This is a genomic window from Streptomyces sp. NPDC020192, assembly GCF_044388685.1.
Lineage (GTDB): Bacteria > Actinomycetota > Actinomycetes > Streptomycetales > Streptomycetaceae > Streptomyces.
This window is the reverse complement of record NZ_JBIRXG010000030.1, coordinates 1-83,974: the sequence shown is the minus strand read 5'-3', so window position 1 is coordinate 83,974 and position 83,974 is coordinate 1. Positions and strand designations below refer to the sequence as shown.

General features: G+C 69.3%; 59 protein-coding genes and 12 pseudogenes. 41 read left to right on the top strand and 30 right to left on the bottom strand.

Annotation, left to right across the window (positions count from 1 at the left end; translation table 11 throughout):
• A pseudogene (locus ACH47Z_RS38510) lies at positions 1–323 on the top strand (GNAT family N-acetyltransferase); the annotation flags it as partial.
• Positions 324–1,437: 1,114 nt separating this feature from the next.
• On the opposite strand, the gene ACH47Z_RS38505 reads toward ACH47Z_RS38510, so the two are convergent.
• Together ACH47Z_RS38505 and ACH47Z_RS38500 are read right to left on the bottom strand one after the other, a co-directional pair.
• The gene (locus tag ACH47Z_RS38505) at positions 1,438–1,959 is read right to left on the bottom strand and encodes a hypothetical protein (RefSeq protein WP_399082432.1); all 522 of its coding nucleotides are present in this window, start codon (positions 1,957–1,959) and stop codon (positions 1,438–1,440) included.
• 87 nt (positions 1,960–2,046) lie between these two features.
• Positions 2,047–3,657, bottom strand: a complete 1,611-nt coding sequence (locus ACH47Z_RS38500) for a hypothetical protein (protein WP_399082429.1) — start codon at positions 3,655–3,657, stop codon at positions 2,047–2,049.
• Positions 3,658–4,699: 1,042 nt separating this feature from the next.
• Between ACH47Z_RS38500 and ACH47Z_RS38495 the strand changes: the two are divergent.
• The 5 genes and pseudogenes from ACH47Z_RS38495 to ACH47Z_RS38475 all read left to right on the top strand — a co-directional run.
• A pseudogene (locus tag ACH47Z_RS38495) lies at positions 4,700–4,921 on the top strand (pirin-like C-terminal cupin domain-containing protein); the annotation flags it as partial.
• Between the two features lie 10 nt (positions 4,922–4,931).
• A pseudogene (locus tag ACH47Z_RS38490) lies at positions 4,932–5,272 on the top strand (GNAT family N-acetyltransferase).
• A 629-nt stretch (positions 5,273–5,901) separates the two neighbouring features.
• On the top strand, positions 5,902–6,558 hold the full coding sequence (locus tag ACH47Z_RS38485) for a hypothetical protein (protein WP_399082426.1): 657 nt from the start codon (positions 5,902–5,904) through the stop codon (positions 6,556–6,558).
• A 23-nt stretch (positions 6,559–6,581) separates the two neighbouring features.
• Complete coding sequence (locus tag ACH47Z_RS38480; protein ID WP_399082423.1) at positions 6,582–7,544, top strand: TRM11 family SAM-dependent methyltransferase; 963 nt, start codon at positions 6,582–6,584, stop codon at positions 7,542–7,544.
• 175 nt (positions 7,545–7,719) lie between these two features.
• A complete protein-coding gene (locus ACH47Z_RS38475) occupies positions 7,720–9,666 on the top strand; it encodes a WD40 repeat domain-containing protein (protein WP_399082420.1) in 1,947 nt (648 codons plus the stop codon).
• Positions 9,667–9,907: 241 nt separating this feature from the next.
• Here ACH47Z_RS38475 and ACH47Z_RS38470 read toward each other — a convergent pair whose 3' ends face one another.
• Together ACH47Z_RS38470 and ACH47Z_RS38465 are read right to left on the bottom strand one after the other, a co-directional pair.
• Positions 9,908–10,750, bottom strand: coding sequence for a patatin-like phospholipase family protein (locus ACH47Z_RS38470; RefSeq protein ID WP_399082444.1), 843 nt, complete (start codon positions 10,748–10,750; stop codon positions 9,908–9,910).
• 481 nt (positions 10,751–11,231) lie between these two features.
• Positions 11,232–12,394, bottom strand: a protein-coding gene (locus tag ACH47Z_RS38465; protein WP_399082417.1) for an IS3 family transposase whose coding sequence is annotated in 2 segments (ribosomal slippage) — positions 11,232–12,107 and positions 12,110–12,394 — 1,161 coding nt in all. Because the reading frame shifts where the segments join, the coding sequence is not laid out codon by codon here.
• Positions 12,395–12,751: 357 nt separating this feature from the next.
• Here ACH47Z_RS38465 and ACH47Z_RS38460 point away from each other — a divergent pair.
• Positions 12,752–13,126: pseudogene (locus ACH47Z_RS38460) on the top strand (hypothetical protein); the annotation flags it as partial.
• A gap of 112 nt (positions 13,127–13,238) precedes the next feature.
• On the opposite strand, the gene ACH47Z_RS38455 reads toward ACH47Z_RS38460, so the two are convergent.
• On the bottom strand, positions 13,239–13,628 hold the full coding sequence (locus tag ACH47Z_RS38455) for an STAS domain-containing protein (protein ID WP_399082414.1): 390 nt from the start codon (positions 13,626–13,628) through the stop codon (positions 13,239–13,241).
• Between the two features lie 177 nt (positions 13,629–13,805).
• Here ACH47Z_RS38455 and ACH47Z_RS38450 point away from each other — a divergent pair, with 177 nt between their 5' ends.
• The 4 genes and pseudogenes from ACH47Z_RS38450 (at position 13,806) to ACH47Z_RS38435 (ending at position 18,396) form a co-directional block, all read left to right on the top strand.
• The gene (locus ACH47Z_RS38450; RefSeq protein ID WP_399082411.1) at positions 13,806–14,246 is read left to right on the top strand and encodes a pyridoxamine 5'-phosphate oxidase family protein; all 441 of its coding nucleotides are present in this window, start codon (positions 13,806–13,808) and stop codon (positions 14,244–14,246) included.
• Positions 14,247–14,425: 179 nt separating this feature from the next.
• A complete protein-coding gene (gene pflB / locus ACH47Z_RS38445) occupies positions 14,426–16,687 on the top strand; it encodes a formate C-acetyltransferase (protein ID WP_399082408.1) in 2,262 nt (753 codons plus the stop codon).
• Positions 16,684–17,409, top strand: a complete 726-nt coding sequence (gene pflA, locus ACH47Z_RS38440) for a pyruvate formate-lyase-activating protein (protein WP_399082405.1) — start codon at positions 16,684–16,686, stop codon at positions 17,407–17,409. The genes pflB and pflA overlap by 4 nt, the downstream gene beginning before the upstream one ends.
• Before the next feature lie 128 nt (positions 17,410–17,537).
• Positions 17,538–18,396: pseudogene (locus ACH47Z_RS38435) on the top strand (universal stress protein).
• A 93-nt stretch (positions 18,397–18,489) separates the two neighbouring features.
• On the opposite strand, the gene ACH47Z_RS38430 reads toward ACH47Z_RS38435, so the two are convergent.
• From ACH47Z_RS38430 to ACH47Z_RS38420, 3 genes are all read right to left on the bottom strand, one after another.
• Entirely contained in the window at positions 18,490–18,954 is a 465-nt protein-coding gene (locus ACH47Z_RS38430; protein ID WP_399082402.1) for a pyridoxamine 5'-phosphate oxidase family protein, read from the bottom strand.
• Positions 18,955–19,163: 209 nt separating this feature from the next.
• Positions 19,164–21,851 (bottom strand): bifunctional acetaldehyde-CoA/alcohol dehydrogenase, encoded by a 2,688-nt coding sequence (adhE, locus tag ACH47Z_RS38425; protein WP_399082399.1) that lies wholly within the window; start codon positions 21,849–21,851, stop codon positions 19,164–19,166.
• A gap of 269 nt (positions 21,852–22,120) precedes the next feature.
• Positions 22,121–22,519, bottom strand: coding sequence for a hypothetical protein (locus tag ACH47Z_RS38420; RefSeq protein WP_399082396.1), 399 nt, complete (start codon positions 22,517–22,519; stop codon positions 22,121–22,123).
• Between the two features lie 388 nt (positions 22,520–22,907).
• Between ACH47Z_RS38420 and ACH47Z_RS38415 the strand changes: the two genes are divergently transcribed.
• Entirely contained in the window at positions 22,908–23,687 is a 780-nt protein-coding gene (locus ACH47Z_RS38415) for a response regulator (protein WP_399082393.1), read from the top strand.
• Positions 23,688–23,815: 128 nt separating this feature from the next.
• On the opposite strand, the gene ACH47Z_RS38410 is transcribed toward ACH47Z_RS38415, so the two are convergent.
• Both ACH47Z_RS38410 and ACH47Z_RS38405 read right to left on the bottom strand, forming a co-directional pair.
• Positions 23,816–24,520 (bottom strand): CBS domain-containing protein, encoded by a 705-nt coding sequence (locus ACH47Z_RS38410; RefSeq protein ID WP_399082390.1) that lies wholly within the window; start codon positions 24,518–24,520, stop codon positions 23,816–23,818.
• Between the two features lie 27 nt (positions 24,521–24,547).
• Positions 24,548–25,003, bottom strand: a complete 456-nt coding sequence (locus ACH47Z_RS38405) for a Crp/Fnr family transcriptional regulator (protein WP_399082387.1) — start codon at positions 25,001–25,003, stop codon at positions 24,548–24,550.
• Between the two features lie 636 nt (positions 25,004–25,639).
• Between ACH47Z_RS38405 and ACH47Z_RS38400 the strand changes: the two genes are divergently transcribed.
• From ACH47Z_RS38400 to ACH47Z_RS38385, 4 genes are read left to right on the top strand one after another with little or no spacing between them, the layout of a single operon-like run.
• Positions 25,640–27,055, top strand: coding sequence for an APC family permease (locus ACH47Z_RS38400; RefSeq protein ID WP_399082441.1), 1,416 nt, complete (start codon positions 25,640–25,642; stop codon positions 27,053–27,055).
• Between the two features lie 28 nt (positions 27,056–27,083).
• Complete coding sequence (locus tag ACH47Z_RS38395; protein ID WP_399082384.1) at positions 27,084–28,298, top strand: arginine deiminase; 1,215 nt, start codon at positions 27,084–27,086, stop codon at positions 28,296–28,298.
• 19 nt (positions 28,299–28,317) lie between these two features.
• Entirely contained in the window at positions 28,318–29,319 is a 1,002-nt protein-coding gene (gene argF, locus ACH47Z_RS38390) for an ornithine carbamoyltransferase (protein ID WP_399082381.1), read from the top strand.
• Positions 29,320–29,323: 4 nt separating this feature from the next.
• Positions 29,324–30,247 (top strand): carbamate kinase, encoded by a 924-nt coding sequence (locus tag ACH47Z_RS38385; RefSeq protein WP_399082379.1) that lies wholly within the window; start codon positions 29,324–29,326, stop codon positions 30,245–30,247.
• 46 nt (positions 30,248–30,293) lie between these two features.
• Here the strand turns inward: ACH47Z_RS38385 and ACH47Z_RS38380 are convergent, their stop codons facing one another.
• Entirely contained in the window at positions 30,294–32,006 is a 1,713-nt protein-coding gene (locus ACH47Z_RS38380; protein WP_399082376.1) for a SulP family inorganic anion transporter, read from the bottom strand.
• 232 nt (positions 32,007–32,238) lie between these two features.
• Here ACH47Z_RS38380 and ACH47Z_RS38375 point away from each other — a divergent pair, with 232 nt between their 5' ends.
• From ACH47Z_RS38375 to ACH47Z_RS38360, 4 genes are all read left to right on the top strand, one after another.
• A complete protein-coding gene (locus tag ACH47Z_RS38375) occupies positions 32,239–32,871 on the top strand; it encodes a hypothetical protein (protein ID WP_399082373.1) in 633 nt (210 codons plus the stop codon).
• Positions 32,872–33,032: 161 nt separating this feature from the next.
• Positions 33,033–33,938 (top strand): universal stress protein, encoded by a 906-nt coding sequence (locus tag ACH47Z_RS38370; RefSeq protein ID WP_399082370.1) that lies wholly within the window; start codon positions 33,033–33,035, stop codon positions 33,936–33,938.
• 28 nt (positions 33,939–33,966) lie between these two features.
• A complete protein-coding gene (locus ACH47Z_RS38365) occupies positions 33,967–34,989 on the top strand; it encodes a zinc-dependent alcohol dehydrogenase (protein ID WP_399082367.1) in 1,023 nt (340 codons plus the stop codon).
• Between the two features lie 5 nt (positions 34,990–34,994).
• Positions 34,995–35,867: a universal stress protein gene (locus ACH47Z_RS38360; RefSeq protein ID WP_399082364.1), complete on the top strand. Its 873-nt coding sequence runs from the start codon at positions 34,995–34,997 to the stop codon at positions 35,865–35,867.
• Positions 35,868–35,881: 14 nt separating this feature from the next.
• On the opposite strand, the pseudogene ppk2 reads toward ACH47Z_RS38360, so the two are convergent.
• A pseudogene (gene ppk2, locus ACH47Z_RS38355) lies at positions 35,882–36,685 on the bottom strand (polyphosphate kinase 2).
• A 68-nt stretch (positions 36,686–36,753) separates the two neighbouring features.
• Here ppk2 and gap point away from each other — a divergent pair.
• Positions 36,754–37,767, top strand: coding sequence for a type I glyceraldehyde-3-phosphate dehydrogenase (gap, locus tag ACH47Z_RS38350; RefSeq protein WP_399082361.1), 1,014 nt, complete (start codon positions 36,754–36,756; stop codon positions 37,765–37,767).
• A 42-nt stretch (positions 37,768–37,809) separates the two neighbouring features.
• Here the strand turns inward: gap and ACH47Z_RS38345 are convergent, their stop codons facing one another.
• Positions 37,810–40,080 (bottom strand): PAS domain S-box protein, encoded by a 2,271-nt coding sequence (locus ACH47Z_RS38345; RefSeq protein ID WP_399082358.1) that lies wholly within the window; start codon positions 40,078–40,080, stop codon positions 37,810–37,812.
• Positions 40,081–40,421: 341 nt separating this feature from the next.
• Between ACH47Z_RS38345 and ACH47Z_RS38340 the strand changes: the two genes are divergently transcribed.
• From ACH47Z_RS38340 to ACH47Z_RS38330, 3 genes and pseudogenes are all read left to right on the top strand, one after another.
• A complete protein-coding gene (locus ACH47Z_RS38340) occupies positions 40,422–43,115 on the top strand; it encodes a GNAT family N-acetyltransferase (protein ID WP_399082355.1) in 2,694 nt (897 codons plus the stop codon).
• A gap of 13 nt (positions 43,116–43,128) precedes the next feature.
• Positions 43,129–43,860, top strand: a complete 732-nt coding sequence (locus ACH47Z_RS38335; protein WP_399082352.1) for a CBS domain-containing protein — start codon at positions 43,129–43,131, stop codon at positions 43,858–43,860.
• A 30-nt stretch (positions 43,861–43,890) separates the two neighbouring features.
• Positions 43,891–44,375, top strand: a pseudogene (locus tag ACH47Z_RS38330) (flavodoxin domain-containing protein).
• Positions 44,376–44,482: 107 nt separating this feature from the next.
• On the opposite strand, the gene ACH47Z_RS38325 reads toward ACH47Z_RS38330, so the two are convergent.
• Positions 44,483–45,190: a TetR family transcriptional regulator gene (locus ACH47Z_RS38325; RefSeq protein ID WP_399082349.1), complete on the bottom strand. Its 708-nt coding sequence runs from the start codon at positions 45,188–45,190 to the stop codon at positions 44,483–44,485.
• A 95-nt stretch (positions 45,191–45,285) separates the two neighbouring features.
• Here ACH47Z_RS38325 and ACH47Z_RS38320 point away from each other — a divergent pair, with 95 nt between their 5' ends.
• Positions 45,286–45,765, top strand: coding sequence for an SRPBCC domain-containing protein (locus tag ACH47Z_RS38320; RefSeq protein ID WP_399082346.1), 480 nt, complete (start codon positions 45,286–45,288; stop codon positions 45,763–45,765).
• A 76-nt stretch (positions 45,766–45,841) separates the two neighbouring features.
• Here ACH47Z_RS38320 and ACH47Z_RS38315 read toward each other — a convergent pair whose 3' ends face one another.
• Positions 45,842–46,537: a universal stress protein gene (locus ACH47Z_RS38315; RefSeq protein WP_399082343.1), complete on the bottom strand. Its 696-nt coding sequence runs from the start codon at positions 46,535–46,537 to the stop codon at positions 45,842–45,844.
• A gap of 181 nt (positions 46,538–46,718) precedes the next feature.
• Here ACH47Z_RS38315 and ACH47Z_RS38310 point away from each other — a divergent pair, with 181 nt between their 5' ends.
• A complete protein-coding gene (locus ACH47Z_RS38310; protein WP_399082340.1) occupies positions 46,719–47,621 on the top strand; it encodes a universal stress protein in 903 nt (300 codons plus the stop codon).
• Between the two features lie 67 nt (positions 47,622–47,688).
• Positions 47,689–50,299 (top strand): annotated as a pseudogene (gene ppdK / locus ACH47Z_RS38305) (pyruvate, phosphate dikinase).
• Positions 50,300–50,394: 95 nt separating this feature from the next.
• Here ppdK and ACH47Z_RS38300 read toward each other — a convergent pair.
• On the bottom strand, positions 50,395–52,983 hold the full coding sequence (locus ACH47Z_RS38300; protein WP_399082337.1) for a tetratricopeptide repeat protein: 2,589 nt from the start codon (positions 52,981–52,983) through the stop codon (positions 50,395–50,397).
• A gap of 1,257 nt (positions 52,984–54,240) precedes the next feature.
• On the opposite strand from ACH47Z_RS38300, the gene ctaD reads away from it, so the two are divergent.
• From ctaD to narI, 8 genes and pseudogenes are all read left to right on the top strand, one after another.
• Positions 54,241–55,794, top strand: a complete 1,554-nt coding sequence (ctaD, locus tag ACH47Z_RS38295) for a cytochrome c oxidase subunit I (RefSeq protein ID WP_399082438.1) — start codon at positions 54,241–54,243, stop codon at positions 55,792–55,794.
• Positions 55,795–55,797: 3 nt separating this feature from the next.
• Positions 55,798–56,373: a hypothetical protein gene (locus ACH47Z_RS38290; protein ID WP_399082334.1), complete on the top strand. Its 576-nt coding sequence runs from the start codon at positions 55,798–55,800 to the stop codon at positions 56,371–56,373.
• A 586-nt stretch (positions 56,374–56,959) separates the two neighbouring features.
• Entirely contained in the window at positions 56,960–57,490 is a 531-nt protein-coding gene (locus tag ACH47Z_RS38285; protein ID WP_399082331.1) for a hypothetical protein, read from the top strand.
• Positions 57,491–57,509: 19 nt separating this feature from the next.
• Positions 57,510–57,731 (top strand): hypothetical protein, encoded by a 222-nt coding sequence (locus ACH47Z_RS38280; protein WP_399082328.1) that lies wholly within the window; start codon positions 57,510–57,512, stop codon positions 57,729–57,731.
• Between the two features lie 248 nt (positions 57,732–57,979).
• The gene (locus ACH47Z_RS38275) at positions 57,980–59,569 is read left to right on the top strand and encodes an oleate hydratase (RefSeq protein ID WP_399082325.1); all 1,590 of its coding nucleotides are present in this window, start codon (positions 57,980–57,982) and stop codon (positions 59,567–59,569) included.
• Between the two features lie 372 nt (positions 59,570–59,941).
• Positions 59,942–60,649 (top strand): annotated as a pseudogene (locus ACH47Z_RS38270) (globin domain-containing protein); the annotation flags it as partial.
• Between the two features lie 872 nt (positions 60,650–61,521).
• A complete protein-coding gene (locus ACH47Z_RS38265; protein WP_399082322.1) occupies positions 61,522–61,962 on the top strand; it encodes an FG-GAP repeat domain-containing protein in 441 nt (146 codons plus the stop codon).
• Between the two features lie 650 nt (positions 61,963–62,612).
• A complete protein-coding gene (gene narI, locus ACH47Z_RS38260) occupies positions 62,613–63,188 on the top strand; it encodes a respiratory nitrate reductase subunit gamma (RefSeq protein ID WP_399082319.1) in 576 nt (191 codons plus the stop codon).
• Between the two features lie 230 nt (positions 63,189–63,418).
• Here narI and ACH47Z_RS38255 read toward each other — a convergent pair whose 3' ends face one another.
• Positions 63,419–63,586, bottom strand: coding sequence for a hypothetical protein (locus ACH47Z_RS38255; RefSeq protein WP_399082316.1), 168 nt, complete (start codon positions 63,584–63,586; stop codon positions 63,419–63,421).
• Between the two features lie 272 nt (positions 63,587–63,858).
• Between ACH47Z_RS38255 and ACH47Z_RS38250 the strand changes: the two genes are divergently transcribed.
• The 3 genes from ACH47Z_RS38250 to ACH47Z_RS38240 all read left to right on the top strand — a co-directional run bounded on the left by ACH47Z_RS38250 (position 63,859) and on the right by ACH47Z_RS38240 (position 67,064).
• The gene (locus ACH47Z_RS38250) at positions 63,859–66,243 is read left to right on the top strand and encodes a phosphoketolase (RefSeq protein WP_399082313.1); all 2,385 of its coding nucleotides are present in this window, start codon (positions 63,859–63,861) and stop codon (positions 66,241–66,243) included.
• 104 nt (positions 66,244–66,347) lie between these two features.
• Complete coding sequence (locus ACH47Z_RS38245; protein ID WP_399082310.1) at positions 66,348–66,512, top strand: hypothetical protein; 165 nt, start codon at positions 66,348–66,350, stop codon at positions 66,510–66,512.
• Between the two features lie 261 nt (positions 66,513–66,773).
• On the top strand, positions 66,774–67,064 hold the full coding sequence (locus ACH47Z_RS38240) for an anti-sigma factor antagonist (RefSeq protein ID WP_399082435.1): 291 nt from the start codon (positions 66,774–66,776) through the stop codon (positions 67,062–67,064).
• Here the strand turns inward: ACH47Z_RS38240 and ACH47Z_RS38235 are convergent.
• The 8 genes and pseudogenes from ACH47Z_RS38235 to ACH47Z_RS38200 all read right to left on the bottom strand — a co-directional run bounded on the left by ACH47Z_RS38235 (position 67,053) and on the right by ACH47Z_RS38200 (position 77,056).
• Entirely contained in the window at positions 67,053–68,747 is a 1,695-nt protein-coding gene (locus ACH47Z_RS38235) for a GAF domain-containing protein (RefSeq protein ID WP_399082307.1), read from the bottom strand. The two genes, ACH47Z_RS38240 and ACH47Z_RS38235, sit on opposite strands and share 12 nt — an antisense overlap.
• A 481-nt stretch (positions 68,748–69,228) precedes the next feature.
• Positions 69,229–69,543: an MFS transporter gene (locus ACH47Z_RS38230; RefSeq protein ID WP_399082304.1), complete on the bottom strand. Its 315-nt coding sequence runs from the start codon at positions 69,541–69,543 to the stop codon at positions 69,229–69,231.
• Between the two features lie 317 nt (positions 69,544–69,860).
• Positions 69,861–70,373: pseudogene (locus ACH47Z_RS38225) on the bottom strand (FAD-dependent oxidoreductase); the annotation flags it as partial.
• A 16-nt stretch (positions 70,374–70,389) separates the two neighbouring features.
• Positions 70,390–70,617, bottom strand: a complete 228-nt coding sequence (locus ACH47Z_RS38220) for a ferredoxin (RefSeq protein WP_399082301.1) — start codon at positions 70,615–70,617, stop codon at positions 70,390–70,392.
• Positions 70,618–70,982: 365 nt separating this feature from the next.
• Positions 70,983–72,464, bottom strand: a complete 1,482-nt coding sequence (gene fumC / locus ACH47Z_RS38215; protein WP_399082299.1) for a class II fumarate hydratase — start codon at positions 72,462–72,464, stop codon at positions 70,983–70,985.
• Positions 72,461–74,134: an NAD-dependent malic enzyme gene (locus ACH47Z_RS38210; protein WP_399082296.1), complete on the bottom strand. Its 1,674-nt coding sequence runs from the start codon at positions 74,132–74,134 to the stop codon at positions 72,461–72,463. Before ACH47Z_RS38210 ends, fumC begins: the two co-directional genes overlap by 4 nt.
• 775 nt (positions 74,135–74,909) lie before the next feature.
• Positions 74,910–75,989, bottom strand: coding sequence for an alpha/beta hydrolase (locus ACH47Z_RS38205; RefSeq protein ID WP_399082293.1), 1,080 nt, complete (start codon positions 75,987–75,989; stop codon positions 74,910–74,912).
• A 101-nt stretch (positions 75,990–76,090) separates the two neighbouring features.
• Positions 76,091–77,056: an alpha/beta hydrolase gene (locus tag ACH47Z_RS38200; RefSeq protein WP_399082290.1), complete on the bottom strand. Its 966-nt coding sequence runs from the start codon at positions 77,054–77,056 to the stop codon at positions 76,091–76,093.
• A 188-nt stretch (positions 77,057–77,244) separates the two neighbouring features.
• On the opposite strand from ACH47Z_RS38200, the gene ACH47Z_RS38195 reads away from it, so the two are divergent.
• Positions 77,245–77,703 (top strand): MarR family winged helix-turn-helix transcriptional regulator, encoded by a 459-nt coding sequence (locus ACH47Z_RS38195; RefSeq protein WP_399082287.1) that lies wholly within the window; start codon positions 77,245–77,247, stop codon positions 77,701–77,703.
• A gap of 116 nt (positions 77,704–77,819) precedes the next feature.
• Positions 77,820–78,949: pseudogene (locus ACH47Z_RS38190) on the top strand (transposase); the annotation flags it as partial.
• A gap of 74 nt (positions 78,950–79,023) precedes the next feature.
• Here ACH47Z_RS38190 and ACH47Z_RS38185 read toward each other — a convergent pair.
• Entirely contained in the window at positions 79,024–79,893 is an 870-nt protein-coding gene (locus ACH47Z_RS38185) for a 3-hydroxyacyl-CoA dehydrogenase family protein (RefSeq protein WP_399082284.1), read from the bottom strand.
• Between the two features lie 262 nt (positions 79,894–80,155).
• Here ACH47Z_RS38185 and ACH47Z_RS38180 point away from each other — a divergent pair, with 262 nt between their 5' ends.
• Positions 80,156–81,064: a hypothetical protein gene (locus ACH47Z_RS38180; protein WP_399082281.1), complete on the top strand. Its 909-nt coding sequence runs from the start codon at positions 80,156–80,158 to the stop codon at positions 81,062–81,064.
• Positions 81,065–81,276: 212 nt separating this feature from the next.
• On the opposite strand, the pseudogene ACH47Z_RS38175 reads toward ACH47Z_RS38180, so the two are convergent.
• The 4 genes and pseudogenes from ACH47Z_RS38175 to ACH47Z_RS38160 all read right to left on the bottom strand — a co-directional run.
• A pseudogene (locus ACH47Z_RS38175) lies at positions 81,277–81,639 on the bottom strand (three-helix bundle dimerization domain-containing protein); the annotation flags it as partial.
• Between the two features lie 252 nt (positions 81,640–81,891).
• Positions 81,892–82,527 (bottom strand): isochorismatase family cysteine hydrolase, encoded by a 636-nt coding sequence (locus ACH47Z_RS38170; RefSeq protein WP_399082278.1) that lies wholly within the window; start codon positions 82,525–82,527, stop codon positions 81,892–81,894.
• Positions 82,528–83,363: 836 nt separating this feature from the next.
• Positions 83,364–83,696 carry a hypothetical protein gene (locus ACH47Z_RS38165; protein WP_399082275.1) on the bottom strand — a complete coding sequence of 111 codons (333 nt, stop codon included), beginning with the start codon at positions 83,694–83,696 and terminating at the stop codon, positions 83,364–83,366.
• Positions 83,693–83,974: transposase (locus ACH47Z_RS38160; RefSeq protein WP_399082272.1), on the bottom strand; the 282-nt coding region annotated here is incomplete at its 5' end. The genes ACH47Z_RS38160 and ACH47Z_RS38165, both read right to left, overlap by 4 nt.

Sequence of the window (83,974 nt, the reverse complement as noted above, 5' to 3'; positions counted from 1 at the left end):
GGACTCACGGACACGGCCGGCTTCGCAGACGACCTGCACGCCGGGCTGATCTTGTGACGGGCCATGACTGCGCCAAGGCGGCGCGACACCGGCATCACGCCGGATGGACACTGGTGCATCGATCCCCGCGCCACGCGCGTCGCGGTAGCTCACTGCGAAGTACAGGAGCGCTGGCCCCCCGGTTCGGGTTCACCCGTGCCTCGAACCACGGCATCGGCCTGACCATCGATATCCCCGACGACGCCCTGATGGCACTCAGCCTCGACGCCAGCCATCCGCTCCCCAGCGGGACCGTCCACTACGCCGCCGCGTTCGGTGTCTGACCCAGCCCGTGCCGCGCGGGGCAAACTCCCGCGCGGCACGCGCACCGGGCGCCGGTCTCAGGGCTCCTCACCGTGGTGCTGCCCATTCTCATGAACATCGAACACGGCTCGGTGATGGTGCCTCCCGAAGCCGTGAGTAGCTGCTGCCGCGACTGATGAACAAAACCAGCACCGTAAGACGCTTGGCGGTGTCTCATGGCCGAGCGACGCCAGGAACCGCGTCCGACTCCACGATGTGTGGGTCGACGGAGTACGGGACGGGAGCTAGGCAGAGTGTTGGGAAAGGCGGAAGCGACCGCGAAGCTCGCGCGGTAGCCCGCAGACCAGGAAGATGCGTCCACGGGCGGGACGTCCAGGCCCGCAGCGCCGCCCGGCATGCCTTCTACCGCTGGCGCTGACGTTTCACCGCGCGGATGACGGCGATGGCGGCTGCGACGATGATGAGGGCGCCGACGACGAGCAGTACGGGCGGGATCCGCTGCTCTTGCATGGCGAGAAGGAACGGGGCGGGCGGAAGGGTGTTTACGGCGGACTCCTTGCTGCGAGGGGGCTGGCCTTGCCGGTCTGCGTCGTTGATGTCTCAGGGATGGTTGTTCGGGAGATCCGGCAGCCCGGCAACCGCCAAGCGCCGGTCCGTCGCCCGGCTCGTCCAGCACGGCAACCGCCGCCTGCGCTACTGCGGGACCATCGCCAACAACACCTGGCGCTGAAGCCGGCCTCCCATAGCCAGAGAGGCAGCCCGGCCTGCTGCGGAAGCTGTTCTCCGCCACCCTCGACCGCGATGTCGGCCAGGTGGCGCAGCACTTACCTGCGCGCCCCGCCGCCCACTCAGTGGACCCCTCCTGGTCGGGTTCGGGTTCGGGTTCGGCGTGCAGCGTGCGGCAAGATGTGACATCCCGTCATCGAAGGCCGCGCGGCCCGGACTCCGCCGCGAGCTTGTGCAGGCGATACGGGAGACCAGGAACGCAGCAGGACGGACCACCGGGGCGGCGGGGCGGGAACGACACACTGGACCGCCTGAGTCGTCCGCGTCCGCGGCTGGTGCAGGACCACCGGCTGCCGGAAAGTCGTCGTCGTGGCTGTACCGCCGGGAGGCGGTCGCGGCGGCGCGGTGTCAGGAGCGGGTGCCCGACGGCTTCCTGTGCTGTCGGGTGACCGTCACGGTGACGTCGTAGCGTCCTTGGCCCGGCGAGCAGTGCATCGCCTCGCCGCACGAGTCGCGTCGGGCGGTGATGTGAACCGTGCCGGGCCGCAGGGCGGTGAACTGCGCGGAAGACGTTCCGCAGCCGCGGCCGGGCGGGCAGGTGGCGTTGACTGTGGTCCCGCCGCCGACGGGGGTGAGCACTCGCGGGTTCGAGCTGGCGGGGGTTGACCAGTAGGCGCTGTGCAGGCGTACCACGATGTGCGTGCCGGCGGTCACCTGGACCGTGGTTCCGCGTGCCCGTTCGTCGAGGACGGCCGGCCCGGTGGCGGATGCGGATGACGCGGGAGTGCGCGACGGCGGGGGAGACAGCGATCCGGCGGGGCCGGACGAACAGCCGCCCAGGACGCCGGTCGCGGCTGCTGCGGCCACGGCGGCGAGCCCGGTGTGCAGTGCGCGCAGGGCGGGGCCCGTGCGGGCTGACGAAGGAAACACGGGCCCTCCGGTGGATGCCGCCCGAAGTGGGCGCTTGGGCGGGGGTGGGGGCGAGCCGTCGGCTCGCCCCCACCGTGCGGTGCGGTCTCAGGAGACGGTTACGTCGTCGTAGTAGGTGTAGGTCGCGTCACCCGCGTAGTTGTCGTCCTTGTTGGTGAGGGTGAGCGTGTAGGTGTGGCCCGCGGTCACCGTGCCGGACACCTGCTTCCAGCCCGCACCCTGGGTGCAGGTCTTGCCGAGCAGCGTCGTGGTGGTGCCCGCCGTGGTGTCCTGGAGGGTAGCCGTCGCCCAGTCGTAGCTCACGGTGTCCGGGCAGGTGACGTTGTACCAGAAGGAGACCCTGCTGCTGCCGGACGGGGCGGTGAATGACTGGGAGACCGAGGAGGTGTTGGTCGGGTTGGTGGAGCCGACCATCGCACCGTAGCTGCCGCTGTGTGCCGCCGAGGTGTTGGCGGAGGTGGTGCCGCTGGTCGTCCAGCCCGACAGGCTGCCGGTCTCGAAGGTGCCGTTGGTGAGGGTGCCGCCGGTGCCGCCGCCACCACCACCGACGATCGCGTGGGAGATGGCGCAGTTGTTGGTGTCGTTGGACCAGCTCGCCTGCTCGGCGAAGGTACCGGTGCCCATCGCGACATTGGCCGCCCCGCCCGTGCTGCCGGGCGAGATCCAGGCACACTCGTCGGAGTTCTCCTGGCCGTTGTACGAGCTGCCGGTCTGGTTGGTCCAGCCGCCGGCCGGGTTCTGGTCGGACATCATCTCGTGCCATTCATGGCCGAGTGTCATGGTCCAGCCGTCGAGCGTGCCGGGCGAGTTGACGAACCCGACGCCACAGCCGGAGCCGGAGTCCATGTTGTACGGCTGGTTGCTGAACGCGATGTCCCCGTAGGAGGAGGAAACCGGGCCGCCGGTGAGCGTGCTGTCGCCGTTGTAGTCGTGCCAGGCGCAGTACTGGCCCTGGTAGTTGTCCGGGTTGGTGTTGTGCGGCGAGAGGATGACGTAGTAGGCATCCCGGTTGGACGCGGCGGTGGTGTTGCCGAAGTGTCCGGCCGCCTTGACGGCTTCGGCGCCGAGTTGGTGCCCGGTCGCGGCGCTGGGCGAGGCCGCCGAGTTGTCGTACCACACGCCGGAGAGCACGCCGCCGCTCTGGTACGGGATGAAGTTCGCGTTGGACGGGCAACTCGTGGCGCCCGCCGACACGTTCGGTCCGTCACACCACTGGGTGAGGTCCGCGGACCACAGCTCGTTCCCGGTGCCGATGCCCTTGAACATCTCCTGGGTGACCGGGGCCGCGCCGTCCGGGTCGCCGGAGAACGTGGCGTCGCCGTTGCTGTTGGTGCTCTGCGTGCCCCACTGTGAGCCGTAGAAGACCAGGTAGACCTTGGAGTGGCCGCTCTGGACTCCGATGCCGTCGACGCCGCCGCCGTAGGAGAGCGTCTCCGGTCCGGTCGCCGTGGTGGCGGCCGGCTGGTTGGCCGCCCAGGACTTCATCTTGGCGTTCTGCTGGAGGGTCGGTACGACACCGTGCCGGTAGGGGTGCTGGTAGGCCGGGCTGTACGGGTTGGGGCTCGCGGTGTGAGCCGTGGCCTGGGTTGCGGCTGCCGCCTGGGGTACAAAGGCGAGTGCCACGCCGGTGACGAGGGACAGCGACGCGAGACCGGTCAGGGTCGCGCGGGCTGCGCCGCGTATGTGGGGTCTGCCCATGGGTGTTGGGGGCCCTTTCTTCGCACGGACCTCCGCCGTCGGTCCGGCGGAGGTGAGCTGAACGGGACGTCGACGAGGTGCAACACCGGGTACGCCGAATCCGGCTACCGACGTTGACGCCGGTTCCGCCGCAGATCAGGAGGAGAGGCCCGAGCCGCACCGGGTGACTGCACGGGCGATGTGCTCGGCAGCTGGGGAAACCCGCGCACGGCGTTGTGATGTGCGGGCAACTCTCGTCCTGGACCGGACGAATGAAAAAGGCAGTGCGAAGGGTTCGTACTGCGACTTCTTGCTGGCCGGAATGGTGATGCCCTGTCAGACGTGGAGAAGCAAAGCAGATTTGACGGGTTCAGGTCAATGGGGGGTGCGGCCTTCTCGCGGGGAGGGTCGTCGCCCTCTCGAACGGGCGGCCTCGACGTCGACGGTCCGTTGATTCCGCTGGTCGAACATGAAGTCGGGGATCACGGCGGCCAGTTGTTACGGCAAGGCGGACTGCGGGCCGTGGCGAGGCATTCATCGGCCTGGAGCCATCCTATGAAAACGCTCTGAATTCAGGAAAGTTGGAGAAAATGCTCGGCCAAGAAGAAGCAATGACGTAGGGATTGCCTGTCATGACCGCTGTTCGGATTCCGCTCTCCTGATGAGTCCCAGGCGTTGTCCCAGCACCGGCGGCGTCTTCCGTGCGGTGGCCGTGGATGGGTGCGACGGGTCGACTCGACTCGACTTCGCAGCGGCTCCCTGGCCGGGGGCGACCTCGGCAGCACCGCAAGCTGGGCAACGCCCCCGCCATCTCGCGCGTGACGAGCACGGCCGGCCGCTGCGGGTGCCGGTGATCGCCTTCACCCTGCTGGCGACCCGTCTGATGTGGATCTTCCCGCTGTCCGCCCTGGTCCACCACCGGCACAGGGAGGGCGACAACCGCCTGTCCCGGCGCGTTCCGGCCGTCCGCCGGCGGTCACCCCGCGGTGTCCGCCGTGGCGCGCGGCGGGCTGGGTTTGGGTTGGGCGGCGACGCGTTCGGCGGTGGCGGTGGCCCAGCGGCCGCCCGGGCGGTATTGCTCGGCGGGACGCCGTTCGAGGAGCAGATCGTCATGTGGTGGAACTTCATCGGCCGCAGCCACGAGGACATCGTCGAAGCCAGGGAAGCCTGGGAGAACGCATCCGATCGCTTCGGCAGCCTCGACGGTTACGACGGCGACCGCCTTTCCGCTCCCGCCCTTCCGAACGCGACCGTCGCGCCACGCAAGAACCCGACGCGCCGTTGAAAGGCTCACGATGACACAGCCCGCCGCCGCTCCGACCGTCCGGCGAGTGGACGCCAGACACCGGTACGAGATCCTCGTCGACGGCAGAACCGTTGGCCTGACCGCGTATCGCGACCATGCTGACCAGCGCGTTTGCTATCACACCGAAATCGCGACGCCTTCGCCGGGCAGGGCCTGGCCTCCCTCCTCGTCCAGCAGGCCCTGACCGACGTACGTGCCTCGGGGAAACGCATCGTGCCGGTCTGCCCCTACGTGGCGAAGTTCCTCCAGCGGCACTCCGAATTCGCCGACATGACCGACCGCGTGACCCCCGAAACTCTGCGATGGCTGGAGACCGAGCTGGCGCGGTGACCTTCCGTGTCATCTTCGACTCCCCAGGTTCATCTCTCATGGAGATGACTGACATCCCGAATCATCACCTCGGAGGAGGAAGCGCTGGGGGCAGATCGACGCTTCTGCCTGTGTGACGGCATCGAAGAAGCTGCCGGCCATCTCACAGCACTTCCGCCCGCGCCAGCTTTCCGGCTCGTGCCGTCAAGAAGGTGCACATGTCTGGATCATCCCGGCTCCGGACCTACTGAGTCCACAAATTGCGGATCCGGTCGACCGGCCAGGCCGCACGGTCGCGTTCGTCGCAGACCAGGTGGGCGGGGAGGGTGAGGGGCTCGGCGCCGTGGGCGAGAGTGAGGAACATCTGCTCCAGCTCTCCGAGCGGCGAACGAAGAGTTTCGCCGTCATAGGGGCCTCCCCCGGTGGTTCGGTGGTGGCTCGTATATGGCACGCGACTGGCTCGCATGGAAGGTGACCTGCGTCAACGCGATACCCGGCGAGGAAAGCCCATGGTGCCCGCCGTGCACGCGGAGCGACTGACAAGGCGATCGAACACCCATAAGGCGATGGCGAAGATCAGCCAGCCAGTCCCTATTACCCACGTCAGCACGAGCACGGCCGGACCCTCACCCCCGGACGCCGCTCAGCCCATGCCGAACCTCGCTGCTCGCCGCCGTCGAACCGCCCACCTGCTGCCGACGACCGTGTGGCTCCCCGACCCGGACGAGCCCAACGCTGCTCCCATCCCGGGCGCGGTACTGCCCGCCTGGGCCCTCGACAAGATCCGCACCGACTTCGTCGGACGCCCTGCCGACCGGCCCGCCCCACTCCTCAAGATCGCGATCCGGGACATGTCACCGGGCATGGACGCCCGCATCCCGACCACCCCTTTCACGACCCCGGCCGACGACGAGGACGGAGCGAAGAAACCGTCCCTCCTGTTGGCCGAACTCCACCCCGACACCCTCCCCCCTTCGACCGACGACCTGCCTTCCGGCCACAGCGGGATGCCCGGCGCACTGGAGGACGGCTGGCCCGGCTTCTTCCACCGCGCCCACCGACTCCTCCCCGACTACGGACTTCTGCTGCTGGCCACCCGCCAGCGCCGGGATGCCGGACACCTCACCGACCCGCTGGGGACACTGATCGCTTCCGCCCGCACCGCCGGCTTCCGCTACCTCCAGCACATCGTCGTCGCCTACGCCCACCCGGTCGGCGACCACCTTGTACCCGTCCTTCCCCCGGACATCTCCCGTGGCGTCGTGCACTGCGATCTGATCGCCCTGTCCGCGATCCGCCACGCCTAGACCGAGGAAAGAGGAGACACACCGTGTCCGTCCCCCTCTCGGTGTGGAACACCGCCCCCACCTCCGCCCCGGCGCAGCGCAAGGGCCGCTATGTGCCCGGCTCGGCCGCCCACCCCGCCAAGATGCTCCCGCGGATCGCCGCCCACGCCATCTCCACCTACACCCGCCCCGGCGACCTGGTCCTCGACCCGATGTGCGGCATCGGCACCACCCTCGTCGAGGCCATCCACCTCCACCGCAGCGCCCTCGGCGTCGAATACGAACCCAAGTGGGCCGACCTCGCGCGCCTCAATGCCGCCTCCGCAACCCGAAAGGACGGCACCAGCGTCGGCGCCGTGCACTGCGGCGATGCCCGAAAACTCACCCAGCTCATCCCCGCCGCCCTCCACGGCGAAGTGGACCTCGTGGTGACCTCACCGCCGTACGGAAGCTCCGTCCACGGACAGATCCGCTCCACCCGCGAGACCGGCGAACGCGGCGTGGTCAAGAAGGACTACCGCTACAGCCACGACCCCTCCAACCTCGCCCACGTCTCCACCGACCGGCTCCTGGAAGCCTTCACCGAGATCCTCGCCCAGTGCCGACACGTCCTGCGCCCCGCGGGAACCGTCGTCGTCACCACACGCCCCTGGCGCGAGCATGGCGAACTCATCGACCTGCCCTCCGCCGTACTGGCTGCTGGAGAAGCCGCCGGCCTCGTTCCCACCGAACGCTGCGTGGCCTTACTCGCCGGCATCCGCGACAGCCGACTCATCACACGCCCCTCGTTCTTCCAGATGAAGAACGTCCGCGATGCCCGGCGCCAGGGCATTCCCCTGTCGGTGGTCCAGCACGAAGACGTCCTCATTTTCACCCGGCTCGTGCCAGGCAGGCTGTGCGACGGCGCATCGGCGTCGAGCAGGCCGCGCTGCGGCAACCGAGCGAGCCGGACGCGCAGGATCGTAGACACATGTCAGCGTGATGGTGCTGTCCCAGCGTCTCCGTGACGGTCTGGGCACTCACCCCCTCCGCGAGCGGCAACGGGTCCCAGTCCGGCCCTGCGTCGGTCGGCTCGTGCCGCCATGCCTCCCTCTCTGTATGGGCAGTCATGCGCATGCTCTAGATTGCTCGCACCAACGTTGCGGTTCAGGGGGGCAAGTGAAGAGAGTGCGGCTTGGTGTCGTGACGGCGTTGGTGCTGCTCGCGGCAAATCTGGTGGGGGCCGGGTCCGCGGCAGCCGTGGAGAATGACACCGGCACGGTGCTCCCCATGGCCGGTTTCGACAGCCTGATAGTCGATCCAGTGCATGATCGGCTCTTCCTCAGCGGTGGCAGCACCGACGACAAGATCCTCGTTACGGACCTGTCCGGGGCTGCGATCGGCAAGATCGCAAATGAGCCGGGTGCAACCAAACTGGCGCTGTCGCCAGACGGCAGCACTTTGTACGCGCTGCTGCCGGGCCAGGGCGCGATTTCAGCCATCGACACGACAACGCTCTCGGAGGTCGCCCGCTACGACACTGGCGGGCAGGCCGGAACTGCAGACCGTCCCGTCCCTACCTCGCTCGCATTCAGCGCGGGGAGAATCTGGTTCACCTATACGCAGGGCGACAGCGGTGGGCTCGGCTCTCTCGATCCTGTAGATCCGGCCGCGCCGGCCGCCCGCACAGAACTGGGTCAGGGATACGCCGTGCAGTCGAGCCCGAAAGCGCCTGGCACCCTGGCGGCGTCCTTCAAGGTGGCCGGCCAGCCGGAGCTCGACGTCGTCGATGTCACCACTGGCACGCCCCGGATCACGGCGCATGCCCCCGGAGTCTGGTCGCCCCGCCTCGTGATCACGCCCGACGGCCAGGGTGTGGCCACTGACGTCAACGGCGTCCTGCGGCTCACTGACCTCTCGTGGGACACCGATTACAGCTCCTTCCCCGCCCGGAGTTGGTGGCTGGATAGCTTCGCATTCGCTCCCGATGGGACCATGGCCATGGAGGGCTGGGACGGCACGGGTAGTTTGGTTCACGAGAGTGTCGTGACCCGACAGCCCCAAGGCACGCAGAGGTTGCGGACCTACGATTTCCCGGACTTCCAGTCCACCGGAATCACGGTGCAGGACATTGCATGGACTCCCGACGGTTCCCGGCTGTTGTCGGTAATCGACACCATGGGCACACTGCGGCTGCACGAGCTACTGCGGCCGCGAGCAGCCCAAACCTCGATGGGCATGACATACCCCAACTTGATCCTCAACACGGGAACTGCCCTCCCCGAGAGCGGTGATGTGAGCAGCGCACTCCCCTTCTCGGCCGGCGCCGTGGTCCACATCAACCGCGCGGACGCGGCACATCCCAGCGGTGTCGTGCTCCCCGACGCACCCCTCACATCCGACGGCAGCTTCGCTTTCCGGGACACGCCGCCTGGTACGGGGACGTACACCTATCACGTGCGATATTCCGGCGACGCTGACCACCTGCCGTCGGACACCACCGCGACGATACGCGTGGCCAAGGTGCTCAGCGTCGGAACCGACGCCAGCAGCTACGCCTACGGCGCCACCGCGAAGGTCACTGCGCACCTGAGCGTGGGCTTCACGGGTGGCAAGGTCTCCCTTTACGCTCAGCCTGCTGGCGCGACTAAGCAGCTGCTGAAATCGGGCACCGTGGATTCTTCCGGCAACCTCGCCGTGAGCTACAAGGTCACCAGAGGCACGACGTTCACCGCGGTGTTTGCCAGCAGCTACGACTACTTCGCCACCACCGTCGCCACATCTGTGGGCGTCCACACATCGGTTCATGGTTCGCTGAGCGGCTACTACACGACCGCGCTTTTCGGGAGCACGTCTTATCGGGTCTACCACCACACCGCGAAGCAGAAGTACACGGTGACCGTCGCTCCGGCCAAGCCGGGAGCATGCGTGCGGCTGCTCGTGCAGCACTACTACTCCGGATCCTGGCATACCTCGAAGGACCTGAGCTGCGTTCGCCTGAGTGCGACCAGCAGCTTGACCTACTCGTTCTCCTACACCGGGCCGGTCGGTGACCGGTTCCGTGTCAGGGCGGAGTCCAATCCGCAGGGCACCGATACGGCCAATTTGCCCACATGGAGCAGCTGGGCATACTTCATGATTCGCACCTAGTGCCCGCCCCTACCCTTGCGCCGCTCTTGCAGCTCCGGCACCGCAGCGATGCGGTGCCGGAGCTGCCGTCTGTCGCACTCGGCAACCTCGTACCCGACACCACCGGCGCGAGGCCGGTACGCGATCGGCCGTCAGAATATTGAGAGGGCATTTGATCTAGGACAGAAAGGGCAATTTGCCTAGACCAAATGCCCTCTGCGAGCTGATGCTGTCGGCGGCGGCCACCCTGTCGCGTCGTGTGCTACGCCATGTTCCACAGCGTGGCGATCTCCTGCGCGGCCGCCCGGCCCTGGGTGAAACCAGCGTGGCCCGCAGGGGTCCTGCTGGCAGGGGACAGCGGGTCGGTGCCGAAGGCGGCAAGAGAGGCCTCGTCGGGCGTGATGACCTCGACGAGGCCGCCTCGCTGGGTGATCGAGGCTGCGTCGGCATCGAGTACAGGGTCGGGCATGGGAGCGATGACGAGAGTGCGGGCGTAGTCTGCCGCGAGATCGAGGTTGGTGAGCGAACGGACGCCGCCGTCGATGTAGTGGTCGTCGCCGACTGTCGCGGCAGGCCAGACACCAGGAATGGCGCAGCTCGCCGTCACAGCGTCCACCAGGCCGACGCCGGAGGTACGGTCGAAGACCCGGGTCTCACCGCTGACAGCGTGCACGGCGATCACCGACAGATTGCGCTCCGGCCACTTGTGGGACGGCAGCCGGGCCTCGATGACGGCCCTCCGGGCGGCCTCGGTCACGGTCTCGGCGGCCAGAGCCATCTCACCCATCCGACGCAGGCGTTCCACCGGGTCGGTGACCTCGGCGTCGACTTTCGCGGCGAACTCGAAGGCCTCGACGAGCGCGCCGTCCCGCGGCGTCAGCTCATCCTGCTGCAGCGCGGGGTCCACCTGGGCCCGGAACAGCGCCGGCAGCTCTACACCGCTGGTGAGCTGTGCGGCCACCGCCGACCCGGCCGAGGTCCCGAAAAAGGCGTCCGCATCGGTGACATCTACCCCGGCGTCGGCAAGACCGGCCAGCACGCCCGTAGCCCAGGCTATTCCGGCCACTCCGCCACCGCCGACGACTAGCGCACGTTCGTCCTTCATCCCTACCCCCAGCTGCTCATCCGGTTGATCGTCACTGCAAAGCCCCTGGTGGGTACGGATATTCCTCAGCGCAGCGTTCACCGATAGACAGACACCAGCCCGCCCAGCCCCTCCCGCATCCGGTAGCTGGCTGAGCCCCGATTTTTGTAACGGTCTGAGGAGGAGTCGGCAGACCGTTTCCAGACCCAGCAACTGCGCTGATCGACTGGGCCGGGACCCCGTGTGGCCACCTTGTCACCGCCGCTCGAATCGCTCGGCGTGTGCGATGGCTCGGCCGTAGACCGCCCTCGACGGCCTGCTGCGACGGCCCGGCCGGAGTAACGCGAATCGAGCCCAGAGGTCTTCGGCGTCGTTCCGAGCCTTCGTGGGACGGCCGGTCTCACTGGCTCCGTGGTGGCTCGCGAGTGGCTCTCGACCGGCTCGCATACGGAATGACCTGTGCAAACGCGGGGTCTGATGCAGGTTCGGGTGACAGGTTCGGTCACGCGGCCTGGAGGACCGGTGTGGTCATGACGATCTCGAATTCGACGGGGGTCAGCCGACCGAGGGCGGCTTGTCTGCGGCGTCGGTGGTAGGTCTTCTCGATCCAAGTCACGATCGCGATCCGCAGTTCCTCGCGGGTGGTCCACGTTCGGCGGTCGAGGACGTTCTTCTGCAGCAGGCTGAAGAAGGACTCCATGGCCGCGTTGTCGCCGGCCGCCCCGACTCTTCCTATCGAACCGACCATCCGGTGGCGGCCGAGTGCCTGGACGAACTTCCGGGACCGAAACTGCGATCCGCGATCACGGTGTAGAACGCACCCGTCCACCTGGTCGCGTCGGGCGACAGCGTTGTCCAGAGCGGCCACGGCCAGGCGGGACTTCATCCGGGCGTCGATGGAGTAGCCCACGATCCTGTTGCTGAAGACGTCCTTGACCGCGCAGAGATACAGCTTCCCTTCACCGGTGGCGTGTTCGGTGATGTCTGCGAGCCACAGCCGGTTCGGGCCGGACGCGGTGAAGTTGCGGCTCACGAGATCGTCGTGCACCGGCGGGCCGGCCTTCCTGCTCCGGCCGCGCTTCTTGCCGAACACGCTCCACCAGCGGTTGTCCCGGCAGATCCGCCAGGCAGTCCGGTCCGCCATCCCGGCTCCGGCACCACGGGCCTCATCGGCCAGGAACCGGTAGCCGAACTCCGGGTCGTCGCGGTGGGCGTCGAACAGTGCGTTCGCGCGATATGCCTCCGCAAGGACAGCGGTGGCGACCGGCTTGCCCAGCCAGCGGTAGTAGGGCTGTCTGGCGAGCTTGAGCACCCGGCACGTCACCGTGACGGGCACCCCGTCAGCGGCGAGCTCTTTCACGAGCGGGTAGATCCTTTTCCCGGTAGATGCGCCTGCGACAGATAGGCCGCGGCCCGGCGCAGGACCTCGTTCTCCTGCTCCAGCAGCTTGATCCGCCGACGTGCTTCCCGCAGTTCCGCGCTCTCCTGGCTGGTCGTCCCGGGCCTGGATCCGTCATCGATGTCCGCGCGGCGCATCCATTTCCACAGCGTCATCGGATGGACTCCGAAGTCCTTGGCCACCTGCTCGACCGTCACCCCGGGGCCACGGTTCCTCGCGACCCGCACGACGTCCTCGCGGAACTCTTCCGGATAAGGCTTGGGCACAGCGGCATCCTTCCCACCCACCCCACAGGGCAAGCCAGTTCAGATGTCACCCGATCGTGCGGCAGACCCGCGATGCTCGGTGAGGACATACCCAAGGCGCCCCGCACGCGCGGAGCGACCACCGCGGAGATCGGACACGCAAGGGGCGATGGCAAAGACCGGCCGACACGGCCACGCCGGCTTACGCGCACCGGTCGCAGACCGGCACGACGACGGCCCAGCCCAGCCCCGGCCGCCGGTGTCAAGGGCGACCAGGAGGCAGCCGTCGGCAGCCATCGCGACGTCTACCGCCGAGTTCCGTAGGCCCCGCTTGCGCGAGCGGTATCGAGGGCTTGACGGCGGTAATCGCTGGGAGTTCTGCCGTACGCGGCGCTGGGGCCACAGGACGCGCATGAGCGGCTGCCCATGCGTGACTTCACCGCTCAGTGGCATCCTGAGCGGCTCCCTGCCCAGGCCTTCGAGTCCCTTCCTGCGATAGCTCTGCTGACCACCGAGCACGACCGGCGCAGCGACTGGCTGCGCGCCGGGCAGGCGCTGGAGCACGTCCTGTTGGTGGCTTCGGCGCATGGTTTGCGTGCCTCCCTGCTGCACCAGCCGATGGAGTGGCCCGACTTGCGCCGCGATCTGAGCCACGGTCCGGACCTCACTGGGCATGCGCAGATGCTGGTTCGCCTCGGGTATGGCCCGGAGGGCCCGGCCACTCCTCGACGTGCACCGGAGCAGGTGGGGTGACGCTCAACGACCGGGCCGTCCGAGTAGCCGTGGTACGGGAGCCACGGTCCCCCGAGGACCTGGTGCGGGACCTCCTGCCCATGTGGTTGCGGGTTGCTCGCCAACGGTCCTGTCAGCCCACTGTGGCGGCGAGGATCCCGCCGGGCACAGCAGTCAGGGCTTCGGGCAGGCGGTCGTAGATCTCGAACACGCCATCCAGTCCCGCGCCGCTCAGTACTCGAAGGATTTGGTTGCTGTCAGTGACGAGGCCCAGCCGGCCCTGCCGTTGCACGGCCCTGTTCCGTGCCCGGCACAGCATCCCGAGTCCGGCGCAGTCGATGAAGGACACGGCGCGAAGGTCCACCACCAGGTCAGGGAGGGCGACGGCCGTCAGATCGTCCAGGCGTGTCCCGATCGGCGGTGCCGTGAGGATGTCGGTCTCACCGCGCAGCTCCACGACGGTCGTCCCGCCGACGGCACGCTCGGTATGACGGGGTGTGGACGTGATGAGGGTTTCGATCATGGTCAGAGGAAATCCGGGCCGATGGGCGTGTCGGAAGGGCCGTCCGGCCCCCCTTCGCCGCCACGTTTCCTCGGGCCGCTCTCCGGCTAGGGCGGGACCCGTGGCCCCTCACCCGCGGCAGCCGGCGGGCTCAGCATGGAGTGTGATCCCTCCACCGGCCGAAAGACGGGCTGACTCATGTACCCGAACGATGGTTTCCGCGAACTCGGTCGTCACGAGTGCCTGCGCCTGCTGGCGACGGCTCCCATCGGACGGATCGTCTACACGCGCCAGGCGCTGCCCGCGGTCGTGCCGGTCAACTTCGGCCTGGACGCCGACGGAGCGGTGCTGCTGCGCACCTCGACGGCCTCCGAGCTGGCCCGCGCGGTCGACGGCGCTGTCGTCGCCTTTGAGGCGGACGCTGCCGACGTGGACACGCACTCCGGCTGGAGCGTCGTCGTCACCGGTCGGGCCGAGCTCGTGACGGATCCGGCCGAGGCGGCACGCCTGGAGCGGGTCGCCCCGCGCTCCTGGGCTCCCTCGCCCGAGGAGGTCTTCGTGCGCATCGAGCCTGAACTGGTCACCGGGCGTGAACTCGTCGGGGGCCGCACGATGTACGGCCTTCACCTCTCCGCCTGACCGTCGGGCATCATGTGCGCCCGCGACCTGGCCCGAAGGGCCCAACGGTGCTGGGCCGGACGGCGTGGCGTCGGGTTCCCGCAGGCCCTGCCCGACCCAGGGGCGTGCGAGGAGCATCGTCAGTGGAGCCGCCCACGGAACCGTCCGTGTGCGGTGTCGCGAACGATGCGGAGGCAGTGATGACCGTGGCAACCCGTCCCGACGTGGACGCTCCCGCCGATGCCTGGCGTGGCTTCGCCGGCCGGGGCTGGCGCGAGCGGATCGACGTGCGCGACTTCATCCAGGCCAACTACACGCCGTACGAAGGCGGTCCGGAGTTCCTGACCGGCCCGACCGAGCGCACGCTCGCCGTCTGGCACAAGGTCAGCGCCCTGTTCCCCGAGGAGCGGCGCAAGGGCATCCTCGACGTGGACACCGCCACCCCGTCGACGATCACCTCGCACGCCCCCGGCTACATCGACCGGGAGCGTGAGCTGATCGTCGGCCTGCAGACCGACGCCCCGCTGAAGCGCGCGATCATGCCGAACGGCGGGCTCCGGATGGTCGAGAACGGCCTGAGGGCATACGGCTACGAGTCCGACCCCTTCGTGACCAAGGTCTTCGGCACCTACCGCAAGACCCACAACGACGGCGTCTTCGACGCCTACACCCCCGAGATGCGGGCCGCACGCAAGGCCGGGATCATCACCGGACTGCCCGATGCCTACGGCCGCGGCCGGATCATCGGCGACTACCGGCGCGTGGCCCTCTACGGAACCGACCGTCTGATCGAGGCCAAGCGGGCCGAGCGCGCCCTGCTCGATGCCTGTGCGTCCTCCACCGAGGTCATCCGTGACCGGGAGGAACTCGCCGAGCAGATAAAGGCGTTGGACGAGCTTACGCGGATGGCGGCGTCGTACGGCTGTGATGTGTCCCGTCCCGCCGCCACTGCCCAGGAGGCCGTGCAGTGGCTCTACCTCGGCTATCTGGCTGCGGTGAAGGAGCAGAACGGCGCGGCCATGTCGCTCGGCCGCACCTCCACCTTCCTCGACGTCTACCTCCAGCGAGACCTGGCGGACGGGACCATCGACGAGTCCCGGGCCCAGGAGCTGATCGACGACTTCGTGATCAAGCTGCGGATCGTGCGCTTCCTGCGCACTCCCGAGTACGACGCCCTGTTCTCCGGCGATCCGACCTGGGTGACGGAGTCCATCGGCGGCATGGGCGCCGACGGCCGGCCGCTGGTCACCCGCACCTCCTTCCGCTTCCTGCAGACCCTCTACAACCTCGGCCCCGCCCCCGAACCCAACCTGACCGTGCTCTGGTCGCCCCGGCTGCCCGACGGCTTCAAGGAGTTCTGCGCCCAGGTCTCCATCGACACCAGCGCCGTCCAGTACGAGTCCGACGACCTGATGTGCCCCCGGAGCGGGGACGACACCGCGATCGCCTGCTGCGTCTCCGCCATGGCGGTCGGCAAGCAGATGCAGTTCTTCGGCGCACGGGTCAACCTCGCAAAGGCGCTGCTCTACGCGATCAACGGCGGCCGCGACGAGATGACCGGCGAACAGGTCGCGCCTCCCGCGCCCCCGCTGACCGGTGAGTACCTCGACTACGAGGAACTGATCGAGGCCTACGACCACGTCCTGGACTGGCTGGCCCGGACGTACGTCAACGCCCTCAACGTCATCCATTACATGCATGACAAGTACGCTTACGAACGTCTGGAGATGGCCCTGCACGACTACCCCGTGCACCGGTTCATGGCCTGCGGGATCGCCGGGCTCTCGGTGGCCGCGGACAGCCTGTCCGCCGTGAAGCACGCACGGGTGAAGGTGTTCCGGGACGCCACTGGACTCGCCGTCGACTTCCGCACCGAGGGCGACTTCCCGGCGTACGGCAACAACGACGACCGCGCCGACAACATCGCCGTCGACCTGGTGGAGTCCTTCATGGCGAAGGTGCGCCAATACCCCACCTACCGTGGCGCCGAGCACACCCAGTCGGTTCTCACCATCACCTCGAACGTGGTCTACGGCAAGCACACCGGCAACACTCCCGACGGACGGCGTGCAGGACAGCCCTTCGCACCCGGTGCCAACCCGATGAACGGCCGGGACCGGCACGGAGTCGTCGCGTCGGCCCTGTCGGTGGCGAAGCTGCCGTACGAGGAGGCCCGCGACGGCATCTCCCTGACCGCGACCATCACGCCCGAGGGGCTCGGACACAACCCCATAGAGCGTGCCGGCAACCTGGTCGGCATTCTCGACGGGTACATGACCTTCGGCGGTTTCCACATGAACGTCAACGTGCTGAACCGGGCGACGCTCGAGGACGCCATGGAACACCCGGAAAAGTACCCGGAGCTGACGATCCGGGTCTCCGGCTACGCGGTCAACTTCGTCCGGCTCACGCGTGAGCAGCAACTCGACGTGATCAGCCGCACCTTCCACGGGTCGCTGTGAACGGCCGGGTGCACTCCTGGGACCTGTCCACCGGCGTGGACGGTCCCGGGACCCGGTTCGTCCTGTTCGTCAGCGGCTGCCCGCTGCGCTGCCTGTACTGCGCCAACCCCGACACCTGGCACATGCGCGACGGTCGGGAGACCTCGGTCGACGAGGTCATGGGAGAGATCGAGAAGTACCGGAGATTCCTGAACACGGCCGGGGGAGGGGTGACCATCACGGGCGGGGAGCCGCTGCTCCAGCCGGCCTTCACCGGCTCCCTCCTGCACCGCTGCAAGGAGGCCGGGCTGCACACGGCGCTGGACACCTCCGGCTTCCTGGGCGCGCGTGCCTCAGACGAACTCCTCGCCGCCACAGACCTGGTGCTGCTGGACATCAAGTCGTTCGACGCCACCACCTACCGCAAGCTCACCGGCGGACGGCTGGCCCCCACGCTCAGCTTCGCCACCCGCCTGGACCGGCTGGGCGTGCCCGTGTATATCCGCTACGTCCTCGTCCCCGGCTGGACCGACGACCCGTCCGCCGTGGACGGACTCGGCGCCTTCCTGGCCGGGCTGAGCAACGTCGACCGGGTGGACGTCCTGCCCTTCCACAAACTCGGCGCCCACAAGTACGGCGCCCTGGGTATCGACTTCCCGCTACGCGACACGCCCGTTCCCAATCCGGAGCTGACGGAACGGGTGCGCGGGCAGTTCCGGGAGCACGGGCTGCGGGCGTTGTGAGTGAGCCGATCTCCGTCGCGCGTTCACCCGTGTGTGGGTCACTCGGCCTCCACCCAGGGACCTGAGGCCTCTCCTGTCCCAAGTGACACGGCCTCGACACTGAATTCATGACTTTGAAGGAGGCCGAGATGCCCCGCACCATCACCGCAGGCCTGGACGGGTCCCCGGAGAGCCTGACCGCCGCCGAATGGGCAGCCAGGGAAGCCCTGCTCCGGGATCTCCCGCTGCACCTGGTCCACGCCCTTGGGCGTCAGCCGTACGCGCCTGTGGGCGTGGTGCCCCAGCCGTCGCTGAGCCCGGACGAGCAGATTCGCTGGGCGGACCACATGCTTCGCGAGGCCCAAGCGACGATCGCGCGGCGCCACCCGGGTGTGCGGATCACCACCGGCCGTCTTACCGAAGAACCCGTCCCCGCCTTGCTTGGCGCGGCTGGGGAAGCCGATCTGTTGGTGCTGGGCTCTCGTGGCCGGCAGCCGGCGACCTGTTGTTCTCGTGCGGGTCGGCCTGCGCTCCGAAGACGAACACCAGCCTGGCGCCCTTGGGTCCGGCGCCATAGCGTTCCGGGACGTCGTCCTGGGCCTCAACTCTGCGGCTCCCGACGACACCGTGATCGAGTTCGCCTTCAACGCCGCGTCGCAGCGTGCCGCGAGGTTGCGCGTCGTCCATGGCCGGAGCCCGGAACTGCCCTACTACGACAATGGCGGCGACCTCAACGCCGAACTGCACGACGAACTCACCGGCGAGATGCACCGCGGCCTGTCCGAGGCGCTGGAGCCCTGGCGGCACAAGTTCCCCGGCGTCGACGTGACAGAGCAGGCCGTGATCGGCAAGGCCGGCTCGCACCTCGTGGAGGCCTCGCGCGACGCGTCCCTGGTCGTGGTCGGCCGGCGCCGACGCCGGACGGCGATCGGTGCGGCGATCGGCCCGGTCGCCCACGCGGTGCTGCACCACGCCACCGCACCGGTCGCGGTGGTCCCGCACGACTGACAGGCGACCCGGCGAGCAGGGCCGGCTACGGCTGAACGCGGCGTGAGAACCAGGAGGGTTCTCACGCCGCATGGCTTTGCAGTCGGACCGCGATCAGGCACGGTCGGACTCGTCGTCGGCGGTGAGACGCACGCCGGATATCAGGTCCGGGCGGATGCGCACCGCGTAGTCCATGGTCCGGTGCACCCACGGGTTGAGCAGTGCCTGGTAGCGGGCCAGTTCCTGCGAGTCGGTCACCAGGTGCGCGTAGCCGGTGACCACCACGCTCCAGCCGAGGTGTGTGTCGGGGTCGATGGCGTCGGCCTCGTAGGCCACCACGACGCCTTGACCGTCGGCCTGCCCGGCGCGCGCGGTCAGGGCCGCGCCCTCGTGGGTACGGATGACGATGTCGCCGTTGTCCAGGACGTGGTTGACCGGGCGGACGGTCGGCAGCGCGTGGCGGGTGAAGACGATCCGTCCGAAGGACACGCTGCCCAACAGCCGCAGGGCTTCGCCGCTGTCCAGCTCGATGCTCCGGCGCGGCCCGGCAGGGAGGTCCTGATCGGTGTCGATGGTCATGGAGGGCTTCCGTACGGTTTCGTTGCTCACTGCTGCGTTTCTTCGACTGGGGCGGCGAGGCGGCTGCACGGCCTTTCGCCGTGGTCGGGGCCTGTGCGCCGGTACGGCATGCGCGTCGTCCCTTCAAGACGTGGTGGTCGCCTGTCCGCGGCACCCGGCTCGGAGCCGCGGACAGGCTGATCAGGTCATTGGAACGGCACCGAAGCTCTTCACACCAGGGCCGTTCGGCCCTTGTCCGCGTTCGGCCGGCCCTGCGCATGCCAGTAGTAGGCCGTGCGCATGATCTCTTTCATGTCGTCGAGCATCGGCATGCGCGGGTTCGCCGGCGCGCATTGGTCCTCGTAGGCGCTCAGGGCTTGCTGGGGGAGGGCGTCGAGGAAGGCCCGCTCGTCGACGCCGAGAGCCTGGAACGACGGCTCAATGCCCACCGCGTCGCGCAGTCGCTCCACCGCGCAGGCCAGCGACTCCACACCCTCGGGCGGGGTGGCGGCCGGCAGGCCGAGGGTGCGTGCGATGTCCTGGAAGCGTTCCGCTGCGCGGTAGTTCTCGTACTTGGGCCAGCCCGTCAGCTTCGTGGGCACGGTGCCGTTGTAGCGGATGACGTGCGGCAGCAGGACCGCGTTGGTGCGGCCGTGCGCGATGTGGAAGGTGGCGCCGAGGGTGTGCGACATGGCGTGGACGATGCCGAGGAAGGCGTTGCCGAAGGCCATGCCGGCGATCGTGCCGGCGTTGTGCATCTTCTCCCGCGCGTCGGGTCGGCCCCTGCGGTCGTTCACCGCCGCCTCGATGTTGTCGAAGATCAGCCGGATCGCGTGCAGGGCCAGGCCGTCGGTGAAGTCGTTGGCGTAGACGGAGAGGTACGCCTCTACGGCGTGGGTGAGGGCGTCGAAGCCGCTGTCGGCCGCCAGCGCCGGAGGCAGGTCCGCGGTGAGCAGTGGGTCGACGATGGCCACGCTCGGAGTGAGTGCGTAGTCGGCGAGCGGGTACTTCTTGCCGTTGGCAGGGTCGGAGATCACCGCGAAGGGGGTGACTTCGGCGCCGGTTCCGGAGGTGGTGGGCACGCACACCAGGCGGGCCCGGGTGCCGAGGACCGGGAAGCGGAAGGCTCGTTTGCGGATGTCGGAGAACTTCTGCCGCATGTCGGCGAAGTCGACGTCCGGGTGCTCGTACAGCAGCCACATCACCTTGGCCGCGTCCATCGGCGAGCCGCCGCCGAGCGCGATGATGGTGTCCGGCCGGAAGTCCCGCATGAGCTGGGCGCCGCGCTGGACGGAGTCGATGCTCGGCTCGGGTTCGACGTTGTCGATGATCTGGAGGGTGACCGGCTCGTGGCGCCGCTGCAGGACGCGGTTGACGCGGTCGACGAAGCCGAGGCGGGTCATGGTGGCGTCGGTGACGATCGTGACGCGGTGGACGTCCGGCATGGAGGCCAGGTAGCGCAGGGACTGCGGCTCGAAGTAGATCTTCGGCGGGACCTTGAACCACTGCAGGTTGTTGCGGCGCGCGGTGACCCGCTTGATGTTCAGCAGCTGGACGGCCGAGACGTTGTTGGACACGGACGTGTGGCCCCAGGAACCGCAGCCCAGGGTGAGCGACGGCAGCAGGCTGTTGTAGATGCCGCCTATCGCTCCCTGCGAGGACGGAGCGTTGACGATGATCCGTACGGTCTTCATGCGCCGGCCATACGTCTCCGCGAGCGCCGGGTCCTCGGTGTGGATGACCGCGGTGTGGCCCTGGCCGTGGAAGGCGACCATGTCGGCGGCGAGGCCGAAGCCCTGCTGCTCGGAGCTGGCGCGCAGGACGGCAAGCACCGGGCAGAGCTTCTCGCGGGTCAGTGGCTCGTCGGGGCCGACCCGTTCGGCCTCGACCATGATCAGTGAGGTGTCGGTCGGGACGGTGAAGCCGGCCTGTTCGGCGATCCATGCCGGGCTCCGACCGACGGCCGCGGCGTTGACCTTGGGCTCGCAGCCTGCGTTCGCCGAGCCGGTCGGGAACAGGAAGGCTTCCAGCTTCGCCTTCTCATCGGCGGTCGCCAGGTGGGCGTTCAGGGTGCGGAATTCGGTGAGGGCCGCGTCGTAGATCTCGTCGTCCAGGATGACGGCCTGTTCGGAGGCGCAGATCATGCCGTTGTCGAAGGACTTGGAGAGCACCAGGTCGTTGACGGCCCGGCGCAGCTTGGCGCTCTTGTGCACGTAGGCGGGAACGTTGCCCGCACCAACTCCCAGGGCGGGCTTGCCTGCCGAGTAGGCGGCCCTGACCATGGCGTTGCCGCCGGTGGCCAGGATCAGTGAGACGCCGGGGTGGCGCATCAGGATGCCGGTCGCCTCGACGGACGGGGTCTCGATCCACTGAACGCAGTGCTCCGGCGCGCCGGCGGCGACGGCCGCGTCCCGTACGATCCGGGCCGCCTCCATGCTGCACCGCTGGGCCGAGGGGTGGAAGGCGAACACGATCGGGTTGCGCGTCTTAAGTGCCATCAGGGCCTTGAAGACGGTGGTGGAGGTCGGGTTGGTGACCGGTGTGATCGCGCAGATCACGCCGACCGGTTCGGCCACCTCGATCATGTCCTCGATGTCGTCGCGGGCGATGACGCCGACGGTCCTCATCGGGCCCATGCTGTGCGTGACGTGCTCGCAGGCGAACATGTTCTTGGCTGCCTTGTCCTCGAATACCCCGCGTCCGGTCTCCTCTACGGCGAGGCGGGCCAGCGCGGTGTGCTGGTCCAGGGCGGCGACCGAGGCCTTCTTGACGATGTGGTCGACCTGCTCCTGGGTGAGGGAGTCGTAGTCGGCAAGCGCCTTGAGTCCGTTCGTGACCAGTCGTTCCACGGCGATGGTGATCTCGGACGGCGCGTCGGCAGTCGCCGTCGCTTGGATTCCGGGCTCATGACGGGTCATGGGGGAGCGCCTCCGTTGACGAGAGCCGTCGGCGGTGGCCGACGGTGGGCGGTCGTGAGCGGCACCGCGGGGGATCGGTGCCGCTCACGCCTTCACTCTCGTCCTGCCTGATCCCTACTCCCAGGTGCCGATGGTCCCTTCCGGGGGCTGACCGGCACTGGTCCGGCGAGGCCGGGCGGCCTGGCCGGGAAGTTCCCTCGCCGAGGTGCCCAAGCACGCGTAGGCGGGGGAAGGGTGACCGCCTCGCAGCGGAGGATCGTGAAGGGGTTCTACTCCTGGCCGCTGTCGGTACGGCCGCTGCGCCACGGAGGCGGAGTGGCCGACCTGCGGGCCTCCTCCTTGCGGTGCATGACACGGTTCACCTGGCTGCGCAGCCGGTCCTGCAGCCGGTCCGCCACTTCGTGTCCCGTGGCCTCCTTGGCGTGCACGACCACGAGGGTGTTCCCCACGACGAGCTCGGCCCCTGCGGACCAGGGCCGCTCGGCGTGGTGCGCCACCGCCCTGGTGATCCTCACCGCACCGCTCACTGCTGGAACCCCGGGCCGACCGAGGACCGCGTCGACCTTCTCCCGGAGGTACGCGACAGCTTCCTCGTCCACGACGCCTTCCACGCGCACTTCCACGGCGACGGTGCTGGTGACCTCAGTGTCGGTGCTCTTGGCAGTCATGTGCTCCACTCCTTCTGATCGTTTCGCAGCGGCTCCAGACTTCTGCGAGCGCCGGTCCTGGCCCAGGGCTGTCAGACCCCAGCAGCGGGGCCAATGGACCTTCACCCTGTGGGGCGGTGATTCGGGTTCGGGTAGTGCGGAGCCCCTGTTCGGCTTCGGCTTCCCGGAGCATCCAGGGCCGTGACACCTGACCGCTGCGGGGTGGGAGCCGGGCCGTTTCGTACCCTGTCGGCAGAGGCACCTCATGGCCGCGGGACACTATGCGTGGACAACAGGGCCGACCGGCCCTGGCCCTTCGGCCCGGACACGAGGAAGGATCTCGCTACGGAGGGCCGATTCCGTCCATCAGCGGACATCGGTGCGGAACGCGGAACCAGGGAGCAGTTTGATGGCGGACAGCGAACAGCCCGGCGCCGGCAACCCGATCAGGGTCTTTCTGCTGGACGACCACGAGGTCGTACGGCGCGGGGTGCGCGACCTGCTGAACGACGAGCCGGACATAGAGGTGATCGGCGAGGCAGGCACCGTGGAGCAGGCACTGGTGCGTGTCCCCGCGTTGCGCCCGCAGGTGGCCGTGCTCGACGTCCGCCTGCCCGACGGCGACGGCGTGACCGTGTGCCGGGAGCTGCGCTCCCGCATGCCCGAGATGGCCTGCCTCATGCTGACCTCCTTCGACGACGAGGAAGCCCTGCTCGACTCGATCATGGCGGGCGCCTCCGGGTACGTCCTGAAGCAGATCCAGGGCTCGGACCTCGTGTCCGCCGTGCGCACCGTGGCCGGAGGTCAGTCCCTGCTCGACGCCAGTGCCACCACCAAGCTGATGGCCCGGCTGCGCGGCGGCCAGCAGGAGGAGCAGCAGCCCGACGGACTGCAAGGCCTGACCGAGCGGGAACGGGAGATCCTGGCTCTGATCGGTGAGGGCCTGACCAACCGCCAGATCGGCCAGCGGCTCTATCTGGCCGAGAAGACGGTGAAGAACCACATCTCCCGTCTGCTGGCCAAGCTCGGCGTCGAGCGCCGTATCCAGGCTGCCGTCATCGCCACCCAGGTCCAGGACCGACAGGGCAGGAAGGGCACTGAACCGGGGCCGCCGGGGTGTGAAAACGAACGAAACGCCAGGCGACTCCAACACGGTGTGGTGGCGTGCTCAGGCGATCCGGCTTCGTAATGTGCCCTGGATATGCACTGGAGCGGACCGGCCCAGCGGGCGGCGGCACCGCGGTGACCCGGTGGACGCCCGCGATGGAAGGCCAGTACCGCCCGGTGGGGATCCCGCTGTTCTGAGGAGTCGGGCGGTCATGCCGGGGACAGGCTTTCGTTGCCTTCCGCGGGAGCGGCGGTTGACTCTGCTGCGCCTTCGGAGCGCGTCAGCTCGAACTCCACGTCGACCACGCCCTCGACGGCCCGGACCAGGCGCGCGGCCACCGGGACCAGTGATGTGTCCCGGGCGTGGCCGATGAGCTTAGCGACGCCGTTTCGCACCTCCACCTGCATGGCTGACGCCGGCGCGGGGAAGAGATGCGCCACGACCTCCCGCCGGAGCTCCTCGGCGATCTCCTCATCGGTCCGCAGGAACACCTTGAGCAGGTCCGCGCGGCTGACGATGCCCTGGAGCATGCCCACGTCGTCGACGACGGGCAGGCGCTTGACCTTGGCGTGTGCCATAGTCCGTGCAGCCTGGGCGAGTGTCGCGTTCGCGTGGACGGTGAGGGCGGGGGAGGTCATGAGGTCCTCGGCGGTGAGGCCGCCGGCCTTGGCCAGGTCGTCGAGACGGCGCAGCTGTGTGGCCCGGTCGGGGTCGCTGTCGCGGAACTCCTCCTTCGGCAGCAGGTCGGCCTCGGAGACGACACCGACGACACGGCCCTCGCCCTCCAGGACGGGCAGGGCGCTGACCTTCCAGTCCTGCATGAGCTGCACGATCTCTTTGAAGGCGGCCCGTCGGCCGACGGCGGCGACCGTGTGGGACATGACGTCGCTGACGATGTGCGGGGTGCTGTACACGGTGACTCCTTCGTCGGGTCGGCTCTCTCACACGGCGCTTGCGGAGCCGTAGGGGGCGTAGAGGTCCAGCAGCCGGGTCCTGGTGGAGCGCAGGCGGTGGGCCAGTACGTCGCCGGCCCACTGGGTGACGGCCTGGCCGAGTGCCGGGTCGTCCTGGCAGAGCGAGCGGACGGCCGTGGCGTCGAACTCGTAGGCGCGTACCGGCGTCGCCGCGGTGGCACCCAGGTGCCAGACTTGCGGCGCGAAGCGCCAGGACAGTCCGACGAGTTCGTTGTGACCGAGGGTCTCGATGATGGCGCGGCGCCGGCCGGGTGCGTGGGTGTCCAGCTCGATCGAGCCGGTGCGGATGATCCAGAACCGGTCCGCGCGGGCACCCTCGTTGAACAGGCGAGTGCCCTGCGGGAAGGACACCTCCCGGGCCAGACGCATGAGCCGTTGCCGGTGCTCGGCGGGCAGTGCGCGCAGCATGCTCGGAGTGTTCATGGCCTGCTCCCGGTCAGGGTGTACGGGGACTGATACCTCCAGCCTGTGGCGCCGACTCTCATCGGGCGAGGGGCCATTGGGGCCGGAGCAGGGCCATCCGGCCCCGAGGCAGATGGCAGCGAAGACGGCCGCCGCCCCCGTGTCGGCGAGGGCGGCGGCCGTGGCGCGAGGATCGTGCCTCCCCAACACGAGACTCGCGCAGAAGCCCTCGCGGCTCCTGGGGTCTACGGGAGAACAGCCCCATCTCGAACGAGCCGTAAGGACATGGCACCGTCGGCCGGTCGGCACCGTGTCGCGAGCCCGGCCGTAGCTCCTGCCCTCGATTGTCGAGCTCGGCACGGTGCCGACGATGGGGCTGGGCGGGCCATGCCGTGGACCGAACGGCCCATGTCCTGCGGCCACGAGCACCGGGAAGCACACGAGTTGGGTTGGCCAGGCCTATGACAGCGGGACCATCGGGGTCGCGCATGGGCCGTGTGGCCGCTGACTGTGCGTGGCTGAGGGGCAGAAGGATCAGTCGCGGATCGACTCACCCACACCGGTCTGTAAGGAGCATCAGCCATGCCCAGAACCACAGGAGACGGAAAGGGGACAGCGCCCGCGACGGCGCTTGGACTTCCCGCCGCCTCCGCGCTCGTGATCGGCAGCATCATCGGCACCGGAGTCTTCGCGCTGCCCTCCGCCCTCGCCCCCTACGGGCCCATTTCCCTCGTCGCGTTCGTCGCCGTCACCCTTGGCGCGCTCGCGCTGGCGCTGACCTTCGGGGCGCTGTCGAAGCGTGTTCCGGCCAGCGGCGGTCCGTATGTCTACGCTCGCGAGGCCTTTGGGGAGTTCGCCGGGTTCCTCAACGCGTGGTCGTACTGGATCACGGCATGGGCCGGCAACGCGGCCATCGTCGTGGCCTGGGTCGGTTACGTCGAGGTGTTCGTGAACACCGGGCACGAGAAGTGGATGTCGGTGCTTCTCGCGCTGGTCGGACTGTGGATTCCCGCCGCGATCAACCTCACCGGCGTCCGCAACATGGGCGCCTTCCAGGTGATCACGACCCTGCTGAAGTTCGTCCCGCTGATCTTCATGGCCACCGTCGGGCTGCTGTTCATCGACTTCCACAACTTCGGCGCGTTCAACGCCAGCGGTCAGTCGGCGCTGGGCGCGATCTCGGCCGCAGGCGCCATCGCCCTGTTCAGTTACCTCGGTCTGGAGGCGGCCTCCGTCGTCGCCGGCCGGGTCCGTGAACCCGAGCGCAACGTCCCCCGCGCCACCGTCTACGGCACGCTCATCTGTGCCGTCATCTACATCATGGGCACCCTCGCGGTCTTCGGCACCGTCTCCCACGGCAAGCTGGGCGGCTCGACGGCGCCGTTCACCGACGCGGCGAACAACATCTTCGGCGGCAGCTGGGCCGGCGACATCGTCGCCGTCGCCGCGATCATCTCCGGCATCGGCGCCCTCAACGGCTGGACCATGCTGTGCGCCGAGATGCCGTACGCGGCCGCCCGCGACGGCCTCTTCCCGCAGGCCTTCGCCCGACTGCGCGGCGAGAGCGGCGTCCCGGCCTTCGGCATTGTCGCCTCGACGGTGCTGGCCTCGCTGATCACCGTGTTCAGCTACACGCGCTTCGACAACGTCTTCACCAAGATCGTGCTGCTCAGCGTGCTGACCGCCGTGATCCCCTACCTCTTCTCCGCCGCCGCCCAGCTGTACTGGCTGCTGGTCCGCCGCCGGGACAGCCTCAGCCCCCGCAGACTCGCCCGAGACGTCACCGTCGCCGGACTCGCCCTCGCCTTCTCGTACTGGTCGATCCAGGGAAGCGGCTACCAGACCGTCTACTACGGCCTGTTCGTCCTTCTCCTCGGCGTACCCGTCTACGTGTGGCTGAAGCGGGGACAGGACACCTTCGGCGAGGTCACAGCGCCGAGGGCAGCAGCGGCCGTGGACCGGTCGGAACGGGCACCCGAGACGCCCGCGCCGGCCCAGCGACTCTCCCGAGGGCTCCGTACGAGCCGCATCGGCGGACCCCGGAAGCGGAACGACCTCCGCCACCACGACTGACCGCCCCCAGCACAGAGGAACCTCCGCGATGAACACCTTCCACGTCGACTCCGAAGTCGGCCCGCTGCGCCAGGTGATCCTGCACCGCCCCGGCCTCGAACTGTCCCGCCTGACCCCGCGCAACGTCGACGCCCTGCTCTTCGACGACATCCTGTGGGCCAAGCGCGCCCGCGAGGAACACGACGCCTTCGCCCAGGTCCTGCGCGACCACGGCGCCCGCGTCCACTACTTCGCCGACCTGCTGGCACAGACACTGGATGTCCCCGAGGCCCGCGACTGGCTCCTGGACCAGGTCGTTACTCCCGGCACCGTTGGCGCGGCCCTCATGGACCCGGTGCGCGAACTGTGCGCCGAACTCGACGGCGAGACCCTCGCCGGATACCTGATCGGCGGCCTCCTCAAGAGCGACCTGCCGCTGGCCACCCCGCACAGCCTGGTGTGGAACGCACTCGGAGACGACGACTTCGCCCTCGCCCCTCTCCCTAACCACCTCTTCCCCCGCGACAACTCCTGCTGGGTGTACGACCAGGTGTCGGTCAACCCGATGGCCAAGCCCGCCCGGCGGCGCGAGAGCCTGCACGCGCAGGCCATCTACCGGTTCCACCCGATGTTTGCCGGCGTCGCGCCCGCACCCCTGCTCGCCGGACCCGTCGGCACCCTCGAAGGCGGGGACGTCCACGTCCTCGGCAACGGCGCCGTCATGGTCGGCATGGGCGAGCGCACCACCGCTCAGGCCGTGGAGAACCTTGCCGCCCGGCTCTTCACAGCCGATACGGCGAGCAGGCTGGTCGCCGTCCAACTGCCTGCGGCCCGCGCGTACATGCACTTGGACACCGTGCTGACCATGGTCGACCGCGACACGTTCGTCATCTACCCCGGCCTTGCGGATTCACTGCGCTCGTGGACGCTGCGGCCCAGTCACAGCCGCGAGACCGGCTTCGACGTCACCGCGAACTCCGATCTCGCGACCGCGCTCGCCGAGGCCCTCGACCTGGACAAGGTCCGCATGCTGTCCGCGCCGCAGGACATCCGCAACGCCGAACGCGAACAGTGGGACGACGGCAGCAACTTCCTCGCCCTCGCACCCGGCGTGGTCGTCGGCTACGAGCGCAACGTCACCACCAACACCTACCTGCGCAAGCAGGGCATCGAGATCGTCACCATCGCCGGCGCCGAACTCGGCCGCGGCCGGGGCGGCCCCCGCTGCATGAGCTGCCCCATCGAACGTGACCCGGCCGCCTGACCCCGTGAGGAATCTCATCATGACCGTCGACCTGCGAGGCCGCTCCTACCTGAGCGAACTCGAGTTCACCGCCCGCGAGATCCACCGCCTCCTCGATCTCGCCCACGACCTCAAGGCAGCCAAGCGCGCCGGCACCGAACAGCCACAGCTGGCCGGCAAGCACATCGCCCTGATCTTCGAGAAGACCTCCACCCGCACGCGTTGCGCCTTCGAGGTGGCGGCCGCCGACCAGGGCGCCCGCACCACCTACCTCGGCCCCGGCGACACGCACGTCGGCCACAAGGAGTCCATTGCCGACACCGCCCGCGTCCTCGGCCGCATGTTCGACGGTATCGAGTACCGGGGCTCCACCCAGTCGATCGTCACGGAACTCGCCACCCACGCCGGCGTCCCCGTCTACAACGGACTGACCGACACCGCCCACCCCACCCAGAGCCTGTGCGACATGCTCACTATGCGGGAGCACAGCATCAAGCCGCTCACGGACGTCAGCTACTGCTACCTGGGCGACGCCCGGAACAACATGGGCAACTCCCTGCTCTCGATGGGCGCGCTGCTCGGCATGGACGTGCGCATCGCCGCGCCCAAGGCGCTGTGGCCGGAATCGGCGCTGGTCGCCGAATGCCGTGAAGTGGCCGGACGGAGTGGGGCGCGGATCACCCTCTCCGAGGACGTCGAGACCGCCGTACGCGGCGCGGACTTCCTGCACACGGACGTCTGGGTCTCCATGGGCGAACCGGCGGACACCTGGCGGGAACGGATCGAGTTGCTGCTCCCGTACCAGGTCAACGACAAGACGCTCGCCCTCACGGACAACCCGGACGTGAAGTTCATGCACTGCCTGCCCTCCCTCCACGACCACCGGACCCGGCTCGGCCAGGAGCTGTTCGAGGCCTACGGCCTGAAGGGCCTCGAAGTCACCGACGAGGTCTTCTCCTCGCCCGCCTCGATCGTCTTCGACCAGGCGGAGAACCGGCTGCACACCATCAAGGCCGTACTCGTCGCCACCCTGGAGGACTGAAGCCATGCGCATCGTCGTCGCCCTCGGAGGCAACGCCCTGCTGCACCGCGGTGAACGCCCCGACGCGGCCGTCCAGCAAGCCAACATCGACCGGGTCGCCACCGCCCTGGCCGCCCTCGCCCACGAACACGAGCTGGTCATCACCCACGGCAACGGCCCCCAGATCGGCCTGCTCGCCATGGAGAGCGAGGCCGACCCGGCCCTGAGCGCCCCGTACCCGCTGGACCTGCTCGGTGCCCAGACCGAGGGCATGATCGGCTCCCTGCTCACCCGTGCCATGCACGACGCTCTGCCCGGGCACCGGATCGCCGCCCTCGTCACACACACCCTCGTGCGGGCCGACGATCCCGCCCTCGCCCGGCCCACGAAGTTCGTCGGCCAGGTGTACTCCGCGCCGGTGGCCAAAGCACTGGCACGCAAGCGGGGCTGGCACATCGCCCGGGACACCACCGGCTGGCGACGCGTCGTCGCCTCACCCGCACCCGAACGCATCCTGGAGACCGACACCATCCACGAACTGCTGAACAGCGGCACGCTGGTGATCTGCGCCGGCGGGGGAGGGATCCCCGTCACCGCCGACCGCGACAGCGGCGCCCTGACTGGGGCGGAGGCCGTCATCGACAAGGACCTCACCGCGGCCCTGCTCGCCGAGGACCTCAAGGCCGACTTCCTGCTCATCCTCACTGACGTCCCCTACGTCTACGAGGGCTACGGCACCCCCGACCAGCACCCCCTGCTCGACGCCACCCCCCGGGAACTGCGGCACGGAGGTTTCCCGGCCGGCTCGATGGGCCCCAAGACCGAGGCGGCTGCCAGCTTCGTCGAGCACACCGGCGGCCTGGCTGCGATCGGCGCCCTGGACGCGGCGTACGAGATCGTGCATGGCAGGTCGGGCACGCTGATCCGGCCGGACCTCACGGTCGGGTGACACAGCTGGGCGGCACCGCTCCGCGTCGCGCCTCCCGGACCTGTCCCTACCGCTCGCCACTCCACTCGCGGTAGGCGGCCACCGCGGTAGGCAGCGTGGGGAAGATGAGGTGCGCGCCCACGGAGTCCGCCAAGCCGTACGCCTTCAGGTCGTCCAGCAGCTCCTGCTTGACCCGGGCCAGGGCGAACACGATGCCGCGGTCGGTGAGTTCCCGGCGCAGCTCGTCGACCGCGTCGAGGGCCGTGATGTCTACCTCGACATTCGCCTCGGTGTTCAGGACGAACCAACGGACAGGAACGGTCTGTTCGTCGACGGCGGCCAGGGCCCGATGTCGGAAGTTCTCCGCGTTGGCGAAGAACAGGGGAGAGTCGTAGCGGTAGACCAGCAGGCCGGGGATGGTGCGGGCCTGCGGATAGTCGTCGATGTCGTGCATGCCCGCCAACCCGGGCACCAGCCCTTCGACCGCGTCGTGCGGGCGCGCCACCCGCGTGAGCAGTTCGGCCACCGACAGGCCGACCGCCACGATCACTCCGTACAGGATGTCCAGAATGAGCACGCCGGCCAGGCAGCCGAGCGCCAGCAGGAGTTCGCGGCGGCGGAAGGAGGCCAGGCGACGGAACCCGGCCAGGTCGATCATGCGGACGGCGGCGTACACGACGAGCGCCCCCAGCACCGCCGAGGGCGTCCGGCTCAGCAAGGGGCTCAGGAACAGCAGGACGGCGAGGACCGCCGCTCCCGCCACCAGCGAGTGGCCCTGGCTGCGGGCGCCCGTCGACGCGGCGAGCGCGGTGCGGCTGGCGCTGCCGCTGACCGGGAAGCCATGGAGGGCGCCGGCGCCGAGGTTGGCCGCCCCAAGCGCCAGGAACTCCTGGTTGGCATCCAGCCCCGGCTCGTCGTCCGTGCGGCCGGTGAAGGCGCGTGCGGTGAGGATGAAGTCGGTGTAGGCGACGATCAGGACGCCCAGCGCGGGCAGTACGAGGTGCGGCAGCTCGCCCAAGGCCGGCAGCGCGAGCGAGGGCAGCCCCGAGGGTACCTCCCCGATCACCTTCACACCGTGCCGGTGGTCGAGGCCGAAGGCGGTGACGGCTGCCGTGCCGAGGACCACCGTGAACAGTGGTCCCGGCAGCGTCGGCACGTACCGCTTCGCCGTGAACAGGAAAACCAGCGCGACGGCGGAGAAGATGATCGCGGACGCATCGACGTCCGGCAGGTGCCGGACGAAGGACCACAAGTGGGGGAAGAACTGCGCCCCGGCTGTCCGCACGCCGGTGAGCCGGGGGAGTTGGTCCACCATCATGATCAGGCCCACCCCGGCCAGATAGCCGACCAGAACAGGGCGGGAGAGCAGGTCCGCGAGGAAGCCGAGCCGCACCGCCCGCGCGACCAGGCACAGCAGGCCGACCGTGACGGCGAGGGCTGCGGCCAGCGATGCGTAGCGCCCGGCGTTCCCGCCGGCGAGCGGGCCGACCACGGCGGCCGTCATCAGGGCGGTCGTCGACTCGGGACCCACCGACAACAGCCGGGAGGAACCGAACAACGCGTACAGGGCGAGAGCGGGCAGGATCGCCCACAGTCCGGCGACCGGTGGCAGTCCGGCCACGCCCGCGTACGCCATCACCTGCGGCACGAGGTACGCCGCCACCGTTACGCCGGCCAGCAGGTCGCCCCTCAGCCACGAGCGCCGGTAACCGAGGAGGGTGTCGAGGCCGGGTACCAGCCGACGCCACCAAGACAACCGTCTGCCCGCGTCCTGAGCCATCTGCTGCCCCTCTCTGCCTGGCCCCAGCATCCATGGCCGCGCGACCAACCGCGACACTCGGCCGGTCTTCCACCTGCCCGGTTCGCCAGCTCAAGCCCAACGGGCCTCGCATGCAGGGACGTTCAGCCCCACGGATGGAGACCTTCGGCATCCGGCGTGGCGTCAGGCATCGGACGAGAGTGAGACATGTCAAGGAGACGACGCCTCATACATCCCCGAAGGGATCACCATCATGGCCGTGCACGAGCACCCTCACCGGAGCCCGGGCTTCCACCTGTCGGCCGCCTTCCGCCTGCACCGGACCGGCTCCGGCTCAAAGTCGGCAGTGTCGGCACGTCTCGGCACGCACACCGCGCAGTCTTACGCCCTCGCCTCCCTGCGCATCCTGACCGGATTCGTCTTCCTCTGGGCTTTCCTGGACAAGACCTTCGGCCTGGGTTACGCGACCGCCTCCGGCAAGGGCTGGATCGACGGCGGGTCGCCGACGACGGGCTTCCTCAGCTCCGTCGCCGCCGGGCCAATGAAGTCGATGTTCCACTCCTGGGCCGGTGACGGGTGGGCGGACTGGCTGTTCATGCTGGGCCTGCTCGGCATCGGCGTGGTCGTCATGGCTGGTGTGGCGCTGCGGCCGGCCGCGGTGGCGGGCACGGCGATGATGGCGCTGATGTGGCTCGCCGAGTGGCCGCCGGCCAAGCACCTGTCGAACGGAGCGCCGAGCATGTCGACGAACCCGTTCGCCGACTACCACGTGATCTACGCTCTCGCGCTGATCGCCGTGGCGGCAGCAGGCGCGGGCGCCACCTGGGGCCTGGGTCGGCAATGGGCGCGGCTGCCGATCGTCCGCGACCACACCTGGCTGCGCTGACCCCGCACGCGGCGGGACGGACCTCGCCCCGGCCCGTCCCGCCGATCCCTGCACGGGGCCCAACGTCCCCGCCGAAGGACCAGCGGCCCCTGCCCTGAAGATCCCCCGAACACGACGCTGGAACCGGGTCCCCTCGGGCCCCGATTCAGGAGGTGGAGAACATGCCCCGCACCATCACCGTCGGCCTTGACGGCTCACCCGAGAGCCGCGCCGCCGCGGAATGGGCGGCCCGCGAGGCGCAGTTGCGCGGACTGCCGGTGAAGCTCGTCCAGGTCTGGGAGCCCATCTCCGAGCCCATGGCCCAGGCCCCGCTCCTCGGTGCCGAGACGCACCAGCACTGGACCGAGAGGATTCCCCGCGAGGCCGCCGAGGGACTGCGGCTGCGCCACCCGGGCGTCGAGGTGAGCACCGAACAGCTCACCGGACGACCTGCCGAAGCCCTGGTCGACGCGGCCGAGGACGCCGAGATGCTCGTCCTCGGCTCACGCGGCCTGGGCGGGATCGGCGGCTTCCTGGTCGGCTCGGTCGGGCTCGCGGTCGTGGCGCACACGGAGCGGCCCGTCGTCCTGGTCCGTGCCGGCGAGCAGGCCGCGGACGAGCATCAGATGGACCTGGCAGGCATTCCCTCCGCGGCCACGGCGTTCCGTCCCGTTGTCCTCGGGCTCGACGTCGCCAGCCCTGACGAGGCGCTGATCGGGTTCGCCTTCGAGGCCGCGGCGCGCCGGTCGGTGCCGCTGCGGGTCGTGCACGTCTGGAACCCGCCGCCCTACTACGCCTATGGCATGGCTCTGGAGCCGGCGGTCGAGCGGGAGATGGCGAAGGGCGACGCCGTCATGCTGAGCGAGGTGCTGCGCCCCTGGCGGCAGAAGTACCCCGACGTCGAGGTCGTCGAGCAGTCGCAGTACGGCAGCCCCTCGCTCCTCCTGATCGACGCCTCCCACGAGGCCTCCCTGGTCGTCGTCGGCCGTCGCGTCCGCCGCTCCTCCGTCGGCGCCCACATCGGCACCGTCACCCACGCCGTCCTGCACCACTCCACCGCCCCCGTCGCCGTCGTCGCCCACGACTGACGCGTCCCTCCAGAGGAGAGAACAGATCATGAAGGCAGCGGTCGTACGAGCCTTCGGCGAGCCCCTGGTCATCGAGGAGCGCCCCGACCCCGAACCCGGCCCCGGTCAGGTCGGCGTCCGCGTCGAGGCCTCCGGGCTGTGCCACACCGACATCCACGCCGCCCACGGCGACTGGCCCGTCAAGCCCACCCCGCCCTTCGTCCCCGGTCACGAGGGCGTCGGCGTCGTCGAGAAGCTCGGCGAGGGCGTCACCCACCTGTCCGTCGGGCAGCGGGTCGCGGTGCCCTGGCTCGGCAGGGCGTGCGGGCGGTGCGAGCACTGCCTGTCCGGCTGGGAGACGCTGTGCGAGCAGCAGATCAACACCGGGTACGGCTGCGACGGCGGATACGCCGAGAAGATGCTGGCCTGGGCCGACTTCGCCCAGCCGGTGCCCGAGGGCGTCACCCCGTTCGACGCGGCCCCCCTGACCTGCGCCGGCGTCACCACGTACAAGGCCCTCAAGGTCGCCGACGTCCGCCCCACCCAGCTCGTCGCGATCTCCGGCGTCGGCGGTCTCGGACACCTGGCCCTGCAGTACTCCAAGATCGCCGGAGCCACCGTCGCGGCCATCGACGTCACCGACGACAAGCTCGAACTCGCCCGCGAGCTCGGCGCCGACCTCGTCATCGACGCCCGCAAACAGGACGTCGGCAAGGAGCTGAAGAAGCACGGCGGCGCCCACGCCGCGATCGCCCTCGCGGTGAACCCGGCCGCGTTCGAGGCCGTCAACTCCGGCCTGCGGCGCGGCGGCAAGCTCGTCATGGTGGCCCTGCCCGCGCACGGCACGATCCAGGTCCCGATCTTCGACACCGTTCTGAACGGCACCTCGGTGATCGGCTCGATCGTGGGCACGCGGCAGGATCTCGCCGAGGTCTTCCAGCTCCACGCCGCCGGCCGGACCAAGGTCATCTACGAGACCCGTCCCCTCGCCGCCGTGAACGAGTCCATCGACGCCGTGCTGCGCGGCGACATCAAGGCCCGGATCGTCTTTGACCTGGACGCGGGAAGGTGAGCACGATGGAAATGCCGCTGGTCGTCGGCGTCGATGGTTCCGAGCCGAGCCTGCGGGCCGTCGACTGGGCGGCCGACGAAGCCGCCCTGCGCGATCTGCCGCTGCGGCTGGTGTACGCCTCGCTGTGGGAACGGTACGAAGGCACCTCACTCGCGGACGATCTCGGCAAGCCCCCAGACCAAGTGATGGCCGAGGACATCGTCGAGACCGCCGCACGCCGGGTCCGCACCCGCCGACCCGACGTCAAGGTCACCATCGACGTGCTGCCCGAGGAACCCGAGTACGCGCTGGTACGGGAAAGCCGCACCGCAGCTGCCATGGTCCTCGGCTCACGCGGCCGGAGCAGCCTGGCCGAGGCGCTCCTCGGCTCCGTCAGCGTGACGGTGGCCGGCCACGCCCACTGCCCCGTGATCGTGCTGCGCGGCAGCCACGACAACCGGGGCGTACCCGGCAGGCACGGCCGCATCGTCGTGGGCGTCGGCGAGGAGCCTGCGGACGCGGCTGCGATGCGCTTCGCCATCGAGGAAGCACGGCGCCGAGGCGTGCCGCTGGAAGCCGTCCGGGCCTGGCGCTGCCCGGCACACGAGACGACCGACCACCCCCTGCTGGCCGGCGAACCGGCCCGGCTGCACGAGGAGAAGGCGGCGGAGGTGCTGGAAGCGGCTGTACGGGACGTCCCGGCCGACGTCGAGGTGCACCGGCGTACCGTCGAGGGCCACGCCCGCCAGGTCCTGCTCGGCGCCTCGGCCGACGCCGACCTGCTCGTGGTCGGGGCCCGGCGCCGCGAGGGCCACTACGGCCTGCAGCTGGGCCGCGTCGCCCACGCGGTGCTGCACCACGCCGTCTGCCCCGTCGCGGTCGTACCGCACCGGGCGTGAGCGATGTGCCCGGCTTACAGGCTCGCCGCGTGGTCGGGGACGTAGGTCCGCAGATCGCGCGGCGGGCGCTCGTAGCCGGTGGACGGCGGCTGATGCGGCAGTTCCAGGACCGGTGGGGGCACGTCGTGCTAGGGAACCGAGCTCAGCAGGTGGGCGATCATGTTCAGCCGCGCGCGCCGTTTGTCGTCGCTCTCCACGACGTACCAGGGCGCCTCGGAGATGTCCGTGTGGATCAGCATCTCGTCCTTGGCCCGCGAGTAGGCCTCCCAGCGGATGATCGACTCCAGGTCCATCGGCGACGGCTTCCAGCGCCGCAGCGGATCCTCCAGGCGACGCCGGAACCGCTCCTGTTGCTCGGTGTCGCTCACCGAGAACCAGTACTTGCGCAGCAGGATCCCGTCCTCCACCAGCATCCGTTCGAAGATCGGGCACTGTCGCAGGAAGAGCTGTTACTCCTCCTTCGTACAGACGCCCAGCACGTGCTCGACGCCGGCCCGGTTGTACCAGGACCGGTCGAACAGCACGATCTCTCCGGCGGCCGGCAGGTGCTCCACGTACCGCTGGAAGTACCACTGGGTGCGTTCCCGCTCGGTCGGCTTGGGCAGTGCCGCGATCCGCGCCACCCGCGGGTTCAGGTGCTCGGCGACCCGCTTGATGGTGCCGCCCTTGCCCGCCGCGTCCCGCCCTTCGAAGATCACGACGAGTCGGGCGCCCTCCGCCCGTACCCACTCCTGCAGTTTCACCAACTCGGTCTGCAGGCGCAGAAGTTCCTTCTCATACACCTCGCGCGGCAGCTTCGCCGCCTTCTTACCGGCCATGCCGCCTCCACCACCGACGACTCACTCAAGGACCACGGTAGGCCCCGACTGTAAAGGAGTCCCTCACCATGACCGTACGCGTCGGTATCAACGGCTTCGGCCGCATCGGCCGCACGTATCTCCGCGCGGCCCTCGACCGCGCGGAGGCGGGCACGCAGGACGTGCACGTCGTCGCCATCAACGACGTCGCCCCGCCCGCCACCCTCGCCCACCTCCTGGAGTACGACTCGACGTTCGGGCACATCGGACGCGAGGTCACGCATGACGACAGCTCCCTCACCGTCGACGGCCGCCGCATCAACGTCACCGCAGAGCGCGACCCGGCCGCCCTGCACTGGTCCGACTATGGAGCCGACATCGTCATCGAGTCCGCCGGCCGCTTCCGCGACCGTGACTCCGCGGCGCTGCACCTGAAGGCCGGCGCCCACACTGTGCTGCTGTCGGCACCGGGCAAGGGCGTCGACGCCACCATCGTGATGGGCGTCAACGACCACACCTACGACCGGCAGCGCGACCGGATCATCTCGGCCGCCTCATGCACCACCAACTGCCTCGCACCGATGGTCAAGGTCCTCGACGACGCCTTCGGTATCGACCGCGGCCTGCTGACCACCGTCCACGGCTACACCAACGACCAGTCCCTGCTCGACGGCCCGCACAAGGACCTGCGCCGCGCCCGCTCGGCGGCGCCGAGCATCATCCCGACCAGCACGGGCGCGGCCCGCGCCGTCGGCCTCGTACTGCCGGAGCTGGCCGGTGCGCTGGACGGGATCGCCGTCCGGGTGCCTGTCGAGGACGGCTCCCTCACCGACCTCACGGTGGTGCTGAACCGCGAGGCCACGGCCGACGAGATCAACGCCGCCTTCGCAGCAGCGGCCGAGGGTCCGCTGAACGGCATCCTGCGCGTGTCGACGGCGCCCATCGTCTCCCGAGACGTCATCGGCGACCCGGCCTCCTGCGTCTTCGACGCCGCCCTTACCCAGGCCAACGGCACCTTGGCCAAGGTCTTTGGCTGGTACGACAACGAATGGGGCTACACCAACCGGCTGCTGGACCTCACCGCGCTTGTCGCAGGCGACTGACGGCGGGAGGGAGCGCGGCAGGCGTGGACCGCCGGCGCGTGCTCACACCTTGAGGCTGAACCACGTCGTTTTTCCCTCGTCCGTGGGACGTACACCCCAGTCGTCGGCGAGGGCACGGACGAGCAGCAGGCCTCGCCCGGACTCCTCGTCCTCCGTCGCGAGGCGCGGCTGGGGCAAGTGGGAGCTGCAGTCGCTGATCTCCACGGTGAGATCGGTGTCCGTGCGGCACGCGTGGACCCCGATGGGGCCCTGGGCGTGCTGCACGGCATTGGTGAGGATCTCGGAGAGCAGCAGGAGCGCGTCGTCGGTTGTGCCGCCGCAGTTCCACGTGCTCAGTGCCTTGGAGAGGAAGTCGCGGCCCGCCGGCACCGACTCGGGCGTGGCGGGCAGGTCCGTGGTGGCCGTGGCCAGCGGAGCCGCGGGCAGTTGCGTCAGCAGCAGCGTGACGTCGTCGTGGCCGTCCGCGTCCGGCAGCAATGTCGACAGGACATGGTCGGCGGCGGTCTCCAGGTCGGGCACCGCGGTCGGGAGCTCGTCCAGGGTGGCGACGAGCTGGGCCAGCTTGTCCTCGATGTCGGTTCCGGGGGTCTCTATCAGACCGTCGGTGTAGAGCACGAGGGTGGCGCCGGGCTCGATGGAGCTGCAGCACTGTTCGTAGATCACCCCGCCGACGCCGAGGGGGGCGTTCACCGGTGCGGGCAGCGTCCGGGTGGGTGCACCGGGGACGGCGACGAGAACCGGCAGGTGGCCGGCGGAACACGCGGTCACCTCCCCTGTGTCGGCGGCGATGACCAGATAGCAGCAGGTGACCAGCTGGTCGGGGACGTCAAGATCGGCGACGACGGTGTCCATCGCCTGCATCAGTTGCCGCGGCTGCAGCCCCGTCTTGGCCAACGCATGGGCTGCCGAGCGAAGTTGGCCCATGACGGCGGCGGCCTCGAGACCGCGGCCCATCACATCACCGATCAGCACACCCACTCGGCCGGCGCCCAGCGGGATCAGGTCGAACCAGTCGCCGCCGACACCGGCCCCCTGGGTCGCAGGCCGGTAGCGGCTCGCGGTGGCGAGGCCGGGGATGGCGGGCGGCGTGCCCATCAGACTGCGCTGCAGGGTCAGGGCGATGTGCCGCTGCTGCTCGTACAGCTCCGTCAATTCCGCCTCGGCGCGCTTGCGGTCGCTGATGTCCCGGACGATCGCGCACGCCCCGACGACCGAGCCGTCCGCTGCCCGGGTCGGCCACAGGGTGACGTCGACGTCCAGCAGCTCTCCGGAGCGGGTCAGCCGCAGCGTCTCGAAGTGCTCGACCTTCTCCCCTTGGCGCAGCCGCTCCAGGAGCGCGGTGATCTCGTGCTCCCTCGCGGATGGCGCCAGTACAGAGACGTGCCGTCCCAGTACCTCGTCCGCCGTGAACCCGTACAACCGCTGCGCCGCGGCGTTCCAGTACGTGATGCGGCCGTCCAGGGTCTTCGCGAGGATCGCGTCCTGGGAGGATTCGACCAGCGCGGCAAGCTCATTGATGCGCTCTTCGGCGGCTTTGCGTTCGCTGACGTCGCGTACGGCGGCGGAGACGAGGAGGCCGTCGGTGGTTTCCAGGGGGCTGAGGCTGATTTCGACGGGGAATTCGGTGCCGTCTTTGCGGAGTCCGTAGAGGTCGAGTCCGGCGCCCATGGGGCGGACCTGCTGGTTGTGGGCGTAGCCGTTGCGGTGTGCGGTGTGGTGGGTGCGGAAGCGGTGGGGGACGAGGAGTTCGACGGGGTGGCCCAGGAGTTCTTCGCGCTGGTAGCCGAAGAGGGCTTCGGTCTGTGCGTTGACGAGGCGGATGGTGCCGGTGTCGTCGACGATGACCATGGCGTCCGGAGCCGCCTCCAGCAGCCCCCGGAACCTCTCCTCGGCGGCTTTGCGTTCGCTGACGTCGCGTACGGCGGCGGAGACGAGGAGGCCGTCGGTGGTTTCCAGGGGGCTGAGGCTGATTTCGACGGGGAATTCGGTGCCGTCTTTGCGGAGTCCGTAGAGGTCGAGTCCGGCGCCCATGGGGCGGACCTGCTGGTTGTGGGCGTAGCCGTTGCGGTGTGCGGTGTGGTGGGTGCGGAAGCGGTGGGGGACGAGGAGTTCGACGGGGTGGCCCAGGAGTTCTTCGCGCTGGTAGCCGAAGAGGGCTTCGGTCTGTGCGTTGACGAGGCGGATGGTGCCGGTGTCGTCGACGATGACCATGGCGTCCGGAGCCGCTTCCAGCAGCCCCCGGAACCTCTCCTCGGCGGCACCCGGAACGCCACCGGGAGCCGGGGCGCCGCACCGGCACCTGCCAGGTTCCACCGTACAGACGGGATCAGGTGGTGCTGTATCGATCAAGTCGTTCATTCTCGTCCTCGCCCCCAGGCTCACGTTGAGATAGGTCATCCCAACGCAAACCACGCGGTTCTGTCATGACAAGTCATGTAGTGGCCCCCAGTGCCCGAACTTGTGCGCGGACGACGACCTGGGTGACCGTTCCTTGGCGGCGTCCGTCCGGTCACGGCAAGAGAGGCGATCCACGGACACGCGCCTCCCGGGGAATAAGGGCCGACCGGCCCTCAAAGGACCTCCGCACAGCCCATGGGATCCCGTCGTGATCCGCCCGATGCTCGAACCATCGAGAGGCTTGGAGGAGATCCCTGATGTCGGACGCCGTGCTCAACCGACCCCCGGTTCACGCCCTGCTCGCGGACGGCACCACCGTGTGCATCCGTCCTGTGACCCCGGCCGACCACGACCAGGTGCAGGGACTCTACGAGGAGATGTGCCCGGAGAACCTGCGTCTCCGGTTCTTCTCGCTGAGCCCGCGGTCCGCCGCCCTGGCCGCCGACCGGGCCTGCGCTCCAGCGCACCCCGGCTACGGGGCCCTGCTGGCCGAGACGCACGGTCAGGTGATCGGGCTCGCCGAGTACGACACGGCGGGGGGGACGGACGAGGCCGAGATCTCCATCGCGGTCTGCGACGGCCTGCACCACCGCGGAGTAGGGACCTTGCTTGTCGAGCACATGGTCTCCGCCGCCCGTGCCGACGGCATCACGACCTTCACCGCCGACGCGCTCAGCGAGAACCGCCAGATCCTGCGGCTCTTCGCCGACCTCGGCCTGCGCACGGCCCGCCGGTTCGAGGGGCCCGAGGTGCGCTGCACCATACAGCTGGACTCGGACGACGCCTATCTGTCGGCCGTGGAGGCCCGGGGCCGTGCCGCCGACGTGGCCAGCCTCGAGCCGCTGCTGCGCCCGAACGCGGTCGCCGTAGTCGGCGCCGGCCGCAAACCCGGTTCCGTGGGCCGGGCGATCCTGCACCACCTGAAGGCGGGCGGCTACACCCACCGTCTGTTCGCAGTGAACCCGAGCGTGAACCACATCCTCGGCGTGCCGTCCTACTCGTCCGTGAGCGCGCTGCCCAAGAGCCCTGACCTGGTGGTCGTGGCCGTCCCCGCCGCGGTGGTCCCGGCCACCGCCGAGGAGTGCGGCAAGGCCGGTGTCCGGGCGCTGCTCGTCATCACCGCCGGCCTCGACGCCGACCAGGCGCACACGCTGCTGGCCACGTGCCGCACCCACGGCATGCGCCTGGTCGGACCCAACTGCCTCGGCATCTCCAACACCGATCCCGACCTGCGTCTGGACGCCACGTTCGCCGCCGACCACCCGCTCCCGGGGACTGCCGGTGTCGCCGTGCAGTCCGGCGGGGTCGGCATCGCGTTGCTCGACGGGCTGTCCCGGCTCGGCATCGGCGTCTCCACCTTCGCCTCCCTCGGCGACAAGTACGACGTCAGCGGCAACGACATGCTGCAGTGGTGGGAGAGTGACGGCCGCACCGAACTGGCTCTGCTGCACCTGGAGTCCTTCGGCAGCCCGCGGGCGTTCTCCCGCACGGCCCGCCGTGTGACGCGCCGTATGCCGGTGCTGACCGTTGACGCGGGCCGCACCGAGGCGGGCCGCCGTGCCGCGGCCTCGCACACCGCGGCGGCCGCCACCCGCACCATGACCCGGCAGGCGCTGTTCACGCAGGCCGGCATCACCGCGACCCGCTCGGTCGGCGAACTGCTGGAAACCGCTGCCCTGTTGCACTCCCAGCCGCTGCCCGCCGGTACCCGCGTCGCGATCGTCACCAACGCCGGCGGTGCCGGGGTCCTCGCCGCGGACGCCTGCACAGAGGCGGGACTCTCGTTGCCGCCGCTCCCCACCGAGGTGACCGACGACCTGCTCGCCGTGCTCCCGCAGGGTGCTGCGGTCGGCAACCCCGTCGACGCCACCGCCGCAGTCGCCGAGGACCAGCTCGCCGACTGCCTGGACCGGCTGATGCGCCATCCCGGCGTCGACGCCGTCCTGGTGGCGATCGTACCCACGGCGGTCGCCGCGGCGACCGGTGACGATCTGATCCGGGCGCTCACCGACGCTCCCGGTCGCCGGGCCAAGCCGATTGCCGCGGTACGCCTCGAACAGGACCTGCCGGTCAGGCTGCTGCCTGCCGCCGACGGCGGCACGATCCCCTCCTATGCCGAACCGCAGGCGGCCGCACGGGCGCTGGCCCACGCCGCGCGCCGCGCGGCCTGGCTCGCCCGGCCCGTGGGCACGGTCCCGGAGCTCGATGGCATCGACACCACCCGTGCGCAGGAGATCACCGACACCTTCCTGGCCGCGCATCCGGACGGTGGCTGGCTCGACCCGCGCGCCTGCTCCGACCTGCTGGCCTGCTACGGCATCCCGCAGATCCCGTGGGCGTGGGCGGAAACCGAGGACGATGCCGTCCTCGCGGCCCGGCGGCTGCGCGGCCCGGACGGCCGGGTGGTGATGAAGGCACACTGGCCGGGACTGGTGCACAAGAGCGAGCAGCATGCGGTGCACCTCGACCTCCAGGGCGATGCCCAAGTCCGGGGTGCCTTCCGGGACTTCGACACCCGGTTCGCGGGACTGCTCACCGGTGTGGTCGTGCAGCCGCTCGCGCCGCGCGGCACCGAACTGTTCGCCGGCGTCGTCCAGGACGAGGTCTTCGGCCCGCTCGTCCTGTTCGGCCTCGGCGGCACCGCCACCGAGGTCCTCGGCGACCACGCCGCACGACTCGCCCCGCTCACCGACCACGACGTCCACGACCTGATCACCGCGCCGCGCTGCGCACCGCTGCTGTTCGGAGCCCGCGGCAACGGGCCGGCCGACCTCGAAGGCCTGGAGCAGCTGCTCCTGCGCCTGTCGCGCATGGCGGCCGACTTGCCGCAGCTCGCCGAGGTCGACTTCAACCCCGTGCTGGCGACCACGGCCGACGCCTCCGTGCTCGACGCGCGGGTGCGGCTGGTGCCGCGTGGGCCCCAGGACCCCTACCTGCGCCGACTCCGCTGAGGAGGAACCCGAGATGAAGCACAACGAGGTCGGCTCCGTGATGACCACGGACGTCATCCGCGCCTCCTACGGCACCCCCTTCAAGGAAGTGGCACGGCTGCTCGCTCACCGCAGGATCAGCGGACTGCCGGTCGTGGACGAGGACGAGAAGGTGATCGGCGTCATCTCCGAGACCGACCTGATGGCCCGCCAGGCCGAAACGCCCGACCCGTACGAGCCGAAGCGTCGCTCCCGGATCGTGGCGTTGACACGCAGGGGACGGAAGAGGGCCGCCAAGGCGGCGGCCCGTAGTGCCGGCCAGTTGATGACCGTGCCGCCCGTCACCGTGCGCGCCGAGGACACCATCGTCGAGGCCGCGCGGACCATGGCCCACCGGCGCGTGGAACGGCTGCCGGTCGTGGACGAGGAGGACCGGCTCGTCGGCATCGTCACTCGGCGGGACCTGCTCCGGGTCTTCCTTCGGTCCGACACCGAGATCCGGGACGAGGTGGTCGAGGAGGTTCTCGGACGTGCGCTGTGGCTGCCGCCCCGGAGCGTCGACGTCTTCGTGGTGGAGGGTGTTGTCACGCTCGCCGGCCGGATGGAGCGCAAGAGTGACACGGAGATCGCCGTCTCCTTGACCAGGCAGGTCGACGGCGTGGTCGCGGTGGTGGACAACCTCACCTACCACCTGGACGACAGCCACGCCCAGCCCGCCGAGCCGGCCCTGCACGGCGTGGCGGATGACTGGCTGCGCAGGCTGTGAGGGGAGGCGGACCGCCATGACCGGCCGGGTGTGGTCGCGTACGGGACGACGAACGGATGGACCGCACGGATCGCCGAGGCCGTCGCCCAGGTCCTGTGCAAGGAGGGGCTGACGGCCGAGGCACGGCCCGCACCATCGGTGGTGAGCATCGAGACGTACGACGCTGTGGTCGTCGGGGGCCCCTGTATGCCGGGCGCTGGCACAAGGACGCGCGCAGCTTCGTCCGCCGCCACCGCCACGCCCTGGCCGAGCGCCCACTGTGGTTCTTCAGCAGCGGACCGCTGGACGCCTCGGCCTCGGAGCGGGACATCCCGCCCGGGCCCGGCGTGCGGCGCGCCATGGACCGGCTCGACGCCAGGGAGCACGTCACCTTCGGCGGCTGCCTGCTGGAGGGCGCGAAGGGGAGGGTCGCACAGATGATCCTTGGCAATGACAAGGGCGGCGACTTCCGCGACTTTCCCGCGGTCGAGGCGTGGGCGGCACGGATCGCGCGCTACTCCAGCCGTAGATCGTGATCTTGATGGGGTTGATGGGGTTGTGGAAAACCTCGCCCGTGCCCAGGGGCTCCCAGACGTGCGCGCTTGCCCGTCCTCCCTGCTCACGCGATCTGTGGCTGAGCGCGTCAGCGGGTCGGAGCGGCGCCTTCGAGCGAGGTCAGGCCGGTGTCGATGAGCTTGGCTGCGCGGCGGACGTCGGCGGTCACTGCCTCATGGATCTGTGTCGGCGTGCGGGCTCCGTCCAGGTGTTTCCCGAGGCTTTGGAACTGGATTGACCACAGTCCGAGCAGGGCGGTTGCCGCGATCTGCGGTTCCGGGTCGTCAGGGCTTCTGTGGGTGCGCTGGGCCAGCACCTCGGCTGCGACGGTGACGAGCCGGTCGGTCATGTCCCGGTGGTAGGCCCTCAGCGAGGGCGTGGACCTGGTCAGCGCGCCGAAGCGCCTGATCACGGCGGCGGCGTGGACGGGGTCGTCCTGTGCGGCGATCCAGGAGGTCAGGGCGCGCAGCTCGCCGGCGAGGATCCGCAGCGCCGCCTCGACCGGAGAGTGGTCCGTGTCGGCCAGGCCGACGCGCAGGGCGGCCATCGTGGTCTCACCCTGGTCCAGGATGAGCGATTCCTTGGTGGGGAAGTAGTTGAAGACCGTTTTCTCCGAGACTCCACATACCTGGGCGATCTCTGATACGCGTACAGCGTCGAAGCCGCGCTCCAGGAACATCTCGGTCGCGGTATCGGACAGGCGTTGCCGCAGCCGGCGCTTCTTCTGCTCCCGCAGCCCTTCTGCCTCGGGCTCCGCGGCATGCGGGCGCCATGCCGTCCAGTCGACCGTGCTCATGACGACAGGGTAGTGCAGCAGCAGAATATTTACTGCTACTGTAAATTTACAGTGACTGTACCTCCTCTGATTCGTCCGATCGCTTCTGGAGCCTCATGAGCGCCATCCACATCGTCCGCGACTACCCGCACTCCCCCAGCAAGGTCTGGCATGCCGTCACCGATCCCGGGCTGATACCGCTATGGACCGCGACCGGAGCCGGGGCACGCCCGGAAGGATTCACCACCACCGTCGGCGCCCGGTTCCAATTCATCGCCAAGCCCAAGCCCGGCTGGAGCGGCATCGTCGACTGCGTCGTACTGGAAGTGGACAAACCCCGGCTGCTGCGCTACTCGTGGACCGACCACGGCGGCAGCGAGACCACCGAGGTCACCTACCGCATCGAACCTCACGACACAGGAACGCGCTTCACCTACGACCACACGGGCTTCACGGGTGCGGGTGGGCTCCTGATGACCCAGATCCTGGGTCACGTCCGGCAGAAGATGCTGCGCGTCGGCCTGCCTGCCGTGCTGAACGACCTGGACGAGGACGGCAATCTCCGCCCCGGAAGCACCCTCAAGCCCAAGACCTGACACTCTTATTGAGCCCGCCACCGGGTGAGGACGAGGGCCGCACTTTTGCCGAACCCCGACGACGCTCTACGGAGCTCTACGGCACGATGGCGACCGGGCAGCGAGCTTCGCGTAGCAGGGCCTGCGCGAGGCCCACGCCTCCGCCGGAGCCGTGTCCCACGACCACCAGTGCGGCACCCTGGGCATGGTGGACCAAGGCCTCGACGGGGCTGAGTAGCGCGACGTCCTCAAGCACTGGCACCCGTGGGTACTTCGCCCGCCACGGTCGCAGTGCATCGGCCAGCAGCTGCACCTCGTGGTCCTCCCAGCTGCCGCGGTCCTCCTCGGGAATGCCGAACGGCAACTCGGCGGCGCAGGAGGGAAGTTCCCAGGCATGCACGGCGTGCAGGCGCACGTTCCGTGCGTGAGCAGCGGCGAAGGCGAAGTCGACGGTCTGCTCCGCCGGGTGACGGGCGTCCACCCCGAGGGTGACCTGTGAGGTGCGGCGCACCGGAACCGCGCTCGGGACGGGATCGTCCGGTACAAGCACCACGGGGCAGGCGGCGGCTGCTGCAAGCGCGTACGCGGTCGGGCCCAGTGCCTGGCCGGCCGGGTCTTCCTCCGCCGTGGACAGGCCCAGCACGAGCATCGCCACCGTGCTCAAGTCGTCCGGCGGCGCGCCGTACACCATCCCAAGCGGCAGGTCGCGCAGCGACGCCTCGTACGCCGCCCACTCCACAGCCGTACGACTGCGGTATGCCCCATCTGCGCAGGCAACGATGACTCGGCTCATGACGATCCGCCTCCCTGGCCCACGCGTATCCGGTCCTCACGCCTCCTACCGTGCCGCCCGTCTCAGGACCCGTGCACGGGCCCAACGGGCCCGAGGAAGTCCCCTTGCGGCCCATACCCGTTGCGTGACCGCAGGAAGACGCTGGCAGCAACGAGTCGACCGAGCACAGGAGGTGCGCCCCATGCTGTCGCTCGTCATCGCCGGAGTGGACGGATCGTCCGAAAGCCTCGCCGCCGCTGAGTGGGCCGCCCGCGAGGCGGCGCGTCGTGACCGACCGCTGCGACTGGTGCATGCCTGGAACTGGCATCCTCGCCAGTCGGAGGGCGAGCCCGCGAACGCCGCGCAGCGGCATCTGGCGCGCCGCGCCTTGCGGCAGGCGGAGGAGCGCATCCGCAGTGCCGTACCCGGTGTGCGCCTCAGCGATGAGCAGGTCGAAGGCCCGGCGACCGCCTCATTGCTGAAGGCCGCCGAGCAGGGCGAACTGCTGGTGCTGGGCTCGCGCGGCCTCAGCGGCTTCACCGGAGTTCTGATCGGCTCGGTTGCCCAAGGGGTGGTCGCCAGGGCCTCGCGCCCCGTGGTCCTGGTACGGACGGGGGAGAAGGCCGAGGACGAGCACGTCCTGGCCGACGACGGCAGCCCGTCCACTCGCACCGGCTACCTCGACGTGGTGCTCGGCATCGACCTCGCCGATGCCTGCGACGAAGTGATCGAGTTCGCGTTCGAAGAGGCCCGGCTGCGGCAGGCCCGGCTGCGGGTCGTGTACGCCTGGCAACCGCCGTCCGTGCTCAGTCTCGGCCCCGGCGACATCGGTCTGGTCAACGATCCGCAGCAGGCCGAGGAATGGCAGGGGTTCCTGCACGCCGTGCTGGCGGTGTGGCGTGACAAGTACCCCGAGACCGAGGTCTTGGAGAGCGTTGTGGAGGGCAGGGCCTCCACCGCGCTGGTACGGGCCGCCTCCGCGGCGAGCCTCCTCGTCGTCGGCCGGCGCCTGTCCGAGCGGCCGACGCTTCCGCGCATCGGCCCCGTCACCCATGCCGCCGTCCACCACGTCGGCTGCCCGCTGGCCGTCGTGCCCCACGAGTGAGAGACCGGAGCGCGCGGTGAGCACACCGACGACGTACGTGTACGAATTCGGCGAGGGCAGCCGGGAAATGGCCGGCCTGCTTGGCGGTAAGGGAGCCGGCCTGGCCGAGATGACGCGGCTGGAGCTGCCCGTGCCTCCGGGCTTCACCGTCACCACCGAGGCCTGCAAGGTCTATCTCGCCACGGGGCAGGAGTCGCCCGAGCTCGGCATCGAGGAGGCCCGTGCCCTCGCCGGCCTCGAGCGCACCATGGGCCGCACCCTGCTGGTCTCCGTGCGCTCTGGCGCCCGCTTCTCGATGCCCGGCATGATGGAGACCATCCTCGACATCGGCCTCAACGACGACTCGGTCTCCGGCCTTGCCAAAGCGTCCGGACAGGAGCGGTTCGCCTGGGACTCCTACCGGTGGCTCGTGCAGATGTTCGGCCGCACGGTGATGGGCGTCGACGACGACCTGTTCGAACAGGCCATCGCCGGGCCAAGGCACAGCGCGGGACGCGTGACGACCACGGCCTCGACGCCGGGGAACTCGCCCTGCTCACCGAGGAGTTCAAGGCCATCGTCCACCGCGAGACGGGCGAGGACTTCCCCCAGGAACCTGTCGAGCAACTCCAGCGCGCCATCCGTGCGGTCTTCGACTCCTGGAACGGCGAACGCGCCCGCCTCCACCGCCGCCGCGAACACATCCCCGACGACCTCGGAACCGCCGCCAACGTCCAGGCGATGGTGTTCGGCAACCTCGGCCCCGACTCCGGCACCGGCGTCGCCTTCACCCGCGACCCGGCCACCGGAGCCCGCGGCATGTGCGGCGACTACCTGCCCGACGCGCAGGGCGAGGACGTCGTCTCCGGAGTCCGCGACGCCGTACCCCTCAGCGAGCTGAAGATCCTCGATCCCCGCTCCTACGTCGAGCTCGGCGACCACCTCCGCACGCTGGAGAACCATTACCGCGACCTGTACGACGTCGAGTTCACCGTCGAACGCGGCCGGCTGTGGATCCTGCAGACGCGGGTCGGCAAGCGCACCGCATAGGCCGCTTCCGCATCGCCCATGACCTGCGCGGGGGAAAGACGATCACAGCCGACGAGGCGCTGGCCCGCGTGGACGGCGCCGCGCTGACCCGGCTGATGTTTCGCCGCTTCGCCATGACGCCCGCCGACGTGCCCCTCGCGCACGGCGTACCGGCCTCACCGGGGTCGGCGGTCGGCGTCGTCGTCTTCGACTCCACCGAGGCCCAGCGCCGAGCCGCCGCCGGACAGCAGGCCATCCTCGTACACCGGGAGACGACTCCCGATGACCTGCCCGGAATGATCGCCGCCCAGGCCGTCCTCACCAGCCGCGGCGGCAAGACCAGCCACGCCGCCGTCGTCGCACGCGGCATGGGCAAGGTGTGCGTGTGCGGGGCCGAATCGCTCACCGTCGACCTGGTCGCCCGCCGTCTCACCTCAGACACGGGAGTCGTCGTACGCGAGGGCGACACCCTGTCCGTCGACGGAACCGCCGGCACCGTGCACCTCGGCGCGCTGCCGCTCACCGCCTCCGACGTCGGCCGCGCGCTGGAGACCGGTGAGAGCACCGGCCCGCTGACCGAGGCGGTCCTGGCAGCTCTCGCCCACGCGGACTCCGTCCGCCGCCTTCAGGTGCGGGCGAACGCCGACACCCCCGAGGACGCCGCACGCGCCCGTTCCCTCGGCGCCCAGGGCATCGGCCTGTGCCGCACCGAGCACATGTTCCTCGGCGAGCGCAGGATGCTGATCGAGGCGATGATCCTGGCCCGCGACGACACCGCCCGCCGGGAGGCCCTCGCGGCGCTGCTGCCGCTGCAGCGCGAGGACTTCATCGGCATCCTCAAAGCCATGGACGGGATGCCGGTGACCATCCGCCTCATCGACCCGCCGCTGCACGAGTTCCTGCCCGACCACACCGCGCTGGCCGTCCGACTGGCGAGCGCCCCCCACCCAGACATCCACGACCGCGAACTGCTCGATGCCGTCGAGTGCCTGCATGAGCAGAACCCGATGCTGGGCCTGCGCGGCGTCCGACTCGGACTGGCCGTCCCCGGCCTCATGGCCATGCAGGTCCGTGCGATCGCCGAGGCCGTCGTCCACCGACTGCGCGAGGGCGGCCGACCGCACGCCGAGATCATGATTCCGCTCGTCGGAACGGTCGAGGAACTGCGGCTGGCCCGGACGGAAGCGGAGCGCGTGCTCGCCGAAGTCACGGCGGAGATGGGGAAGCCCCTACACCTTCCGATCGGCACAATGATCGAACTGCCTCGCGCCGCCCTCACCGCCGGACGCATCGCCGAAGCGGCCGACTTCTCCTCCTTCGGCACCAACGACCTCACCCAGACCACCTGGGGGCTGTCCCGCGACGACGCCGAAGCGTCCTTCTTTCCGCTGTATCTGGAGAAGGGCGTCTTCAGCGTGTCCCCCTTCGAGACGATCGACCAGGAGGGCGTCGGCAGGCTCGTAGAGCTGGCCGTGGGGGCGGGGCGCGCAGTCAATCCCCGGTTGGAGACCGGGGTGTGCGGCGAGCACGGCGGTGACCCGGAGTCGATCCACTTCTTCCACCGGGCCGGCCTGCACTACGTCTCCTGCTCACCCTTCCGCATCCCGGCAGCCCGGCTGGAGGCTGGACGAGCGGCCCTCGCAGTCGCCGACTGCAGCGACAGCAGGTGACGGTCCTCATCAGAGCCGTCGAGGCTGCCGCGTGGCGCTGTTTCACCTGCTTCCGATGCCGCGGTTGTTTTGAGGGGCCGTCGGCCCCTGCTCCGTCAGCACACGCCGTGCTCGGGAAGAATTAGTCCTAGGTAGCGCCCCTTTCCTTCCCTCTCTCTGGCGGCACTCCCGTCCCGGTCTGCAGCTGTTCCCCCTGTTCCGGCGTTGGTGAGCTGACACAGCAGTTCGGCCGCGCCGCGGGTGCCGGCATCGACTTCCTCTCGCAACTCGTCGACGAGACCGTGTGAGAAGAGGATGCGGGCCAACTGCTCGGGGGCCCACCAAGCGGAGGACGGCTCCCCAGCGGCGATGGCGTCTCTCAACACGTCGAGAGCTTCTCCCAGACGGCCGTTGTCGGCGAGCAAATCGGTCAGGTGCCTTGCGGCAGGCACGCTCCCGTTGTCGGCGATGGGTTTCACGATTGCCAGGGCTTGGTCCAGGTTTCCCTGCTCGGCGAGAAGTGCCGTCCAGCGGGCGATCGCGGGCCACGAGCCCGTGTTCGCCAGGGCGGCCAGTTCGCCCACCGGGCATTGCTCGGCCCAGAACTCGCCCAGGTTCCAATCGCGAGCGGCCGCCGTTCGCAGGTGGTCGACAGCCTCGTCCCGTCGGCCGTGCGCGAGAAGGATCTCGGCCAGCATCGCGTTCGCCCGGCTGTATCCGGCTTCCGCGAAGGGGCGAAGCACGGCCACGGCCTCATCGACGTGTCCGTCCTCCACCAGCAGTTCGACCACCCGGTCGGCGGCCCCCCGCTCGGTGTTGATGTACGGCATGAGGAGCCTGATCGCTTCGTCGCGTCGGCCGTGGCGAGCCAGCAGGTTGGCCAGTCTTCCGATCGAGTTCACATTGCCGGCTGCGGCGCGGGCTCGTAGCGCCTCCACGTCACCGAGCTCCGCCAGCAGGTCTGCCAGGTGAGCGTCGGCAACGTGGTTGCTTCCATCGTCCCACCGCCGCGCGACGGCGACGGCCTCGTCAGAACGTCCCACGTGCACCAGCAGACTCGTCAGCACCTTGGTCACGTCGCTTTCGGGGAGGAGTTCGATCGCCTCCTCTGCCCGGCCCTGTCCGTCCATCAGACCAGCCCACCGGGTGGTAATCCGTGACCTGCCGGGGTGCCAGTCGGCACGCACCGCCGGCCGCAGTACCTCGATGGCGTCGTCGATCCGGCCCTGCTTGAGCAACATCTCCGCCAGGGCCTCGGTGGCGGACCAGTCGTCGCAGACGGAAAGACGTTCGAAGCAGGCAGCGGCGTGGCTGTACCGCATCCGCAGCTCGGCGGACCGGGCAAGGCGCTCGAGATCCTCCGGCTCGTGGCAGTGCTCAATCAGAGCCCTCCACACGGGGTCTCCGGGACAGACTGTGCGACGGGTGCTGCGCGCCCACTGGAGGAGGTAGTCGGCAGCGATGTAGCCGGTACAGACTTCCATGTCTGCGTCCGCACAGGGGGTCAGGGCCTGGGCGACTCCACGCAACGGGGCTTCGGCGTACTCGATGGACTTGCGGAACCAGTCACGGGGCGCGACGCCCCGATGACCTATCAGGTACCCGCGCACAGCAGCCTTCAGAAAGTCTTCCGAGACGGGGCTGTGAACTCCCAGACGGCGAGCGTCGACCGCCGCGGTGATGACGTGCTTCGCATACGGGTCCGGCGCCAACTCCCACTGACGTACCAGGTCGGGTGCCGCTGCGAGGACTTGCGTGAAACCCGTGTCCGGACTGTCGAGCGCGACACGCACTCTCCTGTCCTCCTGAGCGCACTCCTTGGCGCGGACGTTCTCGGCGGCAGTGAACGCGTCGGCGACATCGAATACCTTTGCCAGTTTGAACAGCCTGCGATCCTCATCCTGTCGGCTGTCCCACTCGCGACGAGGAGCGACGACGCGGGCCTGATACTCAGTCGTCCATATGGTCCCCACGAGCACCATGCCGGCGTGAAGCAAGGTCTGGACGGTGCCCTCCGACAGACCGTTCGCGGTGCCGAGGTGGCCCTGCAGCTCATCCAGCCACAGCACCGTCTGCGACGTCGGTGCCGCTGCCAGATCACGGATCGCGTCGGTGCTCCGAGGATGGATCAGCCACCAGTCCGGCAGCACTGCCAGGACCGCCTCGTAGAGCGTACGGGTCTTGCCCACGGAGGACTGGCCGTTGAGGAGCAGGAAGCCGCCGCCCTCCGCGGCGGTTGCCAGGGCCGCGCGAAGGCTGCCGTCCAGATCGCGCCGGACGTAGACGGGGAGCTCGCCGGATGCCCCCTCAACCTCGATCGCGGCACGCACCCCGAGCCGGCGCGGCGAGGCGTCGCGAACCCTGATGGCGCCTGGGGGCACAGACAGGTCCGCGGTTTGTGCCCGACGGCGAGCAGACAGCCACAGGCCCACGTCGGCAGGGGAGACCTCGCACACGGCCAGGTAAGTCAGGAGGCTCTCCTGGGACGGAAGGTGTTTGCCGGTGGCGTAGGCATTGAACGAGGTCTTCGAGACGTGCTGGTACTGCCTCCCGTTCGGGCGCCGAGGAAGGCCTTTGGCCCTCCTCGCCATCGCCACGAACGTCAGGCTCCTGCTCTTTCGCAGCCTCTCCAGGCACTCGGCCAGCTGCAGCGGGGTTGTCACCTCAGACGGATCAGCTCCCTGGACGTCCGGTGGATGGCTCATGCACACGTCTCCCTGTCTGTGTCTCCTCTGGTCGGACGCGTGCAGACAGGCTGCCGCATCCCACCTTGTCCGGTTTCATGGCTGGATGCTCCCTACCGCTGAACTCTGGAGCAGTCGACAGAGAGTTGTCCATCCCTCGCTCGCGGTGAGGAGCTTTTGATGCATTGGTTGGATTTGGCCCGGGCGACAGGGAGTCTGCTGGCCCTCGTGGTCCCGCTCGTCGAACTGGTGACCGTGATCGCAAAGCGGAGGATTGCGAGGAAGACCGCAGGACAAGTACGGCCGGGGCATGACGCACGGAGCGCGGCGGAAGCCGACGACCATTGAGCCGGCGGTACGACACGGGCCTCCAACTGGGCGTCCTGACAGGGCGGCAGATCTCCCCGGCGTGCTCGTGCAGCAGCGTAGGACGGGTGACGCCAGCCCACCGCGCGGACAGCGTCGGCGGCAGCTCGCCACAGAGCACGAGGCGCAATGCTCGGTCGACCGAGGTCGCCGACAGAGCGGCAGACCGCGTGGACGCGGGCGGTCAGGGCGTCGCGGCGAGCTGGCCCGCTCGTAGCGGGATTTGGCCCAGGCGCAGGTCAGTGGGCGCACCACCGTCTGGTCCTCGGTGTCGGGCCGGCAAAGGCGCGGATCGGCGGTCATCGTGCGGCCGACGGGGGCGGGTGCGGCCGTCGGTGGCCGTCGGCACGACCCATTCGTCCAGGTCCGGTCCGTGGGGGCGACCGCGCAAGGTGCAGTGGAGCGGCGGCGAACTTCGGCGAGCAGGTGCCAGGCCCGGAACGGCTGTGCGTCACGCACATCACGGCGATGGTGTCCACGGTAGCCAGGGCGGCGCAGACGACCGGCCGCACCCGTGCCCAGACCGCGGCGGCTGCCGCCCGGGCCCGCTCCGCCAGCCGCTAGAGCCCGCAGCGTGAAGAGGGACCGTTGGGCCCTGTCCGGTGACCGTTCAGGGGCTGTTCGGCCCTATCCGACCCCGGTACCCCTCTGACGATCATGAGGCGGCGGCCGGGAAGGCCGGCTCCATACCCGCACCGACGGCACTTCCCGGTTCGCTGATTCCTAGAGAGCAGGGGAGGACGTCGTCCGGTGGACGAGACGCAGGAACACCAAGTGGAGACGGCACGGCCGAGGGGCACGGCGGTCTTGCCCGTGCCCGTGGGGGCAGCCGGGCGCACGCAACTCACGGCAGGCGAACGGCCGTCGTGGGCGGAGTGGCTGACGACCACCGACCACAAGAAGATCGGGACCATGTACCTGGTCACCGCGTTCGCCTTCTTCATCGTCGGTGGAGTGATGGCCCTGCTGATGCGGGCGGAGCTGGCCAGGCCCGGCCTGCAGATCATGTCGCAGGAGCAGTTCAACCAGGCCTTCACCATGCACGGCTCGATCATGCTGCTGATGTTCGCGATGCCGCTGTTCACCGGCTTCGCCAACTGGATCATGCCACTGCAGATCGGCGCCCCGGATGTGGCGTTCCCGCGGCTGAACATGCTGGCCTACTGGCTCTTCCTGTTCGGCTCCTCGATCGCGGCCTTCGGCTTCCTCACCCCGGGCGGGGCCGCCGACTTCGGCTGGTTCCTGTACGCCCCGCTGTCGGACGCCGTCCACTCGCCGGGGCTCGGCGCCGATCTGTGGATCATGGGCGTGGCGCTGTCCGGCTTCGGCTCGATCCTGGGCGCGGTCAACTTCATCACCACGATCATCTGCATGCGCGCCCCCGGCATGACCATGTTCCGGATGCCGATCTTCACCTGGAACGTGCTGCTGACCGCGGTGCTGGTCCTGATCGTCTTCCCGGTGCTGGCCGCGGCGCTGTTCGCGCTGGAGATGGACCGCAAGTTCGGCGCCCACGTCTTCGACGCGGCCAACGGCGGAGCCCTCCTATGGCAGCACCTGTTCTGGTTCTTCGGCCATCCCGAGGTCTACATCCTGGCCCTGCCGTTCTTCGGCATCGTCTCCGAGGTCATCCCGGTCTTCGCCCGCAAGCCGATGTTCGGCTACATGGGACTGATCGGGGCGACGATCGCCATCGCGGGCTTGTCAGTGACGGTCTGGGCGCACCACATGTACGTCACCGGCGGAGTGTTGCTGCCGTTCTTCTCCTTCATGACCTTCCTGATCGCCGTCCCGACAGGGGTGAAGTTCTTCAACTGGATCGGCACCATGTGGAAGGGCTCACTGTCCTTCGAGACACCGATGCTGTGGACCACCGGCTTCCTCATCACCTTCCTCTTCGGCGGCCTGACCGGCGTGATCCTGGCCTCCCCGCCGATGGACTTCCACCTCTCCGACTCGTACTTCGTCGTCGCCCACTTCCACTACACGGTCTTCGGTACGGTCGTGTACGCGATGTTCGCCGGATTCCACTTCTGGTGGCCGAAGTTCACCGGCAAGATGCTCGACGAACGCCTCGGGAAGATCACCTTCTGGACGCTCACGGTCGGCTTCCACACCACGTTCCTGGTCCAGCACTGGCTCGGAGCCGAGGGCATGCCCCGCCGCTACGCCGACTACCTCGCGGCCGACGGCTTCACCGCCCTCAACACCGTGTCCACGATCGGCTCGTTCCTACTCGGCCTGTCGATCCTGCCCTTCTTCTACAACGTCTGGAAGACCGCGAAATATGGCAAGCCGGTCGAGGTGGACGACCCCTGGGGCTACGGCCGTTCGCTGGAGTGGGCGACCTCCTGCCCGCCGCCCCGCCACAACTTCGTTTCCCTCCCTCGCATCCGCAGCGAGTCCCCGGCGTTCGACCTGCACCATCCGGAGATCGCCGCACTCGAAGCAGAAGCGGCGAGGTAGACCATGGCCCAAGCCGTCCTCGCCCTTGGGGCCGCCACGGTGACCGCGGCCGGCTGCGTCTGGTACCTGCCGGCGCTCGCCGACCTGCGCGCGGGATCCGACCGGCCCGTCTCCCACCGCCGGGCCGCCGCGGCCTGCCTCAGCGGCTGGGCCACGCTCGGGGTGGTCGCCGTACTCCTGCTCGTCTCCGAAGCGTGGTGGGCGCCTACCGTCGCGGCCGGCGTCGGCGCTGCCGTCACGTTGGATCTCCGGGTCCGCGCGGCCGTGCAGCGCCGCCGCGAGCAACGCGAAACAGCACGCCACTGGTCAGAGCTGCGTGAGGATCAGCGATCGCCCCGCGATTCACGTGCCCGAATGATCATCGTCGCCCTGCTCATAGGCTTCGGGCTCGCTCTCGCTGTGGCAGTGGATGCAGCATGGGCGATCGCGGAGCCCGAGGAGAAAACGGGCGGGTGGGTGGTTGCCGCCGGGGCCACCACGATCGTCGGCCTGTTTCTCATCGTCGCTGCTGTGTCAGGGCGGGTGCCTCGCCGCCACCGCGATGACGTAAAAGGTCACTTTCGGCGACAGAGTGGATAGGTTTCAGTAGGGCAGCGGTAACACCGCGGAGACGGCTTTCCCGGTCGGTCCGACCCTGACCTGGACATCCAGGGCGAGCTCTTGCACCAGTAGCCAGCCGAATCCACCCGGCTCACCCGGATCTGTGACCCTGGAGTGCGGTGCCTCGCGGCTGGAGTCCTGCACGGTGACCGTCACCGTTCCCGTATCGGTTCTGAGCCCGAAACCCGTCACCCGCCGGCATGGCGGACCGCGTTGCTGATCAGCTCGGACACCACCAGCAGCACCGCGTCCGCCTGGTCTCCACCAGAGGGCGCGAGCTGGGACAGGAAGCCTCGGGCCACATCCCGCGCCCGACCCGCGGACGAGGCATTGTCTCCATTCCTGGGCCTGCTGTCCTCCTCTGGCGAATGCGACATCGCAGCCTCCGGCGTCGTAGATATTCCGGTAGGAGTTCTGACGCCCCGAAATGCTCCCACCGGCCTCGAACGTCTGATCGACACCGGGTGCGCGTATCGGCAGCTCTGGCATTTGCAGAGCTGCCGATGCAGCCCGACGGATACTGGAACTAACCCACTGCGGGCACGACAGCACGACGGAGGGCGCGATGGACACACAACAGCCGGACACGAAGACCGTGACCGCGCTGTTCGCCGAGGCCGTGGCGGCCCCCTCCATGCACAACGCACAGCCGTGGCGGTTCCGCTTCAAGGCGAGTGAGGGCGTCCTGCTGCTGCTCGCCGATCTCGAACGGGCCATGCCCCACTCCGATCCCGACAACCGAGCGTTGCGCATCGGCTGCGGAGCGGCGCTGTTCAATCTGCGCGTCGCCGCTGCGCACGCCGGGTTCGCCCCCCTGGTCCAGCTGCTGCCCGATCCCGCAGAGCCGCGGTTGCTTGCCGCTGTCCAACTGCGCGAAGCGGGCCGCCCCGCGTCGGACGAGGAGGATCTTTCGCGCCTCCACCCCGCGATCCGCGAGCGGCACACCAGTCGGCATCCCTTCGAGGAGAAGCACATTCCGGCGGATGTACAGGCCGCGTTGCAGAGGGCAGCCAACCGTGGGAGCCGAGCTGCAGTTCCCCGGCGCCTGGCACATGGAAACCGTGCTGGAACTGGTCCGCGATGCCGAGAGCCGTGACGCCATGGACCCAGCGGGCATGGAGGACCTGTACCAGTGGACCCGGCTCGGCTCGGAGGCGGACGTCGCCACCGACGGCGTCCCGTCGTACGCATTCGGGCCTCGGATGGGTGACGGCAAGGCTCCGCTGCGCGACTTCGCCGGTCGCCGCCCGGTGCCTGACCGTGGTACCGCCCCCTTCGAGAGGCACCTCGAGGGCATAGGACGGGGCCGCCGTCTCGACGCGCCATCATGCAGTTGAGCTGAACCGTTTGCATCGCTGGTGGCCTGGTGTACGGCCTGCCCGGGCCCGTCGGCGCGTGAACAGGGACATTCGGCCCCTGCCTGCACGTCTTCCCCGCGAGTTGACTGACGCCTGTCGGCGCCGACCGCATTCAGTCGGCGCCGTGCCGTGCGCACACCGGAGCCGCGTTGCGGTCGGCGGCTTGCCGCGCGGATCTCACCACGGTCGGCCGCCCGTGAGAGCAGGCGGCAGAATGGAGGGACGTCATGACCCACGCTCCGCAGCAGTCCCGGGCCTACCTCGTCGGCGGCGGAATCGCCTCCCTGGCGGCCGCCGCCTTTCTGATCCGCGACGGCGGCCTCCCCGGCGAGAACATCCACGTCCTTGAGGAACTCCCGCTCGCAGGCGGCTCGATGGATGGCAGCGGCGAACCGGCCGGATACGTCACCCGGGGCGGCCGCATGCTGGAGGACGAGGCCTACACGTGCCTGTGGAACCTCCTGGAGACCATCCCCACCCTCACCGACGAGACCGTGTCGGTGCGCGAGGAGATCCGCCAGTTCAGCGCCAAGTGGCCCACCGACGCCAAGGCCCGCCTGATCGGCAAGGGCGCCGAGATCCTGGACGCTGCCGACTACGGCCTCGACACCCGGGACCGCCTGGAGCTGACCCGGCTGCTCGTGCTGCCGGAGGCGGTGATCGGGGCTCGCCGGATCGAGGACTTCTTCTCCCCGCACTTCTTCGAGACCAACTTCTGGGCGATGTGGCGCACCACGTTCGCCTTCCAGAACTGGCACAGCGCCATCGAGCTCAGGCGCTACTTCCTGCGCTTCATGCAGGAGTTCCCCCGCATGCACACCCTGGCGGGCGTGCGTCGCACCCGGCTCAACCAGTACGACTCGATCATCCGCCCGCTGCAGACATGGCTGGAGGAGCGCGGCGTGCGCTTCGAGCACGGCGTCCGCGTCACCGACGTCGACTTCACCACCGAGGAGAACGGGAGCAGGCGGGTGCGACGCCTGCACCTCGACCGCGCCGGGCAGCCGGATGCGTACGACCTCGGGGACGGCGACTACGCGCTTCTCACTCTCGGCTCGATGACCGCCGACGCCGCGTACGGCAGTGACGACAGCGCTCCCGAGCTGATCCGCGACAAGCGCGACGGCGGTTGGCGGCTGTGGGAGACGATCGCCGCCAAGGCGGACGATTTCGGGCGCCCGGCCGCCTTCCACGGCAACGTCGACGAGGCCAAGTGGGAGTCCTTCACCCTCACCATGCGCAGCCCCCTACTGCTGCACCGCATCGAGGAGATGTCCGGCAACCTCCCCGGCACCGGCGCGCTGATGACGTTCAAGGACTCCAACTGGCTGATGTCCATCGTTGTACCGCACGCCCCGCACTTCGAGGGCCAGCCCGAGGATGTCTACACCCTGTGGGGCTACGGGCTCTTCGTCGACAACGAGGGTGACTTCGTCGGCAAGACGATGGCGGAGGCCACCGGCCGGGAGATCCTCACCGAACTGCTCAACCACCTCGGCCTGTGGGACATCGAGGAGCAAGTCGTGGCGACGACGACCGTGATCCCGGTGATGCTGCCGTACATCACCAGCCAGTTCGCCCCACGCACCCTCCACGACCGACCGCTGGTCATCCCGCGCGGTGCCGCGAACTTCGCCTTCCTCGGCCAGTTCACGGAGATCCCGGAGGACGTCGTCTTCACCGTCGAGTACTCCGTGCGCGGCGCCATGCACGCCGTCTACGGCCTGCTCGGGCTCGACGACGAGATCCCCGGCATTTACCACGCCCTCGCCGACCCGAAGACGGCCATCGGCGTACTCAAGGCCGCTTTGGCGTGAGCTTTACCGATCAGGCTGCGTCTGCCACCACTTCCCATGCATGGCTTACCGGTGCCGGCACCCGCCTCCAGGGTCCCGCCGATCACGTTCGGGACTGCGGTGGTTTGCACTCTCCCATCGCTGGTGACCCGTTCGGAAGACCGAGCCCGAGCCCGTTGTCTTTCGATCGGGCGCACCGGTCAGCCTATCTGCGACCTGCATCACACCCGTGCACAGGGGTCGGACCGACGGGCCCTCTTCTCAGGGCGGTTCGGCCCCTTTCCAGGTGACGGCCCCGTCGGATGATCGATGTGCCGGTCGGAACCGCACGACGGATCCCGGCTGTGACGGTGAACGCCGTCCCTCTACACGTATACATCCCGAAGGAGTTCCATGCTTTCGCCCGAGTCGGCCGCAGTCGTTCGTGCCACCCTGCCCGCCGTCGGCGGCGCCCTGGACGAGATCACCACACGCTTCTACGGCACCATGTTCGCCGAGCAACCCGAACTGCTGGACGGCCTGTTCAACCGCGGCAACCACGCCAGCGGCGAACAGCGCCGGGCTCTGGCCGGATCCATCGCGAGCTTCGCCCAGGCCCTGCTGGCCAACCCCGACGCCCGCCCGGACGCCCTCCTGGCCCGGATCGCCCACAAGCACGCTGCGCTGGGCGTCACCGAGGACCAGTACACGATCGTCCACAAGTACCTGTTCCGCGCCATCGGCGACGTCCTGGGCGATGCCGTCACCCCGGAGGTCGCCGGCGCCTGGGACGAGGTGTACTGGCTGATGGCCGGCGCCCTCATAGCCCAGGAGGCCCGCCTCTACCAGGAAGCGCAGGTCGACCCCCGGCACCCGTGGCGCGAGTGGACCGTCGTGGAGCGGCGGGAGGAAACCCCGGACGTGGTGTCCTTCCTGCTGCGCCCGGCCGACGACGACCCCCTGCCCCAGGCCCGCGCCGGCCAGTACGTCAGCGTCAAGGTGCTCATGCCCGACGGCATCCACCAGACCCGCCAGTACAGCCTTTCCAACGCACCCGGCGACCGCCTGCGGCGCATCACCGTCAAGCGGGTGGCGAGCGTCACCGACGCCCCCGAGGGCGAGGGCGCGAGCGACGGCGCCGTTCTCGACCTCGCCGACCCCGGTGAGGAAGACACTCGCATCGTCCTGCGCGAGTACGACGACAGCGCGGAGAGCCAGCGCTGGCGGTTCGTCCCGGCCGAGCCCGAGCGCACCAGCGACCCCGTGCTGCGCTGGTCGGCGCTGAGCCACTGGAACGGCCGTAGGTCCAGGCGGCTGGACCACTCGGCCGCGCTGCGGCCGGCGCCCGACGCGACGCCCGCCTTCAGCGACATGCTGCTGGTCCTCGAACAGTTCGGAAGCGACAAGGACGCCGGCGGATGGAAGGGCGACAGCACCATCCGCTCGTACGACGGGCGACCGGGCGGCTGGGCCGGGGCCGGTGCGCGTTTCCTCGCCGACACCACGGGGACAGGCAAGGCGGACATCGTCGGGCTCAAGTCCACGAAGGGTGCGGTGACGTCGTCCAGCAGAGGCGACGGGACGTTCGACGACGAGCGCCCCCTGCACCAAGGGGCGACCTCCCCGAACCCGGCGGACCTGTGGTCCCTCGTGGACATGACGGCAACGGCAGGCCCGACATGGTCGTCCTGTGCACCGGCGGCGTCCGTATGTCCACCCAGGACGAGGACGGGACGTTCGCGCCCGCGGGCGGCGAGCTGGTCCTCAAGGCGTTCGGCCACGGCAAGCAGGCCGGCGGCTGGCTTGCCGAGAGGCATCCGCGCTTCCTCGCCGACACCACCGGCAACGGCAGGCTCGACATCATCGGCTGCCATGACGACGGCGTCTGGGTCTCCCTCCAGGACGAGCACGGCACGTTCGCCGAGCCCCTGTACGTCCTCGACGACTTCGGGGCCGACCAGGGATGGACCTCGGTCGACGAACACCCCCGGTTCGTGCTCGCGACCACCGACGGCGGCGCAGCGGACATCGTCGGATTCGGCCCCCAGGGCGTCACTGTCGCACGCGGCCTCGGCGATGGCGCCTTCGAGCCCCCGAAGCTCGTCCTGAACGACTTCGGGCACGCTCAGGGGTGGACGAGCAAGAAGCACCTCCGATTCCTCGGTGACGTCACCGGCGACGGCACCCCCGACATCGTCGGCTTCGGCGACGAAGGGGTCTGGGTGTCGCACAACCGCGGCGACGGCCACTTCGACCAGGCCCAACTGGTCTGCCGCGGCTTCGGATACAACGACGACGCCGGCGCCTGGCGGGTCGACCACCACCCCCGCTTCCTCGCCGACATCACCGGAGACAAGCGAGTCGACATCGTCGGCCTCGGCGGCCCGGGAGTGTACGTGGCCCGAAACCTCTTCCGCCGCTTCAGGACCCGATAACTCCGCCCAAAGCGGGTGGCGCAGGTAGGCAGTCGTCGGACGTACAGGCACCCCGGCCACTCCACTGAGACAGCTCAGCCACTCCGGCCGGACCCGTAGCACCAAGGGTGCTCCCAGGGCACATCCAGGGCACATGAGCCTGGGAAACGGCGTCGACCTGTGAGAACTACCGAGAGGAGTTTTCGCAGGTCAACGCACATTTCACCGAGAAATCCCAGGTCAGCTCCCTGCCGCCCCCATTCGCTGCGCTGGTGGCAGCAGTGGACGCGCTGATCGCGTCGGTCGTGTGGGGCGCCGGCAACGGCTCCCCGACATGGCGGCCAGGCCCCAGGGCGGTGACGGGCGTGGCAGCCCACGAGGGGGTCGGTACACAACCTCGCGGACGCCCGTCGCGCCGCGCAGCACTTCGCCGACCGGTCGGGTCTGCATGTCGGGGAGGTCATGCGGTTCAGCAACGGCTACTACGCCCAGCTCCTCGACGCCCACGGCAAGGGCGCTACCGAGGTCCTCATCGACTCCGGCAGCGGCTTGGTCCGGCCGGAGATCGGTCCGGCCATGATGTGGAACACCGCTTACGGCATGATGCCCACTCGTGCTCAGCCTGGTACCGCGGCGATCGAGCCTGGGCAAGCAGTGCGAATCGCCGACCGATGGCTGAGCGAACACCACACCGGTCTGCATGCGGCGGAGTCCTCGGGCTGGTCATCCCCAAGAACTGGACCGAGGCGGCCGGAATCAGCGAACACATGTACCACCTCGGCGCGGTCGTCCTGGGCACGATCGCGGGCGTCGCCACGCTCGGCGGGCTGGCCATCCTGATCTACCGGCGCCGCACCGTCGGCCCGGTCTTCTCCGCCACCACCCGCAATGACAAGGCGATGTACGTCTCCCTGACGCTGACGCTGACGATCGCGCTCGGCCTGTCCGCAACCGTCGCGGCCAACCTCCTTGGCGGCGGCTATGACTACCGCGAGACCATCTCCCTCTGGTTCCGCTCCATTTTCTACCTCCAGCCCAAGCCCGACCGGATGACCAGCGCCCCGATCCTCTTCCAGCTCCACGCGATCAGCGCGATGCTGCTCTTCGCGGCCTGGCCCTTCACCCGCCTGGTGCACATGCTCACCGCGCCGATCGGCTACCTCACCCGTCCCTATAGCGTCTACCGCAGCCGCGACACCCAGCTTGGCGCTCGCCCTCCCCGCCGAGGCTGGGAGCGCGTGGGCTGACCATTTGCCCACCGGTGTGCGTCGATCGTCACTTCCCGAAGGCGCTGGCCCGAACGGCGTGGCATCACCCTTCGGGAGGAGCTGGTGACAGTCGTGTCGGGCGCACTGCGGATCAGCAGGGCCGTGACGACGGCGAGCGCGGCGACGGTCGCGCCAGTCGCTCACAGCCGATCGATCGCGGCCTCCACACCCTTCGTTCGAGGCAGGTATTCCTCCGAAGGCTTGTGACCTCAACGCCTGTCGGGGAGCGAGTTCCGCTCCAACACTTCCTTCATCCGCTCGTGGCAGGCGAAGTCGCGCCGCAGCGGCGGAGCGTGGACGCGTTGCACGAGGATGGACCAGATACCGGCCCCTACCCCGACGATGGCCCGTATCAACAGCCAGACCAGTGCTCCCACGGGCACGCCTCCTTCGGGCCGTGTGTGCGGACACCTTTCCGGCCTCCTCTGCGGTAAACGGGGTGAGTCCTGGCGTTCTGACTCAACGGGGGCGTGTTCGCGAGGAAGGCTCCTGCCTTGTTTCGAGGGATGCTCTGTTCGGGCGTGTGCTCCGCAGGGTGTGGCCCGAACGGCCCTGTCGGGTACCCGGTGCGTCGGCGGAGGGTGAGTCGTACAGAGACCGGCACGTACGACACCCCCGGCCGCTGTCCCGACACGGAAAGGAAATCCCGATGTCCGTCGACACGCAGCAGGCGCCCACCCGGCTTGAGGAGGACGAGCTGAGGTCGCTGGACGCCCACTGGCGCGCCGCGAACTATCTGTCCGTCGGCCAGATCTACCTCATGGCCAACGCCCTGCTGACCGAACCCCTCCGTCCCGAGCACGTCAAGCCGCGGCTGCTGGGCCACTGGGGCACGTCTCCCGGCCTGAACCTGGTGCACACCCACCTCAACCGCCTCATCAAGGCCCGCGGTCTGAATGCCCTCTGCATCTGGGGCCCGGGCCACGGCGGACCGGCCGTGCTGGCCAACTCCTGGCTGGAGGGCTCGTACACCGAGACCTACCCGGACATCACGCGCGACGCGGCCGGCATGGCACGGCTGTTCAAGCAGTTCTCCTTCCCCGGCGGAGTGCCCAGCCACGTCGCGCCGGAGACCCCGGGCTCGATCCACGAGGGCGGCGAGCTCGGCTACTCGCTCTCCCACGCCTACGGCGCCGCCCTCGACAACCCCGGCCTGCTCGTCGCCTGCGTCATCGGCGACGGCGAGGCCGAGACCGGACCGCTGGCCGCTTCCTGGCACTCCAACAAGTTCCTCGACCCGGTCCACGACGGCGCCGTCCTGCCGATCCTGCACCTCAACGGCTACAAGATCGCCAACCCGACGGTGCTGTCCCGGCTCCCCGAGGCCGAACTGGACTACCTGCTCAAGGGCTACGGGCACGACCCGATCCACGTCACCGGGGACGATCCGGCGTCTGTCCACCGCGCCATGGCGCAGGCCATGGACACCGCCCTGGACCGCATCGCCGCCATTCAGTGCGCCGCCCGCGAGGACGGTGCCACCGACCGTCCGCGCTGGCCCGTCATCGTGCTGCGCACCCCGAAGGGCTGGACCGGCCCGGCCGAGGTCGACGGCCTGCCCGTGGAGGGCACCTGGCGCGCCCACCAGGTACCGCTGGCCGCCGTCCGGGACAACCCGGATCATCTGCGGCAGCTGGAGGAGTGGCTGCGCTCGTACCGGCCCGAGGAACTGTTCGACGAGCATGGCGCCCCGCGCGCCGACGTACTGGCCTGCATCCCCGAAGGAGCCCGTCGGCTCGGCGCCACTCCGCACGCCAACGGCGGACTGCTGCTGCGTGAACTGCCTCTGCCCGAACTGGAGACGTACGCGGTTCCCGTCGACAAGCCGGGCGCCACAATGCACGAACCCACCCGGGTCCTCGGCGACATGCTCGAGAACGTCATGGCCGCCACCGCGGACCGCCGCGACTTCCGTCTCGTCGGCCCCGACGAGACCGCCTCGAACCGCCTCCAGGCCGTGTACGCGGCCAGCGGCAAAGCCTGGCAGGCCGGCACGCTCGACGTGGACGAACACCTCGACCGGCACGGCCGCGTGATGGAGATCCTGTCCGAACACACCTGCCAGGGCTGGCTGGAGGGCTACCTCCTCACCGGTCGGCACGGGCTGTTCTCCTGCTACGAGGCGTTCGTGCACATCGTCGACTCGATGGTCAACCAGCACATCAAGTGGCTGCGCACCACTCGACGGCTGCCCTGGCGTGCTCCGATCGCCTCGCTCAACTACCTGCTGACCTCGCACGTGTGGCGTCAGGACCACAACGGGTTCTCCCACCAGGACCCGGGCTTCGTCGACCACATCCTCAACAAGAGCCCCGAGGCTGTGCGGGTCTACTTCCCGCCGGACGCCAACACCCTGCTCTCGGTGGCCGACCACGCCCTGCGCAGCAAGGACTACGTCAACGTGATTGTGGCTGGCAAGCAGCCCTGCTTCGACTGGCTCTCCATGGAGGAGGCGAAGGTCCACTGCGCGCGCGGAGCTGGTATCTGGGAATGGGCGGGCAGTGAGGACGGCTCCCGAGAGCCGGACGTGGTGCTGGCCTGCGCCGGCGACGTCCCGACCCAGGAGGTGCTCGCCGCCGCCCAGCTGCTGCGTCGCCACCTGCCCGAACTGGCCGTGCGCGTGGTGAACGTCGTCGACATCGCCCGACTGCTGCCCGGCGAGGAACACCCGCACGGCATGAGCGACTTCGAGTACGACGGCCTCTTCACCCCGGACAAGCCGGCGATCTTCGCGTACCACGGCTACCCGTGGCTGATCCACCGCCTGGCCTACCGGCGTACCGGGCACCGCAACCTGCACGTGCGCGGCTACAAGGAGATCGGCACCACGACCACGCCGTTCGACATGGTGGTCCGCAACGACCTCGACCGCTACCGCCTGGTCATGGACGTCATCGACCGTGTCCCCGGCCTCGCGGTCCGCGCGGCGGCCGTACGCCAGAACATGGAGGACGCCCGCCAGCGCCACCACGTCTGGATCCGGGAACACGGCATGGATCTGCCGGAGGTTGCCGACTGGACGTGGGATGGCTGACCTGCCGGCTGCCCTCTCAGACGCCCCGGCCGCGCGACAGGGCAGCCGGGGCGTGCGGGGTACACGATCTCTACGTGAGAGATACACCGAGATCGACGTTCGTCATGATCGGCCAGAACCGGCAGGCGGCTTTTCAGCAGATGAAGGCCGACCACGACTTCATCGAGCAGGAGTTGGCACTCAAGACCAACACCGAGCTGACTCGGGCCATCCACATGATGACGATGGAACTCCACAGGCGTCTGATCGGCGACGGCGGCGAGCCGTAGCCGCCAACGGCTCTCGGTGACCTTCGCGTCTCGGCTGATCCGCTCGCCGGAATGCAGGCTGTCCGTTGTCAAGAAGCGGTGTTGAAAGCCCGTCGGCTGAGGGGAAGTTAACCCTGGGGAGCCGTTCTCCCAGTTCTCTTGCGTCGAAGCCGCTGCCTACCCTCAGATGAATCGATCATGCCCCTGAGTCCTCAGCCAGCCCGCAGCCACATCCGCACCTACCGCGCGCGAGGACATACCGTCATCGAATAGCGGGGAGAGATCGACATCGTGGCGGCGGCCGAGATCATCCCGGTACTGGACACCGTCACCGAACCGGCTGCTCCCTCCGTCATCGTCAGTCTCCTTGATGTGGACTTCTTTGACTGCTCCGGTCTGCGCCTGCTGTGCCGCGCCCGCCGCAGGGCGGAGGAGCGTGGCGGACGGCTAGTGCTCGTGTGCACACACCCTCTGACCCTGCGCATCCTGCAGATCGTCCACCTGATTGCGGTGTTCCCGGACTACGAGACGCTGGACGAAGCCCTTGACCGGCGGGAAGCGTCAGCCTGTTGACGATAGCGGAACGACCCACTCGACGACGGTACCGCTCGGCTGGTTCGCCGAGACGCTGAAGCTGCCGCCCAGCTCCTCCGCGCGCTTGCGCAGGTTGGCCAAGCCGCTGCGGCGGTTGATCGCCGGGTCGATTCCGTGGCCGTTGTCCGCTACTCGCAGCTTCAGCTCGCTGTCGGTGACCTCGACGGTGACGTCGACGGTGCCGGCGTGCGCGTGCCGGGCGGCGTTGGACAGGGCCTCGGCGAGCACGGCCAGCAGTTGCTCGGCCTGGTCGGCGGAGACAACCGTGTCCAGCAGCCCGGTCATGCGCAGAGCGGGAGTGAAGCCGAGCGATTCGGTGGCCCGTTCGGTGGCCGCGACCAGCTCGGCGCGCAGCCCGCTGCCGCGACGGGACTGATCGTGCTCGCGCAGGGCGTAGATGGTGGACCGGATGATCTTGATGGTGTCGTCCAGGTCGTCCACGACACGCTGGATCCGTTCGCTCACCTGCGGCCGGTCGGAGACCCGCCCCAGCGTGGACTGCAGCGACAGCGCGCCGGCGAACAGGCGCTGGATGACCAGGTCGTGCAGGTCCCGGGCGATCCGGTCGCGGTCGTTGAGGACGACCATGCGCTCGGTGTCGCGCCGGTGCTCGGCGACGTCCAGGGCCAGTGCGGCCTGGTTGCCGAACCCGGTGACCATGTCGATGACGGCGTCGGTGAAGACGGGACCGCCGGGTAGGTTCGCGACCTGCAGCACGCCGCGGACGTGCTCGCGGGTGCCGAGGGGGACGAAGAAGGCCGGCCCGAGCTCCACAACCGAGGCGCTGCCGCCCTCGGCGCGCGGGTCGGCGCTGACGGCCTCGCTGGTGATCGTCTCGCCGGACGTGTAGACCTTGGCGGCCAGTGTCGAGGCGGGCAGCAGTAGCCCGCGGACATCTTCTGCCGGCGCGCCCGAGGCGGCCTCGATGACGAGCTCGCCCTTGTCGCCGACCGGTACGGCCAGGGTGACCAGGTCCGCGCCGGCGATCTCGCGCACGGTGGTGGTGAAGGAGTCCAGTACGGCGGCGGGCTCCGCGCCGGACAGGAGGCTGCGGGTAAGTTCGTTGCTGGCGGCCAGCCACCGCTGCCGGCGGTGCGCGTCCTCGTACAGCCGGGCATTGTCGATCGCCACACCGGCCGCTGCGGCCAGGGTGCGCAGCACCGCCTCGTCGTCGCTGTCGAACTCCGCGCCGCGCTGCTTGTTAGTCAGGTACAGGTTGCCGAAGACCTGATCACGCACGCGGACGGGGGCGCCGAGGAAGCTGGTCATCGGCGGGTGCCCGTCCGGGAAGCCGACGGACGCCGAGTGGTCCGCCAGGTCCGCCAGACGCAGCGGCTCCGGGTGACGGATGAGCAAGCCCAGGATGCCCTCGCCGCGCGGGTAGTGCCCGATGCGTGCGATGGCCTCCTCGTCCATGCCGACGGTGACGAATTGCTTGATCGTGCCTTCCTCGCCCAGCACGCCGAGCGCCCCGTACTGGGCGTCGACCAGAGCGACCGCCGACTCCACGATGCGGTGCAGCACCACCTCCAGGTCGAGGTCGGAGCCGACCGCCAGCACCGCGTCGAGCAGCGTGTGGACCCGGTCCCGGGCTGCCCGCACCTGCGCCACCTGCTGCTGCAGGTCGTCCAGCAGTACGTCCAGCCGCAGCTGTGGAGACATCCCGGATGCCTCCACCTCACGCGGACCTTGCGCGCGTTCGTCCACCACAGCTCCCCTCACCGTCTTGCGGCACACTCCCCAAGGATGCCCGACGTGCCGAATCCGTTCGACGGCACCCGGTAGGTAGCGTGGGGGCGGCTCACGAGCGGTTGGCTGCCGGCGGGTCGTCGCACGGGCAGGACCCGTGACATTGGGAGGTACATGGACGAGAGCCCTGTTTCGGGCTGCTTCCGGCGGCGTCGTACAAGGGAGAGTCGGGCAACATCCAGTAGGCATCCGATAGACGGGCGAATCTTGGCCGTGGCTGCCGGTCCACGTCGCTGCTGGTCTCCTGCATGGAGACTTCAACGGTCTTCGGGCTGCCGGGCCACTGCTGATTGCAGACGTCGGTGGGCGCCCACCACGATGGGCAAGAGGGGGAGAGCAGTCCCGGTGGCATCGACCGCGTGCATCGGCAGCCAGGGACATCGGTTGAGCCGGGTTACCGGGGCGGTGTGCGCAAGGCGAGGATGGCCAGGTCTCCGGTGATCATCTGCTTCCGCTTGGAGTGGCGGTCGGCGAGCGCTCCGGCGTGCAGCGCCAGGAGCGCGGGCGGGAGTTGGCCTAGAAAGGTGACCCAGGCGACCTGGGCGGGGATGGCCTTCAGCTCGAGCACGGCCAGCACGGGGATGGCCATCGAGCTGATCGAGCTGCCGGCCACGCTGGCGGCCTGGCCGGTCAGGTACCGCCGGAAGTCCTGGTGTTGCCGCAGCGAGGGCCGACCAGCGGGTGAGACGGGGGCACACGGGGAGGACATGGCGCAGCTCCTCGGCGTTTCCCGGGCGGATGCCCGGCGCGACCGCGGCTGCCCGATCACGTTGCCCGGACAACCCAGGCGCCGTGGTGTTCGCGCCCGGCCGCTGCCCCGGATACAGGCACGGGGAAGAAGCACCTTCCGCCGCACACGAACGGGGGCGTCATATAGCTGTGAGTCGGTCAGCACACGGTCCGCAGCCAGACGGGGCACCATGGCGGTGCGCTGCGTGCTCGCGATGGCGGACAGGTCAGAGAAGACGATGCTTTTCCGTGGGCGCGTCCTCATGCGCGTGCCTGCCGCTGCTCGTGACCACACCGGACATCGAGACCCAACTCCCGGCAGCCGGAGGCGACTTCCGAGCCCGTGAACCCGGCGCCGATCACCAGCACCCGAGACACACCTCCGGCCAGCTTCCGGGTCAGACGCGCGGAGTCGTCGCGGGTGCGCAGCACGAACACCCCGTCCAGCGCTGCCTCTTCCGGGTGGAACCAGGGCCGCGCCCTGGTCCCGGTGGTGATCAGCAGCCGGTCGTAAGGGACGCTGTCGCCGTTCGCCAGGATCACCCGCTTGCCGTCCCGGTCCAGTTCCTCGGCGGCGACGCCCAAATGCCACTCGGCGTCGATGTCGCGCCGCCGCGGCAGCGCCGTGTCCTCCGGCCTTGCCCGCCCGAGCAACGCCTGCTTGGACAGCGGCGGCCGGTCGTAGGGCTCGTACGGTTCGTCGCCGATCATGGTCAGTGATCCGGTGAATCCCTTGTCGCGCAAGGTCTCCGCCGCGCGCAGACCGGCCAGGGAGGCGCCCACGACGACAATTCGGGCCTGGCGCCGCAGGACTTAGACGTCCGTGTCAGCCGACATGGGACTCCACGCCCTTCGTCGGCTCGTCGGAGTAGTCGACCAGGATGGCCTGGACCAGGCAGGCCGCAGCGGCCTCTTCCACCCGGTCACGGTGTTCTTCGTCGAAGCGAGGGGAGAACAGCAGCGCTTCTTCCCCGTGGAGGGAGAAGACGTCCGGGGCGAGAAAGACGCACTGGGCGAATCCCTGGCACCGGTTGAGATCGACGACAAGCCTCATCTGGAACCCGCTCCCTTCACGGGCCGAGGCAGCCACGGGCTCCGCGACCCTCTGCGCTCGGTCCGTACGGTTGACCCAGACGCCCCTTTCTCCCAGGGGCACCCCCTGCCGAGGGGGTAGCAAGCCGGTACTTTCCTTGCCGTATTCACCCGGCGGGCCACGAGAGCAGCACGAAGCCCTCTGCCGCCTCCCCGCCCCTGGAGCCAGGAAGGCGCCGACGAAAACAGCCGAACGGCCGCCCACCTCGGATCCGCCATGCCCAACGAACACCGGCGCACCCGACCGCGGTGACCGGCCGCGTTGCCGTACGCCTGCCCGAGGCAAGCCCATGATCGGGCAGGCGAGTTGAAGCGGACGGGGCCGTCCTACGTCCGGCCGACCATGGCGGCGGGCCGGACGATGCGGTCGAAGTCCTCCGCGCTGATGTAGCCGGAGTCCACCGCCGCCGCGCGCAGGGTGGTGTCCTCTTTGTCGGCCTTGTGGGCGATCGCGGAGGCCTTGTCGTAGCCGATCACGGGCGAGAGCGCGGTGACCAGCATGAGGGACCGGTCGACGTAGGCGTCGATCTGGTCCCGGTTCAGCTGGATGCCCTCAACGCAGTATTCGCGCATCTTGGTGCAGGCGTCGGCGAGGATGCCGGCCGCGTGCAGGAAGTTGTTGATGATGACCGGGCGCATGGCGTTGAGTTCGAAGTTGCCCTGGGTGCCGGCGAAGGCGATGGCCTCGTCCTCGGACAGCACCTGGATGCAGACCATGACCATGGCCTCGCACTGGGTCGGGTTGACCTTGCCCGGCATGATCGAGGAACCGGGCTCGTTCGCCGGGAGGATGAGTTCGTCGAGTCCGCAGCGGGGTCCGGAGGCCAGCCACCGGATGTCGTTGGCGATCTTCATCAGGGGCACCGCCAGGGCGCGCAGCCCGACGGACGCGCCGGCCATGGCATCCAGGCCGCCCTGGGCCGCGAACTTGTTCTGCGCGGTGGTGAACGGGTACCCGGTCGCCTCGGCGATCTCGGCCGCGACCTGCTCGCCGAATCCGGGTGGGGCGTTGAGCCCCGTCCCGACCGCGGTCCCGCCCATGGCGAGCTCGTACAGGCCCTCGGCGGATGCGGTGACCCGGGCGACGGCTTGGTGCAACTGGTGTGCGTAGCCGGACCATTCCTGTCCCACGGTGAGCGGGACGGCGTCCTCCAGGTGGGTGCGGCCGATCTTCACCACGTCGTGCCACTGGCGTGCCTTGGTCTCGATGGCATGCTGCAGCGCCCGCACGGCGGGCAGCAGGTGTTCGTGTATCTCCTTGACCGCGGCGATGTGCATGGCGGTGGGGAAGGTGTCGTTGGAGGACTGCCCCATGTTGACGTGGTCGTTGGGGTGGACCGGGGACTTGCTGCCCAGTTCGCCGCCGGCCAGCTGGATGGCGCGGTTGCTGATCACCTCGTTGGTGTTCATGTTGGACTGGGTCCCGGATCCCGTCTGCCACACGTACAACGGGAAGTGATCGTCCAGTTCGCCCGCGATGACTTCGTCGGCCACCCGCCGGATCAGGTCGGCCTTCCAGGCCGGCAGCCGTCCGGCGCGCCCGTTGACGGAGGCGGCGGCCTTCTTCACGTAGCCGTAGGCGTGGTAAACCGCTTTGGGCATCCGATCGTCGCCGATGGAGAAGTGGATCAGGGACCGCTGCGTCTGGGCACCCCAGTAGCGGTCCGCGGGAACGTCGATAGCGCCCATGGAGTCGGTCTCCCGCCGGGAGCCGGACGCGTGCAGCCCGATGGGGATGTCGCGGATCCGCGGGGCTTCGTCCTGAGCGGCCGGCCCGGCCCGGTCGTCGGCGGAGTGTTCCGTGTTCATGCTGCGGCTCCGTCGGTGTAGACCGGCTGCCACATGGCCTCCCGGACAGCCTCCGCGATGTCGACCGGCTTGGAGGTGGCCACGCCGTCGTCGAGCGCCGCCTTCACCACCGCGGTCGCCGTGATCGCGGAGGACTCCCGGAGGTTGTCCACTGCCGGCAGGAGGGAGGCACCCGGCCCCGAGGGGTCGACCTGGTCCGCGACCGCCTGAGCCGCCGCGAGCAGCATGCCCGCGGTCACCTGGGACGCACCGGAGACGATCGCGCCCAGGCCCAGACCCGGGTACAGCAGCGCGTTGTTGGCCTGCCCGATCCGATAGGTCACGCCCTCGTACTCCACGGGCGGGACGGGTATGCCGGTCGCGACGAGCGCCTTCCCCCCTGACCAGGCGATGACGTCGGCGGGCATGGCCTCGATCCGGGAGGTGGGGTTGGAGATCGGGAAGACGATCGGCCGCTCGGTGCCTTCGGACATGGCCTCGACGACCTCGCGGGTGAACGCGCCGTGTGCGGTGGACGTGCCCAGCAGAATCGTCGGCCTGACCCGGCGAACCGTCTCCAGCAGTGAGATCGCGCCCTCGTGCCTCGCCCAGTCCGCGGCCTCGGCCGGATCGCGCGCGTAGGGCTGCTGGAAGTCGCGCAGGTCGGTCATGTCCCGGGTGAGCAGCCCCTGTTTGTCGACGAGCCACACCTGGGCGATGGCCTGCTGCTCATCCGCGCCGTCGCGGATCATCGCGTCGCGCAGCTGGTCGGCGATGCCCACCCCGGCGGTCCCGGCACCGAAGACGACCAGCTTCTGGTCCCGCATCCGCACGCCGCTGACCTTGACGGCGGACAGGGCGGCCGCCAGCGTGATGGCCCCGGTGCCCTGCATGTCGTCGTTGAAGATGCGGTATCGGCCGCCGTACTGCTCCAAGATCCGCCGTGCGTTGCTGGGCCCGAAGTCCTCGAAATGCAGAAGCGCGTCGGGGAACGTGGACGACGCGGTCTCCAGGTACTTCTCGATGAACGCGTCGTAGTCGGCGCCACGGACGCGTGGGTGACGGTTGCCCAGGTAGAGCGGGTCCTCCAGCAGCGATGTGCGGTCCGTGCCCACATCCAGCGACACGGCAACGACGCGGCGCGGGTCGATGCCCGCGGCGGCCGTGTACACCGCGAGCTTGCCGACGGAGATCTGTATCCCTCCCACTCCCCAGTCGCCGATGCCCAGGATCTGCTCGGCGTCCGTGCACACGATCAGGTCGACGTCCTCGGGTCCGAGCGCAAGCGTGGCGAAGGCCTTCTCCATGTCGTCGGGCCGGTCGATGGACAGGAAGATGCCGCGCGGGCGCCGGTATTCGTGCGAGTACTGCTCGATCGCCTCGCCCACGGTGGGGTCGTAGACGATCGGCAGCAGCTCGGCGAGGTGTTCGGCGAGGACCTTGAAGTACAGGGTTTCGTTGCGGTCGTGGAGCTGTTCCAGAAAGACGTTCTTGGCCAGATCGCTGCCCTGAGCCTGCATCTGCTGGTAGGCGCGCTGGGCCTGCCGCTCCAGCGTGAGCACTCCCGAGGGCAGGCGCCCGGTGAGGCCAAGGGCATCCCGTTCCTCCGGTGTGAATGCCACGCCACGGTTACGCAGCGGATCTACAAGTACGCCGGGGGTTGCCGGGGTCCGCGTGTGACTCTCGGTCATGAGAACTCCCTCTGTGTGAAGACCGTCCCGGCTCCGGGCAGGGCGACCACGCGGGCACGCCCCGTGCCACAGCCGTCGGCTGGGGTCGCCCGGGACGCGGTCGTGCCGTGCCCAGCACGCGGGCATCGCCGCGAAGGTCAGCGAGAGTGCGACCTCGATCGCAGTCGTGAAGGTCGGCGCAGTTCGGGGCGTCCCCATGTCGCCTGCTTCGCCACCCGGCACATCGCGGCGGGCGCCTGACCGCTGCCAAGGTATGAATCCAGGGTAACTACCCGCCGACGGGCCACGCCACTCCACTCGTCGACCCGTCGGACGACCAGCACCGCCGCATCGTCCTACTGGTCGGTCCACCTCCGCTGCGGCGTCGCAGAGGTGTTTCCGTGACCGCCTCTGCGTGCAACCCGTCACGGACGGCCAGGCGCTCCGCCGTCACGGTCGTCACCGTCCGCACCGCGATCCGTGTCCGCAGCCTGGTTCGCCGGGCCCGGACCACGGCGTGGAGGGTTGAGCGGGTGCGAGAGGAACGGGACATGACGGTCTCCTTGAAGGCAGTCGCCGGTGACACGGTCTTGCGGGAAGGCGGGTGTGCCGCGTTTCGAACCGTTCTGACCAGCGACGATGGTTGAACGACCACACGGTTGATGAAGCGTGCCGGCGGTGAGTTGGGCTGGTCGGCCGGAAGGGGCTGTGCAGTGCGCGGCGTCAGGCCGTGGAAGGGGTCGGGTATGCGCACCCGGGGGCGGCCCGGGCCGAGCCGGGCCGCTTTGGAGTGGGGTCAGGAGCCGCTGTGCAGGCCGGTGTAGAGGAAGCGGTTGGCCTGGTCGACGGCTGCCTTGGCGGCGTTGGTGTTGGCGAGGGCGTTGAGCATGGCGAAGTCGTGGAAGATGCCGGGGTAGCGGACGGTGGTGATGTCGTTGCCGGCGGCGCGGAGCTTGGCGGCGTACGCCTCGCCCTCGTCGCGCAGGACGTCGGCTTCGTCGGTGATGAGCAGGGCCTTGGGCAGGTCCTTGAGCTGGTTGAGGCTCGCGCGCAGCGGGGAGGCGAGGATCTGCTTGCGGTCCTTGGCGTTAGGGGCGTAGGCGTCCCAGAACCACTTCATGGCCTTGCGGGTCAGCCAGGGGCCGTCGGCGAACTGCCGGTAGGAGGCGGTTTCGAAGTTGGCGTCGGTGACGGGGTAGAAGAGCACCTGCTCGCGCAGGGCGGGGCCGCCGCGCTGCTTGGCCATGAGGGTGACGGCGGCCGTCATGTTGCCGCCGACGCTGTCGCCGGCGACGGCGATGCGGGAGCCGTCGACGTTGATCTCGTCACCGTGCTCGGCGACCCACTTCGTGGCCGCGTACGCCTGCTCGATGGCGATGGGGTAGCGGGCCTCGGGGGAGGGCGTGTAGTCGACGAAGATGACCGCGGCACGGGCGCCGTTGGCGATCTGGCGCACCAGCCGGTCATGGGTGTTCTCGTTGCCGAGGACCCAGCCGCCGCCGTGGAAGTACATGACGGCCGGGAGCTTGCCGCTCACACCGGCGGGGCGGACGATCCGGATGGTCACCTCACCGGTGGGTCCCACCTTGAGCGTGCGGTGACTGACATCGGCCGGCAGCTTGTCGACGGGCCCGGACTGCGCGCTGTCGAGCGCCTTGCGGGCGTCGTTGTAGGACAGCGTGTAGATCGGCGGGTTCTTCGCCGCCGCGGCGGCGAACGTCTGGGCGTCCTTCTCCAGGATCGGGGCGGTCGTGGTGGCGGAGGGCGCGGCGGGGGAGGCCGAGGCGTCGGCGGCGGCGATCGTCGCACCGGCGACGATGGCGACGGCCGCGGCGACGGCGATCTTGCGGTTGATGCGGACGGGGACGGTGCGCATGGGGAAGCTCCTGGCCCGGTGGCGCCTGGTACGCGCCACCAGATCGCTGAGGTGAGGTGAGAGGGGGCGGACTGAATGCGGGTGCGGTGAGGTGAGCGCGCTCAGACGGTGCCGAAGGCGGTGCGCAGGGTGGCGACGGCCTGGCTGATGGCGCCTTCGGCCGCGTGGGTCTCGCGCAGGGCGTTGAGCATCACGAAGTCGTGGATGATGCCCTGGTAGCGAACGGCGGTGACGGGGACACCGGCCTGGCGCAGCTTGTTCGCGTACGCCTCGCCCTCGTCGCGCAGGACGTCGGCCTCGCCGGTGATGACCAGGGCCGGGGGCAGGCCGGTGAGCTGCTCGGTGGTGGCACGCAGCGGGGAGGCCGTGATCTCGGCGCGCTGCCGCTCGTCGGTCGTGTACTGGTCCCAGAACCACTGCATGGCATCCCGGCGCAGGAAGTAGCCGGTGGCGAACTGGTGGTACGAGGGCGTGTCGAAGGCGGCGTCGGTGACCGGGTAGAAGAGCACCTGCTGCACCAGGGGGACGCCGCCACGCTCCTTGGCCATCAGGGTCAGCGCGGCGGACATGTTGCCGCCGACCGAGTCGCCGGCCACCGCGATGCGGCCGGCGTCCAGGCCCTTGGAGGCGCCGTCGGTGACGATCCAGCGGGCGACGGCGTAGTTCTGCTCGATGGCGACCGGGTAGCGGGCCTCGGGGGAGAGGTCGTATTCGGGGAAGACGACGGCCGCGCGGGCGCCGACGGCCAGTTCGCGCACCAGGCGGTCGTGGGTGTGGGCGTTGCCGAAGACCCAGCCGGCGCCGTGCAGGTAGACGATCACCGGCAGCGGTCCGTCGGCGTCGGCCGGGCGGACGATGCGGGCCCGCACTGATCCGGTGGGGCCGCCCTGGACGGTCACCCACTCCTCGGTGATCTCCGGCTTGCCGATCTCACCGGACTGGACCTCGTCGACGGCCTTGCGACCCTCCTGCGGACCCAGGTCGAACAGGTACGGCGGGTTGGCGGTGGCCTCGGCGAACGCGGCGGCGGCCGGCTCCAGCACCGGACCGGTGATGTTCTCGGACATGGGGACTCCTTGAGGTGATGCCGGGGCCGGTGGCCTCGACGGCTGGTGCGCCCGGCCGTTCGGCGGGCACGGATAGAACTGTAGTGCTCGATTTAGTCGTGCACAACTGAATCGAGTGCGACATGGTCGTGAGCGCCTGGAATGGGTAGGATGGATTCGGCTGATCACCGGAGGTAAGGACCGCACTCATGGGCCACAACGCGCGCCACGACACCGAACAGGGTTCGCTGCTCCTTCAGGACCAGCTCTGCTTCGCCCTGTATGCCGCCTCGCGGTCGGTCACGACCCGCTACCGGCCCCTGCTGGACGAGCTGGGGCTGACTTACCCGCAGTACCTCGTCATGCTGGTGCTGTGGGAGCAGGACTCGGTCTCCGTGCGGGATCTGGGCAACGCGCTCCAGCTGGAATCCAGCACCCTGTCACCGCTGCTCAAGCGCCTCGAAGCGGGCGGTCTGATACGCCGCGAGCGGCGCGCCGAGGACGAACGCTCCGTCGCCGTACGCCTCACCCAGGCCGGGGCGGATCTCCGGGAGAAAGCCCGCACGGTCCCCCTGGCCATCGGGGAGGCGATGGGTCTGACCCCCGAGCAGGACGCCACCGCGAAGCAGCTGCTCCGCCTGCTCACCGCGAACGTCAGTCACGGTTGAAGGACCGGCTCGCGGCCGCAGCGGCTGGGGGAGGGCTCGCTGTTGCGACCGCCCCGGCCGGACCTGCGGTTCTGGCCCCGCCGCGTGAGCGGCGGGGCCAGACTCGTTTCGTGGTGATGGAGGAATGGGCCGGGGAGACGGTCGGGCCGGATGTGTGGGAGACCTGCCGGGAGTTGATTCCGGCCGGGAGTGTGTTCGCGTTTCTGGCCGAGCACCGTGGTGCTCTGTTCCCGGCGGAGACGTTCGCGGACATGTATCCGTCGGCGAACGGGCGGCCGAGCATGCCGCCGCAGATCCTGGCCGCGGCGATCACGCTGCAGGCCCTGCACGGGCTGTCGGACTTCGAGACGGTCCAGGAACTGCGGTGTGACCTGCGATGGAAGGCCGCGTGCGGGCTGGGCCTGAACGACATGGCGTTCGACCCGTCTCTGCTGGTCTACTTCCGTCGCTGTCTGGCCCGCTCTGCCCGGCCCAACCGCGTCTTCGAGGCCGTGCGCGAGGTGGTGAAGGCCACCGGGGTCCTGGGCGGCAAGCACCGGCGGGCCTTGGACTCCACCGTGCTGGACGACGCGGTGGCCACCCAGGACACCGTCACCCAGCTCATCGCCGCCGTCCGCGCGGTGATCCGCGAAGTGCCCCACGCCGCCGAGGTCGCTGCCGTGCAGTGCACCGCGCACGACTACACCGATCCTGGCAAACCCCGCATCGCCTGGAACGACCAGCAGGCCCGCGCCGGACTCGTTGACGCCCTGGTCACCGATGCGCTGCGACTGCTGGGCCACCTGCCCGACCAGCAGCTGGGCGAGAAGGCCGCGAACGCGCTCGGCACCCTGGCGCTGGTCGCCGGGCAGGACGTCGAGCCGGCCGAGGACTCCGACGGCCGCGACGGACGCTGGCGCATCAGCCAGGGGGCCACTCCAGGCCGCGTCGTGTCCACCGTCGACCCCGAAGCCCGCCACATCCACAAGACCCGCACCCACCAGCAGGACGGATACAAAGCCCACCTGGCCATCGAGCCCGAGACCGGCTTATACACCGCCGTGACTCTGTGGCCCGGCATCGGAGCCGAGCACCACGAGGCCACCGTCGGCCTGGACCTGCTGGCCAACGAGGAGATGCCGGTGGACGCCTTCGGCGACACCGCCTACTCCGCCGGCGACATGCGCCAAGCCCTGCACCAGGCGGGGCACCGGCTGTCTTCAAGCCCGCCCCGCTGAGGCCCGCCGTCCCTGGCGGCTTCAGGCTCTTGCGGTCGTCATGGCAGGTCTTCGCGAAGCCGAAGGCGAGCGCGATCACGAAGCACACCGCGATGCGGGCAGTTCAGTCCTGGTGGCTGTAGGTGTAGAAGCCCTGTCCGGTCTTGACGCCCAGGTGGCCTGCGTCGACGTACTTCTCCAACAGCTCTCGCGGTCCGGTGGGCAGGGCCGGGTTCTCGGCGGCGTAGTGCTTCTCGATGTCCAGGACCACGTCCAGGCCGACCTGGTCCATCATCCGGAACGGTCCAGCCGGGGTACCAGTGTTGATCTTCCACATCTCGTCCACGTCCTGTGGCGTGGACACCCCCTCGGCGACCACTTCGAGGGCTTCGCGCTTGATGGCCGCCCAGATGCGGTTGAAGATGAAGCCGGTCGACTTCTGGTGAGCCTCGAACGCGTACACGCCGTACCGGGGCAGTTCCTTCTTGAGCAGTTCCATGATGCCCGGGGCGGTGTGGCCGTCGGACATGATGTCGATGGCGTTCTGCGCGGGCGGCATGTAGAAGTGCATGTTCAGCACCCGTTCCGGGTGCTCGACCTGGTCGATGAACTCGCTCGACGCGTAGGAGGAGGAGTTGCTGGCCAGGATCGCGTCGGGGGCCGCAGTGCGGTCGAGTTCGCCGAAGATCTCCTTCTTCAGGTCGAGGCGCTCGGGGACGGCCTCAACCACGAGCCAGGCGTCCGCGAGGGCTTCGGCCATGTCGTTGGTGACGACCACCGAGCCCGGCTTGCCGCCCTGGATCTTCGCGACGACCTTGGGCAGGTTCTCCTCGACATAGGCGCGCGCCGCTTCGCCGGCCTGCGCGGACTTGTCGTAGATCCGGACGAGCCCGCCGCGGTCGGCGAACATCAGCGCGATCCTGCGGCCGAGGGTGCCTGCGCCGATCACCGCGACCGGACGGCTCTCGATGTTCGTGGGGAGCGCGAAGGACATGCTGGTTCCTGCTCTCGTGGCGGCTGCTGCGCTGGTGAATCACCATTCGCAGCCTCAGTCTCAGCGCGCGCCATGCAGTCGGAAACCGGGGAAGACCGTTCGAGGCAGAGCTCAGCTGCGGCCGGACTCGATGGCATACAGCCTCTCCCGTGTCATCCATCCGGTCCGCCGGTCGGCCCATCTGCAGTCGCACCACCGGGCGGAGCCCACTGCCATGGAAGGCACGCCCGCTGGCCATGCCGAGAGACACGAGGAGAGCCAGATGTGGGACGAACTGCTGGCACTGACGGCCGTACCGGGGAGCGTGCTGCGGGTCAGCATCGCGGACGGCCAGGTGGAAACCCTGGTCCAGGACGCGGGCTCCGCCCCGGACGGGATCGTCGTCGAGGCCGGTGTCGTCTACTGGACCACCATGGGCACGCCAACGCACGATCCGGCCAAGGGCTCCGGGGAGGCGGCCCAGGACTTCTCCCGGCGCAACGGCGGCGTACACGCGGTACGTCTGGACGGCAGCGGCCGCCGGGACGTGGTCGAGCCCGGAGCGATCACCACCGGTAAGCAACTGGCGTCGGACGGCGCCGGGTTCCTGTACTGGGGCGACCGTGAGGGCTGCCGGGTGAGCCGAGTCCGGACGGACGGCAGCGGCCTGTCCGACCTGGTGGTCAACCCGCCCGGCGACATCTCGCAGGAATGCGTGGGCGTGGCTGTGGACCCCGTACGCGGGCACCTCTACTGGACTCAGAAGGGCCCGGCCAAGGGCGGCCAGGGCCGCATCTTCCGCTGCGGCCTCGAGCTCCTCGCCGGGGAGAGCCCCGAGCGGCGCAGCGACATCGAAGTGCTCTGGACGGGCCTGCCCGAGCCGATCGACCTGCACCTCGACGGCGACTGGCTCTACTGGACCGACCGCGGCGCTCCACCGGCCGGCAACACCCTCAACCGGGCACCGGTTCCGGCCGCGGGCGCCCCCGGCGGTACACCGCAGATCCTGGCGAGCGGGTTCGCCGAGACGATCGGCCTGGCCGTCGACGTCGACGCGGGCACCGCCTACGTGTCCGACCTCGGTGGACACATCCGCGCCGTCCCGCTGCCCGGCGGACCGGCCGACGGGCGAGGGGAACGCGACATCGTGTCCCTCCCTCACCCGCTGACCGGCATCGTCGGCATCAGTTGACCGCACACCCACATGGCCGACCGGACGGCCACCGACCTAAGGGGGCCGCGCAGGTAGGCGGCCGGTCATGGTTGGTGTTGTGGGCGTGTGTCCCAGCGGTGGGTGGTCCGGACCCGGCCGATCAGGCTACAGATGGCGATGATCGTGTCGGCGAGGCCGAAGAAGGCGTCGATCACCGTGTAAGACCGTCGGCGCCGGATAGAGCCGTCGCATCACTCGGAAGCCCCGTCTAGGATCCGCCGCGCCCTGCGCTCGACGAGGATCGGAACGAAGTCACGTACAGGCCGGTCCCTGAACGCGGCATAGGCACCGGCCACGACGGCTTCATTGTCGCGGTCCACCACCGTGACGCGGCGGAAATTGCACACCGCGGGCGGTGCGTCCACGAACGGACACACCGCCTGATGGGCCTGCAGCGCGATGCTGACGAGGCTCATCAGCAGGACGACATCGCCGTCACAGTCGAGGTGCACGGTCACCCACCGCGAACCGGGCACAAGCCGAACAGCCGTCGTCTCCCTGAGGTCTTCCGAGAAGCGCTGGATGACACGCGTCGTGAGGTGCAGGTCCACGTCGGGCCTTCAGCACAGCGGCCCGCACGGAGGAATGCCACCATGGCCGATCGCCGACATGGGACAGCGCCGTATGACGGATTGCCACCGCCGCAGGCGCCGCTCGCGTGGGCGGACGCGTATGAAACCTCCTGCGGCTTCGAGAGGTTGTTGATCACGATCCGGCCGGTGCGATGCTTCAGGATCGGGGGAATTCCATGGCGGTGGCGTGGACGCTGGCCGACAGCTGGCCCGTCCCGAGCAGCAGCTTTCCGGTCAGCGTCGTGACTGCGCCCCGTTGAACGCGGCGGTGACTTCGTGCGTCGTGACGATGGCGTGGGCGAAGGTGGGGCCGTTCAGTTCGTGTGCGGCGTGCATCATCTCGGGGCCAAGGGCCGCGGTGGCGTCACGGACCAGCGTCACGTGGTAGCCGAGCTCCTGGGCGAAACGCGCGGTGGCCTCGATGCAGGTGTTGGCCAGCAGGCCCACGAGCACTACGTGGGTGATGCCGTGCTGCTTGAGCAGGAAGTCCAGGTCGGTGTTGGCGAACCCGCTCGACCCCCAGTGCTCGTGGACTACCACCTCGCCCGGCTGCGGCTGGAAGTCGTCGTGGAACGACCCGCCCCAGGAGCCCCTGGCGAAGTGGTGCATCTTCTGGATCTTGAGCTGCGAGGGGCTCGGGAAGTCCCAGTCGTCGTAGTCACCCGGCTCCCAGCGACGGTGCGGCACGAACATCACGCGCACGTCGTTCTCGCGGGCCGTCGCGACCACGGAGCGCAGGTGGTCCAGCAGACCGACCTTGGTCGCCACGGGTTCCAGGTGCGGCCAGACCTTGCCGCCCTCTGAGAGGAAGTCGTTGAAGGGGTCGACCAGCAAAACCGCGGTGTGGCACGGGTCGTAGGTGTCGGACATGGTTCCTCCTGAATCTAGATGATGTATAACATCTAGATTCAGGATTACTCTTGTCATCCTGAGTGTCAAACAGGGAGCCGGAGGAATCTCGGGGTAAGGATCTGCGGCATCGCGTGGCTGCCCGGTCGTTTGCGCCGCGGAAAAACCGCGAAAGGGCCGTGAGAGATCGCGGGAGACAGGACCCTCCCCGCCCTGTGCTCAGTTTGCGGGAGCCCGGGGCGCGCCGCAGCATGGGCCGGACGTCCCAGGTGCACATCCGCCCGTCGAGCCTGTGGACGCATCCCGTGGGGGCACCCCGGGCCATGCGCCGGGTGGGCGCGGCCTCGGACGAGGTGATCGGTCCCGGTGCCTCACCGGGTAGGCGACCGCCAGATGCGAATGGGAGCTGATGCCTCAGGAACCTGCGAACGAGAACCCCACGGACGGGTTCGGCGCCCGGATGCCCCGCCGGGACGTGCTGCGCGCGGCCGTGGCGGGCGAGGTGTCACGCTGACCGGTGCCGTGACACCTCGAGGCGGGTCACCGAGCGCCATGCCCGCCCCGACGTCCGAAGGCCTCGGCGCCGTCCAGTGGGCGCCCCGCTCGTAGGGGCTCACCAGGACGTTCACGCGGGTTGGCACTGCTCCTGGTGCACGGCTGGCCCGAGACCTCGAGACTTGGTACGTCTGGCGCCTAATGATGCCGACGCCGGCCAGGCACTTTACGGTCCTCGCCGTCGACCAGCCCGGTAACCGGCTGTCCAACAAGCTCAGGGACGGCTACGACACCCGTACCGCCCAGTCGTTCTTCGAGCCTCTCGGAGGCCAGCTGTCCGACAGCCCTGCTGAACCGTTCGGTCACCTTCCCACGCCTCCTTCCAGGTCCATCGACTCGCACACCTGCCGCGCACGCAGCGGATGGTCGGCCGCGGTGAACACCGCCATGATCTGCTGGTAGGCCGGGTGGTCCGGCAGTTTCAGTGCCGGCGGCGCGGGCGGCCCGGGGTCGGGCAGCGCCAGCAGCGTCTTGCGGGTGATCCGGACTTCGTCGGCGGCCCGGCCGAGTTCGTCGAGCTGGGAGGTCAGCTGCGTGATCTGTTCCCGCATCGTCTCGGCCTGCGCGGCGATCTCGCGTTCCCGCTCCTCCAGTCGTGCCAGCACCGCGCCGAGCGTCAGCTCCCCGCCGGTCATGCGGTGCGCCAGGCGGGTACGGTCGCCGCGGTCAGCCGTCGCAGTATCACCGCGGTCATCGCCCAGTACACCCGCGACTCCGAACTGCGGGGCAGGTGCTCGTAGTCGCGAACCAGCCTGCGGTGCAGCATCAAGATCCCATAGGCGCGTTCCACGACCCACCGCCTGGCCTGGGGAACGAACCCGGTCTGCGTGGGATTGCGCTCCACGACCTCCACCTCGATGCCCACCGTCTCCCCGTGCGCGACGACGGCGTTCTTGAAGCCCTGGTCGACCAG

What these genes read in the sequence shown, in the direction of transcription:
- ACH47Z_RS38340 (WP_399082355.1), top strand. Translation starts at nt 40,422, where the DNA reads ATGTCGGACGCCGTGCTCAACCGACCCCCGGTTCACGCCCTGCTCGCG.
- ACH47Z_RS38485 (WP_399082426.1), top strand. Translation starts at nt 5,902, where the DNA reads ATGCCGAACCTCGCTGCTCGCCGCCGTCGAACCGCCCACCTGCTGCCG.
- narI (WP_399082319.1), top strand. Translation starts at nt 62,613, where the DNA reads ATGGCTGAGCGAACACCACACCGGTCTGCATGCGGCGGAGTCCTCGGG.
- ACH47Z_RS38300 (WP_399082337.1), bottom strand. Translation starts at nt 52,983, where the DNA reads ATGAGCCATCCACCGGACGTCCAGGGAGCTGATCCGTCTGAGGTGACA.
- ACH47Z_RS38360 (WP_399082364.1), top strand. Translation starts at nt 34,995, where the DNA reads ATGGAAATGCCGCTGGTCGTCGGCGTCGATGGTTCCGAGCCGAGCCTG.
- ACH47Z_RS38430 (WP_399082402.1), bottom strand. Translation starts at nt 18,954, where the DNA reads ATGACCATCGACACCGATCAGGACCTCCCTGCCGGGCCGCGCCGGAGC.
- ACH47Z_RS38285 (WP_399082331.1), top strand. Translation starts at nt 56,960, where the DNA reads ATGGACACACAACAGCCGGACACGAAGACCGTGACCGCGCTGTTCGCC.
- ACH47Z_RS38290 (WP_399082334.1), top strand. Translation starts at nt 55,798, where the DNA reads ATGGCCCAAGCCGTCCTCGCCCTTGGGGCCGCCACGGTGACCGCGGCC.
- ACH47Z_RS38200 (WP_399082290.1), bottom strand. Translation starts at nt 77,056, where the DNA reads ATGTCCGAGAACATCACCGGTCCGGTGCTGGAGCCGGCCGCCGCCGCG.
- ACH47Z_RS38210 (WP_399082296.1), bottom strand. Translation starts at nt 74,134, where the DNA reads ATGACCGAGAGTCACACGCGGACCCCGGCAACCCCCGGCGTACTTGTA.
- ACH47Z_RS38235 (WP_399082307.1), bottom strand. Translation starts at nt 68,747, where the DNA reads ATGTCTCCACAGCTGCGGCTGGACGTACTGCTGGACGACCTGCAGCAG.
- argF (WP_399082381.1), top strand. Translation starts at nt 28,318, where the DNA reads ATGACCGTCGACCTGCGAGGCCGCTCCTACCTGAGCGAACTCGAGTTC.
- ACH47Z_RS38275 (WP_399082325.1), top strand. Translation starts at nt 57,980, where the DNA reads ATGACCCACGCTCCGCAGCAGTCCCGGGCCTACCTCGTCGGCGGCGGA.
- ACH47Z_RS38280 (WP_399082328.1), top strand. Translation starts at nt 57,510, where the DNA reads ATGGAGGACCTGTACCAGTGGACCCGGCTCGGCTCGGAGGCGGACGTC.
- ACH47Z_RS38370 (WP_399082370.1), top strand. Translation starts at nt 33,033, where the DNA reads ATGCCCCGCACCATCACCGTCGGCCTTGACGGCTCACCCGAGAGCCGC.
- ACH47Z_RS38335 (WP_399082352.1), top strand. Translation starts at nt 43,129, where the DNA reads ATGAAGCACAACGAGGTCGGCTCCGTGATGACCACGGACGTCATCCGC.
- ACH47Z_RS38170 (WP_399082278.1), bottom strand. Translation starts at nt 82,527, where the DNA reads ATGTCCGACACCTACGACCCGTGCCACACCGCGGTTTTGCTGGTCGAC.
- ACH47Z_RS38385 (WP_399082379.1), top strand. Translation starts at nt 29,324, where the DNA reads ATGCGCATCGTCGTCGCCCTCGGAGGCAACGCCCTGCTGCACCGCGGT.
- ACH47Z_RS38230 (WP_399082304.1), bottom strand. Translation starts at nt 69,543, where the DNA reads ATGTCCTCCCCGTGTGCCCCCGTCTCACCCGCTGGTCGGCCCTCGCTG.
- ACH47Z_RS38220 (WP_399082301.1), bottom strand. Translation starts at nt 70,617, where the DNA reads ATGAGGCTTGTCGTCGATCTCAACCGGTGCCAGGGATTCGCCCAGTGC.
- ACH47Z_RS38455 (WP_399082414.1), bottom strand. Translation starts at nt 13,628, where the DNA reads ATGATCGAAACCCTCATCACGTCCACACCCCGTCATACCGAGCGTGCC.
- adhE (WP_399082399.1), bottom strand. Translation starts at nt 21,851, where the DNA reads ATGACCCGTCATGAGCCCGGAATCCAAGCGACGGCGACTGCCGACGCG.
- ACH47Z_RS38180 (WP_399082281.1), top strand. Translation starts at nt 80,156, where the DNA reads ATGTGGGACGAACTGCTGGCACTGACGGCCGTACCGGGGAGCGTGCTG.
- ctaD (WP_399082438.1), top strand. Translation starts at nt 54,241, where the DNA reads ATGTACCTGGTCACCGCGTTCGCCTTCTTCATCGTCGGTGGAGTGATG.
- ACH47Z_RS38315 (WP_399082343.1), bottom strand. Translation starts at nt 46,537, where the DNA reads ATGAGCCGAGTCATCGTTGCCTGCGCAGATGGGGCATACCGCAGTCGT.
- ACH47Z_RS38320 (WP_399082346.1), top strand. Translation starts at nt 45,286, where the DNA reads ATGAGCGCCATCCACATCGTCCGCGACTACCCGCACTCCCCCAGCAAG.
- ACH47Z_RS38405 (WP_399082387.1), bottom strand. Translation starts at nt 25,003, where the DNA reads ATGAACACTCCGAGCATGCTGCGCGCACTGCCCGCCGAGCACCGGCAA.
- ACH47Z_RS38380 (WP_399082376.1), bottom strand. Translation starts at nt 32,006, where the DNA reads ATGGCTCAGGACGCGGGCAGACGGTTGTCTTGGTGGCGTCGGCTGGTA.
- ACH47Z_RS38195 (WP_399082287.1), top strand. Translation starts at nt 77,245, where the DNA reads ATGGGCCACAACGCGCGCCACGACACCGAACAGGGTTCGCTGCTCCTT.
- ACH47Z_RS38185 (WP_399082284.1), bottom strand. Translation starts at nt 79,893, where the DNA reads ATGTCCTTCGCGCTCCCCACGAACATCGAGAGCCGTCCGGTCGCGGTG.
- ACH47Z_RS38245 (WP_399082310.1), top strand. Translation starts at nt 66,348, where the DNA reads ATGATCGGCCAGAACCGGCAGGCGGCTTTTCAGCAGATGAAGGCCGAC.
- ACH47Z_RS38165 (WP_399082275.1), bottom strand. Translation starts at nt 83,696, where the DNA reads ATGACCGGCGGGGAGCTGACGCTCGGCGCGGTGCTGGCACGACTGGAG.
- ACH47Z_RS38375 (WP_399082373.1), top strand. Translation starts at nt 32,239, where the DNA reads ATGGCCGTGCACGAGCACCCTCACCGGAGCCCGGGCTTCCACCTGTCG.
- ACH47Z_RS38500 (WP_399082429.1), bottom strand. Translation starts at nt 3,657, where the DNA reads ATGGGCAGACCCCACATACGCGGCGCAGCCCGCGCGACCCTGACCGGT.
- gap (WP_399082361.1), top strand. Translation starts at nt 36,754, where the DNA reads ATGACCGTACGCGTCGGTATCAACGGCTTCGGCCGCATCGGCCGCACG.
- fumC (WP_399082299.1), bottom strand. Translation starts at nt 72,464, where the DNA reads ATGAACACGGAACACTCCGCCGACGACCGGGCCGGGCCGGCCGCTCAG.
- ACH47Z_RS38365 (WP_399082367.1), top strand. Translation starts at nt 33,967, where the DNA reads ATGAAGGCAGCGGTCGTACGAGCCTTCGGCGAGCCCCTGGTCATCGAG.
- ACH47Z_RS38395 (WP_399082384.1), top strand. Translation starts at nt 27,084, where the DNA reads ATGAACACCTTCCACGTCGACTCCGAAGTCGGCCCGCTGCGCCAGGTG.
- ACH47Z_RS38450 (WP_399082411.1), top strand. Translation starts at nt 13,806, where the DNA reads ATGTACCCGAACGATGGTTTCCGCGAACTCGGTCGTCACGAGTGCCTG.
- ACH47Z_RS38325 (WP_399082349.1), bottom strand. Translation starts at nt 45,190, where the DNA reads ATGAGCACGGTCGACTGGACGGCATGGCGCCCGCATGCCGCGGAGCCC.
- ACH47Z_RS38420 (WP_399082396.1), bottom strand. Translation starts at nt 22,519, where the DNA reads ATGACTGCCAAGAGCACCGACACTGAGGTCACCAGCACCGTCGCCGTG.
- ACH47Z_RS38415 (WP_399082393.1), top strand. Translation starts at nt 22,908, where the DNA reads ATGGCGGACAGCGAACAGCCCGGCGCCGGCAACCCGATCAGGGTCTTT.
- pflB (WP_399082408.1), top strand. Translation starts at nt 14,426, where the DNA reads ATGACCGTGGCAACCCGTCCCGACGTGGACGCTCCCGCCGATGCCTGG.
- ACH47Z_RS38250 (WP_399082313.1), top strand. Translation starts at nt 63,859, where the DNA reads ATGTCCGTCGACACGCAGCAGGCGCCCACCCGGCTTGAGGAGGACGAG.
- ACH47Z_RS38310 (WP_399082340.1), top strand. Translation starts at nt 46,719, where the DNA reads ATGCTGTCGCTCGTCATCGCCGGAGTGGACGGATCGTCCGAAAGCCTC.
- ACH47Z_RS38205 (WP_399082293.1), bottom strand. Translation starts at nt 75,989, where the DNA reads ATGCGCACCGTCCCCGTCCGCATCAACCGCAAGATCGCCGTCGCCGCG.
- ACH47Z_RS38470 (WP_399082444.1), bottom strand. Translation starts at nt 10,750, where the DNA reads ATGAAGGACGAACGTGCGCTAGTCGTCGGCGGTGGCGGAGTGGCCGGA.